Consider the following 115,343-nt stretch of genomic DNA (forward strand, 5'->3'; position numbering starts at 1 on the left):
GGGCCCGCCGGGGGGGCGGGGGGGGGGGGCCCCCGGGGGGGGGGGGGGCGGGGGCCCGGGGGGCCCGGGGGGCGCGGGGGGGGGGGGGGGGCCCCCCCCCCCCCCCCCCGCCCGTCGCGGGTGAAACGTCCGCTCCCGGAGAGCGCCTAGCGGAGGAAGGGGTCCACCGCGACGGCCACGAAGAGCAGCGACACATAGGTGATGGACCAGTGGAACAGCCGCATCTCCTTGAGCTTCGCGCCCGACTCCCCGGCCCTGGCGCGCGACTGGAGTCCGTGCGCCTCCCAGAGCCAGAACCCGCCGGCCAGGAGCGCCACCACCGTGTAGAACCACCCGGTGTACCCCAGCGGCGTCAACAGCAGGGAGACGGCGACCATCACCCAGCTGTAGAGGACGATCTGGCGGGCCACCACGCGGTTGGTCGCGACGACCGGGAGCATCGGGACGCCCACGCGCTCGTAGTCCGCCTTGACGCGCATCGACAGGGGCCAGTAGTGCGGCGGCGTCCAGAAGAACATGACCAGGAAGAGGATGACGGCGGCCCAGGACACCGAGTTCGTCACGGCCGACCAGCCGATCAGCACCGGCATACAGCCCGCGATACCGCCCCAGACGATGTTCTGCGAGGTACGGCGCTTGAGGATCATCGTGTAGACGACGACGTAGAGAAGCAGCGCACCCAGCGAGAGGACCGCGGACAGCCAGTTGACGAGAAAGCCGAACCAGAGGGTCGAGACGACCGTCAACGTGAGGCCGAAGACAAGTCCTTCACGCGGCGAGACCATTCCCGTGACAAGGGGGCGCTGTGACGTGCGGTCCATCAGCGCGTCGATGTCGCGGTCGATATACATGTTGAGCGCGTTGGCGCCACCGGCGGAGAGATAGCCGCCGATACACGTGGTGAGCACCAGCAGCAGATTCGGCACTCCCTGCTGAGCCAGGAACATCACCGGAACGGTGGTGATCAGCAGCAGTTCGATGATCCGCGGCTTGGTCAGCATCACGAACGCCTTGACGCGGGCACCGAACGGCCGGTGGCCCCCCGAGCTCGGAGTCAAGGCGACCCCTGCGGGTCGGGACTCGACGACCGTCACACACACCCCTGACAGAGAAATCCCAGCAAGCTTCCGGCAGTGAAGGCCCCGTAAAGACTTGCGCTTACCGCGCCACTCTAGACGTTGCCCATATCCCGTTCGGCGCCGGGGTGGGGCGTGCGGAGTCGTGTTGAACGCCGCGTTGAACACGGTCCCGACCCGCCCCGTACACCCTGCCGACAGCCCGCCGAGAGGCGAAGTTCCCGCGCGCACCGCACCCTGGAAAGACGCTCGGAAAGATGTCGGATGCTGCGGGTAGGCTCGACAATGACCCGGTGCGCCCTCAGACACCGGGATGAGAACATGTGGAGAGGAGCCCTGACTCAGGGTGAGCACCAAGCCGACCACCACAGACCTTGAATGGACCGAATTGGACCGTCGGGCTGTAGACACCGCCCGCGTCCTGGCCATGGATTCCGTACAGAAGGTCGGCAACGGCCATCCGGGTACGGCCATGAGCCTGGCCCCCGCCGCGTACGTGCTCTTCCAGAAGCTGATGCGCCACGACCCCTCCGACGCGCAGTGGACCGGCCGTGACCGGTTCATCCTCTCGGTGGGCCACACGTCCCTGACGCTCTACACCCAGCTCTATCTGGCCGGGTACGGCCTGGAGCTGAGCGACCTGGAGGCCTTCCGTACCTGGGGCTCGAAGACCCCGGGCCACCCGGAGCACGGACACACGGTCGGCGTGGAGACCACCACGGGCCCCCTCGGACAGGGTGTCGCGAACGCGGTGGGCATGGCGATGGCGGCGCGGTACGAGCGCGGACTGTACGACCCGGAGGCGGCGGCGGGCACCTCGCCGTTCGACCACACCATCTACGCCGTCGCGGGCGACGGCTGCCTCCAGGAGGGCATCTCCGCCGAGGCGTCCTCGCTGGCCGGGCACCAGAAGCTGGGCAACCTGGTCCTGCTGTGGGACGACAACCACATCTCGATCGAGGGCGACACGGAGACCGCGGTCTCCGAGGACACCCTGAAGCGGTACGAGGCGTACGGCTGGCACGTCCAGCGGGTCGAGCAGGCGCCCGACGGCGACCTCGACCCCTACGCCCTGTACGAGGCGCTGAAGGCGGCCAAGGCCGAGACGGAGCGCCCCTCGTTCATCGCGGCCCGCTCGATCATCGCCTGGCCCGCGCCGAACGCGCAGAACACCGAGGCGGCGCACGGCTCGGCGCTCGGCGCCGACGAGGTCGCGGCGACGAAGGAAGTGCTCGGATTCGACCCCGAGAAGTCCTTCGCCGTCGAGGACGAGGTCATCGCGCACACGCGTGAGGCGCTGGACCGGGGCCGCGAGGCCCGCGCGGCCTGGGAGAAGACCTTCGCCGCCTGGCGCACCGCCAACCCGGAGCGCGCGGCCACGTTCGACCGCGTGCGGGCGGGCGAGCTGCCGGAGGGCTGGCAGGACAAGCTGCCCGCGTTCGAGACCGGCAAGGCCGTCGCCACGCGCGCCGCGTCCGGCAAGGTCCTCCAGGCGCTGGGTGAGGTCATCCCCGAGCTGTGGGGCGGTTCCGCCGACCTCGCGGGCTCGAACAACACGACCATCGACAAGACGTCGTCGTTCCTCCCCGAGGGCAACCCGCTGCCGGAGGCGTCGCCTTACGGCCGCACGGTGCACTACGGCATCCGCGAGCACGCGATGGGCTCGACGATGAACGGCATCGCGCTGCACGGCAACACCCGTATCTACGGAGGCACCTTCCTGGTGTTCTCCGACTACATGCGCCCCGCCGTCCGGCTCGCCGCGCTGATGAAGGCCCCCGTCACCTACGTGTGGACGCACGACTCCATCGGCCTCGGCGAGGACGGCCCGACGCACCAGCCGGTCGAGCACCTGTCGGCGCTGCGCGCCATCCCCGGCCTGAACATCGTCCGCCCGGCCGACGCCAACGAGACGGTGATCGCCTGGGCCGAGATCCTCAAGCGGCACGACAAGGGCGCCCCGCACGGCCTGGCGCTGACCCGCCAGGGCGTGCCGACGTACGAGGCCAACGAGGAGGCGGCGAAGGGCGGTTACGTCCTGTTCGACGCCGAGGGGCCGGACGGACAGGCCACCACCCCGCAGGTCGTGCTGATCGGTACGGGCTCCGAGGTGCAGCTCGCGGTGGAGGCGCGTGAGCAGCTCCAGGCGGCCGGGGTGCCGGCGCGGGTCGTCTCGATGCCGTCGGTCGAGTGGTTCGAGGAGCAGGACCAGGCGTACAAGGACAGCGTCCTGCCGCCGGCCGTGAAGGCGCGGGTGGCGGTCGAGGCCGGTATCGGGCTCACCTGGTACCGGTACGTGGGCGACGCGGGCCGGATCGTGTCGCTGGAGCACTTCGGGGCTTCGGCGGACGCCAAGGTCCTCTTCCGCGAGTTCGGTTTCACCGCCGACGCGGTGGTCACCGCCGCCCGGGAATCTCTTGAGGCCGCGGCGCGCTGACGCCAATATACGAACTGTAGGAGATGCAAACCTCATGACAGACGCACTCAAGCGCCTCTCCGACGAAGGCGTCGCGATCTGGCTCGACGACCTGTCGCGTAAGCGGATCACGTCCGGGAACCTGGCGGAGCTCCTCGACCAGTCGCACGTGGTGGGTGTCACGACCAACCCGTCGATCTTCCAGAAGGCGATCTCGGGCGGCGACGGGTACGACACCCAGCTCACCGACCTCGCCGCCCGGAAGGTCACCGTCGAGGAAGCCATCCGCATGATCACGACGGCGGACGTCCGGGACGCCGCCGACATCCTGCGCCCCGTCTTCGACGCGACGCAGGGCCAGGACGGCCGGGTCTCCATCGAGGTCGACCCCCGTCTCGCGCACAACACCACGGCGACCATCGCCGAGGCGAAGCAGCTCGCCTGGCTGGTGGACCGCCCCAACACCCTCATCAAGATCCCGGCGACGAAGGCGGGGCTGCCCGCGATCACCGAGACCATCGGCCGGGGCATCAGCGTGAACGTCACGCTGATCTTCTCGCTGGAGCGGTACCGCGAGGTCATGGACGCCTATGTCGCGGGTCTGGAGAAGGCGAAGGCCGCGGGCCTCGACCTCTCCAAGATCCACTCGGTGGCGTCCTTCTTCGTGTCCCGGGTGGACACCGAGATCGACAAGCGGCTCGACGCGCTGGGCACGCCCGAGGCCAAGGAGGCCCGCGGCAAGGCGGCCCTGGCCAACGCGCGGCTCGCGTACGAGGCGTACGAGGAGATCTTCTCTTCGGACCGCTGGGCCGCCCTGGACCGCGCTCAGGCCAACAAGCAGCGTCCGCTGTGGGCCTCGACGGGCGTCAAGGACCCCGCGTACAAGGACACGCTGTACGTGGACGAGCTGGTCGCGCCCAACACGGTGAACACCATGCCGGAGGCCACCCTCGAAGCCACCGCCGACCACGGCCGGATCACCGGTGACACGGTGCGCGGCACGTACGACACGGCGCGCGCCGACCTGGAGGCCGTGGAGAAGCTGGGCATCTCGTACGACGAGGTCGTCCAGCTCCTGGAGGACGAGGGCGTCGAGAAGTTCGCGACGTCCTGGAACGATCTGCTCAAGTCGACCGAGGCGGAGCTCAAGCGCCTCGCCCCTTCGGAGGGCTGAACCCTTGACCGCAACCCACGGAGCGAACCCGCTCCGTGACGCCGCGGACCGACGGCTCCCGCGTATCGCGGGGCCGTCGGGCCTGGTCATCTTTGGCGTCACGGGCGATTTGTCCCGCAAAAAGCTGATGCCTGCGGTCTACGACCTCGCCAACCGTGGTCTGCTGCCGCCGGGCTTCTCCCTCGTCGGCTTCGCCCGCCGTGAATGGCAGGACGAGGACTTCGCGCAGGAGGTACACGACGCGGTCAAGGAACACGCGCGTACGCCGTTCCGTGAGGAGGTCTGGCAGCAGCTCGTCCAGGGGATGCGCTTCGTCCAGGGCGACTTCGACGACGACGACGCGTTCGAGAACCTGAAGTCGACGATCGCGGAGCTGGACAAGGCCCAGGGCACGGGCGGGAACTTCGCGTTCTACCTCTCCGTGCCGCCGAAGTTCTTCCCGCAGGTCGTCCAGCAGCTCAAGAAGCACGGGCTGGCCGACCAGACGGAGGGCTCCTGGCGCCGCGCGGTCATCGAGAAGCCGTTCGGGCACGACCTGGCCTCCGCCAAGGAGCTGAACAAGGTCGTCCACGAGGTCTTCCCGTCCAACGAGGTCTTCAGGATCGACCACTACCTGGGCAAGGAGACCGTCCAGAACATCCTGGCGCTGCGGTTCGCCAACACCCTCTTCGAGCCGATCTGGAACCGGTCGTACGTCGACCATGTCCAGATCACGATGGCCGAGGACATCGGCATCGGCGGCCGGGCCGGCTACTACGACGGCATCGGCGCGGCCCGTGACGTCATCCAGAACCACCTGCTCCAGCTGCTCGCGCTGACCGCGATGGAGGAGCCCGCCTCCTTCGACGCGGACGCGCTGGTCGCGGAGAAGACCAAGGTGCTGGGCGCGGTGAAGCTGCCCAAGGACCTGGGAGAGGGCACGGTGCGCGGGCAGTACGCCGCGGGCTGGCAGGGCGGCGAGCAGGCCGTCGGCTATCTCCAGGAGGACGGGATCGACGCCCGGTCGAAGACCGACACCTACGCGGCGGTGAAGCTGGAGATCGACAACCGCCGCTGGGCCGGCGTCCCCTTCTACCTCCGTACCGGCAAGCGGCTCGGCCGCCGGGTCACGGAGATCGCGGTCATCTTCCAGCGTGCGCCGCACTCGCCCTTCGACCACACGGCCACGGAGGAGCTGGGGCAGAACGCCCTGGTCATCCGCGTCCAGCCGGACGAGGGCGTGACGATGAGGTTCGGCTCGAAGGTCCCCGGCACCTCGATGGAGGTCCGGGACGTCTCGATGGACTTCGCGTACGGCGAGTCCTTCACGGAGTCCAGCCCCGAGGCGTACGAGCGGCTCATCCTCGATGTGCTGCTCGGCGACTCGAACCTCTTCCCGCGATTGGAGGAGGTCGAGCTGTCCTGGAAGATCCTCGACCCGATCGAGCACTACTGGGACAAGCACGGCAAGCCCGCGCAGTACGCGTCCGGGACCTGGGGTCCGGTCGAGGCGGACGAAATGCTCGCACGAGACGGACGGAGCTGGCGTCGGCCATGAAGATCGACCTTACGGACACCACGTCCAGCAAGATCAACAAGGCGCTGGTGCAGGGGCGCCGCGCGATCGGCACACCTGCGGTCGGCATGGTCCTCACGCTGGTCATCGTCACCGACGAGGAGAACGCGTACGACGCGCTCAAGGCGGCCAACGAGGCGTCCCGCGAGCACCCGTCGCGCAAGCTCGTCGTCGTGAAGCGGGTCTCGCGCTCGGCGCGCGACCGGGCGCAGGCCCGGCTCGACGCCGAGGTACGGGTCGGCACGGACGCGGGCACCGGCGAGACGGTCGTCCTGCGGCTGTACGGCGAGGTGACGGACCACGCCCAGTCGGTGGTGCTGCCGCTGCTGCTGCCCGACGCGCCCGTCGTGGTCTGGTGGCCGGTCAACGCACCGGTCAACCCGGCCAAGGACGCGCTGGGCAAGCTGGCGCAGCGCCGTGTGACGGACACGTACGCGGCCGAGCACCCGGTGGAGGAGCTGACGGCCCGCGCCGACGCCTACACCCCGGGCGACACCGATCTGTCCTGGACCAGGATCACGCCGTGGCGCTCGATGGTCGCGGCGGCCCTGGACCAGGTGGACTGCAAGGTCACCTCGGTCGAGGTGGAGGGCGAGGAGCACAACCCGAGCGGTGAACTGCTCGCGATGTGGCTGGCGAACCGGCTGCGGGTGCCGGTACGGCGCTCCGTCTCCTCGGGCCCCGGGCTCACGGCGGTCCGGATGGAGACGACCTGCGGGCCGATCAAGCTGGACCGGGCCGACGGCTCGCTCGCGACGCTCTCCATCGAGGGGCAGCCGGACCGCGCGGTCGCCCTGAAGCGCCGGGACACCGCGGAGCTGATCACGGAGGAGCTGCGCCGGCTGGACCCGGACGACACCTACGCGTCGGCGCTGAAGTTCGGTGTGCACCGGCTGGGGGACTCGAAGTCCTCCTCCATGCCGCCGCTGCCGACACGGGAGGCGGGTTCGTCGGAGCACGCGCCCACGCATCCGGTCACGCCGGCGAGCATGCCGGTGAAGAAGGCGGCATCGAAGTGAGCGCTCCGCAGCTCGTCGTCCACCGCGACAAGGAGCTGATGGCGCAGGCCGCGGCGGCCCGGCTGATCACGAAGATCGTGGACGCCCAGGCCGCGCGCGGCTCCGCGTCGGTGGTGCTGACGGGCGGGCGCAACGGCAACGGGCTGCTGGCCGCGCTGTCGGCGGCGCCCGCCAGGGACGCGGTGGACTGGTCACGGCTCGACCTGTGGTGGGGCGACGAACGCTTCCTGCCGGAGGGCGACCCGGAGCGGAACGTCACGCAGGCCCGGGAGGCACTGCTCGACTCGGTGCCGCTGGCCCCGGAGCGGGTGCACGCGATGGCCGCCTCGGACGGGCCGTACGGCAGCGATGTGGAGGCGGCCGCGGCCGCGTACGCCACGGAGCTGGCCGCGGCGGCCAGGCCCGAGGACCACGGCCCGGTGCCGACCTTCGACGTGCTGATGCTGGGGGTGGGCCCGGACACCCATGTCGCGTCGCTCTTCCCCGAGCTGCCGGGCGTCCGGGAGACCGAGCGCACGGTGGTCGCGGTGCACGGCGCACCCAAGCCGCCGCCGCTGCGGATCTCCCTCACCCTGCCCGCGATCCGCGCGGCGCACGAGGTCTGGCTGCTGGCGGCGGGCGAGGACAAGGCGAAGGCGGCGGAGATCGCGCTGTCCGGCGCGGGTGAGATCCAGGCCCCGGCGGCCGGTGCGTACGGCCGCAGCCGCACCCTGTGGCTGCTGGACGCGGCGGCGGCCTCGGCCCTCCCCCGCGATCTGTACCCCCCGGCCTCCGCCTGAGAGTTCCCCTGAGGGTCCGTACACCTGCGCGGCCCGGCTCGCCTCCCCGGCGGCCGGGCCGCGCAGGTGTACGGGCGGGGGCGCCCGCCGGGTGGATCAATGCTTCCCGGGCTGCGGAAAGGGCTTCTCCAGGAGAGATGTCTCAGGGACGGGCATCTCCAGGAACGGCCTCAGCAGGCCCGGAACCGCCGCGTCCGCGAAGGCCAGGGCCTCGCTCTCCGCCGCGTCGTGCACGTGGTACGCGCCCTCTCCCGCGGCCGTCGTGGCCGTGAGGGTGACCAGGCCGGCCCGGCGCTGGAAGAGGGACTGCCGGACCGTCCAGCCGATCACGCCGGTCCGCTGGAGCACAACCGTCGAGCGGCGGACCGTGCCCGAGCGGGCCACCAGATAGCCGCCGCTCAGACCGTGGCCCAGATTCCGGTAGGCATCCAGGGCGAGCAGGACCGCCGCCGGGAGCAGCAGCACCGCACAGGCCGCCGCCACCGGCAGGAGGACATCCGTCAGCAGCAGCCCGAGCCCGGCGAGCAGCGCCACCGGCAGCAGCGCGGCGGCCAGGGACCAGCGCAGCCTGCGGCCCCGGGCGGCGCGCGGGTGCCGGATCAGAGGGGCCGGGTCCGTCGGGGAGACGGTCTCCCGCAGGACCCGCGCGGCCACCGTGTGGGCCGTCGCACGGGGCGCGGCGGGCAGCAGCGCCTTGTTGTCGGCGTGTTCGTCCTCGTCGTCCTGGGTGAGGCCGGTGGCGACCGCGTCCACCCGCGCCGCGCCCGCCAGCCGGACGCCCAGCGGTTCGACCAGCTCGACGCCGCGCAGCCGGCGCTCCTCGATGGAGACGGAGCGGGAGGTGAGCAGTCCGCGGCGGACCCGAAGGGTGCCGCCGGGCTCACGCTCCAGCCGGTAGTTCCACCACATCTCGATCCACAGGCCGAGCGCGCCGACGATGCCCGCGAGCGCCGCGGCGGCCACCAGGATCAGCACCGTCCAGACGAGCGGGGTGCTCTCGAAGCGGTCCCGTATCCAGGCGATGACCTGGGTCTGCGCGCCGAACCACTCGCTGATCTGGAGCAGCCCGCCGGCCGCCGCGCCGCCGAGCACCGGGGCGACGAACGAGATCGGCGCGTACCGCAGCCAGCGAGGGTCGAGGACGGCGAGCATGCCCTCGGGGTGGGTCCCGGCTCCGTCCGGGGTCCGGTCGAGCAGTTCCGTACGGAGCCGTTCGCCCTCGGCCCGGGTGACCGGGTCGAGTTCCAGTGTGGACTCGCCGCCGGAATGCTCGCCGGTGCCGATACGGACCTTCACGAGGCCGAGGATCCGCAGCAGCGGATGTGCCGTCAGATCGACGCTGCGGATCCGTTCCCGGGCCAGTGAACGGCGTTTGACCAGGAACAGGCCCGTATGAAGTTCGGCGCGCTCGGGCCCTATCCGGTAGCGGGTGCGGCGCCAGCGGACGTATTCACCGCCCGTGCCGGCGACGACGAGCAGGGTGGCCCCGGCCACCACCCAGGCCACCGACTCGCCCAGCGGCATCCGGCCGGCCATGCCGACGGCGGTGGGCAGCCCGGCGCCGAGGACGACCCCGGCCAGGACGAGGGCGGTGGCCAGCAGGGTGCGCCGGTCGAGCCGCCGCCACTCCGCCTCGGTACCCGCCAGCCCGGCCGGTGCGGTGGCGTCCGGGGCGGCGGCGTCCGCAGCCTCCACGGCCGGTTCCGGCGGGCCGCTCATGTCGCGTCCCCCGGCGTGGCCTGGGTGATGTGGGTCAGGCGCTCGGCGAGCCCCGCGGCCAGCTCGTGGTCGAGGCCCCGCAGGTGCACCGCGCCCTTGGAGGAGGCGGTCGTGACGATGACGGTGGAGAGCCTGAAAAGCTGCTCCAGCGGGCCGCGCACGGTGTCCACGGTCTGGATCCGGGACATCGGCGCGATCCGCCACTCCTGCCGGAAGAAGCCGGTACGGACGTACACGGCCTCGTCCGTCACCTCCCAGCGGTGCACCTTGAACCACCACACGGGTATCAGCGCCGTACCGGCGAGACCCAGCACCGCGAGGGCGGCCGCCGGGCCCAGCAGCCATCCCCGCGCGGGCGCGATGAGCACGCCGAGCACCACCAGCACGGCCACCGGGACCAGCGTCGCCAGCAGGCACTGCGCGCGCCACCAGCCGACGGCACGCTCGTCCAGCGTGTTGTTCGGCGGTCGCAGTCTTCGCACCCCCTCCCCCATCGGCTCAGCGGCCCCGCAGCGAGCGGTACGTGGCGACCAGCGCGGCCGTCGAGCCGTCGAGCCGGTCGCCCGCCGCCTCGCCGGTGAGCACGGGCTCGATCTCCTTGGCGAGGACCTTGCCCAGTTCGACGCCCCACTGGTCGAAGGAGTCGATGTTCCACAGGGCTCCCTGTACGAACACCTTGTGCTCGTACAGCGCGATCAACTGGCCCAGCACGGACGGGGTCAGCGTCTCCGCGAGGATGGTCGTGGTCGGGTGGTCGCCCCGGAACGTCTTGTGCGGCACCAGCTCCTCGGCCACCCCCTCGGCCCGTACCTCCTCGGGCGTCTTACCGAAGGCGAGCGCCTGGGTCTGGGCGAAGAAGTTCGCCATCAGCAGGTCGTGCTGGGCGACCAGACCGCGCAGCAGATCGTCCACGGGCCGGGCGAAGCCGATGAAGTCCGCCGGGATGACCTTCGTCCCCTGGTGGATGAGCTGGTAGTACGCGTGCTGTCCGTTGGTGCCCGGGGTGCCCCAGACCACGGGACCGGTCTGCCACTCCACCGGACGGCCGTCCCGGTCCACGGACTTGCCGTTCGACTCCATGTCGAGCTGCTGGAGATAGGCCGTGAACTTGGACAGGTAGTGGCTGTACGGCAGGACCGCGTGCGACTGGGCGTCGAAGAACGCTCCGTACCAGACGCCCAGGAGCCCGAGCAGCAGCGGCGCGTTCTCCTCGGGGGGCGCGGTGCGGAAGTGCTCGTCGACGAGGTGGAAGCCGTCCAGCATCTCGCGGAACCGGCGGGGCCCGATCGCGATCATCAGCGAGAGCCCGATGGCCGAGTCGTACGAGTAGCGTCCGCCGACCCAGTCCCAGAACTCGAACATGTTCGCCGTGTCGATACCGAAGTCGGCGACCTTCTCGGCGTTCGTGGACAGCGCCACGAAGTGCTTGGCGATCGCCTCGGGACCGGCCCGCAGCTCCGTCAGCAGCCAGTCGCGGGCCGAGGTCGCGTTGGTGATGGTCTCGATGGTGGTGAAGGTCTTGGACGCGACGATGAAGAGCGTCTGGGCCGGGTCCAGGTCCCGTACCGCCTCGTGCAGGTCGGCGCCGTCCACGTTGGAGACGAAACGGACCGTCAGGTCGCGGTCGGTGAAGGAGCGCAGCGTCTCGTACGCCATGGCGGGGCCGAGGTCGGAGCCGCCGATGCCGATGTTGACGATGTTCCTGATGGGCAGCCCGGTGTGGCCCGTCCACTCGCCGTGCCTGACCTGGTCGGCGAAGGTGGCCATCCGGTCGAGCACGGCGTGCACCGCCGGGACGACGTTCTCCCCGTCGACCTCGATCACGGCGTCGCGCGGGGCGCGGAGCGCGGTGTGCAGGACGGCGCGGTCCTCGGTGGTGTTGATCTTCTCGCCGCGGAACATCGCGTCCCGCAGCTCCGCGACCCCGGTGGCCGAGGCCAGCTCGCGCAGGAGCGCCAGTGTCTCGTCCGTCACCAGGTGCTTGGAGTAGTCCAGGTACAGGTCCCCCACCCGGAGGGTGTAGCCGGTGCCGCGCGCCGGGTCGGCGGCGAACAGCTCCCGCAGAGAGGTGCCCGCCAACTGTTCCCGGTGCTTGCCCAGAGCGCTCCACTCGGGCGTCCGGTTGAGCCTGGTACGGCTTTCCGCGTTCATCTCGGACATCAGCCCACTTCTTCTCGTGCCTGTGTGCCGGCGTGGCTATACGCCCGCGAGTCTGTCTGTCCCCACTGTCCGTCCCAACTTAATTGATCAGAGTGCCGAGCGAGGCGACAGCCAGTGCGAAGAGCCCGGCGGCGAGCAGGGCGGGGGTGTTCAGCCCCCAGCCGGCCGCCGCGGCCCCGGCCAGCAGCGCGCCGAGCGGCGCCCCGGCGAGCGCGAGGGTACGGAACGCGGAGCTGATCCGGCCCAGCATCTCCTGGGGGCTGCGCTCCTGCGTCAGGGTGGTCTGGCTGACGTTCCACACCATGTTCATCGCTCCGAAGATCCCGAGGCAGAGCGCCGGCGCCCAGATCTCCCGTACCGAGCCGAGCGCGGCCAGGCAGGCTATCTGTACGGATCCGGCCAGGAACATGGCCCGTACGCGCCCGATCCGCTCGGCGAGTCGCCCGGCCAGCAGACCGCCGACCACGCTCCCCGCGCCGAAGGCCGTGAGCGTCAGCGCGTACGCCCGGTCGCCGCCGCCCAGCCAGCCCGTGACATGCAGGACCAGCGTCGCGATCAGCCCTCCCATCGCGATGTTGCAGAGCGTCGTGGCCAGGCACAGCCCGCGCAGCGTCCGGTCCCCCGCCAGAAACCGGATCCCCCCGGCGATCTCCGCGCGCAGCGTGGAACCGGCCGCGCGGGGCGGGCGCTGCGGCGCCGCGATCCGCAGGGAGGCGATGAGCAGGGCCGCCATCCCGTACGTGACCGCGTTGGCCGCGTGCGGCGCGGCGACGCCGACGAGCAGCAGCAACGGGACCAGCGGGGCGGCGAGGAAGGCGCTCGCGATCTGCTGCCCGGTCATCAGCCGGGCGTTGGCAGCGGCGAGGACCGGACGCGCCACCACGGAGGGCAGCAGGGCGGAGGCCGCGTTGTCGAAAAGCGTCTGGAACGTGGTGAGCAGGAACGCGAGTGCCAGGAGCAGCGCGATCGACGCGTGCCCGAGGGCGACGGCCACTGCGAAGGCCGCCATCAGCACGGCCCGCGCCAGGTCGACGCCCCACATCGCCCGCCGCTGGTCGACCCGGTCCGCGAGCGCCCCGCCGACCAGCCCGAACAGCAGCCACGGCAGATAGCCGCAGGCCGTCACCGAGGCGATCAGCAGCGGGTTGTCCGTGAGCGAGGCGGCGAGCAGCGGCAGGGCCGCCGTCCGCAGCGCGTCACCGAACCGCGAGACGACCGCGGCCGACCACAGCCGCCCGAACCCCCCGCGCCAGGCGGGCGCCCGTACCTCCCCCGTGCCGACAGCCGTCATCGCTACCCCTCCCGGTCGACTGGAACAGACCGTACGGGGTGCCACTGACAATGCCGCCGGCCATCGCGTGGAGTCGTACCGGCGGCGAAGTGGAGCCGTACCGGCGGCGAAAGGGCGGGGACGCGGGAAAAACGGTTCGGCCGGACACGTGCCACGTGTCCGGCCGGAAAAGGTGCGGTACCGGAAGCGGTACCCGCGGTTCTAGAGTTCGCCGCGCAGTTTGGCGAGGGCTTCGGCGAGAATCGCCTCGCCGTCCGCGTCGCTGCGCCGCTCCCGCACATAAGCCAGATGGGTCTTGTACGGCTCGGTACGCGGCGGGTCCGGCGGATTGTCCCGGTCCTGACCGGCCGGGAATCCGCAGCGCGGGCAGTCCCACGTCTCCGGAACCTGTGCGTCACTGGCGAAGCTCGGCACCGTCTCGTGCCCGTTCGAGCACCAGAAGGAGATGCGCAGGCGGGGCGCGGACTCGCCGCGCTCGGCCTCACCCATCGGCCCCGCTCCGACCCGGCTTCCCCGGATCGCGTTGCCACTTGCCACGGTCGTAACTCCCTGCGTGATGGTGCCGCAAAGCATCGGTAGGCAGCTCCGCTGCCGGGCGCCCCAGTCTACGTAAGGCCCAACGCGCGTCCAGTGAAGGGAGTTACCCTCCTGCCGCCGGTCGCGCGACCCATGATAGGCCGCGCCCGCCGGGCCGTACCGCAGCCGTACCCGGCGCGGGCCCCCGGGCACGCGAGCCCGGCAAGATCCACACGGGAGGCCCTAGCTGTCCAGCTTGAGGACGAGCCCCAGCACGACGATGCACGCGAACCAGAGCAGCCCGACCACCACGGTGATGCGGTCGAGGTTGCGCTCGGCGACCGAGGAGCCGCCGACGGAGGACTGCATTCCGCCACCGAACATGTCGGAGAGTCCGCCGCCCTTTCCCTTGTGCATCAGCACCAGCAGCATCAGCAGCAGGCTGAAGACGATGAGGGCGATCGAGAACCCCATAACCACGGCTGGACCAACTTCCTCGGACTGATCGACCTGACGGGATCGATCTGATCGACCGGATCAACCGGATCGAACTGACAGGATCAACAGGACTGATTATCGGCAGAACGCATAAAGCATAAAGAACGGCGGGGGCCGGGTGACATCTTCCGCAATACCGCACCGGAAATGCCCACTCGACCCCCGCCAGGGTACGACGGATCCGCGCCCCCGCATACTTACTGGTCGCGGAACCTGACGATCTTGACGAACTCGTCGGTGTCCAGCGCCGCGCCGCCCACCAGGGCGCCGTCCACATCGGGCTGCGCCATGATCGCGGCGACATTCCCGGACTTCACCGAGCCGCCGTACTGGATCCGGACCCCGTCGGCCAGCTCCCGCGAGTACAGCTCGGCCAGCCGGGCGCGGATCGCCCCGCAGACCTCCTGCGCGTCCTCGGGGGTGGCGACCTCGCCGGTGCCGATGGCCCACACCGGCTCGTACGCGATCACCACGGACTCGGCCTGCTCGGCCGGGACGTCCTTGAGGCCGCCGTCGAGCTGCGCGAGCGTGTACGAGACCTGGTCACCGGCCTTGCGGATGTCCAGGCCCTCGCCGACGCAGAGGATCGGGGTCAGGCCGTGCTTGTACGCGGCCTTCACCTTCGCGTTGCAGACCTCGTCGGTCTCGGCGTGGTACTGGCGGCGCTCGGAGTGGCCGACGGCCACGTAGGAGCACTTCAGCTTGGCCAGCATGGGGCCCGAGATCTCGCCGGTGTACGCACCGGAGTCGTGCGCCGAGATGTCCTGGGCGCCGTACTTGATCTTGAGCTTGTCGCCGTCGACCAGCGTCTGCACGGAGCGCAGATCGGTGAAGGGCGCCAGTACGGCGACCTCGACGGCGTCGTGGTCCTTGTCGCTCAGCGCGAAGGCGAGCTTCTGGACATGGGCGATGGCCTCAAGGTGGTTGAGGTTCATCTTCCAGTTGCCCGCCATCAGCGGGGTACGGCCGGTCTTCTCTGTCGAAGCGGTCATGAGGTGTTCAGTCCTCCAGTGCGGCGAGGCCGGGAAGCGTCTTGCCTTCGAGGTATTCGAGGCTGGCGCCGCCACCGGTCGAGATGTGGCCGAATGCCTTCTCGTCGAAGCCCAGGATCCGGACGGCGGCGGCGGAGTCGCCGCCGCCGACGACCGAGAAGCCCGGGGAGTCGACGAGCGCCTGGGCGACGGCCTTGGTGCCCTCGGCGTAGTCGGGGTGCTCGAAGACGCCCATGGGACCGTTCCAGAAGACGGTCGCCGCGTCGGCGAGCTTCGAGGCGTACAGCCGGCCGGTCTCGGGGCCGATGTCCAGGCCCATCTGTCCGGCCGGGATGGCGTCCGCGGCCACGGTGGCGGGGTGCGCGGGCGCCTTGGCCTTGAGGTCCGGGAACTCCGCGGCGACCAGGACGTCGACGGGGAGCACGAACTCCACGCCGCGCTCCTCGGCCCGCTTGAGGTAGCCCTGGACGGCCGGGATCTGGTCCTCCTGGAGCAGCGAGTTGCCGATCTCGTGGCCCTGCGCCTTCAGGAAGGTGTAGGCCATGCCGCCGCCGATGAGGATACGGTCGGCCTTCTCCAGCAGGTGGTCGATGACGCCGAGCTTGTCGGAGACCTTGGCGCCGCCGAGGACGACGGCGTACGGCCGCTTCACGTCGTCGGTGAGCCGCTTCAGGACGCCGACCTCGGTGGCGATGAGCCCGCCCGCGGCGTGCGGCAGCCGGGCCGGGAGGTCGTAGACGGAGGCGTGCTTGCGGTGCACGGCCCCGAAGCCGTCGCCCACGTACAGGTCGGCCAGCGCGGCGAGTTGGTCGGCGAAGGCGCCGCGCTCGGCGTCGTCCTTCGCGGTCTCGCCCGGGTTGAAGCGGAGGTTCTCGACGACGGCGACCTGACCGTCGGCGAGCGCGTCCACGGTCGCCCGGGCGGACGCGCCGACCGTGTCGGTCGCGAAGGCCACCTCGGTGCCCAGGAGCTCACCGAGGCGCGCGGCGGCGGGGGCGAGCGAGAAGGCGGGGTCCGGGGCGCCCTTGGGGCGGCCCAGGTGCGAGGCGACGATCACCCGGGCGCCGGCCTCGGCGAGCCGGGCGACCGTCGGCTGTACGGCGCGGATACGGCCGTCGTCGGTGATGGTGGTGCCGTCGAGCGGCACGTTCAGGTCGGCACGGACGAATACGCGCCGGCCGGCGACCCCTGCTGCGAGGAGTTCGTCGATCGTCTTCACTGCTGCTGGGCTCCTTGGGATCTCTGGACAGACAGACCAACAGGGCTCGAACAGCGCCATCTGTGCGCCGACCGAGCCCTGTCACTCATATCGAGGTGCCTGCGCCTGCCGGCGCCGAACTCACGGGCCCTGGGATCAGAGCCGGCCGCCGACGAAGACGGTCAGGTCGACCAGACGGTTGGAGTAGCCCCACTCGTTGTCGTACCAGCCGATGATCTTCACGCTCTTGCCCTGGACCATGGTCAGGGAGGAGTCGAACGTGCAGGAGGCCGGCCAGTTGACGATGTCCGAGGAGACGATCGGGTCCTCGGTGTAGTCCAGGTAGCCCTTCAGCTCACCCTGGGAGGCCTTCAGGAAGGCGGCGTTGACCTCTTCCTTGGTCACCACACGCTCCGTCTCGACGACCAGGTCGGTGACGGACCCCGTCGGGACGGGGACCCGCATCGCCATGCCGTTGAGCTTGCCGGCCAGCTCCGGGATGACCAGCCCGAGCGCCTTGGCCGCGCCGGTGCTCGCCGGAATGATGTTCTCGGCGGCGGCACGGGCCCGGCGCAGGTCCTTGTGCGGGAAGTCCTGGAGACGCTGGTCGCTGGTGTAGGCGTGGACCGTGGTCATCAGACCCGAGACGACGCCGAAGTTCTCCAGCAGGACCTTGGCCATCGGCGCCACACAGTTGGTGGTACAGGAGGCGTTGGAGATGATGTGGTGGTTGGCCGCGTCGTACTTGTCCTCGTTGACACCCAGCACGATCGTGATGTCCTCGTCGGAGGCCGGAGCCGAGATGAGGACCTTCTTGGCGCCGCCCGCGATGTGCTTCTCGGCGTCGGCCTTCTTGGTGAAGATGCCGGTCGACTCGATGACGATGTCGACGCCCAGCTCACCCCAGGGGATGTCGGCCGGGTTGCGCTCGGAGAGCACCTTGATGGTGTGACCGTCGACGGTGATCGTGTCGGCGGTGTGGGTCACCTCGGCCTTGAGGCGGCCCAGGATGGTGTCGTACTTCAGCAGATGCGCGGTGGTCGCGGTGTCACCCAGGTCGTTGACAGCCACGATCTCGATGTCTGCACCCTGCTCCAGCAGCGCGCGGAAGTAGTTACGACCGATGCGGCCAAAGCCGTTGATGCCTACGCGGATCGTCACGAACCGATCTCCTCGTTGGTACGCCGGTTTTCGACGCCGGCGAGTTGTATGGGATGTCCCCGACCGCTTATGACCCTACCTCTCCACGGCCTGGCTGGTGACATCGAGTGCCCAGGGAAACCGGCGGCGTCCGCCGGCGGCCCGTGCCCGTACCGGCGGCCGCAACGCCGGTACGGGCACGGGCCGCGCGATCAGCGCCGGAGCGAGCGCAGCGCCCTGTCGAGGAGCGCGGTGCGCTCCCCCTCGTCGGCCAGGTGCTCCAGGCCGAATCCGAGGAGCACGGTGTCACGCGTGGTGACGGAGGCGTACGAGGCGAAGAGCGTCCGGGAGCGCGCCCAGTCCCCCGCGACGGCCGGGGATCCGGCCGGCGGGCCCGGCACGGTCCAGGCGCCGAGCGAGGTCTCGAAGCCCTCGGTCTCGCGCTCGGCCCCGCCCACGGCCAGGCGCGCGTCGTCCGCGAAGACGCCGCGCCCGCCGCTGCCGGGGTCGGTGACGTAGCTCAGCGACAGCTCGGCCTTCGTGCCCGCGTAGGCGCTCAGGTCGAAGGAGACCTGCTGCCAGCCGTCGGAGGCGCCGGTGAGGCTGTTCCAGGCGCCGCTGGTGCCGGTGGCGGCGCAGCCGTCGGCACCGAGGGTCAGGTAGCGGCCGAGGAAGGGGTGGGCCTGGAGGAGGAAGCCCGCCTCGCACTCGGCGGGTACGGCGGTGCTGCTCGCGCCACCGGCCTCGGGCAGCGTGGTCCAGTCCTCGCCGCCGCTGGTGCGGGCCTCCAGGAGGGCGTGGTCGTACCCCTTCTCCGTGTTCCAGTTGAGCGCGAGGCGCAGCTCGGGCCGGTCGGCCGCGCTGACACCGGTGAGGTCGACGGTGCGGGTGAGGCGGCGCCAGGCGTTGTCCTGGTGGGCGGTGGCGGCCATCCACTGGCCCGCGTAGGGGGCGTACGGGTTGCTGACGCCCGCGTACGAGCCGGACTGGGCGCTGCTGAACTGCGGATACGTCGCCGGGTCCAGCGTGTCGGAGGTGATGGTGTACGCGCCCACCGGGTTCAGCGGGCTGCCGGGCAGGGCGGTCAGCGCGCCGTTCGCGCCGGTGAGCGCTCCCGCGCCGGTGAAGCCGGTGGCTCCGGGGGTGGCGGTCCTGCCGTACGCGCCCAGGTAGTACTGGCTGAAGTCGTTGGTGGCGGCGCGGCCGATCTGGGCGTTGCCGCCGGCGAGCCGGCCGGCCTCGATCAGCTTGCCGCCCTCGTTGAGGAAGGCGCGCAGGGCGAGCTGGGTGGCGCCGCCGGGCGCCGCGGCGCCGGTGTAGTGGACGGCGGCGGAGAAGTGGCCGAGGACGCCGAGCGGATGCGGAGCGCCCTGGGTGGCGACGTCCCAGACGGCGGCGGTACGGCCGCTCGCGCGCAGGGCGTCGGTGTAGGCGGCCGTCCGCTGGGCGGGGGCGCCCTCCTCGGCGATCACGAGGGTGTCGGCGCGGGGGCGTTCGGCGACGGTGTAGCGGAAGTGCTCGCTGGAGGTGGGCTTCCCGGCCGCCGTGCGCGCGGTGAACCAGATCTCGACCGTGTCACCCGTACGAGCGGTTCCGGTCGTGCCCCGGTACTCGTCGAAGTGAAGGTTGTCCTCCCCGCCGTAGGTCTCGCCGCCCTTCCAGGCGTGGAGCTTGCCGGTCTGGGTGCGGCCGCCGTTGACGCGGTACTTCAGCTCTTTGTTCCGCAGCGCCTTGCGGACGGTGACGGAGACCTCCTGGCCCGTGCCGCGCGCGTACGAGGTGGTGAAGGGGTCGGGCGTGAAGTCGGGGGCGGTGAGGCCGACCGAGGAGGACGGCAGGTCGGGGTGGGCGGCGGTCTCGGCGACGGAGAGCGCGAAGGGGATGTTCTTGGCGAACTCGCCCTGGATCAGCTTCTCGTCGTCGGGGAAGTTGAAGCCGGAGCGGCAGTCCTTCGCCTCCCAGGCGTCGTTCGGGTCGAGCCCGGACGCGGTCTGGCAGGTCGTCATCTCCGGGGTGAACATCATCGTGCCGTTGACGTTCGCGGCGTGCCCGTCGGCCTCGCCGTTGGTGGTGTACAGCTCGGAGGAGACCTGCGGGTAGTAGCCGGGGACCGCCGGGTTCTCCGGGGTGCCCGCGAGCGCCTTGTAGAGCACGTCGTCGGGGGTGGGGGTGGCGACCTGCCAGCCGACGCCGTAGAGCAGCAGTTCGGCGGCGGAGTGGTAGTTGATGCCGTAGTCGAAGCCGATGCGCTTCTGGAAGCGGTCGAGCGCGGTGGTCTCCGGCTCCGAGCCGGGTCCCGCGCCGCGGTAGGTCTCACTGGCCGGGCGGGGTGACGAACCCTCGTCGTCATAGCCCCACTTGTAGGGGAAGTTCCGGTTGAGGTCGACGCCGTCGCCGGGGGTGATCTGCCCGTCGCCGTTGACGTCACGGAGGTTCTTGCGCCAGAGCCGGTTGGTCTCGGAGCTGTGGGTGAAGTCGTAGCCGTCCGGGTTGGCGGAGAGGACGAACCACAGCTCGGTGGAGTCGACGATCTTCGTGATCCGCCGGTCCTTGCCGTAGTTGTCGATGTAGTGGTGCATCAGCCGGCGGGTCATCTCGGGAGTGATCCACTCCCGGGCGTGCTGGTTGGACATGTACAGCACGGACGGCTTGGCGCCGTCCTTGGTGGTCCGCGCGCCCTTGCTGAGCTTGAGGGCGAGGATGTCCTGGCCGCGCAGGGTCTTGCCGAGGGAGACGACCTTGGCTATCCGGGGGTTGGCCTGCCCGGTGGCGACGATCTCCTCCTGGAGGTTGCCCGTGCCGCTGTACGGGCGGAACACCCCGTCCCCGGCGGCCCGCAGCCGCCCGGCGGTCCCGGCGGACACCGTGCGCTCCGTGACGGGGACGCCCTGCCGCTCCAGGTCGTGCGCCTGGGCGTCGGTGAGGAAGACCTCGACCTTCGCCGTGCCCTTCTCGGGGGCCCGTTCGCTCAGTTCATGGGCGTCCTGGCCGGCCGAGAGGAGCAGGGGTACCTGCTCCTCGGTGACCTCGGCGTCGAAGACCTTCACCGCGTCGGCGGCGGTCCCTTTCCCGCCCGGCGCGCCGGGCGCCGGCTCCGCCTGGGCGGCGGTGGCCGCCGACGTCCCGCCCAGCAGCAGCGCGCCCGCCACCAGGATCGATCCCGCTCTTCGTCTCATGTGCCCCTCTTGCCGTAGCTGTCATGTCCCTGGACAGACGTCAGGCTTGCGAGGCCGCATGATCATGTCAAGGGTGCCTCAAGGGGCCGTAAAATACCTGCTGCCGGCACCTTTCGGTACCGGCAGCGGTGGCGCGCGGGAGCACGGGCCCCGCCCGGCTACCCGACGAGGCCGTCGGCCAGTTCCTCGCTCAGATTGGACTCCGTACCCGGGACCCCCAGGTCCTGCGCCCGCTTGTCGGCCATCGCCAGCAGCCGTCTGATCCGCCCCGCGACCGCGTCCTTCGTCAGCGGCGGGTCGGCGAGCGCCCCCAGCTCCTCCAGGGACGCCTGCTTGTGCTCCATACGGAGCCGGCCCGCGGCGGCCAGATGTTCGGGCACCTCCTCGCCCAGGATCTCCAGCGCGCGCTGCACCCGGGCCCCGGCGGCCACCGCCGCGCGGGCGGAGCGGCGCAGGTTCGCGTCGTCGAAGTTGGCGAGCCGGTTGGCCGTGGCCCGGACCTCGCGGCGCATCCGCCGCTCCTCCCAGGCGAGCACCGACTCGTGCGCGCCGAGCCGGGTGAGCAGCGCGCCGATCGCGTCGCCGTCCCGTACGACCACCCGGTCCACCCCGCGCACCTCGCGCGCCTTGGCGGCGATCTGGAGCCTGCGGGCCGCGCCGACCAGTGCGAGGGCCGCCTCCGGGCCCGGGCAGGTCACCTCCAGCGAGGAGGAGCGGCCGGGCTCCGTGAGGGAGCCGTGCGCCAGGAACGCGCCGCGCCAGGCGGCCTCCGCGTCACAGGTGGCCCCCGAGACCACCTGGGGCGGCAGCCCTCTGATCGGGCGTCCCCGGCCGTCGACCAGGCCGGTCTGACGAGCGAGCTGGTCACCGCCCGTAATCACCCGTACGACGTAACGGCTGCCGCGGCGCAGCCCGCCGGGAGCCATCACCACGAGCTCGGAGTTGTGTCCGAAGATCTCCAGGATGTCCTTGCGGAGCCGGCGCGCGGCGATGCTGGTGTCCAGCTCCGCCTCGATCACGATGCGCCCGCTCACCAGGTGCAGCCCGCCCGCGAACCGAAGGATCGCCGAGACCTCCGCCTTCCTGCAGCACGTCCGGGTGACGGGGAGGCGGGCGATCTCGTCCTTCACCGCTGGCGTCATCGCCATGGGCCGATCCTTCCATGCATCCGAAAAATACGGTCGTACGCGGCTGCCAGCAGCTCCGGGTCGTGCTTGGGGGAACTGCCGGTGGCTGCCACCGGCGCCAGCTCGACGGCGGCACCGAACCGTTTGGCGGCATCGGAGAGAGATTCGCTGTCGGGCACGGCGGCCTCGTCGGCCAGCACCACGTCCAAGGCGAGTTTAGGGGCGTGTCGCCCCAAAACCTCCAAATGACGCTGCGGTGAGAAGCCATCGGTTTCGCCGGGTTGCGGTACGAGGTTCAGCGAGAGGACCCGGCGGGCCTTCGTCTCGACGAGCGCGTCGAGCAGTTCGGGCACCAGGAGGTGCGGGATCACCGAGGAGAACCAGGAACCAGGACCGAGCACCACCCAGTCGGCGTCCAGGACGGCGGCGACCGCCTCGGGGACCGCCGGCGGGTCGTTCGGCACGAGGTGGACGGACTGCACCTCACCCCGGGTGAGCGCGACGGTCGCCTGGCCGCGCACCGTCTCGATCTCGTCCGGGCGCGCCGGGTCGTGCCCCCGTACCAGGGCCTGGAGCTCCAGCGGTACGGCGGACATGGGCAGCACCCGGCCGTGCGCGCCGAGGAGCTTGCCGACCAGGTCCAGGGCCTGGACATGGTCGCCGAGCTGTTCCCAGAGCGCGACGATCAGCAGATTGCCGACCGCGTGCTCGTGCAGGTCGCCCTGGGACTGGAAGCGGTGCTGGATCACCCTGGCCCAGGTCTGGCCCCAGTCGTCGTCGCCGCAGAGCGCGGCGAGGGCTTTGCGCAGGTCACCGGGGGGCAGCACCCCCAGCTCCTCGCGGAGCCGGCCGCTGGAGCCGCCGTCGTCGGCCACCGTGACGACCGCCGTGAGGTCGCCGGTGATCCGGCGCAGCGCGGCGAGGGAGGCGGAGAGCCCCATACCGCCGCCGAGCGCGACCACCTTGGGCTGGGCGGCCGGTCCGCGCCCCGACAGCGCGGGGATGCCCCGGCGCAGCCGGCGCAGCCGGAAGGTGCGTCCGGTCACTCGCGCCCCATGTCCCGGTGGACGACGACGGTCTCCATGCCCTCGGAGACGAGGCGGGCGGCGAGCTTCTCGGACATGGCGACGGAGCGGTGCTTGCCGCCCGTACACCCCACGGCGACGGTCACGTAGCGCTTGCCCTCGCGCCGGTATCCGGCGGCGATGAGCTGCAGCAGCTCGGTGTAGCGGTCGAGGAACTCCTTGGCGCCCGGCTGGTTGAAGACGTACGCGGAGACCTCGTCGTTGAGCCCGGTGAAGGGGCGCAGCTCGGGGACCCAGTGCGGGTTGGGGAGGAAGCGGCAGTCCACCACCAGGTCGGCGTCGACCGGCAGGCCGTACTTGTAGCCGAAGGACATGACGGTGGCCCGCAGCTCCGGCTTCTCGTCGCCGGCGAACTGGGCGTCCATCTTGGCGCGCAGCTCGTGGACGTTGAGGCTGGAGGTGTCGATCACGAGGTCGGCGTCGCCGCGCAGCTCCCTGAGCAGGTCGCGCTCGGCCTCGATGCCGTCGACGATCCGGCCGTCGCCCTGGAGGGGGTGCGGGCGGCGTACGGACTCGAAGCGGCGCACCAGCGCCTCGTCGGAGGACTCCAGGAAGACGATCCGCCGGGTGACCTCCTTGGCGTCCAGGTCCGCCAGCGACTCGCGGAGGTTGTCGAAGAAGCGCCGGCCGCGGACGTCCACGACGACGGCGATCCGTGCCACATTGCCCTGCGAGCGGGCGCCGAGCTCCACCATGGTGGGGATCAGCGCGGGCGGCAGGTTGTCCACGACGAACCAGCCGAGGTCCTCCAGGCACTTCGCCGCCGTGCTGCGGCCCGCGCCCGACATGCCGGAGATGATCACCAGCTCGGGGATGGCCGCCTCGACGGCCTCGCCGTTCTCCTTCGTGGTGCCCGTACTCACGTGCCCTGCTCCGTCCCGGTCGTGCTCAGTCATGCGTGGTGCCCCCGTCGTCTTCCATGATCTCTCCTGTCGCCGTGTTCACGGCGGGTGCCGCCGGAGCCGCCGCGGCCAGGGCCACGGCGACGGACTCGGCCGTCTTACGGCCCACTCCCGGCACCTCGCAGATCTGGTCGATTGTCGCCTGCCGGAGCCGCTTCACCGAGCCGAAATGCTTGATGAGTGCCTGTTTACGGGACTCGCCGAGGCCCGCGACATCGTCCAGCGGGCTTGTCCTGACCCGTTTGGCCCGCTTCGCCCGCTGGTACGTGATGGCGAAGCGGTGCGCCTCGTCCCGTACCCGCTGGAGGAGGTAGAGGCCCTCGCTGGAGCGGGGCAGCACCACGGGGTCGCTCTCGTCGGGCAGCCAGACCTCTTCGAGGCGCTTGGCGAGGCCACAGACGGCGACGTCGTCGATGCCCAGCTCGTCCAGGGCCCGCTTGGCCGCGGCGACCTGCGGCTGTCCGCCGTCGACCACCAGGAGCTGGGGCGGATAGGCGAAGCGCTTGGGCCTGCTGTCCTCCTCCGTGAGAGGTTCCGGCTCTGCGGGGAACCCCGGCTCCGGCGCTCCGGCCTGCGGCTCCGGTTCTCCCCCGGTCCGCTGTTCCGGCTGCGCCTCGGTCCGCTGCCTTGGCTCTTCCCCGTCCCGCTGTCCGGGCTCTTGCCCATCCCGCTGTCCGGGCTCTTCCCCCGACTGCTGTTCGGCCTGCTCCGCCCACTCGCCGGTCTTCTCCTTCTCCAGGAGGTAGCGGCGGAAGCGGCGGCTGATCACCTCGTGCATCGACCGGACGTCGTCCTGGCCCTCGCCGTGCCAGACCTGGGTGTCGCCGACCCGGCCCTTGATCTGGAAGCGGCGGTACTCGCTCTTGCGGGCGAGGCCGTCCTCGAAGACCACCATGGAGGCCACGACGTCATCCCCTTGGAAGTGCGAGATGTCGTAGCACTCGATGCGCAGCGGCGCGCTGTCCAGGCCGAGCGCCTCGGAGATCTCCTCCAGGGCGCGGGAGCGGGTGGTGAGATCGCTGGCCCGCTTGGTCTTGTGCAGGACGAGGGACTGCTGGGCGTTGCGCCCCACCGTCGCCATCAGGTCCTTCTTGTCGCCGCGCTGCGGGATCCGCAGGGAGACCTGGGCGCCGCGGCGCTCGCTCAGCCACTCGGTGAGGGCCGTGGTGTCGGCGGGGTCCGCGGGCAGCGCGGGGACCAGCACCTCCTTGGGGACGGCGTCGCCGCGCTCCTCCCCGTAGAGCTGCTGGAGGGCGTGCTCGACGAGGCCCGCGGTGTCGACGGCCTCGACCTTGTCGGTGACCCAGCCGCGCTGGCCGCGGACCCGGCCGCCCCGTACGTGGAAGATCTGGACGGCGGCCTCCAGCTCGTCCTCGGCGACCGCGATCAGATCGGCGTCGGTGGCGTCGGCGAGCACGACGGCGTTCTTCTCCATCGCGCGGCGCAGCGCGCCTATGTCGTCCCGCAGCCGGGCCGCCCTCTCGTACTCCATCTCCTCGGCCGCCTCCGTCATCCGCTGTTCCAGGCGGCGGATGTAGGTGCCGGTGCGGCCGGCCATGAAGTCGCAGAACTCCTCGGCCAGTTCGCGGTGCTCCTCGGGAGTGACCCGGCCGACGCAGGGCGCCGAGCACTTGCCGATGTAGCCGAGGAGGCAGGGGCGGCCGGTGCGGGCCGCGTTCTTGAACACGCCGGCGGAGCAGGTCCGTACGGGAAAGACACGGAGCATCAGGTCGACGGTCTCGCGGATGGCCCAGGCGTGTCCGTACGGACCGAAGTAGCGCACGCCCTTCTTCTTGGCGCCGCGCATCACCTGGACGCGCGGGAACTCCTCGTTGAGCGTGACCGCGAGCGACGGATAGCTCTTGTCGTCGCGGTACTTGACGTTGAAGCGGGGGTCGAACTCCTTGATCCAGGAGTATTCGAGCTGCAGCGCCTCGACCTCGGTGGAGACGACGGTCCACTCGACGGAGGCGGCGGTGGTCACCATCGTGCGGGTACGCGGATGGAGACCCGCCAGGTCCTGGAAGTAGCTGGCGAGCCGCTGCCGGAGGCTCTTCGCCTTCCCGACGTAGATCACCCGGCGGTGTTCGTCGCGGAATTTGTAGACCCCCGGCGAGTCGGGGATCTGTCCCGGCTTGGGGCGGTAGCTGGAGGGGTCGGCCATGCACTCCACCCTACTGTCGGGGACCGACAGCGGACCTGGGTGCGACCTCCTGGAAGCGGCCCCCGATGACGCCGCGGCCAGGTTCCTGGACGAGTCATTCCGAAGTGGCGTCGTCCGCCCCTTGGGGCGGGCGGGGAGGTGTCAGGTGCACCGCACTCGCCACGCTCGCTCCGTCTCGGCGCATTGAACGGTCCTTCGGATGCCGAGCGCAGCCGCAAGGCGCAGGAGGGAAGCGACGCGGGAGCGTCGGTTCCCTCCTCCGCCTTGCGATCCACGGCACCGGAGCCCGCTCCCTGATCCAGCCAGATCCAAACGAAAGACCCTAGGCCTTGGGCCCCGCGACGAGCTTCCCGCCCTGCTCCGTGACGGGCACCTCGGGCAGCGGGACGGTGGCCGGGCCGTGCAGCACCTGGCCCGTCGTGACGTCGAACTTGCTGCCGTGACACGGGCAGTCACCCACCGTGCCCTCCAGCGACCCCAGCAGACAGCCCGCGTGGGTGCACTGCGCGCTGAACGCCTTGTACTGGCCCTTCGCCGGGCAGCTCACCACGACGCGCTGCTTCTTGTAGAGCTTGGCGCCGCCGACCGGCACGTCGGACGCCGCGCCCAGCTCGACCGGGGTGGTGGGCGTGGGGGTCTCGGCGTGGCCGAGCTTCGACTCGGTGGAGCAGGCCGCCACCCCCAGTCCGGCGACACCGGCGAGCGCGGCCCCCTTCAGCACGGTACGGCGAGGGGCGGGCGAGCCGGCCATGGTGTCTCCACTGGTCTGGGGGTCCGAACGGGCCGCCGGTGGCCTCCGGACGAGGTGAACGGGGTGCCGACGACATACATGACGATACCGGGGCTGTTCCGGCGGCCGTTCAGCGGCCGTCGTACGGGTCCCCGCCGGGCCCGGTCGGGCCGGGGACTCCGCCTCGGGGACTCCTGTCGCCGTGGGGACTCCCGCCGCCGTACAGCCTTCCGCCGCCGTACAGCCTCGCCGCCGCACAGCCTCCGCCGCTCCCCGGCGGCGCTCACCCCTGGCGACGGGCGCCGGAGATCCGGCGCAGCACCTCGATCGCGTGACCGATCCGCTCGGGCGCCACGCCCGCCAGGTTCTCCGCGAGCAGCGCCTGGGCCGCCCGGTCGAGCCGCGCGAGGGTGTCGAAACCCTTGCCGGTGGGCGCGATGCGCCGCGCCCGGCGATCCGCCGCCTCCTCCACGCGTACGACGAGTCCCTGCCGCTCCAACTCCCTGACCTGCCGCGTGACATGCGGGGCGCGGACGCCCAGCCGCTCCGCGATCCGGCCGATGCGCAGCGGCTCCCGCTCCTCCGCCAGCACGCGCAGCAGTGCGACGCCCGCCCGGTCGACCGGGGCTCCGGCCATGCTCACGAGCAGTTCGTGGGAGCGGGGCCGGGTGATGTCGTACGCAAGGGCGCTCAGCAGAACCTGCAGTTCGGCGATGCGGGCGGTGGCGTCGCGCTCGCGGGCAGGGGAACCGTCCATCCGCCCCATCATGCCGGTTCCGGATGGCCGAAGAAGCACTTGCCCCATACACGCATCCGGACTAGAAAGTACTTCGGGTAACTAACCTTCAATGTTGACGGGCCCCGTCCCGTGAGGAGGGTTCCATGCGCATCCAGACCGATCAGAACAGGTGTCGCGCCGCCGCTCCGGGAGACGCGGCATGACCGAGACCGCCGCTCCCGCCGTTCCCGCCTTCCCCTACCGCCGCGCGGCCGGCTGCCCCTTCGACCCGCCGCCGCAGTACGCGGAGCTGCGCAAGGAGGCGCCCGTCTCCCCGATCCGGCTGTGGAACGGCGCCGTGGCCTGGCTCCTCACCCGGTACGAGGACCAGCGCGCCGTACTCGCCGACCCGCGGTTCAGCTCGGACGTCACCCGTCCGGGCCATCCCGTACAGAGCGCGGGTGTCTTCGCCCGGCGCGACCCCGACCATCTGCCCTTCGTCGTCCAGGACGATCCCGAGCACCACCGCACGCGGCGGATGTTCACCGCGCACTTCACGGTCAAACGCGTCGCGACCATGAAGCCACGTATCCAGGAGGTCATCGATGATCTGCTGGACGCCATGGAGGCGGCGGGTCCGCCGGCCGACCTGGTGAGCGCGTTCGCCCTGCCGATGCCCTCGCTCGTCATCGGCGAACTCCTCGGCGTCCCTCGCGGGGATCACGGCCTCTTCCAGCGCGCCGCGCGCACCCTGGTCACCCTCGACAGCACACCGGAACAGGCCAGGGCCGCCGCCGGGGAACTCGCCGGGTATCTCGACGACCTGATCACCGTCAAGGACCGCGATCCGGCCGATGATCTGCTCAGCTCTCTGGTGGTGGAGCGGGTACGCACCGGTGAACTGGACCGGGCGCAGCTCGTCGAGAACGCGGTCCTGCTGCTGGGCGCCGGGCACGAGACCACCGCGAACATGACCGCCCTCGGCACCCTCGCCCTGCTCCACCACCCCGAACAGCTCGCCGTGGTACGGGACAGCGACGACCCCGCCCGGGTGGCCAACGCCGTGGAGGAGTTGCTGCGCTACCTCACCATCACCCACAGCGGGCGCCGCCGCGTGGCCACCGAGGACGTGGAGATCGCGGGCACGCTCATCCGCGCGGGCGAGGGCGTCGTCCTGGCCAACGACGCAGGCAACCGGGACGAGACCGTCTTCCCCGACCCGGACCGGCTCGACATCGACCGCCCGGGGGCGCGGCGCCACATGGCGTTCGGCCACGGCACCCACCAGTGCCTGGGCCAGAACCTGGCCCGTGCCGAGCTGCAACTCGCCTGTCCGGCGCTGCTGCGGCGCTTCCCCGGGCTGCGCACCACCGTCCCCGACAGCGCACTCCGCTTCAAGGAGGACATGCTCGTGTACGGCGTCCACGCGCTGCCCGTCGCCTGGTGAAGCCGCCGGCCGGTGGCGGACACCTGCCGGGGCCCGGCGGACGCCGGGGCTCAGCCGAGGAAGGCGGCGAGCGCCGCACGGAATCCCTCCGGATCCTCGGTCCACGGCAGGTGTCCGGCGCCGGCCAGGGTGGTCCTGGTCACCCGGGGCAGCGCCTGCTCCAGCGAGTCCACCGCCCAGCGGGGCCTGATGTCCAGCTCCCCGTCCACGATCAGTACGGGGACCTCCAGCGCCGCGCACCGTTCACGCGGTGCGCCGGTGGCGAGGCTCTGCGTCATCTCCGCGACCAGGGCGGTGTTGCACGGGTAGTTGACGCCCAGCCACGGGGTCGCCATCTCCTCGGCGTACTCCCGCGCGCGGTCCGGCGCGGCCTCGAAGTCCACCGACCACTGGAGGACGGCCAGTTCACGGTCCTCCTCCGGGGTACGGTCCGCGCCCCGGGCGTCCAGTTCCTCCCAGCGCCGCCGGTGCGCGCCCAGCTTCCGGCGGAAGGCGTCCTTGTAGTACGGGTGCCAGGTGGCGTCCTCGTCGATGCCCGTACCGGAGACGTAGACCAGCGCGCTGACCCGGTCGGGATGGGCCAGCGCGTAGCCGAGGGCGAGATGCGCGCCCCAGGAGTGGCCGAGCAGCGCCGTGCGCTCCAGGCCGAAGTGGCGCCGTACGGTGTCGAGGTCGGCCACGGAGCGGGCGGCGCTGTACGGCCCGGTGCGCTGGGAACGCCCGCAGCCGCGCTGGTCCCACCGGACGACCGGACCGCCGCCCGGCCCCCGGCCGCTCCGGTCGTCGTCCTGGCCACCCCGGCCGGCCCGTGCGTCCGGGGAGTCCCGGTCGGCCCGCGCGTCCGCCAGCAGTGCGGCCGGGGCCTCCAGGGTGTCCCAGAGGCCCGGGCCACCGTGGCAGAGGATCACGGGCCCGCCCGGCGCGTGCGCCGCCCGCGTGGCCCAGAGCCGTACTCCGTCGTCCGTGCGTACCGTCTCGTCCATCCCGCGGATTGTGCCGGACACGGGACGGACGGGACGGGCGTACACCGGAAGCCGGTGCCCGGGCCTCAGGAGCGGCGGGCCCCGGTGGCGGACTTCTTGGCCGGCGCCTTCTTGGCGGACACCGTCGTCCTGCCCGCTCCCGCCTTGGCCGCCGCCACCGCCTTCTTGGCGGCCGTCTTCCTCGCCGGCGCCTTCTTCGCGGGGGCCGCCGCGTCGCTGATCCGCTCGGCGTCCAGGATCTCCCGCAGGAACTTGCCGGTGTGGCTGGCCGGGACGCCCGCCACCTGCTCCGGGGTGCCCTCCGCGATGACCAGCCCGCCGCCGTTGCCGCCCTCGGGGCCCATGTCGACCACCCAGTCCGCCGTCTTGATGACGTCCAGGTTGTGCTCGATGACGATCACCGTGTTGCCCTTCTCGACCAGACCCGAGAGCACGGTGATCAGCTTGCTGATGTCCTCGAAGTGCAGACCCGTCGTGGGCTCGTCCAGCACGTAGACCGTACGGCCCGTGGAACGCTTCTGCAGTTCGCTCGACAGCTTCACCCGCTGCGCCTCACCACCGGAGAGGGTCGGCGCGGACTGGCCGAGCCGGACATAGCCGAGGCCGACCTCGTTGAGGGTCTTGAGGTGGCGCGAGATCGTCGGCACGGCCTCGAAGAAGTCCAGCGCCTCCTCGATCGGCATGTTCAGCACCTCGGCGATGGACTTGCCCTTGTAGTGGACCTCCAGCGTCTCCCGGTTGTAGCGGTCGCCGTGGCAGACCTCACAGGGGACGTAGACGTCCGGCAGGAAGTTCATCTCGATCTTGATCGTGCCGTCGCCCGAGCAGTTCTCGCAGCGGCCGCCCTTGACGTTGAAGGAGAAGCGACCCGGGAGGTAGCCGCGTACCTTCGCCTCCATGGTCTCCGCGAAGAGCTTGCGGACATGGTCGAAGACACCGGTGTACGTCGCCGGGTTGGAGCGGGGCGTACGGCCGATGGGCGACTGGTCGACATGGACCACCTTGTCGACCAGATCGTCCCCGTCGACCCGGGTGTGGCGCCCGGGGACCGACTTCGCGCCGTTCAGCTCACGGGCGAGATGCGTGTACAGGATGTCGTTGACCAGCGTCGACTTGCCGGACCCCGAGACGCCCGTGACCGCTGTGAACATCCCGAGCGGGAACGACACGTCGATGTCCCGGAGATTGTTCTCCCGGGCGCCGTGCACCGTGAGCCGCCGTACCGGGTCGACGGGCCGGCGCACGTCCGGGGTCGGGATGGACCGCTTGCCGGAGAGATATTGGCCGGTGACCGACTCCTTGTTGGCCAGCATCCCCTTCAAGGGCCCCGAGTGGACGACCTTGCCGCCGTGCTCACCCGCGCCGGGGCCGATGTCGACCACCCAGTCGGCCACCTTGATCGTGTCCTCGTCGTGCTCCACGACGATCAGGGTGTTGCCCATGTCACGCAGCCGGACCAGGGTTTCGATCAGCCGGTGGTTGTCCCGCTGGTGCAGCCCGATGGACGGCTCGTCCAGTACGTACAGCACGCCGACCAGACCGGAGCCGATCTGGGTGGCGAGCCGGATGCGCTGGGCCTCACCGCCGGAGAGGGTCCCCGCGGCGCGGTTCAGCGAGAGGTAGTCGAGGCCGACGTCGACCAGGAACCTCAGCCGCTCGTTGACCTCCTTGAGGACCCGTTCGGCGATCTGCTTGTCGCGCGCGTTGAGCGTGAGCCGGGCGAGGAAGTCGGCGCAGTCGCTGATCGACAGGGCGGAGACCTCGGCGATGGACTTGTCCATCACCGTGACGGCCAGGACGATCGGCTTGAGCCGGGTGCCCTCACAGGTCGGGCAGGGCACCTCGCGCATGTAGCCCTCGAAGCGCTCCCTGCTGGTGTCGCTCTCGGCCTCGGTGTGGCGCCGCTTGACGAAGGAGACGGCCCCTTCGAAGGCGGGGGTGGTGTAGGCGCGCTCCCGGCCGTACCGGTTGCGGTAGCGGACCTCGACCTGGGTCTTGTGGCCGTGGAGCAGAGCCTTCTTGGCGCGCTGCGGCAGCCCGGCCCAGGGGATGTCCGTACGGAAGCCGAGGGCCTTGGCGAGGCCGCCGATCATCCGGCCGAAGTACTCCTTGGTGTGGCCGTGGGACCAGGGGTGGATCGCGCCCTCGTCGAGGGACTTGTCCTCGTCGGGGACGATCAGCTCCGGGTCGACCTCCATGCGCGTACCGATGCCGGTGCAGTCGGGGCAGGCGCCGAAGGGCGAGTTGAAGGAGAAGGAGCGGGGCTCCAGCTCCTCGAAGGACAGATCGTCGTACGGGCAGTACAGGTGCTCCGAGTACATCCGCTCGCGCTCGGGATCGTCCTCGGGGAGGTCCACGAAGTCGAGCACGACCATGCCGCCGGAGAGCCCGAGCGCGGTCTCGACCGAGTCGGTCAGCCGGCGCTTGGCGCTGTCCTTCACCGTGAGACGGTCGACGACCACCTCGATGGTGTGCTTCTCCTGCTTCTTCAGCGTGGGCGGCTCGGTGAGCTGGATCGTCTGCCCGTCGACCCTCGCCCGGCTGTACCCCTTGGTCTGGAGGTCCGCGAAGAGGTCCACGAACTCGCCCTTGCGTTCGCGCACGAGCGGGGAGAGGACCTGGAAGCGGCTGCCCTCGGGCAGTTCGAGCACCCGGTCCACGATGGCCTGCGGAGACTGGCGGGAGATCGGCCGGGAGCACTCGGGGCAGTGCGGCTTGCCGATCCGGGCGAAGAGCAGCCGGAGGTAGTCGTAGACCTCGGTGATCGTGCCGACCGTGGAGCGCGGGTTGCGCGAGGTCGACTTCTGGTCGATGGAGACGGCCGGGGAGAGCCCTTCGATGAAGTCGACGTCCGGCTTGTCCATCTGGCCGAGGAACTGCCGGGCGTACGAGGAGAGCGACTCCACGTACCGGCGCTGCCCTTCGGCGAAGATCGTGTCGAACGCGAGGGAGGACTTACCCGATCCCGAGAGCCCGGTGAAGACGATGAGTGAGTCACGGGGCAGGTCGAGCGAGACGTTCTTGAGATTGTGCTCGCGCGCGCCACGGACGATGAGACGGTCGGCCACGCCGGTCCGCACCTTTCTGGAGAGAAGCAGAGGCTGAGCCCCCGACCCAGGGTACGGGGGACCGCCAAAACGGTGAATTCTGCGAGATACGGAACACCGGGCGCGGTCGTGCCACGCGGGGATTCCTCTTGGCCAGGATGCCTCTACCGAGCCTATAGCACGCGCATTCGATTTACGGCGGGGTTGTGCCCTCTTCACCCGAACGAGTGGCGGCGCTATCGTCGGCGCCATGATCGACCACGCGCGCGACCTGGAAGCAGTACGCGAAGCGACCGAGCGGCTTCTCGGCGCGGCCGCCGCCCTGGACAACGCCTCGGTCGCCGCGCCGTCACGGCTCCCGGGGTGGAGCCGCGGTCATGTCCTGGCGCATATCGCCAGGAACGCGGACGCACTGGTCAATGTCCTCGAAGGCCGGCCGATGTACCGGGACGCCGCGACCCGGGACGCGGACATCGAGCGGGACGCCCCGAGGCCGCTCGCCGTCCAGCTCGCCGACGTACGGGACTCGGGCGACCGCTTCCTGCGTGCCGCGGGGGTCCCCGCCGACTGGACCCGTGTGCTCACCTTGCGCAACGGGGTCACCGACGTGGCGGCCCGGGTGCCGTTCCGGCGGCTGGCCGAGATCGAGCTGCACCATGTCGACCTGGGGCTCGGCCGTACGCTCGAAGACCTGTCCGAGGAGTTCACCGGGCGGGAGATCGACTTCCTGGCGGAGCGCTTCGCCGGCCATGCCGAGGTCCCGCCGCTGACCCTGAGCGCGCCGGACGGACGCCACTGGCGGACCGGGTGCGAGGCGGGCACCCCGCTCCCCGTGACCGGCCCGGCTCCGGAGCTGATGGGCTGGCTCGCGGGCCGCCGCGACGGCACGGCCCTGACCACCCCGGCCGACGCCCTCCCCGTACTGCCAGCCCTCTAGACCCTGTCGCCCTGCGGTGGTGATCCGGACCCTCCCGGGCCCTAATGTGATCCGTATGACATACAGCGGAACCGTGACGGTCGGTGGACCTGCGGACGTGCATGAGCTGCCCGCCCTGATGATCTCCAAGGTCGCCGTCGGGCCGATGGAGAACAACGCCTATCTGCTGCGCTGCCGGGCCACCGGCGAGCAGCTTCTGATCGACGCGGCCAATGACGCCGCGGTCCTGCTGACGCTGATCGGGGACGAGGGCATCGCCTCCGTCGTCACCACTCATCGGCACGGCGACCACTGGCAGGCCCTCGCCGAGGTCGTGGCGGCCACCGGGGCGCGGACATACGCGGGCCGGTACGACGCGGAGGGCATCCCCGTACCGACCGATGTGCTCGTCGACGACGGGGACACGGTCCGGGTCGGGGAGATCGCGCTCACCGCCGTCCACCTCGTGGGGCACACCCCGGGTTCGATCGCCCTCGTGTACGACGACCCGCACGGCCACGCGCATGTCTTCACCGGCGACTGTCTCTTCCCCGGCGGCCCCGGCCGGACCACGGACCCGGCGGACTTCACCTCGCTGATGGACGGCCTCGAAACGAAGATCTTCGGGAAGCTGGCCGACGAGACATGGATCTACCCCGGTCACGGCGCCGACTCCACCCTCGGCGCGGAGCGCCCGCATCTCGCGGAGTGGCGGGCACGGGGCTGGTAGCGCCCGGCACGGGGCGGACCACACCCGTAGGACGTGAGAAGCGGGGCGGGTGGACCGTGTGCCGGCCACCCGCCCCGCTGTCGCGCCGGAGCGCGGGTCAGGCTTCTATGCTGTCCTTCGCCTTGCCGTCGCCCGCCTCGGCCGCCTCGCGCTCCGCCTGCTTCTTGGAGGCGATGAGGCTGGTGATCGTGGTGATGACCAGGACACCGCAGATGACGCCCAGCGAGACCGGGATGGAGATCACAGGGACGTGCACCCCGGTCTCGTGCAGCGCGTGGAGCACGAGCTTCACACCGATGAAGCCCAGGATGACCGACAGGCCGTAGCTGAGGTGCACCAGCTTCTTCAGCAGTCCGCCGATGAGGAAGTAGAGCTGCCGCAGACCCATCAGGGCGAAGGCGTTGGCCGTGAAGACGATGTACGGGTCCTGGGTCAGGCCGAAGATCGCCGGGATGGAGTCCAGGGCGAACAGCACGTCGGTGGTGCCGATGGCGAGCATGACCACCATGAGCGGGGTCAGGATCCGCTTGCCGTTCTCACGGATGAAGAGCTTCGTGCCGTGGTAGCGGTCGGCGACACCGAAGCGCTGCTCGACCGACTTGAGGAGACGGTTCTCCTCGAACTCCTCCTCCTCGTCACCGGAGCGCGCCTCCTGGATGAGCTTCCAGGCGGTGTAGATCAGGAACGCGCCGAAGATGAAGAAGACCCACGAGAAGCTGGAGATGATCGCGGCGCCGGCCGCGATGAAGATCGCGCGGAGCACCAGCGCTATCAGCACACCGACGAGCAGCACACGCTGCTGGAGGTGTGAGGGCACCGAGAACTTCGCCATGATCAGGATGAAGACGAAGAGATTGTCGACACTGAGCGACTTCTCGGTGATGAACCCGGCGAAGAACTCGCCGGACGCCTGGGCCGAGCCGAACCACAGCAGGCCGAGACCGAACAACACGGCGAGGGCGATCCAGACGATCGTCCATATGCCGGCTTCCTTCGTCGACACGTCATGGGGCTTGCGCCCGATGAAGAAGTCGACGGCGATGAGGGCGCTGAGACCAAGAATGGTCAGCACCCACAGGTTCAAGGAGACGTCCACTGTTCCTCCGGCTTCGTACGGCTACTGATCAGCGTCGTCGCTGCCGGAGGTCTCCTCCACCCGGGCGGCACTGCCGCTCCACGGGCCGACGCCCCGGGACCGATGGCGGTCCGTATTGACGGGCACGTCGCGATGTGGGAGTACTCCCCTCCGCTGCCAGGAACAGTACAGGAAAACCCAAAGAAAGGTAAAGAGCGATCCAAGTGATCTTCAAGTGTGCTGCTCGGAGCCCTTTCCCGGGCTAAGTGCCGCTCAGCGTTCTCCCGTCCGCCGGGCCTCCGCGACCCGGTCCAGCACCCGGCGCAGCACCTCACCGCCCGGCGGGACCACCGGGGGCTCGTACGTCCAGGCGTGGCCCACCCAGGGGTCGGCCAGATGGTCGTCGGGTACGGGGGTGATCCGGAGCAGTGAGCGCCAGAGCGGGTCGAGCACCGGTCCGTACGCGCTCGCGTCCTCGCGGTCCGCGACCATCAGCAGATGTACGCCGACCGCCGGGCCCTCGTCGGCGAGGTAGCGGAGCTGGGTGAGCGCGCGGTCGTCGAAGCCGTGCGGGAAGTCGTTGACGATCAGTAGCTGCTCGGCGGTGTCCAGGTCCGGCGGCAGCGACTCGGCGGCGCCGCCGCGCACCGCCATCTGGACGAGGTCCACCCGCTGGGTGAGGCGGGCGAGGACGGCGGCCACTCCCCCGGCACCGGCGGCGGGCGGGCGGTCGAGCGCGCCGGACGCGACCAGCGGGGCGAGCGGGCCGGCGGCGGAACCGGCCGGGTCGATCACCTGGACGGTGAACTCGCCGGGCGGATGGACCGCGAGGAGCCGGGCGGCGAGGGCGACCGCCGTGTCGACGGCCGCCCGGCGGAGCCGCGCCTCGTCCGTCATCAGGGCAGCGTCGGAGCCGGCCCGGCCGCTGTCGATCCACAGTCCGCGCTCCAGCGGGAGCCGTACGAGCATCGGGATCCGCAGATCCGGTCGCTCGGGCAGATGGACGTCACCGAGGCGCAGCGCCATCGGGATCTCCATCGGGACGCGGTAGGCGTGCCAGACGGGGCTGTCCCAGCGGGCGTACGCGGGCGGCAGCGCGGGCTCGACCACCTCGGACTCCGCGACGAGCTGAGTGAGGTCGCGGTCGAGAACCTCGCGGGCCTGGGCGGCGAGCCGGTCGTGCCGGGCGCGGGCCTCGGCGCGGGCGGCGTCGCCCGCGCCGCCGACGCGGTTGCGGGGGTCGGAGAGGACACGGTCCAGCTCCTGGTCCATCCGGGACTCGGCGAAGTCCATGGCGCTGCGGTAGGCGGCGACGGTGCGGGCCAGGTCCTCGAACATCCCCCAGACCTGGTTGTAGAGCCGCTCGTCCATGGACCAGCCCGTGGCGTCACCGGCGACCGGGCGGGGCGGCTGTCCGGGCGGCGTGGGGGGTGCGGCGGGCGGCGGGGTGGGCGGCGCGGCGGTCACGCGGCCGGGGTGCGTGTAGTTGACCGCGCCGGCGGCGCCTCCCGCACCCGCTGCCGTACCCGGCGTCGTACCGGTTGCCGTGGCGGGTGCGGCGGCCGGGTCGGCGGGGAGCGGCTGCGGGGCGGCGGACGGCTGCCGGCCGTCGGCCCTGGCGGCGTCTCCCCTGACCGCGGCGTCCTGCGCGCCGGTCGCCCCGGTCAGGGGGGCCTGTACGGCGCCGGCGAGATGCCGGGCCACGGCCTCCTGGACGGCCGCGGCGAAGCTCGCGGCCTGGGGCAGGCCCTGGTCGGCGAGGAGTTCCGCGAGGCCCCCGGCGTATCCCTGGCCGACGGCCCGTACCTTCCAGGCGCCCTGCCTGCGGTACAGCTCCAGCGCCACCACGGCGGACTCGGTGTCCAGGCCGGTGAGGGTGAAGCTGGCGATCTCGGTGCCGTCGGTGGCGGTGACGGCGGCGAAGGGCGCGGCCGTGGCGCCGAACCGGTCGGGGCCGCCGCCCCCCTCGGGGAGCGCGAGCAGCACATGCACGAGATGAGTCTGCTCGGGCAGGGCGCCCAGATCGACGTGGTAGCGCAGCGAGGCGGCGGCCTGGCGGGACACCTCGATGCCGGGGAGGCGGGGCGAGCCGGGGTGGACGATCCACTCGGGGCCGCGTACGGCGCCCTGGGCGTCGGCCAGCGTGGCGCAGGCCAGCACCGGGGCGCCGGCCGTCACCCGGATCTCCAGTCGGGTGTGGGGCAGGGGGTGGTTCTGCCCCCGGACCAGCTCGGCCGTCATCGCCTCTGTCCCCTCGTCAATCACGCGTCGTTCTTGAGATGTGGGTGGTACGGGTGCGGCGTTCGGGCGCGCTCCTCGGGTACGGGGTCCGGGCGCGCGGGCCCGGACACGGGACCCGGGCGCCGGTCCCCGGGCGCGAGACCCCGGGCGCGCTCCCGGTGATGCCGGGGCGGCGGCGCGGCCCCCGGCGGCCCGGGCGTGGCCCGGCCTCCGGGAGCCGCGGGTACGTCCGCTGTCCTCCGCCGTGGTTACAGGTGCGGCAGGATCGACGGCATCAGGTCCTGGAACGTACGGCCGTTGGCCGGGTTGCCGAGGGCCGTCATCTGCCAGCCGGCGCCGGCCCGGTGGACCTTCGCCATGATCTGGGCGGTGTACTGCCCGCCGCCGTCGAGCGTGTAGCGCGCCAGTTCCTGGCCGTTGGTCTCGTCGACAATGCGGCAGAAGGCGTTCTGCACCTCCTGGAACGTCTGGCCGGTGAAGGAGTTCACCGTGAAGACGATCTGGTCGATATGGACCGGCACCCGCGCCAGATCGACGAGGATCGCCTCGTCGTCACCGCCCTGTCCCGCGCCACCGACCAGGTTGTCCCCGGTGTGCCGGACCGAGCCGTCGTCGCTGACCAGGTGACGGAAGAAGACGACGTCGACCGGCTGCTTGTCGGCGAAGAGCACCGCCGAGGCGTCCAGGTCGATCTCGCGCGTACGGGAGCCGAACAGGCCGCGGCGCGGCGCGGCCTGCCAGCCGAGCCCCATACGCACCGCGGTCAGCGAGCCGCCGCCCTTCTTCTCCAGGCTGATGGCCTGTCCCTTGGTCAGATTGACCCCAGGGCCCCCCGGCGCGCCGCCCTTGGATACGTCCACCACGCGCTGTCCCCTCTCGAATGGTTTCCCCCGCAACCGTCCGTGTGCGGTTACGCGTACGCGGCACCCTACGCAGTCGCGCGGACGGCGCAGGAGGCTTGGACCGTTTTTGTGTCGGTCTTGCAACACACCAGGTGTCCGGCGTGTCAGGCCAGCCCCGCCTCTCTCATCTGCCGCAGTTCCTTCTTCAGTTCGCCCACTTCGTCGCGGAGCCGGGCGGCGATCTCGAACTGCAGCTCGGCCGCGGCGGCCCGCATCCGCTCGGTCATGTCCTCGATGATCCCGGCGAGTTCGGCGGCGGGCCGGTCGGTGACCACCGCGCCGGTGGTCCGCCCGCTCCTCGCCGGCTGCGCGCCGAGCGAGGGGACCGGTGTGGTCTTCGCCTTGCCGTCCTTGGTCTGCCGGTACCCCGTGCCGAGCAGGGCTTCGGTGTCGACCTCCTCGCGCGCGATGGTCGCCACGATGTCGTTGATCTTCTTGCGGAGCGGCTGCGGGTCGATACCGCGTTCGGTGTTGTACGCGGTCTGCTTCTCCCGGCGGCGGTTCGTCTCGTCGATGGCCTTCTCCATCGCCGGGGTGATCTTGTCCGCGTACATGTGGACCTGGCCGGAGACGTTGCGCGCGGCGCGGCCGATGGTCTGGATGAGGGAGGTGCCGGAGCGCAGGAAGCCCTGCTTGTCGGCGTCGAGGATCGCCACGAGGGAGACCTCCGGCAGGTCGAGGCCCTCCCGCAGCAGGTTGATGCCAACGAGGACGTCGTACTCCCCGGCGCGCAGTTCGCGCAGCAGCTCGACGCGGCGGAGCGTGTCCACGTCGCTGTGCAGATACCGCACCTGGATGCCCAGCTCCAGGAAGTAGTCGGTGAGGTCCTCCGCCATCTTCTTGGTGAGGGTGGTCACCAGGACGCGCTCGTCCTTCGCGGTGCGCTCGCGGATCTCGTGCACCAGGTCGTCGATCTGGCCTTCGGTGGGCTTGACGACGACCTCGGGGTCGACGAGCCCGGTGGGGCGGATGATCTGTTCGACGAACCCGTCGGAGCGGGACAGCTCGTACGCCCCGGGTGTGGCCGAGAGGTAGACGGTCTGGCCGATCCGCTCCTGGAACTCCTCCCACTTCAGCGGCCGGTTGTCGAGTGCGGAGGGCAGCCGGAACCCGTGGTCGACCAGGGTGCGCTTGCGGGACGCGTCGCCCTCGTACATCGCGCCGATCTGCGGGACGGTGACATGCGACTCGTCGATGACCAGCAGGAAGTCCTCGGGGAAGTAGTCGAGGAGGGTGTTGGGCGCACTGCCGGGGGACCGGTCGTCGAAGTGCATCGAGTAGTTCTCGATACCGGAGCAGGAGCCGATCTGGCGCATCATCTCGATGTCGTACGTCGTCCGCATCCGCAGGCGCTGGGACTCCAGGAGCTTGCCCTGCTTGTCCAGCTCCGCCAGGCGCGCCTCCAGCTCCCGCTCGATGCCGTTGACCGCCTTCTCCATGCGCTCGGGTCCCGCGACATAGTGGCTCGCCGGGAAGATGTACAGCTCCTGGTCGTCGCTGATGACCTCGCCGGTGAGCGGGTGCAGCGTGGAGAGCGCCTCGATCTCGTCGCCGAACATCTCGATGCGGACGGCCAGCTCCTCGTAGACCGGGAAGATCTCGATGGTGTCGCCGCGGACGCGGAAGGTGCCCCGGGTGAACGCCAGGTCGTTGCGCGTGTACTGGATGTCGACGAAGCGGCGCAGGAGCTGGTCACGGTCCAGCTCCTCGCCGACCTTCAGCGGCACCATCCGGTCCACGTACTCCTGGGGCGTACCGAGGCCGTAGATGCAGGAGACCGAGGCGACCACGACCACGTCGCGCCGGGTGAGCAGGGAGTTCGTCGCCGAGTGCCGCAGCCGCTCGACCTCCTCGTTGATCGAGGAGTCCTTCTCGATGTAGGTGTCCGACTGCGGGACGTACGCCTCGGGCTGGTAGTAGTCGTAGTACGAGACGAAGTACTCGACGGCGTTGTTGGGCAGCAGCTCACGGAACTCGTTGGCGAGCTGGGCGGCGAGCGTCTTGTTCGGCGCCATCACCAGGGTGGGACGCTGAAGCTTCTCGATCATCCAGGCGGTGGTCGCCGACTTTCCCGTGCCGGTCGCGCCGAGCAGGACGACGTCCTCCTCCCCCGCGCGCACACGCCGCTCCAGGTCGGCGATGGCCGTGGGCTGGTCGCCACTGGGCTGGTAGGAGCTGACGACCTCGAAAGGCGCCACCGTACGTTCGATCTTGGAAACGGGCCGCATGAATCCACCGTACGACCCCGCACTGACAGTGGGGTCCCGAGCGGCTCCCGGGGCGGCGCCGGATCAGGCGCCCGACGGGTCCTGGATCACCAGTCGTGGACGTCCGGAGGGCTGCGGCGCGGGGAGCGGGCGGCGGTCCTGGCGGCCGGGTCACGGTAGGCCGGGCGCGGCCGGATGCGCTGCGTCGGCACCCCGGAGTGTCCGCACGGACCCGCCCCGGAGCCCGTGGGCCGCTCCCTGCCGCCGGTCAGCAGCAGCGGGTCGACGACCACCGCGACGCCCGCCAGCAGCAGGAAGACCGCCGGGCCGATCAGCATCGGGACGAGCAGTTCGGCGGCCCGCTCGCCGGTCCCCGCGGCCGTCTCCTCCAGGTGGACATGGACGGCGGCCATCGCCGTGTAGTGCATACCGGTCGACGCGGCGCCCATGACGAGGCTGGCGGCCAGGCTGGCCAGGAACCCCCGGCGCGAGACGACGACCCAGAGGGCGCCGGTGGCGGCGGTGACGGCGATCAGCACGGAGAGGGCGACCGTCGTGGTGTCGTAATCGATGCTCCCGCCGTCGAGCCGCAGCCCCGCCATGCCGAGGTAGTGCATGGTGGCGATGCCCAGGCCGGTGATGGTCCCGCCGGTGAGCAGGGCCATCGGGGTCGACGCGCGATAGCCCACGATGAAGATCCCGATGCCGACCATGAGGATGCCCACCACCAGGCTGGCGAAGGTCGTCAGCCGGTCGTAGCCGACCGGCGCCTCCGCGACGACGAACCCCGTCATCGCGATGAAGTGCATGGTCCATACACCGGAGCCGATCGAGGCGGCGCCGAGCGCCAGCCCGCCCGGTTTCCAGGCGCGCCGGGTCCGCAGGCATCTCATGGTGCAGCGCAGGCCCAGCGCCGAGCCGAGGCAGGCCATGAGAAAGGCCGCCACGGGTGTGACGAGACCGTAGCTGAATCCATCGATGGTGCCCTGCATGGTGGTTTGCCCTTCGCCCCTTGTGCTCACTGTACGGATGCGCTGGTTTCGGGAGGGTAGGACGGTCGGCCTTGGATTCAAACAGGTACTCGGCGATTTATCGACAGAGGTCGTCCCGGACCCGTGTATCCACAACTCCCGGACAGTTCTCCCCCGGCGTGTCTTCACGATGCCACCTCATGCTGTGACTTCATGTTGTGGCCAGCCTTCGCCTGTCTCCCGTTGGCCGAAGGGTGTCACCCTCGGGCGGACCGTTCCACCGCACGCCCCCTTCACGACCACCTCACGACGCGAGGAGTCCACGTGTACGCACGCACCTCAGTCACCACGGCCGCCGCACTGCTCGGGGTCTCGGCACTGATCCTCCCGGGCACCGCCACGGCCGCCACCGCCACCGCGGAGCCGGCGGCGCGGTGCGGGAGCCCGCTCGTGATCGCGCACCGCGGCGCCTCCGCCTACGCGCCGGAGAACACCCTCCCGGCCGTCGACGCGGCCGGGGCGCTGGGCATCGACTGGGTGGAGAACGACGTCCAGCGGACCAAGGACGGCCGGCTCGTCGTGATCCACGACGACAGCCTCCCGCGCACCACGGACGTGGAGCAGGTCTTCCCGGACCGGGCGCCCTGGAAGGTCAAGGACTTCACCGCCGCGGAGATCGCCCGGCTGGACGCGGGAAGCTGGTTCGGCGAGCGGTGGGCGGGCACCCGCGTACCGACGCTGGAGCAGTATCTGCGCGCGGTCGAGGCCAACCAGCAGAAGCTGCTCCTGGAGATCAAGTCCCCCGAGCTGTATCCGGGCATCGAGAAGGACATTCTGCGGGTGCTGCGCCAGGAAGGCTGGCTGGACCGGACGCACGTCAGCAAGAAGCTGGTGATCCAGAGCTTCAGCGCGGACAGCGTCCGCACCGTGCACCAGGGGCGCCCCGACATCACGACGGGCTTCCTCGGCACACCCCCGGTGGCCGAACTGCCGTCGTACGCGGCGTTCACGGACCAGATCAACCCGGCGTACACCTCGCTGACCGGGGAGTACGTGGCGACGGTGCACCGTCTGAAGGGCCCGCACGGCAAGCCGCTGACCGTGAGCACCTGGACCGTCAACGACGCGGCGGGCGCGGTACGGGTCAGGGACCTCGGCGTGGACGGCATCATCACCAACAACCCCGACGTGGTGCGGGACGCGGTCGGCTGACCCGGGCCCGGCTCCCGTCGCCGCCGGCGAGGAGCGTTGTCAGTGGCGGCCCGTACCGTGGTCCCCATGAACGAGTACGGGCGGTCGCAGGGTTCGCCGGTGGAGTGGAGCGTCGTCGAGAGCGCCATCGGGCCGCTGCTGCTGGCCGCGACGGACCGGGGGCTGGTGCGCGTCGTCTTCCACGCGGAGCCGCGCGTACGGGAGAAGGCGCTCACCCAGCTCAGGGACCACCTGGGCGCCGAGCCGGTCGAGTCCGCCTCCGGCCTGCTGACGGGCGCGATACGCGAGCTGGCGGCGTACTTCGCGGGTGAGCTGCGGGAGTTCGGCCTGCCGCTGGACTGGACGCTCTCCTCCGGCTTCAACCGCCAGGTGCTGCGTGAACTGGCGACGGGTGTCCCGTACGGCACGGTGGTCGGCTACGGAGATCTGGCCGGCCGGGTGGGGCAGCCCATGGCCGCGCAGGCCGTCGGCGTGGCGATGGGCTCCAACCCGCTGCCGGTGGTCGTGCCGTGCCACCGCGTGGTGGAGAGCCACGGCGGGCTGGGCGGCTTCGGCGGCGGGCTGGAGACGAAGCGGCGGCTGCTGGCCCTGGAGGGAGTGCTTCCGGAGCCGCTGTTCTAGGGTCTCTCGTTCGGATCTTGCTGGGCTCGCCTGCCCTGGCACCGCGACCGGACGGAGGGGGATGTTTCCGGCCGTCGGCGCCGCCGGCGGGCGTGCGGGCACGTTTGCGTGAGCCCCCCGGGTGCCAGGGATGGGGACATGCCCGACACAGCAGGCACCACATCGCAGCTCTCCCCCGAGGTACGGGAGGCGCTGGCCACGGGCCGCCCCGTGGTCGCCCTGGAATCGACGATCATCGCGCACGGTCTGCCGCGGCCCCGGAACCTGGCCGTCGCAGAGGAGCTGGAAGGACTCGTACGCTCCGGCGGCGCCGTCCCCGCGACCGTGGCCGTCCTGGACGGCCGGCCCCATGTCGGCCTGGACCGGGACCAGTTACGGCGGATCGCCCGGGACGGCTCCGTACGGAAGCTGGGCCACCGCGATCTGGCGCCCGCGATCGCGGCGGGCGCCAGCGGGGCGACGACCGTGTCCGCCACCGCGTTTCTCGCCGCGCGCGCCGGGATCCGGGTCTTCGCGACGGGCGGCCTGGGCGGGGTGCATCGCGGCTGGACCGAGACCCAGGACGAGTCGGCCGATCTGCGGCTGCTGGCCAGGACCCGGATCACGGTGGTCTGCGCGGGGGTCAAGTCGATCCTGGACGTCCCGGCGACCCTCCAGCGCCTGGAGACGCTGGGGGTCTCTCTCCTCGGCTACGGGACGGAACGTTTCCCCGGCTTCTACCTGTCCTCCTCGGGCGAGCCCGTCGACTGGACGGTGCGGACGCCCGAACAGGTCGCCGCGGTGATGGGCGCGCAGGACGCGCTGGGCGGCCCGGAGACCGCGCTCATCGTGGCCAACCCCGTCGCGGAGGCGGACCAGCTCGATCCCGAGCTGCACGACCGGGTGCTCGCCGAGGCGCTCGCCACGTGCGCGGAGCGGGGCATCGGCGGCCAGGCCGTCACCCCGTTCCTGCTGGACCTGCTGGCGCGGCGCACCTCGGGCGCCTCGCTGGAGGCCAATCTCGCGGCCGTACGCGGCACGGTGCGGCTCGCCACGCGGATCGCCGGGGCGTGGACGGCCACGGCGGCGCCCACCACGCCCGGGCGTCCACCGGCAGGGGACCCAGCAGCCGGGCATCCGCCGGCAGACGATCACGGAGCCGCCGGGCGCGGGGAAGGCGACAGGTGACGGCCCGTCACGATCGCCCGGGGACGGGGCTGCTGGTGATCGGTGACGTGGTCACCGATGTCGTGGCGCGGTACGGCACCCCGCTGGCCCACGGGACCGACACCGCCGCCGAGATCCGTACGCTGCCGGGCGGCTCCGGGGCGAACGCCGCCTGCTGGGCCGCGCACACCGGCTGCGCGGATGTCCGGCTGCTGGCCGGGGTGGGTGCGGACGCCCGCGACTGGCACGCGCAACGGCTGCGGCGCGCGGGGGTACGGGCCCGCCTCGTCGTCGACGCACGGGCGCCGACGGCCACGGTCGTCTGTCTGGTCGACGCGACCGCCGAGCGCACCCTGCTCACCGACAGCGGCGCCGCGCTGCGCCTGCCGCCCGCCGCCTGGTCGCCGGATCTGCTCGACGGGGTCGGCCGGCTCCATCTCTCCGGCTATCTCTTCTTCGCCGACACGAGCCGGCCGCTGGCTCTCGCCGCGCTGGGCTCGGCGCTGGAGCGCGGCGTTCCGGTGAGTGTGGACCCCGCCTCCGCGGGTTTTCTCAAGGAGCTGGGGGCGGATCGTTTCCTCGCGGCGGTCGAGGGCGCCGAGACGCTGCTCCCCAACGCGGACGAGGCCCGGCTGCTCACCGGTCTGCCGCACCCGGCTGACGCGGCGGCCGAACTGAGCAGGCGGGTACCGGTCGTGGTGGTGACGCTGGGCGGCGACGGGGCGCTCGTGGCCGAGCGGGGCACGGTGACGGCCAGGGTCCCGGCGTTCCCGGCACGAGCCGTGGACTCGACGGGCGCGGGGGACTCCTTCACCGGCGCCTTCCTGGCGGCACGCCTCGGCGGGGCGGACCCGGCGCGGGCGGCGGAGGCCGGCTGCCGGGCGGGCGCCCGGGCGGTGGAGATCCCGGGCGGCCGACCGGGCACGGAGTGAACAGCTCGGGAGCCGAGCAGCGGCGGGGTGAGGCTGAGGAGTTGGCCGAGCAGCGGGAGGTGCGCCGGTCAGGCGGGGCCCAGGCCGCTCCACGCCGGGTGGCGTGGGTCGTCGGCCCGTACGACCACATCGGCGCTCGCGGCCGGGTCCACCTCCGTCTCGTACCGCTCGAAGGCGGGGAGCGTCCAGCGCTCGTCCGGTTCCGTACGGCGCCGGAGCGCCCCCGGTGACAGCCGTAGATGCACCGTCAGGTCGAACGGGAACCAGTGCCCCAGCAGCAGGGGCCCGTGCACCACCAGCACCCCGCCCGGGGCGAGTTCGCGGCGCGGGGAGCGGGTCGCCCGGTCGGTGGCCGGGTCCCAGAGGTCGGTCAGGACCAGCCCCGTGCCGCCCGGGTCCAGGGGGCCGAGCACCTCGCGCCAGAGGGCACCGGTGTCGAACCATCCGCTGTAGTACGTGTCGGGGTCCTCGCGCCCGTACTCGTACCGCAGCGACGCCGGGCGCAGAAAGCCACCGGCGCCGACGACCAGCACCGAACGGCCGCGTACGCGCAGCGCCTGGGCGAGCGCGGCGGCCGGCCGGTCCGGGCGGGCGGCCGGGGCGCCGTCGAAGGCGACACGCAGCCAGGGGCCGCCGTCGGCCGCCGAGGTCTCCAGCAGCCGGTCGGCGACGGCCTCGGTCAGCCGTTCCCAGGTGATCGCTTCGAGTCGCACCGGTCCATCATCGTCCAGCGTCCGGGGAAGCGGAGCGGCACGAGGTTGACGTGGGGCGCGCCCGCCCTTGGCTGTCCCCACCCGGCCCGCGCACCCACCCGGCCCGCGCACCCACTCGGCCCGCGCACCCCACCCGGCCCGCGCACCCGGCCGTACCTCACTCGCCCCGCAGGACCTTCGCGAGCGTTCCCTCCCCCGCCACCGCGATCCGTCCGTCCCGCACCCCGTCCGCGACCGTCAGCACGCCCGCGCCGAGCGCCCGGCAGGTGTCGGAGTCCAGGGTCAGACAGGCGTCAGGACCGGGCGCGGGGCCGTCGCCGTACGCCGGCCGAGCGGCGTCCCGTACCGCTCCGTCCGCTCCGTCCGTTCCCTCTCCCCCGAGCCGCAGGTGGAACACGCCCTCGTCGAGCCGGACTTCCACCACCCCCTCGGCCCCCGGCGCGCCGCACGGCCCCGACAGCGCCCGCAGCAGCGGTACCGCGAACCAGTGGGCCCGTACCGCGTCCGTGGGGCGGCGCTCCTCCAGCGCCGGAGCGCCCCATTCCGCCAACGCGGTGAGGACGGGCAGCAGCCCCCGTCCGCGCTCCGTCAGTTCGTAGACATACGCGGCGGCCGGCGGGGGCAGCCTGCGCCGCGTGGCCAGTTCGTCGCGCTCCATGTCCTTCAGCCGGGACGCGAGCACATCCGTGCTGACGCCCGGCAGATCCGCGTGCAGATCGGTGTAGCGGCGCGGCCCCGCCAGCAGTTCACGGACGATCAGCAGAGTCCATCGGTCGCCCACGGCATCGAGGGCGCGGGCGGCGGCACAGTACTGGTCATAGCTTCGGCGACGTGGCATGCGACGCAGTCTAGACATGTCGTTGGACTTTCCAAGCTCACACTTGGTAAAACCAAGTATCGCACTCAAGGTCGGGGAGGCCACCGCATGGAATTCCGGCAGTCGAGCAAGCTCAGTGAGGTCTGCTACGAGATCCGCGGCCCGGTGATCGAACATGCCGACGCGCTGGAGGAGGCGGGCCACAGCGTGCTGCGCCTCAACACGGGCAACCCCGCGCTCTTCGGGTTCGAGGCACCGGACGAGATCCTGCAGGACATGATCCGGATGCTGCCGCAGGCGCACGGCTACACGGACTCGCGGGGCATCCTCTCCGCCCGCCGCGCCGTGGTCCAGCGCTACCAGGCCCTCGGGCTGAACGATGTCACGGTCGATGACATCTTCCTCGGCAACGGCGTCTCGGAGCTGGTCTCCATGGCCGTACAGGCGCTGCTGGAGAACGGCGACGAAGTCCTGATCCCCGCCCCCGACTTCCCGCTCTGGACCGCTGTCACCACCCTCGCGGGCGGGCGGCCGGTGCACTATCTCTGCGACGAGTCGGCGGAGTGGTACCCGGATCTGGACGACATGGCCTCGAAGATCACCGACCGCACCAAGGCCGTGGTGATCATCAACCCCAACAACCCGACCGGCGCGGTCTATCCGCGGGAGATCGTCGAGGGTATCCTCGATCTCGCCCGCCGTCATCAGCTCATGGTGTTCGCCGACGAGATCTACGACCAGATCGTCTACGACGACGCGGTCCACCACACCGCCGCCTCCCTCGCCCCCGACCTGGTCGTCCTCACCTTCAGCGGGCTCTCGAAGACGTACCGTGTGGCCGGTTTCCGCTCCGGGTGGCTCCTTGTCACCGGTCCGAAGCAGCACGCGCGCAGCTATCTCGAAGGGCTCACGATGCTCGCCTCGATGCGCCTGTGCCCCAACGCGCCCGCCCAGTACGCCATTCAGGCCGCACTGGGCGGCCGGCAGTCCATCAAGGAGCTGACCGCGCCGGGAGGCAGGCTGTACGAGCAGCGCGACCGCGCATGGGAGAAGCTCAACGAGATCCCCGGCGTGTCGTGCGTCAGGCCGAAGGGCGCGCTGTACGCCTTCCCCCGGCTCGACCCCAAGGTGCACAAGATCCACGACGACGAGCGGTTCGTCCTGGACCTGCTGCTGCGCGAGAAGATCCAGGTCGTGCAGGGGACGGGCTTCAACTGGCCGCGCCCCGACCACTTCCGGATCCTCACCCTCCCGTACGCCGACGATCTCGACGCGGCCATCAGCCGTATCGGACGCTTCCTGGGCGGATACCGCCAGTAGCCGGCCGAAGGAACAGCCCCGGAAAGCCGAAGGAGCGGCCGCGGAAAAAGGAGCGGACCCGGGGGCGTAGCCAACCTCCCGGGCCCTGAGATGCCACCCATTGGCACGCCGGCTCGTTTAAGAACCCAGGTCATTCATGAAGTCGCCGCGTCCTGCCTTTGGACCACCGCGCATCGAGCTGCGCAGGCCGGAGTCGAACCGGCATTTCGACGTCCGGGGCCTGGGCCCGTTCGATCCGGCGATCGGCGGCGAATGCTGAGTCTGGAGCAATAGTCTGAGATTGATCGCGGTCTGCCTCTGCCCGTTGGGCTACCGCGGCCCGTCCATCCGTACGGATGTGCCGCGGGGAGGACTCGAACCTCCACTGGAACCGCGCCGTCACGACAAGCCTCAGTTTCAGCTTGCGCTCCTCGCGCACCCCGGCACACACCGGAACAGGGCTCAAGCCCTGCCCCGACGGCCGGGGAATCATGGGGAACTGCTCTGTTCCACCCGAGCGAGACTACCCGAACAGGTAGCCGAAGACAGCGTCACCCACCCGCTCGTCGGTGACCTCGGCGCTGTTCGCCTCCTCGCGGGCGAACTTCACCGCCTGCTGAAGCTTCTCGACCCGGTCGAGCAGTTCGTTGACCCGGCGGGCCGGCAGCGCGCCACTGAATTTCACCGTGGTCCAGTAACCGACGGGAATGTCCTCGTAGTACACCTCGACCTGCGCCGGATGCTTCTCCGTGGCCTCCGCCTTCACATGGTTGCGCGGCACCTTCTTCGTACGGAGGGTGCGTACCGCCTCCGTCTTCCACGCGTCGGTGGACGGGTCCTGGCTCCAGGACTCCGCCGCGTCCAGCACCGGCAGTTTGCGTACGAAGGTGTTGAGGTCGGTGAGCTGCTTCTCCAGGAAGAGCAGGTACGCCACCGGCACGTCACTCACCAGCACCCGTCCCTCGACGGTGACATCGGCGCGGGCCGTGCAGTTCGCCCAGTCCTTCGTCGCGGTCACGTCGAACAGGCGCGTCAGGGTCCTCGCGGTCTCGCGCAGGACGTCCTCGGCCTTGACCTGGACCCGGGTGGACTCGGGCGGAAGCTGCTCGCCCTCCTCGTCCTTCGCCTGGTACGTACGGGAGATCCCGGCCAGCAGCGCCGGCTTCTGGAGTCCGTGATGGGCCGCCGTCAGGTCCTGGTGGGCCTTGGACTTGACGCCCTTTTCGACCGCGATTATCTGATTGAGTTTCGCCACGCCGTCGACCCTAACAAGCCAACAACCCACGCTCGAAGGATTAAACGATCGCACCTGGGGACACCGGGGGAGGCAGAGAGCGGCGGAACGGCTCCCGGACGCACGCGCCACCCTTGGTATGGACCTGTCACGCATCCCTCGGTTACGCTCCGCCTGGCATCGCCTGGAAGCGCTCTCAGGCGCTGCTGTTCCACCCCCACGCTGCTGGAACACAGAAGGGCAATTCCCTTGAGACGTACGACAGTTGTACGCACCGGGCTCTCCGCACTCCTCCTCCTCGGCACCTGGGCGACCGCCGGGATCGCCCCCGCGGCCGCCGCCCCCGCCGCGGGCTCCGACACCAAGGCCCCCGCCTCCGCGGGCATGCTCACGGCGATGCAGCAGGACCTCGGCCTGACGAAGAGCGAGGCCGTGGCCCGGCTGGCCGCGGAGAAGACCGCGACCGCCGTGGAGGGGAAGGCCGTGCGCGCGGCGGGATCCTCGTACGGCGGCTCCTGGTTCAACGCCGACAGCAACACCCTGACGGTCGCCGTCACCGACGCCGCCAAGGCCGACGCGATCCGGGCGACCGGTGCGACCGTACGCGTGGTGAAGCACAGCGCGCGCCAGCTCGACACGGCCAAGGCGAAGATCGACGCGCTCGCCGACTCCGCCCCCGACGGCGTCGCCAGTTGGGGAGTCGACGCGCAGACCAACCAGGTCGTGGTGAACGTCGTCGCCGACCGACGGAACGACAGCGCGGTCCGCGCCTTCGTGGCCCGTGCCCAGCAGGCCGGCCCCGTCACCGTCGACAGGACGGCCGAGGCGCCCAGCACCACCGCCGCGGGCACCGTCGGCGGCGACCCCTACTACACCGGCAACGTCCGGTGTTCCATCGGCTTCTCGGTGCACGGCGGCTTTGTCACCGCCGGCCACTGCGGCTCGACCGGCGGCCAGGTCCGTGGCTGGGACAACTCGTACATCGGCAACTTCCAGGGCTCGACCTTCCCCGGCAACGACTACGCCTGGGTGAACGTCGGCAGCGGCTGGTGGACCGTCCCCGTCGTCCTCGGCTGGGGCACCGTCTCCGACCAGCTGGTCCGCGGCTCCAACGAGGCCCCGGTCGGCGCCTCCATCTGCCGCTCCGGCTCCACGACCCACTGGCGTTGCGGCACGCTCCAGGGCAAGAACATCACCGTCAACTACTCCCAGGGCCCGGTCTACTCGATGACGCAGACCAGCGCCTGCGCCGAGGGCGGTGACTCCGGCGGCTCGTTCATCAGCGGCGACCAGGCCCAGGGCGTCACCTCGGGCGCCTCGGGCAACTGCACCAGCGGCGGCCAGAGCTTCTACCAGCCGATCAACCCCATCCTGAGCCGTTACGGCCTCACCCTCCACACCGCCTGACATTCTTCGTGGCGCGCGTGACCGGCTGACGGAAGCCTGTCGCACGGACCGGGCCGGGAAACCGACCCGGCCCCCGGGCGGCAGGCTTTCCGGCGTGCTCTCGCACTACGGGTGAGGCGCCGGAGGTAGAGTCTGCGACCATGCCGTCGTGCCGTCCCGGGCCCGGGGACCCCTCGCAGACCCCGGGAAGCGCCGTATCCACACGTTCCGCACAGAGCGCCGACGGCGGGGGTACGGCACCGGCGCTGCGGACCGTTCTGTACGCCGTGCGCTCCGCCACCGCGCTCAACCGGCTGCTCGACACGCTCCCCGCCTTCGCGGGGGACCACCGTGTCCGCCCGGTCTTCACGCTTGTCCCCGGCTCCGACTTCAGTACGGACGCGCTCGCCGCGCTCGACGGGGCGGGCGCCCGGACGATTCCCTGGTCCGAGGCCGTACGCGGCGGACACGACCTCGTGGTGGCGGCGAGCCCCAACGGACCGCTGCACGAGCTGCCAGGACCGCTGGTGCTGCTGCCGCACGGCGCCGGGTTCAACAAGCGGCTCCCCCACACCTCGACGGACGACTCTGCGTCCGGACTCCACACACGGCAGCTCCTGCGCGGCGGCACCCCGCTCGCCGCTCTGCACGCCCTCGCGCACCCCGACCAGTTGGCCCGGCTCGCCCGTGAGGCACCGGCCGCGGCGCGCCGGGCCGCCGTGGTCGGGGATCCGACGCTGGACCGGTTCCTCGCGTCCCGCACCCTCCGGGAGCGGTACCGGGACGCGCTCGGCACCGGCGGCAGGCGGCTGGTCGCCGTGGTGTCGACGTGGGGGCCCGAGTCGCTGCTCGCGCGCCGGCCGGGGCTGCTCCGGCGGCTGACCGCCGAACTGCCGTACGACGCCTACCAGGTGGCCCTCGTCCTGCACCCCAATGTCCACAGCAGGCTGGGCGGGTTCACCCTGCGGCAGCGGTTGGCGCCGGCGCTCGCCGCCGGGCTGCTGGTGGCGCGGCCCCACGAGGAGTGGGCCGCCGTGCTCAGCGCCGCGGACTGCGTACTGACCGACCACGGCTCGTCCGCTCTCTACCCCGCCGCCCTGGACCTGCCCCTGATCGGCTGTTACGACGGCGGTACGGAGCTGCTGGCGGCCAGCCCGATGGCCGGGCTGCTCGCCCGGGTACCGCGGCTGGCGCCGGACGAACCGCCGGCCGCGGTGATCGACGCGGCCGTCACAGGCCACCGTACGGGGGACACGGGGGCTTTGGCCGCTGCCGCCTTCGACCAGCGGGAACGTTCGCTGGAACACCTCCGTGCCCGCTGCTACCCCCTCCTCGGCCTGGAACCGCTCCCCGGCCGTATCCGCCCCCGCCCGCTGTCCGTGCCCCGGATCACGGCGCAGCGGCCGAGCGCGCTCGCGGTGCGGGTCGACGTACGGGGGAGCGTGGTGTCCGTGGCCCGGCATCCGCTGGACAGCGGGCCGCACGACGGTCATGTGGCCGCGGAGGACGGGGTGTCCACGCTCGACGAGATGCGCGGCGCCGGGCTCGTCCACCGGCGCGCGCGGGCCGCGACGCCGGACGCCGACCGTATGCGCGACAGTGAGTGGGCGGCGGACACCGTGTGGACGGCGAACACGGTATGGAGGGCGGACACGGTGTGGACCGCGGGCGGCTGGACGGCCCATGCTCTGGAGGAGCATCCCGCGTGCCGGACCGCGGCGGCCGTCCTGGCCCACGACCGCTGCGTCCTGCTCCGCCGCGAACCGGCCGTTCCCGGGGCGCTTTCCGGGGGCGGGCCCTCCGGGCCGCTCGCGGTGCGGATCACTGCGGACACCTCGCGGGGCGAGCCCTGGGTACGGCCCGACCCCGCGGCCGTGCTCTCCTGCGTGCACGGCTGGCTGGAGGCGAACCCGGGCGCCGCCTCCGCCGCCCTGCCGGTGACCCTCGACTGCGTGGTGGGCGGCCGACGGGCCACCGCCCTGCTGACCCGGGCGACGGACGAGGACACCCGCGCCGAGCTGTGACCGCCGCACCCGGCCTCGGGGGCACGGCCTCAGGTCGCGGTGCCAGGGTCCGCCTCAGGGCCCGGCGCCAGGTCGCGGCCTCGGGGCGCGGTGCCAGGTCGCGGCCTCAGGTCGCGGTACCAGGACCCGCCTCGGGGCCCGGCTCCGCGCCCGCCCGGACGCGGAGTTCCCGCGCCCTGCTCCGGTGTTCCTCCGCCGTCTCCCGGTCGCCGGCCCCGGCCGCGAGCGCGGCCAGCTCTTCGTGCAGCACGGCCTGGTCGTACGTGGACTCCCGCCGCCGCTCCTGGCCCAGCGCCTCCTCGTACGCGGCGACCGCCTTCTCGGGACGGCCCGCGTCCCGGAACGTACGGCCCAGCTCGGCCGCCGTCCGGCCGATCATGCGCGCGTTGTCCTGCTCCCGCGCCAGGCCGAGCGCGGTCTCCAGCTCCGCCCCGGCCTCGGCCGACCGGCCGGCGGCCCGCAGCGTCCGGCCGAGCAGAAAGCTCTGGAGCAGCACACCGTAGGGGTTGGGTTCGGAGAGCGCTTCATGGAGGGCACGCGACCGCTCGAAGTACGGCACGGCCTCGTCGGGCCTCCCCCGCGCCGCGAGGAACTTGCCCCGGAACTCCAGCGCGGAGGCATGCAGTCTGGTACCGGGCACGACCGATTCCGCCGACCGCAGCGCCTGGCCCGTCTCCGCGTCGGCCTCCTCGTCACGGCCCGCCTTCCAGAGCGCCTGCGCGAGCTGGCAGCGCATCCGGATCAGCGCCTCGGCGGCCTCGGCCGACCCCTCGCGCTGCGCGGCGTCCCGGCCCGTCCTGAAGGCGCGGATCGCGTCCGTGTGGTTGTGGTGGTCCTCGTAGTGCTTCCACAACGGCTCGCAGAGGGACCAGGCGTGTGTGTCCTCCCCCAGGTCGCTCGCGGTCCCTACAAGTCCGTACAGGGCCTTGCGTTCCGTGTCGAGCCAGGACCGGGCCGCCGCCTCGCTCGCGAACGGTACGTCGGGGGCGTACGCAAGCGCGGGGACGGGCTCGGCCACGCGCAACCTCTTGGGAGCGATCACCCGGTCGGCCCGTTCCGCCTGTCTGCGGTACCAGACCACGAGCCGGCGCAGGCCCTCCTCCGTCTCGGCCGGATCGCCGTGCCGGTCCGCGCGGCGTACGGCGTGGGCGCGCAGAAGGTCGTGCAGCCGCTTCCTGCCGGGGCGCGGGGAGTCCGCCAGCAGGCCCGCGTTGGCCAGGAGGTCGAGCGCGTCCTCCGCGTCGTCACGCCCGGTGCCGAGCAGGGCCATGGCGGCTACGAGCGTGATGTCGTAGCCGGAGTACCGCGGCAGGAGGCGGTAGAGCCGCTGGGCGGCGGCCACGTCCAGCGCGTCGTAGGCGGCGTTCCAGACGGCTTCGACCACGGACAGCCCGTTCTCGTGGAGGGCGGCCGTGAGGTCCGCGACGATGCGCTCCACCCGTCTGCCGGGGTGCTCGCGCAGGAGTCCGCCCGCGGTGTGCAGGGCGATGGGAAAGCCCGCGCAGAGCTGTTCGAGCCGGCTGACCATCTGCGGGGAGACCTGACGCCCGGTGCTCCGGACGTACTCGGAGAGGACGTCGAGGGCGGGCTCCCGCCGCAGCGGCTCCAGCGCCAGACCGACCGTCCTGGGCCCCTCCAGCGCGTGCAGCCGCCGCCGGCCCGCGACCAGGACCACCGAGTGCGCCGAGACCGGCAGCAGGGTGGTGATCTCGTCGGCGGACCACACGTTGTCGAGGACGAGCACCATACGGGCCCCGCCGGTCACCGTCCTGTACAGGCCGACCAGGTCGCGGTATCCCGCCGGCAGCCAGCCCTCCCGTACCCCGAGCCGGCGGAGCAGATGCTTCAGTACGGCCTCGGCGTCGACCGCACCGGCTGTGCGCCATTCGTCCAGATCGACATAGGCGGACCAGTCGAACCGGCTCTTCAGCTCATGGGCGAGATGGATGGCCAGGGCGGTCTTGCCGATGCCGCTGATCCCGCTGAGCGTGACGATCAGGGGGTGTACGGGACCGGAGGGCTCGTCGCGCTCAAGTGCCCGCAGGACATCGCCGGATTCGGTGTCCCTGTTCTTGAACGCCGCCTCTCCCAGAGGGAGCTGATGCCCTCTCGGCACGGGGGTCGGGAGCGGCCCGCCGGCCTCCTCCCCGCCGTGGAAGTGGAAATGCTGCGACGTGTAGCTGCCGAGCTCGCGCGCCTGGACGACGGGGCCGTACTGCGTACCGCCGTTGACGCTGTTCCCCCAGTTGCCTCCCCCGTCACCCGTCACGGCGCGCCGCCCCGTCCGCCGGAACCGAAGGGCCGGCCGCCGATGGTGCCGATCCTGTCGACCATGCCGGCCTGGATGACCGGCTCGTGATACGTGCCGCCGCTGATCTCGTTGTGAATATCCCGGGCCTGCTGGGAGGCGACGCCCGGGGACAACTCATCGAGCAGTACACGCAGTTCGGCCGCCGCCTCCGGGTCCGCGCGCAGGGTACGGCGCAGTCGGCCGCGCCATTCCGCGTGGAGGTCGTCGACGGCTTCCGTGTCGTCCTCCCGCCGGGCCGCGGTCAGTTCGGCACGCGCGGTGTCCAGATCGCTGCCGACGGAATCCGCGGATCCCCAGCCCCGCGCGGCGAGGAATCCGGCCACCCGGGCGCGGGCGCCGCTCCAGCCGTCCGTCGCCATCTGCTGGATGAGTGCCGTCGCGCCTGCCGTCGCCAGTGCCACCAACTCGGCTTCCACCGATCCCCCTTCAACCGCTCTTCAACCGCTACGCAATGTGGTCCGTCTACCGAAGTACGGGAGTGAACGAGCTTACCCGTCACCGCCCCAGCAGGGCGGAGAGTGCGCCCACCGGATCGGTGTCGGGGGTGCCGCGCGGCCACCAGTCCTCCCGTCCCCGGTCCGATTCGTAGCCGTACCAGAGGCCGTCGCGGCCGAAGCGGAGTTGCAGCGAGTCCGTGGAGAGGTGGTTGCGCACGGGGCGGAAGTGCGGGAAGTCGGCGGCTATGAGGGCGGGGCGGGCCCGGTCGAAGGGGCCGGCCGGCGGATCCCAGGGCTCTTCCAGCACGGCCAGCCCCGCCAGGCCGCCCTGGTGCCAGGCGGCGACGGCGCGGGCCAGGTCGGTGGGGGCGCGGTGGAGGGCCGCGGCCAGGTCACGGTAGAGGGCGCGGGTGGACGCCGTCAGCCCCGAGCCGGGGTGGGCGGCGGCCAGGCGTACCGCGTCCTGCCAGGGGGTGAGGGCGCCGATCGGGTCGAGTCCCGTGGTGAGGAAGGTGTGCGCGCGGGCGGCCGCCTCGGTGGCGAGGAGGTCGAGGGCGAGCGGATCGGGCGCTCCGGGTGACTGGGGGTAGACGGGCGGACGGCCGGGGTGCGCGGGGACGGGGAACGGCGGCGGAAGCGGTGGGAGCGTGCGCGGGGCGAGGGCTGTCCGCGCGTCGACCGTGGGCATCGGCGGTGCGGTCGTGGTCCGTTCGGCCGCGGAACGGGTGGCGTTGCGGCGGGTCAGGTCGGCCAGGATCTCCTGTTCGCCGCGGCCCCGGAGCAGGAAGAGGACGAAGGGGTCCTCGTCCAGGAGCCGGGCCGTCTGGTAGCAGAGGGCCGCCGCGTGTTTGCAGGGGTAGCCGTCGTCGGGGCAGGAGCAGTCGGGGGTGAGGTCGCCCGCGGCGGGCAGCAGATCGGCGGAGGCCGCGAGGGTGTGCGGCATGGCCTTGTCGAGCAGGGCGGCGATGTGGTCGGGGCGGGCCGCGGCGGTGTCGAGCAGGTCCTCCCAGTCGGTGTCGCCGAGGGTGCGCAGGCGGATCTCCGTACGGTACGGGCGTGGCCGGGAGCCGTGGACGTACGCCATGACGCGGCCGGGGGTGACGGTGATCGCGTCGACCCGGCCGCTGCCCGCGTACGTACGGCCGCGCTGGAGGCGCGCGGTGTCGAGGGCGGTGTCCTCCATGGACTCCACCCAGGCGTTGCCCCACCAGGTCTCGGCGAAGTCCCCGTGGTCGCCGGGGCGGGCGGGCAGGGCGGGGAACGTCCGGCGGCGGTCGTCGTGCCGGGGTGCGCGCGCGGTGGTCATGACGGCCTCCGCAGGGAGACGAGATCGCCCAGCTCGCGGTCGGTCAGCTCGGTGAGGGCCGCCTCGCCGGAGCCGAGGACGGCGTCGGCCAGGGCCTTCTTGGAGGCGAGCATCTCGGCGATCCGGTCCTCGACCGTGCCCTCCGCGATGAGCCGGTGGACCTGTACGGGCTGGGTCTGGCCGATGCGATAGGCGCGGTCGGTGGCCTGCTCCTCCACGGCCGGGTTCCACCAGCGGTCGAAGTGGACGACATGTCCGGCCCTGGTCAGGTTGAGCCCGGTGCCCGCCGCCTTCAGCGAGAGGACGAAGACGGGCACCTCGCCGGACTGGAACCGGTCGACCATACGCTCGCGCTCCGCGATGGGCGTACCGCCGTGGAGCAACTGGGACGGGACCGCGCGGGCGGCGAGATGGGCGGAGAGCAGCCGCGCCATCGACACGTACTGGGTGAAGATCAGGACCGAGCCGTCCTCCGTGAGGATCGTGTCGAGCAGTTCGTCGAGCAGGGCGAGCTTGCCGGAGCGGCCGGTCAGCCGGGCCGCGTCCTCCTTCAGGTACTGCGCGGGGTGGTTGCAGATCTGTTTGAGGGAGGTGAGCAGCTTCATCACCAGACCGCGGCGGGCGATGCCCTCGGACGCCTCGATGGCCGCCATCGTCTCGCGTACGACCGCCTCGTAGAGCGACGCCTGTTCCCGGGTGAGGGGGACGGGGTGGTCGCTCTCGGTCTTGGGCGGCAGCTCGGGCACGATCCCCGGGTCGGACTTCTTCCTGCGCAGCAGGAACGGCCGGACGAGGCGGGCCAGTCGCGCCACCGCCTCCTCGTTGTCGGCGTCCTTGATGTCGGCGCTCTTCGCGTTCTCCACATTCTCGACGATCCTCGCGTGGCGGGCGCGGAACGCCTTGAGGGGGCCGAGCAGCCCGGGGGTGGTCCAGTCGAGGAGGGCCCACAGCTCGGAGAGGTTGTTCTCCACGGGCGTGCCGGTCAGCGCGACCCTGGCGGGCGCCGGGATCGTACGGAGCGCCTTGGCCGTGGACGAGAAGGGGTTCTTGACGTGCTGTGCCTCGTCCGCGACGACCATTCCCCAGGGGTGTGCGGCCAGCGTCTCGGCGCTGCCGCGCATCGTGCCGTAGGTGGTGAGGACGAAGCCGTCCGTCACTTCGTCCAGGGTGCGTCCCACACCGTGGAAGCGGTGCACGGGGACCCCGGGGGCGAAGCGGGTGATCTCGCGCTCCCAGTTGCCGAGGAGCGAGGCGGGGCAGACGACCAGCGTCGGGGCGGGGCGGGCGCGGTGCAGATGGAGGGCGATGAGCGTGACGGTCTTGCCGAGGCCCATGTCGTCCGCGAGGCAGCCGCCGAGGCCGAGCGAGGTCATCAGGTCCAGCCAGGCCAGGCCGCGCAGTTGGTAGTCGCGCAGGGTGGCGGCGAGCGCCGGGGGCTGGGGGACCCTCGCCGGGCCCGAGAGCAGGCGGTCGCGCAGCGCCGCCAGCGCGCCCGTGGGCACGGCCTCCACGGTCTCGCCGTCCACGTCGGCGGTACCGGTGAGGGCCACGGCGAGCGCGTCGACGGGCTCCAGCAGGCCCAGCTCCCGCTTGCGCGCCTTCCGTACGAGGGCGGGATCGATGACCACCCACTGGTCGCGCAGGCGGACGATCGGCCGGTGCGACTCGGCGAGAGCGTCCATCTCCTGCTCGGAGAGCGGATCACCGTCGAGCGCCAACTGCCAGTTGAACTTGAGCAGTTCCACGCTGTCGAAGAACGGGGTGCCGTCGGTGGCCGAGCCGGGCGCGGGACGGACCACCGCGGCCGCCGTGAGCGTACGCGCCAGTTCCCGGGGCCAGTGCACCGTGACGCCCGCCTCCGCGAGGCGGGCCGCCCCGGGCCCGAGCAGTTCGTACAGCTCGTCCTCGGAGAGGGGCAGCGCGTCGGGGATGTCGCGCTCCAGGAGCCGGGCGAGCGGCGTCCAGACGCGGGCGGCGCGGCGCAGCGCCAGCATGGCGTCGATACGGGCGCGTGGCCCGAAGCTTTCGGCGCCGTCGCCCGCCCAGAGCCCGGCCGCGTCGATGACCAGGGTCGGGTCGGCCAGGCTGTGGACCTGGACGAGCGCCGTCCCGGCCCGGCGTGCGTCGTCGACCGTGGTGTCGCGGCGCGCGGCGGCGCCGTCGTCGGTGGTGCCGTCGTCGGCAGCGGCAGCGTGATCGGCCCGGGCGGCGGGTGCGGTCTCCGCCGCGGTCTGCGCGTGGTCGAACAGCTCGTACGCCGAGAGGTCGAGGCGCAGCGAGACCCGCACCCCCGCGTCCATGCCGGCCGCCGCCTCGGCCGCCCAGGCCCTGGCGCCCGGCAGATGCTGCCCGGCCCGCGCGGCGAACGGCGCCCCCGCCGCGTACGCCGCCGCCGGGGTGCGCGGCAGGGAGTCGGCCACCGCGTCGAGGAAGGCACGGACCAGCGCTTCCGGCTCGGGCAGCAGAAGCGGCCCGTCGCCCGGCAGCGGTACGGGGTGCGCCTCGGGCGGCATGGCCGCGGCGATGGCGCGCAGCTGCGCGATGTCGTCGGCGTCGAGCGGGCCGGCCCGCCAGGCGTCGTGGTCGGAGGCGGTGAGCCCGGGGAGCAGTCGGCCGCGCGCGGCCAACTGGAGCGCGTGCAGCGCGGCGGCGCCCCAGCAGGCCGACGCCGGGTGCGCCGTCCTGTCGCGCCGGGCGCGGACCAGCAGCGGGACAGCGTCCGCGACGGACATCAGGACGACGGGGACCGTGACCGCGCGGACTGCGACCCCACCGTCCTCACCACCGGTGACACCGGCCCCGTCCCCGGCCGCGTCCCTGTCTTCGTCGCCACCGCCGTCGCGTCGTACGACCGTCAGCTCGTCCCCCGGCGCCTCCGGCAGCTCCCCCTCCGGCGCCCAGAAGGCGACCCGGCCCTCGCGCGGCAGCCCCGCGGGCAGGAAAACAGCCGCGTGGCGCACCAGCGCCGCGGTTCCGTGCACGGTCATGGTCCTTCCCCCTCCCCGCTTCGCATCGGCCGGTATCCGATTACTCTGCGAGTCTAGGCGGGGGGTCTGACACTGCCCCTCGCCAGAGTCTTTTCGCAGGTCAGCGCAGCCCGTCCCAGAGTTCTCGCTCCCGCGCCCGCGGGTCGCGCACGGGCGCGGAGGCGGCGCCGGGACCGCCGCCGAACACGTCGTACGGGTGTCGCGGTCGTACGGCTCCCAGCCCGGGTCGCCGGTCCGCGCGAACGCCACCCACGCCCGGTGCATCGCCTCCGCGAGCTCCGCCGGCGGCCGGTCGCCGAGCATCGGCGTGTACGCGGGGTGACCCGGACGGTCGAAGACGAACCCCAGCTCAGCGCCGTGACAGGCGCCGAGCAGGCCGCCGTGGCGCGGGGAGCGCCAGGCGAACTCGTACAGGTACGAGCCGGGCACGGACTCGGCGAGGCGGAGCGCGGGGATCCGATAGAACCAGTCCGTGGCCAGGGCGTCGAACACCTCGCCCGGGCCCGCGCCGGGCCGCGCCGCGCGGTAGACGGCCGGTGCCAGGTCGGGGTCGAGGCCGTAGGCGGCGGCGGTCGCGCGCAGCTTTGTCTCCGGCAGCGCGTCCAGCCGTCCGGTGGGCACGAGGAAGAGGCGGTACTCCTCGCGGTTGCTGCCGGCCAGCAGCCGGACCCCGTGGCCTGGCCCGGGCAGGGGCAACTCCGGGAGGACCGGTTCGAACGGCATCATGTTGAGCGCCGCCTCACCCCACAGCGCGGGGTCGGGCCGGGCGCCGATCTCCGCGCGCAGCTCGCTCTGCGCGGACAGCAGCCGGTTCCACGGAACGGCGGCGAAGGCGTCGGCGGCGGGGGCTACGGACAGTTTCCGGGCCAGCCGGGCCGTGATCAGCTCCGCCGAGGCGGGGCGCAGGAAGTGGTGGGCCGCGCCGCTCTGGAGGATCGCGCCCCGGAAGAGCCCCCGCGCGCGCTCCATGGCGAGCAGGGCGCCGATGCTCATCGCTCCGGCCGACTGTCCGACGAGGGTGACCCGGTCCGGGTCACCTCCGAAGGAGGCGATGTTGTCCCGTACCCACTCCAGGGCGGCGATCTGGTCCAGCAGCCCCCTGTTGTCCGGTACGCCGTCGAGACGGAGGAAACCCTCGGCCCCGAGCCGGTAGTTGATCGTCACGCACACCACGCCGTCGCGGGCGAACGTACCGCCGTCGTACGCGGGCAGTGATCCCGAGCCGTTCGCGAAGGCCCCGCCATGCACCCACACCAGCACCGGAAGGCGGGCCTCCGGGCCGGGCGCGGGGGTCCAGATGTTCAGGTTGAGGCAGCTCTCCCCCGGCGCGCCCGGCACGGTGTACTGCGGCAGGAGGGCGTCGAAGGGCGGGGTGTACGGGGCCTGCGGCGCCGTCGGACCGTACGCGAACGCCGGCCGGACGCCCTCCCAGGGCTCGGGGGCCACGGGGCGGCCGAAGCGCGGGGCGGTCGCGTACGGGATTCCCAGGAACGCCACCACCGGCGGGGCGAGGCCGGGGCGCCCGCCGACCCTGCCCTGCCGGGTCGCGCAGACCGGGCCCCGGTGCGTCATACGGCGCGGGTCAGACGTGGGGCTGGACGTGGGGCCTGGCGGGTGGCATGGGATCGGGGGAGGCGAGCCGCTCCTTCAGCGCGTCCGGCTCCAGCTCCGCGTCGGATTCCGGCACCAGCTCCGCGTCGGGCTCCGGCGCCGGCACACCGGCCGGTTCCGGACCCGTTCCCCGTTCCGCGACCGGTTCCGGCGTCTGCGGGACGGCGGGGGCGGTCGCCTGTGCGACTCCGGAGACCGCCTGCACCGCCTGTGCGGCCTCGCCGGGCGTGGCGCGCTCCAGGAAGCGCAGCAGTTCGACGGGGAAGGGCAGGACGAGGGTGGAGTTCTTCTCCGCGGCGACGGCCACGACCGTCTGGAGCAGCCGGAGCTGCAGCGCCGCGGGCTGGCCGGACATCTGCTCGGCGGCCTCGGCGAGCTTCTTCGACGCCTGGAGCTCGGCGTCCGCGTTGATGACCCGCGCGCGCCGCTCCCGGTCGGCCTCCGCCTGGCGTGCCATCGACCGCTTCATCGTCTCCGGCAGCGACACGTCCTTGATCTCGACCCGGTCGATCTGGACGCCCCAGCCGATCGCCGGGCTGTCGATCATCAGCTCCAGGCCCTGATTCAGCTTCTCCCTGTTCGACAGCAGGTCGTCCAGGTCGCTCTTGCCGATGATGGAGCGGAGCGACGTCTGGGCCATCTGCGAGACGGCGAACCGGTAGTCCTCGACCCGGATCACCGCGTCGGCCGCGTCGACCACCTTGAAATAGATCACGGCGTCCACGCGCACGGTGACGTTGTCGCGCGTGATGCCGTCCTGGGCGGGCACCGGCATCGTCACGATCTGCATGTTGACCTTGTGGAGCTTGTCCACGAAGGGGACGACCGTGGTGAACCCGGGGCCCCTGATCCCTTCTCGCAGCCGGCCGAGGCGCAGGACGACACCCCGTTCGTACTGCTTGACGACCCGGGCCGCCGCCATGGCGTACAGCCCGCACGCGCAGATGACGGCTATGACCGCGATGACCAGTTCCTCGACCATGATGGGCCCCCTGACGCCGGACGCGGACCGAGGTGCTGATTACCACGGTATGCCTTGTATGACCGGTGGTCGAGACACGCGGAGCAGGAGGATACCGGCGCGTAGCCCGACCGGCGGCGCCCGTGGTGCCGCGGTGGCGCCCATCCGGCAGGGTGACCAGCACATGCCCGCTTTCCGCCCGCCTCCCGCCCGTTTCGCTCCTTCTCCCCGCCCTCTTCCCGCACTCCGCCCCGCCCTCATTCCGCAGCCTCAGCTTCCGCTTCCGAGACGAGGACCCGCCCATGTCCGTGACCGATCACCGGCGCCTCGGCATCGCCGCCGGGGCCGCGCTCCTGACCTTCGCCGTCGCGGGCTGTTCGGTCCTCGGCCGGGCCGCGGTGGGCACCATCACGTACGACACCGGCCACAAGAGCCGTGTCCAGGTGACCACCCCGTCGGTCACCGGATGCCACAAACTGGAGCCGACCGGTGCCGTGGCGATCACCAACCGCACCGTGCTCGATCTCGTCGCGTACCCGGCGGCCAACTGCACCGGCAGGAACACGGCGTACATCGCCACCACTCTGTCCGATGTGATCGCGCCGGGCGCCGGGCCGTGGCTCAGCTACTCGATCGTGCACTGAGGTCCGGGCGCTGACGACGTTCACCGGTGGGCGTTCCCGGGTAGACCAGCGGTGAGGGCCGGAACGGGAGGTGCGAGAGCCATGCGCACCGGTAGTGAACCTGTCACCGCGCGCAGCGCGCTGCGGATGCGGTTCTGGCTGAGCCTGTGGGGGCTGGTCTGGACCGCCCTCGGTACGGCGGCGTTCGCCGTGGCCGGGAGACCCGGGTGGGCCGCCGCCTGCGGTGTGCTGGTGCTGATCGTCGCGATCGATCTGGCCGTGGTCCTGGCACGGATCCGGCAGGGGTCGCGTTTCCAGCCGGGCCGGGAGGTCCCTCCGTACCGGCCGGACCACGGCCCCTACCCGATTCTCGTGCAGGACCGGGAGCGCATCCGGGACCTGGAGCGTCACCGGATGCGCCGGCGCCACCACATCGGCCGCCACACCACATGACCCACGTGATCCATGTGATCGAGATCCAGGAGATCGAGGTCTACGTGATCGACGTCTACGTGATCCAGGTGATCTAGGCGTCCGGTGCGTTCGAGTCGAAGCGCGCCGCCTGCAGATACTCCGGCTTGGGGTCCAGCGCCGCCGCGAGGCGGAAGTGCCGCTTCGCCTGCTCCGGACGCCCCGACCGCTCGAACGTACGGGCCAGCGCGAAGTGCGCGAACGCGTTGTCCGGCTCCCGCTCCAGGACGAGTTCGAATTCCAGCTCGGCGGGGCGCAGTTGGGCGGCGGCGAAGAAGGCGCGGGCGCGCAGCAGCCGGGCCGCGGTGTTCTCCGGGTGGGACGCGATCACCGAATCCAGCAGTTTGACGGCCCCGCGCGGGTCACGCGCGGCGAGAAGCTGCTCCGCCGCGCGGTAGTCGATGATGTGGGTCTCCGGGCTCTCTGGCACGTTCGCATCCTTCCCTGACTTCGCGCTCTCAACGCGGGACATGACGACGCTATTCCTCAGACCGTCAACCGGCACACTCCGGCGTCCGCTCTCCGGCGTGCGCCGGGTCAGCCGCGCGCGGCGGCGCGTTCCGTCACGGTCCGCCACACCGCGCGAACCTGCGGTTCCAGCAGCTCCAGCGGGCCGTCGTTGTCGATGACCAGGTCGGCGACGGCGCGCCGCGCCTCTCGGGTGGCCTGGGCCGCCATCCGCGCGCGTGCCTCGCGCTCCGTCATCCCGCGCAGCCGGACGAGCCGGTCGAGCTGGGTCTCGGGGGTGGCGTCGACGACCACGACGAGGTCGTACAGCGCCGCCATGTCGTTCTCGACGAGCAGCGGTACGTCGTGGACCACGATCGCGTCCGGGCCCGCCGCGGCCTCCAGCTCGGCCGAGCGTGCCCGTACCAGCGGGTGCACGATCGCGTTCAGCGCCGCCAGCCGCTCGGGGTCACCGAAGACGATCCGGCCGAGTCCCGGCCGGTCGAGGGCGCCCTCGGGGGTGCGGACGTCCGGGCCGAACTCGGCGATCACCGCCGCCAGCCCGGGTGTTCCCGGAGCCACCACCTCTCGGGCGATCCGGTCGGAGTCGATCAGCACGGCTCCGAATCCGGTCAGCAGACGAGAGACCTCGCTCTTTCCCGAACCGATTCCGCCGGTAAGTCCCAACCTCAGCATGGAGCCAGCCTAGAGCCTCACAAAAGACCCCGGGCCGGCCCGGGCGGGCGGCGCCTCCCATCGCGGCCAACCGGGCGCACCGGCGCACCGCGTGGCGTCACGCGCCGCCGTCCCCCTCCCGCTCCGCGAGGAACTTCTCGAACTCGCGCCCGATCTCGTCCGCCGACGGCAGCTCCGCCGGCTCGGCGACCAGGCTGCCCCGTGTCTCGGCGCCGGCCATCGCGTCGTACTGGTGCTCAAGCCCCTGCACCATCGTGACCAGCTCCTCGTCCCCCTCGCCGAGCTGCCGCTCGATCTCGGTCTGGGTGCGCTGCGCCTCCGTACGCAGGGAGTGCGCGACGCTCGGCAGCACCAGGCCCGTCGCGGCCGTGATCGCCTCCAGCGCGGTCAGCGCCGCGTCCGGGTAGGAGGACCTGGCGACATAGTGCGGGACATGCGCGGCGACGCCGAGCACGTCGTGCTCCGACTCCATCAGCCGGTACTCGACCAGCGACTCGGCGCTGCCCGGCACCTGGGCCTCGTCGAACGGATTACGGTGGCCCGGCATGAGGTCGGTGCGGTTGCCGTGCGGGGTGATGCCGACGGGACGCGTGTGCGGTACGCCCATCGGGATGCCGTGGAAGTTGACCGACAGCCGGACGCCGAGACGTTCGACGATCTGCCGTACGGCGACCGCGAAGCGCTCCCACTCCACGTCCGGTTCGGGGCCCGACAGCAGCAGGAACGGGGCGCCCGTGGCGTCCTGCACCAGCCGTACGTCGAGCGTGGGCGTCTCGTAGTCCGTCCAGCGGTCGCGCCGGAACGTCAGGAGCGGGCGCCGCGCGCGGTAGTCGACCAGCCTGTCGTGGTCGAAACGGGCCACCACCTGGTGGGGCAGTGACTCCAGCAGGTTCTCGACGATCTGGTCGCCGGTCTCCCCCGCGTCGATATAGCCGTCGAAGTGGTACAGCATGACCAAGCCCGCCGACTCCTGCGCCAGCGCCATGTCGACGACGGCGAGGCCCTTGGGCTCCCACTCGTACAAACCCTGCGGATCAAGCACGGTTACCGCTCCTCCTCGTGTTCATAACGAAGAACGCGTCATGGGGCGCAGGCATTCCCCGCGTCCCACCCGCCTAACCCATCCGACCGGCCCCGCCACGGCGGCCGTCCCGCCGGATCTCTCCCAGAAGCTCCTCGAAGGGGTGTGCGCGGGCAGGGGTGTTGGCGCCGGTGACGTCGAACGTCTCGCCGTAGGCGCCCGGTTGACGGCAGCGGCCCACTCTTGTCCCGCCCTGTCACCGGCTGCCCGGAGGGTCGGTCCTGGCACGCGTAAGGCCCGCTCCCCGGAGGGAACGGGCCTTACGTTCAAGCGGTCCTGCTACCTACGACACACTGCCGGAGCGTCAGCTCTGGCCGCCGGCCAGCTTCTCGCGCAGCGCGGCCAGGGCCTCGTCCGACGCCAGGGCGCCGGAGTTGTCCGCCGACTCCGAGGAGTACGAGCCACCGCCACCGGAGGCGGCCGGGGCGTTGCCCCCGCCGGCGGGCGCGGCAGCACCCTCGGCAGCGGCGGCCTCGTCGGCCTCGCGGGACTTGATGACCTGGGCCTGGTGCTGCTCGAAGCGCGACTGCGCCTCGGCGTACTGGCCCTCCCACGCCTCGCGCTGGGTCTCGAAGCCCTCCAGCCAGTCGTTGGTCTCGGGGTCGAAGCCCTCGGGGTAGATGTAGTTGCCCTGGTCGTCGTAGGACGCGGCCATGCCGTAGAGCGTCGGGTCGAACTCGACCGAGGCCGGGTCGCTGCCGAAGGACTCGTTGGCCTGCTTCAGCGAGAGGCTGATGCGGCGGCGCTCCAGGTCGATGTCGATGACCTTGACGAAGATCTCGTCGTTGACCTGGACGACCTGCTCCGGGATCTCCACGTGGCGCTCGGCCAGCTCGGAGATGTGGACCAGACCCTCGATGCCCTCGTCGACGCGGACGAACGCGCCGAAGGGAACGAGCTTGGTGACCTTGCCGGGAACGACCTGGCCGATCTGGTGCGTCCGGGCGAACTGCTGCCACGGGTCTTCCTGCGTCGCCTTGAGCGACAGGGAGACACGCTCGCGGTCCATGTCCACGTCGAGAACCTCGACGGTGACTTCCTGGCCGACCTCGACAACCTCGGAGGGGTGGTCGATGTGCTTCCAGGACAGCTCGGAGACGTGCACGAGACCGTCGACGCCGCCGAGGTCCACGAACGCGCCGAAGTTGACGATCGAGGAGACGACGCCGGAGCGGACCTGGCCCTTCTGCAGGGTCGTGAGGAAGGTCTGGCGGACCTCGCTCTGGGTCTGCTCCAGCCAGGCACGGCGGGACAGGACCACGTTGTTGCGGTTCTTGTCCAGCTCGATGATCTTGGCCTCGAGCTCCTTGCCCACGTAGGGCTGGAGGTCGCGGACGCGGCGCATCTCGACGAGGGAGGCCGGCAGGAAGCCACGGAGGCCGATGTCGAGGATGAGACCACCCTTGACGACCTCGATGACGGTACCGGTGACGATCCCGTCCTCTTCCTTGATCTTCTCGATCGTGCCCCAGGCGCGCTCGTACTGCGCACGCTTCTTGGACAGGATGAGACGGCCTTCCTTGTCCTCCTTCTGGAGAACCAGGGCCTCGATCTCATCGCCCACGGCGACGACCTCGTTGGGGTCGACGTCGTGCTTGATGGAAAGCTCGCGGGAGGGGATGACGCCTTCGGTCTTGTAACCGATGTCGAGCAGGACCTCGTCCCGGTCGACCTTCACGATGACGCCGTCGACGATGTCGCCGTCGTTGAAGTACTTGATCGTCTCGTCGATCGCGGCGAGGAAGGCTTCCTCGTTACCGATGTCGTTGACCGCAACCTGCGGGGTGGTGGCGGTGGTCTCGGTGCTGCTCGTCATGTGGGAAAGGGCTCCGGTGCGGACAGTGAGTCGTAGGTACTGCTACGCCGGGAGCCCGTATCGCCATCTGCAAGAACCCGGACAGCCAAGGGAGCGCCGTCCCCGGGAAACCGGGGAAAGCGCCTCGCCGACCGAGGAAAACGTACTTACAGAGTGCGAGCGCGGCTGCTACGTCTGAGGCGCGCAAGCCCGCAGCGCAACCTTTAGCATACGGGGGCAGCCGGGCATGGTCAATGCGCGAAGGCGCACACCCGGGGCGGAACGCCCCATACCCGGCACAAACTGCGTTTGATGAGGCCACACGGGCCTCCGCCCGCACCCTACGACGACGGACATGATGATCCAAGAGCAGCGAGAACAGGCCGAGCGGACAGCGGCACAGGCTGCGGCGCACGGCTCCGGCACACCGGAGTCAGCATCGGAGCCGCCACCGGAGCCCGAGCCCGAGGCGACCCGCCGTGACTCCGGCGAGACGGAGAGCAGCCGCGCCAACCGGGGCTGGTGGGACAGGAACGCCGACGACTACCAGGTCGAGCACGGCAGCTTCCTCGGCGACGACCGCTTCGTCTGGTGCCCCGAAGGGCTCGACGAGGTGGAGGCCGAGCTGCTGGGCCCGGCCGAGGAGCTGCGCGGCCGGGACGTCCTGGAGATCGGGGCGGGCGCCGCGCAGTGCTCGCGCTGGCTGGCGGCGCAGGGCGCGCGCCCGGTGGCGCTGGACCTCTCGCACCGCCAGCTCCAGCACGCGCTGCGCATCGCGGAGGGACGCTCCCGTACCTTCCCGCTGGTCCAGGCGGACGCGGGGACGCTGCCCTTCCGGGACGGTTCCTTCGACCTGGCCTGCTCGGCGTACGGCGCGATCCCCTTCGTCGCCGACCCGGTGAAGGTCTTCCGTGAGGTACGGCGCGTCCTGCGGCCGGGCGGGCGCTGGGTCTTCTCGGTGACGCACCCGGTGCGCTGGGCGTTCCCCGACGAGCCGGGTCCCGAGGGCCTGACGGCCGGGGCGTCGTACTTCGACCGCACCCCGTACGTGGAACAGGACGAGAAGGGGAACGCGGTCTACGTGGAGCACCACAGGACCCTCGGCGACCGGGTACGCGACGTGGTGGGCGGCGGCTTCCGGCTGATCGACGTCGTGGAGCCGCAGTGGCCGGTGTGGAACACACAGGAGTGGGGCGGCTGGTCCCCGCTGCGCGGCGCGCTGATCCCGGGCACGGCGATCTTCGTCTGCGAGCGCGACTGAGGTACACCGCCGGGGTACGGGGCGGACGCGACGGGCGGCACCGGCGACACTGGGCGGGTGATCCGTGACGACATCCTCGCCGGCCTGCCCGTACGTACCGCTGTCCCCGCGCTGGAGAGCGCCCTCGACGCGCACGGCTGCGCGGTGCTGTGCGCGCCACCGGGCACGGGCAAGACGACGCTGGTTCCGCTGGTCCTGGCCGGGCTGCTCGGGCCGGGCCCGGTACGCCGGGTGATCGTCGCGGAGCCGCGGCGGATCGCGGCGCGCGCGGCGGCCCGCCGGATGGCGTGGCTGCTGGGCGAGCGGGTCGGGGAGCGCGTGGGTTTCACCGTGCGCGGGGAGCGCGCGGTGGGGCGCGCCACGGTGGTGGAGGTGGTGACCACCGGGGTGCTGCTCCAACGCCTCCAGCGCGACCAGGAGCTGGCCGGGGTCGACGCGGTGATCCTCGACGAGTGCCATGAGCGCCATCTCGACGCGGACACCGTGGCGGCCTTCCTGCTGGACGTACGGGCGGCGCTCCGGCCCGAGCTGCGGCTGGTGGCGGCGTCGGCGACCACCGACGCGCAGGGGTGGGCGCGGCTGCTCGGGGACGCGCCGGTGGTGACGGCGACCGGTGTGTCGTACCCGGTGGAGACGGTGTGGGCGCCGCCCCCGGGGTCCGTGCGGCCGCCGCACGGGATGCGGGTCGATCCGGCGCTGCTGACGCATGTGGCGTCGGTGGTGCGCCGGGCGCTGGCGGAGCGCGCGGGCGACGTGCTGTGTTTCCTGCCGGGGGTGGGCGAGATCGGCCGGGTGGCCGGGCTGCTCGGGGGGTGCGGCGCCGAGGTGCTCCAGGTGCACGGCCGGGCGCCCGCGGCGGTGCAGGACGCGGTGCTTGCGGGCTCGTCGGCGGGGCGCCGGGTGGTGCTGGCCACGGCGGTGGCCGAGTCGAGCCTGACGGTGCCCGGTGTACGGGTCGTCGTGGACGCGGGGCTGGCACGCGAGCCCCGTACGGATCACGCGCGCGGGCTGAGCGCGCTGACGACGGTACGGGTGTCGCAGGCGGGCGCGGGGCAGCGCGCGGGGCGGGCCGGGCGCGAGGCCCCGGGGACGGTCTACCGCTGCTGGTCCCCGGCCGAGGACGGCCGGCTGGCGCGCTTCCCCTCCCCCGAGATCAAGGTCGCGGATCTGGCGGCGTTCGCGCTCCAGGCCGCGTGCTGGGGCGACCCGTCGGCGGCGGGGCTCGCGCTGCTGGACGCGCCGCCCGCGGGGGCGCTTGCGGCGGCGCGCTCGGTCCTCGCGGCGATCGGCGCGGTGGACGGGGACGGCCGGGCCACGGAGCGGGGCGTCCGGATGGCGGGGCTCGGTCTGCACCCCCGGCTCGCGCGGGCGCTTCTGGACGGCGCGGGGCAGGTGGGCGCGCGCCGGGCGGCGGAGGTGGTGGCGCTGCTGAGCGAGGAGCCGCCCAGGGCGTACGGGGACGATCTGGCGGCGGCGTGGCGTACGGCGCGCGGGGGCGGAGCCGGGAGCGGGGGGTCGAACGGGGACGCGTACGCGGCGCGTTGGCGCCAGGAGGTGCGGCGGCTGTCCTCCTCCGTAGGGGACTCCTCCGTACGGGGCTCCTCCGTAGGAGGCTCCTCCGCGACGGACGCGCGTCCGAAGGCCGGGGCCGGGGCCGGGGCCGACGACATCGCCGCCGGGCTGGTCACCGCGCTCGCCTTCCCGGAGCGGGTGGCCCGCGCCCGGGGTGAGGGAACGTTCCTGATGGTCTCGGGGACAGGGGCCGAACTGGGCCAGGGTTCGGGGCTGCGGAGCGCGGGCTGGCTGGCGGTGGCGGTCGCCGACCGGCCCGCCACGGCGGCGTCGGCGCGGGTGCGGCTGGCCGCCGTCATCGACGAGGACACCGCGCGGGAGGCGGCCGGCCCCGCGTACGCGCAGGGCGAGGAGGTCCACTGGGAGGGCGGCGAGGTGGTGGCCAGGCGGGTGGCGCGGCTGGGCGCGGTGGAGCTGTCCGTACGCCCGTTGAGGCAGCCGGACCCCGGTCTCGTACGGCGGGCCCTGCTGGCCGGTCTGGAGCGGGAGGGTCTGGGGCTGCTGCGCTGGACGCGTGACGCGCAGGCGCTGCGCGAGCGGCTGGGCTTCCTCCACCGGGAGCTGGCCGGCGGCTGGCCGGACGTCTCGGACGGGGCGCTGCTGGCGCGGGCGGACGTATGGCTGGAGCCGGAGCTGTCCCGGGCCCGGCGCCGGGCCGATCTGGGGCGGCTGGACGCGGGGCAGGCGCTGCGGCGGCTGCTGCCGTGGTCGACCGGGGAGGCGGCGCGTCTGGACGAGCTGGCGCCGGAGCGGATCGAGGTGCCGAGCGGTTCGCGGGTACGGGTGGAGTACGGCGGGCCGCAGCCGGTGCTGGCGGTGAAGCTCCAGGAGCTGTTCGGGCTGCGGGACACGCCCCGGGTGGGCGGGGAGGCGGGCGTTCCGGTGCTGGTGCACCTGCTCTCGCCGGCGGGGCGGCCCGCGGCGGTCACGGCGGACCTGGCGTCGTTCTGGCAGGACGGCTACCGGGCGGTGCGGGCGGAGCTGCGGGGCCGCTATCCGCGCCATCCCTGGCCGGAGGACCCGTCGACGGCGGTGGCGACGCGCCGCCTCAACAGCCGCCGCTGACGGTCGGCGGCCGGCGGGGACGGACGGCGGGAGCCCGGGCGGTCGGAGAGCGGGAGGGGCCGGTGAGCGGAGGAGTCCGCTCACCGGCCCCGGCCGTGCGGTGGTTCGGGCGACCGGTTCAGGCGACCGTCAGCTCGACGGTCAGGGTGGCGCCGCCCTCGGTCGCGATACGGAGCAGGAACGTGCCCGCCGTGTCGCCCGCGTAGATCTTCGGGAGCTGGAGGACACCGTCGGCGTCGGTGGTCAGCTCCGTCAGGGTGCGCAGCGGGTTTCCGTAGGCGTCCTTGAAGTGGGGGCTGTCGGCGGGGACGGTCTCGTCGGTCGCGGAGGTGACGAAGGCGGCGGTCGCGGCGACGCCCGGGGCGGCGGCTCCTTCGTAGGTCGCCCGGACCTCGACCTGGTCGGCGAACTGGTCGCCGGGTGCGGCCGTCAGCGCCGTGTCGGCGGTCCTGGCCAGCTCGTCGGCCTGACGGGCCGTCACGGTCGCCGTGTAGTCGACGCCCGCGACGTCCTCGTTGTCGAGGACGGTGGCGCGGACCGTGAACGTGCCGGTCCGCTCGCCCGCGCGGACGGTCGGTGCGACCGCCCGGCCGTCCTTGCCGGTGATGACGGTCAGCCTGGCCGTGCCGAGCGGGAAGCGGGCGTCGGTGTCGCCGACGATCTCGAACCGTACGGGCACGTCGGCGACGGGCTCGCCGGACGCGTCCGTGGCGCGCACCGAGGCACCTTCGGTGAACCGGCTGCCCGCCACGGCGGTGGTCTTGGCCGTGCCGGTCCGCACGAGCGTCTTGACGACGGGCTCGGGAGCGGGCGTGCCGGGGGTGTCGCCCGGGGTGGGGCTGGTGCCGCCGCCGGGAGGTGTCGGCTTGGGGCTTTCGGTGCCGGGCCCGGTCGCCGGCGGCTTCGACGGCGTGCCGGAGGGCGTGTTCGGGGCGGCCGGCTTGCTCGGCTTCGACACGGAGGGCTTGGGGGTGGTGCTGGGCGTGGGGAGCGGCGTCCGGGCCGGAGCGGGGCTCGGCTGCGCGGTCGAGGGGCTGCCGGGTCCGCTGCCGACGGGCAGCACGCCCTGGCCGTCCGGGACCTCGTGCGTACCGTTCTTGTAGTACCGGAACCAGGTCAGGACCGTGTTCAGGTACTCCTGCGACTGGTTGTAGCCGAGGATCGCCCGGTGGAGGTCGTCCTCAACGGAGAGATCGCGGTCCCCCGCGCAGAGGTAGTAGGCCGCCGCGAGCGCCGCGTCGTAGATGTTGTTGGGGTCCTTGCGGCCGTCACCGTTGCCGTCCTGGCCCCAGGTCGCCCAGGTGGACGGGATGAACTGCATGGGGCCGACGGCGCGGTCGTGCGTGGTGTCGCCGTCGTAGAGGCCGTTGTCGGTGTCGGAGATGTTGGCGAAGCCGACACCGTTGAGGACCGGGCCGAGGATCGGGGCGGCCGTGGTGCCGTCGGCGTCGACCTGGCCGCCGCGTGCCTGGCCCGACTCGACCTTGCCGATGGCGGCGAGGAGCTGCCACGGCAGGTTGCAGCCGGGCTTGTCCTCGGTGAGGGTCTGCTCCGCCCGCTTGTACGCGGTCAGGACCGTGGCCGGTATGCCCGCTTCCGCCGCGCCCGTGACCGGCAGTTCTATCGAGGTGCCGGGCTTGTCCGGGGTGGTGAGAGGCGGAAGCTCGGTGTAGTACGGGGAGTTGCCGGTGACCGCGGTGTCCGGGGACGGTGTCGCGTCGGCGGCCTGGCTCCCGCTGGTGCCGGGGTCCGTGGGGATGGCACCGGGCGCCTGGGACGCGGAGAGGGCCGCGATCGCGGCGGCGGCCACGGCGGTGGTGGTCGCGCCTCTGCGCAGTCTGCTGCCGAATAGCGCTGGCATGGATCGGGCCCCTCCCCGTGGACGGCTGTTCGCGCTCCCCGCGCGAGGACTCAGGCGACCCTATGTCAACTCCTGGCCCCAGCACACCGGTCGGTCGGCCGTTTTCACCAGTTCGCCACCCGGGCGTCGCCCGGTTGCCCGTACCGCCGCCGACCGCGTGCGCACCCTGCCCCTTCCGCCTCTTCCACGTCGTCCCCCGCCTTGTGGTGCGCTCACCTCCGCCGCCCGCCGCGGGGACGCCCGTTCGGGGCGCTCGTGGCGGCGGACAGCGGGGCCGGGCAGCGGGGGCCAGGCAACGATCGGCCGAAAAGCGATGGCCGGGCGGCGGTGGGGCGCGTTCCCCGTCAGTGCGCCGCGGACTCCCAGTCGGTGCCCACACCGATCGAGACATCCAGCGGCGCGCGCAGCTCGACCGCGCCCGCCATCTCGCGGCGCAGCAGCTCCTCCACCCGCTCCCGCTCGCCCGGGGCGATCTCCAGGACGATTTCGTCATGGACCTGGAGGAGCATCCGGGAGGTGAGACCGGCCTGTTCCATCGCCCGGTCGACCTTGAGCATCGCGACCTTCACGATGTCCGCGGCGGTGCCCTGGATGGGCGCGTTGAGCGCCATCCGCTCGGCCATCTCACGACGCTGGCGGTTGTCGCTGTTCAGGTCGGGGAGGTAACGGCGCCGGCCCAGCATCGTCTCCGTGTAGCCCGTGGCCCTGGCCTCCACGACCGCGCGGTGCAGGTAGTCCCGTACGCCACCGAAACGTTCGAAGAACGTGTCCATCAGGCCGCGTGCCTCGGCGGCCTCGATGTTGAGCTGCTGGGAGAGGCCGAACGCCGAGAGACCGTAGGCCAGTCCGTACGACATCGCCTTGATCTTGCGGCGCATCTCCGGGTCGACCGCGGACTTCTCCACGCCGAACACCTGCGAGGCGACCGTGGTGTGCAGGTCCTCGCCGGAGGTGAACGCCTCGATCAGACCCGCGTCCTCGGAGAGGTGGGCCATCACCCGCAGCTCGATCTGGCTGTAGTCCGCCGTCATCAGCGACTCGTAGCCCTCGCCGACGACGAAGCCCCGGCGGATCGCCCGGCCCTCGTCGGTACGGACCGGGATGTTCTGCAGGTTCGGGTCGGTGGAGGAGAGCCGGCCGGTGGCCGCCACGGTCTGGTTGAACGTGGTGTGGATCCGGCCGTCGGCCGCGATCGTCTTGATCAGCCCCTCGACCGTGACCCGCAGCTTCGCCTGCTCCCGGTGGCGCAGCATGATCACCGGCAGCTCGTGCTCGGTCTGGGCGGCGAGCCAGGCCAGCGCGTCGGCGTCCGTGGTGTAACCGGTCTTGGTCTTCTTCGTCCTGGGCAGGCCCAGCTCACCGAAGAGGACCTCCTGGAGCTGCTTGGGCGAGCCCAGGTTGAACTCGTGGCCGACGGCGGCGTGCGCCTCCTTGACGGCCTGCTGCACGGCGCCCGCGAACTGCTGCTCCATGGACTCCAGATGCGCCCGGTCCGCCGCGATGCCGTGCCGCTCAAGACGGGCCAGCAGTGCGGAGGTGGGCAGTTCGACCTCGTCGAGCAGTTCGGTGGCGCCCACCTCGCCGAGACGCTCGGTGAACGCGTCACCCAGGTCGAGGACCGCGCGGGCCTGCGCCATCAGCGCGTCGGCCTCCGCCTGCTCGTCCGTACCGAAGGCGAGCTGTCCGTCCGAGGCCGCCGGGGCCAGCTCGCGGCCCAGATACTCGATGGCGAGGGCGTCCAGTGCGAAGGACCGCCGGCCCGGCTTGACCAGATAGGCGGCCAGGGCGGTGTCCATCGTGACGCCACCGACCCGCCAGCCATGCTCGGGCGCGACCCGCATCACGCCCTTCGCGTTGTGCATCACCTTGGCGCGGTCCGCCGCGTCGAGCCAGCCCGCGAAAGCCCGCTCGTCGGCCTCGTCGAGCCGCGTCGGATCGAACCAGGCCGCCGCACCGTCCGCCGCGGCGAGCGCGACCTCGGTGACACTGCCCGTGCCCAGCGCCCACGTGTCCGCGGTGGCGACACCCAGCGGCTGCCCGCCATGGGCCGCCAGCCAGGGGGCCAGCTCGCCGGAGCCCAGCACCGCACCGTCCAGCTCCACACCCGCCGCGGGCGCCGGAGCCTCATCCTCCGCGGCCCCCGGATCCACCGCGAGCAGCCGCTCGCGCAGGCTCGGGTTACGGATCTCCAGCACGTCGAGAACGCCCTTGAGCGCCGCCCGGTCGTACGGAGCGCGCTCCAGGTCCCGCGGAGTCTTCGGCAGCTCGACATCACGGACCATCTCCGTGAGCCGGCGGTTGAGCTTGACCGACTCCAGATGGTCGCGGAAGTTCTGCCCCGCCTTGCCCTTGACCTCGTCCGCACGCTCCACCAGCGCGTCGAACGAACCGAACTGGTTGATCCACTTGGCGGCGGTCTTCTCACCGACCCCCGGAATACCGGGAAGATTGTCGGACGGGTCGCCGCGCAGCGCCGCGAAATCCGGATACTGCGCGGGCGTCAGCCCGTACTTCTCCCGCACCTTCTCCGGAGTGAACCGCGTCAGCTCCGAGACACCCTTAGTCGGATACAGCACCGTCGTGTGCTCACTGATGAGCTGGAACGAGTCCCGGTCGCCGGTGACGATCAGCACCTCGAAACCCGCTGCCTCCGCCTGCGTCGCCAGCGTCGCGATCACATCGTCCGCCTCGAAGCCGTCGATCGCGAACCGGTCCGCGCGCATCGCGTCCAGCAGCTCACCGATCAGCTCGACCTGCCCCTTGAACTCGTCGGGCGTCTTCGAACGGTTCGCCTTGTACTCCGGGAACTCCTCGGAACGCCACGTCTTGCGGGACACGTCGAACGCCACCGCGAAATGCGTCGGCGACTCATCACGCAACGTGTTCGCCAGCATCGACGCGAAGCCGTAGATGGCATTGGTCGGCTGCCCCGTCGCGGTCGTGAAATTCTCCGCGGGCAGCGCGAAGAACGCCCGGTACGCCAAGGAGTGCCCGTCCATGAGGAGCAGGCGTGGACGGTTGTCTGCGGTCTTCTTCGATGCTGTCTCAGCCACGGGTCCGATCCTGCCACGCCCCACTGACAATCCCGACCGGCCGTACCCGCCACCCCGCCCGCCGGGGCCTCGGCCCACGGCTGTCGGCGGCCCATGACAGGATCGGACCGTACGCGAAGAAGCCCACGCCCGAGGGAGAGCGCGATGGCCAGCAAGCCGCCCACAGGTGATCCGGTCCAGGACGCGCCCCAGGTCGCGCCGCCCAAACACGCCGCGGCGGGACTCCCCGCCATCGGACACACCCTCCGCATAGCCCAGCAGCAGATGGGCGTACGGCGCACCGCGCAGACCCTCCTCAAGGTCAACCAGAAGAACGGCTTCGACTGCCCCGGCTGCGCCTGGCCCGAGGGCGACCACCGGCACACCGCGGAATTCTGCGAGAACGGCGCCAAAGCCGTCGCCGAAGAGGCCACCCTGCGCCGGGTCACCCCCGAGTTCTTCGCCGCCCACCCCGTCGCCGACCTCGCCACCCGCAGCGGCTACTGGCTGGGACAGCAGGGCCGGATCACCGAACCGATGCTCCTCGACCGGGACGCCGAGGGCCGCTCCGCCGACCACTACACACCGGTGACCTGGGAACGGGCCTTCGCGATCATCGCCGAGGAACTGACCGCGCTCGGCTCCCCCGACGAAGCCCTCTTCTACACCTCGGGCCGCACCAGCAACGAAGCCGCCTTCCTGCTCCAGCTCTTCGCCCGCGAGTTCGGCACGAACAACCTGCCGGACTGCTCCAACATGTGCCACGAATCCTCCGGCTCCGCCCTCGCGGAGACCATCGGCATCGGCAAGGGCAGCGTCTCCCTCGAAGACATGCACCAGGCCGACCTGATCATCGTCGCCGGACAGAACCCGGGCACCAACCACCCCCGGATGCTCTCCGCCCTGGAGAAGGCCAAAGCCGCCGGCGCGAAGATCATCTCGGTGAACCCGCTGCCCGAAGCCGGCACCGAACGGTTCAAGAACCCGCAGACCCCCCAGGGCATGCTCAAGGGCGCCGCCCTCAACGACCTCTTCCTCCAGATCCGCATCGGCGGCGACCAGGCCCTCTTCCGCCTGCTCAACAAACTCGTCATCGAGACCCCCGGCGCCGTCGACGAGACATTCGTCCGCGAACACACCCACGGCTACGAAGAGTTCACCACCGCCGCGCGCACCGCCGACTGGGACCAGACCCTCGCCGCCACCGGCCTCACCCGCACCGAGATCGAACAGGCCCTCGCCCTCGTCCTCGCCTCGAAGCGCACCATCGTCTGCTGGGCCATGGGCCTCACCCAGCACAAACACTCCGTACCCACCATCCGCGAAGTCGTCAACTTCCTTCTGCTGCGCGGCAACATCGGCCGCCCCGGCGCCGGCGTCTGCCCCGTCCGCGGCCACTCCAACGTGCAGGGCGACCGCACCATGGGCATCTTCGAACGGCCCGCCCCCGCCTTCCTCGACGCCCTCGACCGCGAGTTCGGCATCACCTCACCGCGCCACCACGGCTACGACGTCGTACGGTCCATCGAGGCACTCCGCGACGGCAAGGCCAAGGTCTTCTTCGCGATGGGCGGCAACTTCGTCGCCGCCACCCCCGACACCACCGTCACCGAAGCCGCGATGCGCCGCGCGAGCCTCACCGTCCACGTCTCCACCAAACTCAACCGCTCCCACGCCGTCACCGGCGCCCGCGCGCTGATCCTGCCCACCCTCGGCCGCACCGACAAGGACATCCAGGCCGGCGGCCGGCAGATCGTCACCGTCGAGGACTCCATGGGCATGGTCCACGCCTCCCGCGGCAACCTGCCGCCCGCGAGCCCGCATCTGCTCTCCGAACCGGCCATCGTCGCCCGCCTCGCCCGCGCCACCCTCGGCCCGGAGTCCCCCACCCCCTGGGAGGACTTCGAGAAGGACTACGCCACCATCCGCGACCGGATCGCCCGCGTCGTCCCCGGCTTCGAGGACTTCAACGCCCGCGTCGCCCGCCCCGGCGGCTTCGCCCTCCCCCACGCCCCCCGCGACGAGCGCCGCTTCCCCACCGCCACCGGCAAGGCCAACTTCACCGCGGCACCCGTCGAATACCCGAAACTCCCCGAAGGCCGGCTGCTGCTCCAGACGCTGCGCTCCCACGACCAGTACAACACCACGATCTACGGCCTCGACGACCGCTACCGCGGCATCAAAGGCGGCCGCAGGATCGTCCTGGTCAACCCCGAGGACGCCGCCGAACTCGGCCTCGACGACGGCTCGTACACCGACCTCGTCAGCGAATGGACCGACGGCGTCGAACGCCGCGCCCCCGGCTTCCGCGTCGTCCACTACCCCACCGCCCGCGGCTGCGCCGCCGCGTACTACCCGGAGACCAATGTGCTGGTCCCCCTGGGCGCCACCGCCGACACGAGCAACACCCCGGCGAGCAAGTCCGTGGTCGTGCGCTTCGAGTAGGAGCCGCCCCGGGCCCGTCCGGCCGGGCCCTGCCGCCCAGCCGGACGGAACCTAAGCGTTCGCTCAGCCATCTGGTACACAAGGACGGTGCACCCCGCACATACAAGCGAACACCGCAGCCGATCGGAGCCTGGGCCCATGGGTGAGCAGACCACTGTGAAGTTCCCGCAGGACGTCCTCGACGAATACGCCGCACTGGGCGTCGACCTGACCGCGCTCTTCTCCGCCGGACACCTCGGCGCCCGGATGGGGGTCCAGATCGTCGAAGCCTCCGCGGAGCGCGTCGTCGGCACCATGCCCGTCGAAGGGAACACCCAGCCCTACGGCCTGCTCCACGGGGGCGCCTCCGCCGTACTCGCCGAGACCCTCGGCTCCGTCGGCTCCATGCTGCACGGCGGGCCCACCAGGATCGCCGTCGGCGTGGACCTCAACTGCACCCACCACCGCGGCGCCCACAGCGGCCTGGTCACCGGCGTCGCCACCCCCGTCCACCGCGGCCGCTCCACCGCGACGTACGAGATCGTCATCACCGACGAAAACGACAAGCGGATCTGCACCGCCCGGCTGACCTGCCTGCTCCGTGACGCCCCCGACGGACCCGGCGGACCCCTCGCGCCTCGATAGACACCACGGCCCCTTGTACGGACCGGTAACACCACCTACCGTGCCCCCATGGCCTCAGGCGGACGGCGCGGATCCGGTGCGGACGAGCACCACACCCCCGCACGGATCCCGCCGGCCCCGGCGCCCGCACCCACCCCGCCGGCCACCCGCGCCCGCGCCGCGCCGATCACGACCCCGGCGCCGCCCGACCGTGCCGGCCGCGGCAACGCCCCCGCAACCAGCGCGCCCTCCGCCCGTAACACCCCCGCACGCACCGCGACGGACCCGCCGGACCCCGCACGGCACACGACGGCGCCAACTGCGGTACGGAGAACCGGCACGAGCCGCCACCCCCTCCCACGGCCCCCGTCGAGCGCACGCCGGGCCACCCCGCCACCCATCACCCTGTGTAACAACCAGGTGAACGAGGAGCCGCCCGTTGCCCGCGCGGAGCGCCCGGCTGCCCGTTTCCCGCCCCATCTCTGCCCGATCCGGCCGTCAGGACCAAAAAGCGCCCAAGTCCCTTAGCGGAACTGCGGGTTCTCACGATGTGGTCGAAAAACAGAGTGCGCTGAAGATCCATATACGCACGGAATGCACCTACCTGGCGTTGGCCTCGGCATAACAAGACAGTCACATCCTGACCTCATTGCTCCCCACCTCCCTCACCTCGGCTTAGAGTCACGCCCAGTCACCGCGCCGCCGGTGTGAGCATCAGCTCATGTGTACGCACGAGTACAGTCCGGCGAACGCAACGGCACCTCAGCAGAGGAGGCCGCGCCAGGGAGAGGACTCAACGTGCGACACCGTTCCTTGCTCATGCTCACCACCGTGATCACCACAGGTGCGCTCACACTCACCGCTTGCGGCTCCCGCGACGACAGCAAGGGCAACAGCGGTAGCGACAAGACCACCGTCGTCATCGGTGTCGACGCGCCGCTCACCGGCTCGCTCTCCGCCCTCGGCCAGGGAATCAAGAACTCCGTCGACCTCGCCATCAAGACCGCGAACAAGAACAACGAGGTCCCCGGCGTCGAGTTCAAGATCGAATCCCTCGACGACCAGGCCGTCCCCGCCTCCGGTCAGTCCAACGCCGCCAAGCTCGTCGGCGACAAGAACGTCCTCGGCGTCGTCGGCCCACTGAACTCCGGTGTCGCCCAGTCGATGCAGGGCGTCTTCAACACCGCCAAGCTCGTCCAGGTGTCGCCCGCCAACACCAACCCCGCCCTCAGCCAGGGCGACAACTGGGCCAAGGGCGACCTCAAGCGCCCCTTCGCCTCCTACTTCCGCACCGCCGCCACCGACGTCGTCCAGGGCAAGTTCGCCGCGCAGTACTACTACAACGACGCCAAGAAGCGGAAGGTCTTCATCGTCGACGACAAGCAGACCTACGGCGCCGGCCTCGCCGCGATCTTCTCCGACGAATTCAAGCGCCTCGGCGGCAAGGTCGTCGGCACCGACCACGTCACCGTCAAGGAGACCGACTTCTCCGCCACCGCCGACAAGGTCAAGTCCAGCGGAGCCGACTCCGTCTACTTCGGCGGCCAGTACCCCGAAGGCGGCCTGCTCTCCGACCAGATCAAGAAGACGGGCGCCAAGGTCCCCACCATGGGCGGCGACGGCATCTACGACCCGAACTTCATCTCCGCCTCCGGTGAATCCAACGACGGCGACTACGCCACCTCCATCGGCTACCCCGTCGAGAAGCTCGCCACCGCCAAGCAGTTCATCACCGACTACCAGGCCGGCGGCTACAAGGACCCCTACGGCGCCTACGGCGGCTACTCCTACGACGCCGCCTGGACCATCATCCAGGCCGTCAAGTCCGTCGTCGCCGACAACGACGGCAAGGTCCCCGACGACGCCCGCGAAAAGGTCCTCGACGCCACCGGCAAGGTCAGCTTCGACGGCGTGACCGGCAAGGTCGCCTTCGACGAATACGGCGACACCACCAACAAGCAGCTCACCGTGTACGAGGTCAAGAGCGGTGCCTGGAAGGACGTCAAGAGCGCCACGTTCCAGGACTGACCACACCCGCACCACCCCCACACACGACCGAACCGCGCGAGGGCGCAACAGCGCCCTCGCGCGGTGTCATATCCGACACGCTCATCGGAGGCCCTGCGGTGAACGAACTGCCGCAACAGCTCGCCAACGGCCTTGCCCTCGGTGCCCTCTACGGCTTGATCGCCATCGGGTACACCATGGTTTACGGCATCGTGCAGCTCATCAACTTCGCCCACGGCGAGATCTTCATGATCGGGGGCTTCGGAGCCCTCACCACCTACACCTGGCTCCCCAGCGGAACCTCCCTGCTGGTGGCGATACCCCTCATGATCGTAGGCGGCGCCCTCGCCTCGGTGGCCGTCGCCACCGCAGCCGAACGCTTCGCCTACCGCCCCCTGCGAGGCGCCCCCCGGCTGGCACCGCTCATCACCGCGATCGGCCTCTCCATCGCCCTCCAGCAGCTCATCTGGGCGTTCTACCCCGACGCCAAGAAGGCCATCAGCTTCCCGGAATTCAAGGGCGAGTCCTTCCACATCACGGACAACCTCTACATCCAGCGCGCCGACGCCTTCCTCTTCGTCCTCGCCCCCCTGTGCATGATCGCCCTCGGCCTCTTCGTCTCCAAGAGCCGCAGCGGACGCGCCATGCAGGCCACCTCCCAGGACCGCGACACCGCGAAGCTCATGGGCATCAACACCGACCGCATCATCGTCATGGCCTTCGCCATCGGCGCCGCCTTCGCCGCCGTCGCCGCCGTCGCCTACGGACTCGACAAGGGCCAGATCAACTTCGAGATGGGCTTCCTCCTCGGACTCAAAGCCTTCACCGCCGCCGTCCTCGGCGGCATCGGCAACATCTACGGAGCCATGGTCGGCGGCGTCGTCCTCGGCCTCGCCGAAGCCATGTCGATCGCCTACATCGAAGAAATCCCCGGGATGCAACAGCTCGGCGGCGGCGCATGGGCCAACGTCTGGGCCTTCGTCCTCCTCATCGTCGTCCTCCTCGTCAGGCCACAAGGCCTGCTCGGCGAGCGCGTCGCGGATCGGGCGTGACACCGATGACCAACACGACAGACACCACCACCACCAGCACCACAGCGACAGCCGACACCAAACGCACCACCCAACTGCGCGGGCTCGCCCTCATCGGCGGCATCGCCACCGTCGCCAGCACCTTCCTCTCCTGGACCTACACCACCGAATTCCCCGGCGACCTCACCGTCTACGGCTACCCCGGCGGCCTCCAGCTCCTCACCCTCACCGCCGGCATCCTCACCGCGCTCTTCGCGCTCTCAGCACTCGGCACCAAGGGCCTCACCTGGCTCACCCCCACCGGCTCCACCAAAGCACTCCAACTCCTCGCCCTCGGCGCCTTCGCCACCACCTGGTTCACGGTCATCGCCATCGCCGTCGAACTCGGCGGACTCGTCAACCTCGACCCCGGCGGCTTCATCGCCGCCGTCGTCACCCTCATCCCCGTCGTCGCCACCTACCTGCTGCCCGACGACACCCGCCAGGCCAAGCGACCCAAGGAACTCCCCTCCTGGGCAGAGATCCTCATCATCGTCGCCGCCTTCGCCATCGGCCTCTTCGTCTTCACCTACGGCATCGACACCGAATACGCCGAACTCTTCACCGGCTACCTCCTCACCGTCGGATTCACCGCCACCGCACTCTTCAAAGCCGGCCTCATCGCGCGGATCAACGGCCTCACCGCCAAATACCGCCTCATCGCCGTCTCCGCCGCATTCGTCGCCGCCGCCGCATTCCCCTTCACCCAGAGCACCGACCAGTTCACCCTCATCGCGGTCAACATCCTCATCTTCGCGACCGTCGCCCTCGGACTGAACATCGTCGTCGGCCTCGCCGGACTCCTCGACCTCGGATACGTCGCCTTCCTCGGCGTCGGCGCCTACACAGCCGCCCTCGTCTCCGGAACCACCGCCTCCGTCTTCGACATCCACTTCCCCTTCTGGGCCGCCGTCCTCACCGGCGCCGTCGTCTCCCTGATCTTCGGCGTCCTCATCGGCGCACCCACCCTGCGACTCCGCGGCGACTACCTCGCCATCGTCACCCTCGGCTTCGGAGAAATCTTCCGCATCGCCGTCGGCAACCTCGACGGCGTCTCAGGCCCCCGCATCACCAACGGCCCCAACGGCGTACCGAACATCCCCGACCTCGACTTCTTCGGGTACAACTTCGGCGAATCCCACACCATCCTCGGATTCGAACTCGGCGCCTACGCCAACTACTACCTGCTGATGCTCCTCGCCATGATCCTCGTGGTAATCGTCTTCAGCCGCGCCGGCGACTCCCGCATCGGACGCGCCTGGGTCGCCATCCGCGAAGACGAAACCGCCGCCACCGCCATGGGCATCAACGGCTTCCGCGTCAAACTCATCGCCTTCGCCCTCGGCGCCACCCTCGCCGGCCTCGCCGGCACCGTACAAGCACACGTCCAGCACACCGTCGTCCCCGAGATGTACGTGTTCGCCGGCCCCGTGCCCCCCAACTCCGCGTTCCTCCTCGCCGCCGTCATCCTCGGCGGCATGGGCACCATCACAGGACCGCTCATCGGCGCCTCACTGCTCTACCTGATCCCCGCCAAGCTCCAGTTCCTCCAGGACTACCAGCTCCTCGGCTTCGGCATCGCCCTCATCCTCCTCATGCGCTTCCGCCCCGAAGGCCTCATCGCCAACCGGCGCGCACAACTCCAATTCCACGAAACAGACCAGCTCGACGTACCCGACGACAAAACCGGCCCGGACGCCGGCGTCGCCAAGGCGGGGGCGTGAACACCATGACAACCGCGACCACAACCACCAGCGTCCTCGAAGCCACCGGCGTCACCATGCGCTTCGGCGGCCTCACCGCCGTACGCAACGTCGACCTCAGCGTCAACGCGGGCGAAATCGTCGGCCTCATCGGGCCCAACGGCGCCGGAAAAACCACCTTCTTCAACTGCCTCACCGGGCTGTACGTCCCCACCGAGGGCACCGTCACCTACAAAGGCACCGTCCTCCCACCCAAACCCCACCTCGTCACCAACGCCGGCATCGCCCGTACCTTCCAGAACATCCGGCTCTTCGCCAACATGACCGTCCTGGAAAACGTCCTCGTCGGACGCCACACCCGCACCAAAGAAGGACTCTGGTCCGCGCTCCTCCGAGGCCCCGGCTTCAAAAAAGCCGAAGCCGCCTCCCACGAACGCGCCATGGAACTCCTCGAATTCATCGGCCTCCAACACAAAGCCGACCACCTCGCCCGCAACCTCCCCTACGGCGAACAGCGCAAGCTCGAAATCGCCCGCGCCCTCGCCGCAGAACCCGGCCTGCTCCTCCTCGACGAGCCCACGGCCGGCATGAACCCCCAGGAAACCCGGGTCACCGAAGAACTCATCTTCGCCATCCGCGACCAAGGCATCGCCGTCCTCGTCATCGAGCACGACATGCGATTCATCTTCAACCTCTGCGACCGCGTCGCCTGCCTCGTCCAAGGCGAAAAACTCGTCGAAGGCACCCCCTCCGTCGTCCAAGGCGACGAACGCGTCATCGCCGCCTACCTCGGCACCCCCTTCGAAGGCGCCCCCGGCAGCGAAGAAGTCGCCGCCGTCGAAGCCGCCGAAGCAGCCGCCGACGCCGCGGACACCGTCGCCGACACACCACGCGACACCAGCACCACCAGCACGGAAGGAGACGCGAAATGACCGCGCTTCTGGAGGTCGAAGACCTCAAAGTCGCCTACGGCAAAATCGAAGCCGTCAAAGGCATCTCCTTCACCGTCGACGCCGGCCAGATCGTCACCCTCATCGGCACCAACGGCGCCGGCAAAACCACCACCCTGCGCACCCTCTCCGGACTCCTCAAGCCCGCAAGCGGCCGCATCACCTTCGACGGAAAACCCCTCAACACCGTCCCCGCCCACAAAATCGTCGCCCTCGGACTCGCCCACTCCCCCGAAGGCCGACACATCTTCCCCCGCCTCACCATCACGGAAAACCTCCAACTCGGAGCATTCCTCCGCACAGACAAAGCAGGCATCGAAAAAGACATCCAGCGCGCCTACGACCTCTTCCCCATCCTCGGCGAACGACGCAAACAAGCAGCCGGCACCCTCTCCGGCGGCGAACAACAAATGCTCGCCATGGGCCGCGCCCTCATGTCCCAGCCCAAACTGCTCATGCTCGACGAACCCTCCATGGGCCTCTCCCCGATCATGATGCAAAAAATCATGGAAACCATCGTGGAGCTCAAATCACAGGGCACCACCATCCTGCTCGTCGAACAGAACGCCCAAGCCGCGCTCTCCCTCGCCGACCAGGGCCACGTCATGGAAATCGGCAAAATCGTCCTCTCCGGCACAGGCGACGCCCTCCTCCACGACGAATCCGTACGCAAGGCCTACCTCGGCGAAGACTGACCCCACCGCCGCACACGAAGAAGGGCCCGCCCCCGGCCGACAACCGGGAGCGGGCCCTCTCGCACACAGGGGCCAAAGAGGCCTACTGCCCCTTCCCCGACTTCTTCTCCGCCGCATCCTCAATGACCGCCTCGGCCACCTGCTGCATCGACATCCGCCGATCCATCGACGTCTTCTGAATCCACCGGAACGCCGCCGGCTCCGACAGCCCGTACTGCGTCTGCAGCACCGACTTCGCCCGGTCCACCAGCTTCCGCGTCTCCAGCCGCACGGTCAGATCCGCGACCTCACGCTCCAGCGTCCGCAGCTCCGTGAACCGCGACACCGCCATCTCGATGGCCGGCACCACATCACTCTTGCTGAACGGCTTCACCAGATACGCCATCGCCCCGGCATCCCGCGCCCGCTCCACCAGATCACGCTGCGAAAACGCGGTCAGCATCAGCACCGGCGCGATGGACTCCTCCGCGATCTTCTCCGCCGCGGAGATCCCGTCCAGAACAGGCATCTTCACATCGAGGATCACCAGATCAGGCCGATGCTCCCGCGCCAACGCGACAGCCTGCTCTCCGTCACCGGCCTCACCGACGACCGAGTACCCCTCCTCCTCCAGCATCTCTTTGAGATCCAAACGGATCAGGGCCTCGTCCTCGGCGATGACGACACGCGTCGTCAGCGGCGGGACGTGCGACTTGTCGTCATCGTCGACGGGCTGGGGCGACTCGGGGGCGGTCACGGGGGCTCCTCGTTCCAGACAGGATGCTGCTCCCCATGAGCCTACCGAGCTACGGTAAGGTAGGCCCAGGCGGGGGACCCGATTCCCTTGCATTCTCAGGCCCCAGTACTCCAATTGGTTAGAGAGGCCGCTCTCAAACAGCGGACAGTGTGGGTTCGAATCCCACCTGGGGCACTTTCCTTCAATTCGAAGGTTACGCCGACTCTCCCCGTAGTCGCTTGATCGGGTGGTTTTCCACTGTTCCGAGGCCAAGGACTCCGGTACTGGTCAGGATCGGCCCCATGTACGACCTTCGGACGCGGCAGCGAGCACTGGCCCTTCTGAGTCAGGGGCGCAGCCTCAACGCTGTCAGCAAGCAGACCGGCATATCCCGGTCGGCGATTCGCTCCTGGCTCATCCGCGTCGAACCGCTGCCACACATGCTCGAATCCGGCGTATGCCCGAGATGCCTGCCCGCACCAGGCCCCCCCGCCGCCCCCAAGGCGTACGCCTACCTCCTGGGCCTCTATCTCGGCGACGGCTGCATCAGTCCGCACCCCCATGGCGGCTACTACCTGCGCATCGCGTGCGCCGACGCCTGGCCGGGCCTCATCAGGGAGTGCGAAGAGGTTATAGGGGACGTACGCCCCGAAAGCCGTGTGTACATCCTCCGGAAAGACGGATGCGTCATGGTCACCTCTTACGGACGCCACTGGCCTTGCCTGTTCCCCCAGCACGGCCCGGGCAAGAAGCACGACCGGCGCATCGCCCTCGAAGCCTGGCAACAACGGATCGTGGACGCGTACCCGTGGGAGTTCATACGAGGGCTCATCCACTCCGACGGCTGCCGGAACATGAACTGGACCACTCGGGTCGTACGTGGCGAAACGAAGCGGTACGAGTATCCGCGCTACTGGTTCACCAACGTCTCCGACGACATCCGCCAGCTCTACACCGACACCCTCGACAAAGTCGGCGTCGAATGGCGGCACTGCACCCGCGCGGGCAAGCCGTACAACATCTCCGTCGCCAAGCGCGCATCCGTCGCCCTCATGGACGCCCATATAGGCCCCAAGTACTGAGCGAGCCGGCGGACCGGGCTTGGCCTGATCGCGTGAAGCTGGGCTTCTTGCCGGGGGCGTCATTGCAGAAAATATTATTGCCGCATCAATGGTGGCCTTCGGAGAGGAAGACCGGAGGCCACTCATGGATCAGAACATCGTACAGGCCAAGATCCACCCCGCTGTCGGAGTCGCCCGCGTCGGCAACAGTGCCACGGAGTTCTTCGTCGGCCCGGAGTCGCCCGACCAGACGCCCGAGCAGCCCGGGTTTTACAAGGACGCGGCCGGGGCGGTCAAGCGGCAGGCGGCGCGTTTCCGGGTGTACGGATACAACGCGGCCGGGGAGGTCGTGCGGGAGCTCAAGCTGAACGAGGGGGGTGTGTCGGAGGTCGCGTGGACCGTGCACCTCGCCAACAAGAAGGCCGCCTGGTACCAGTTCCATGTCCCGCTCGACATCCCCGAGGGGAGGAATCTGACGCCCGCGCAGTACGGCCTGCGCAACGCCGTTGTCGTGGGGGCCGACCGGAAGAAGCTGGTCAATGATCCGGGTAGCCGGACCGTCCTCGGGTCGGCGGCCGGAGCCGCGAGGTTCGACTCCGGGAAAATCATGGGCAGCGCGGTCTATCTCGGGGAGATTTCCGCCGGGCCCGACGGCCGTCTGCTGGTGCTCGGTGGCATGGGTACGTCCAGGTCCTACGCGAACCGGCCGGCGACAGGTGTCGCCAACAACGACACCTGGTACGACGACGTCTCCGACGGTCCGGTGACGGCGAACGTCACCCTTCAGGGCCGTACGCTCACGGCGACGCCCGCCTGGGTGGTGGTCGGCCCTCCGGACTACGCGCCGAACACGAAGAGCGTGCGCACGCTGTACGACCTGCTCCACGATGTGTTCTTCGGCGGTGCGCAGCCTCCGCCGCAGGTCTCGTTCGCGAACGACATCGAGCCCATCCTGCGCCGGTTCTGCGATCTTCAGTGGGTCAATCATGGTTTCGCTTCTCAGTTCGGCTGGAAGGGCCCGCACGACTTCCTCGCTCCGGCGATGCTGAGCCGTCTGGCCGACGCGTCCGATCGGAACCGGGAGCTGCGCCGGCAGGTGTACATCGCCTTGCGAAATGTGGACCGGGACGGGACGTCTCCGTTGCCGTGGCCGTGGGTGTACGGCGACGCGATGGCCACCGCCGCTCATCCGTCGGTGCGGCATTATCTGCTGCTGTCCCCGACTCAGGACGGGATGATGGAGCGCTGGGCGGAGGGGATGTTCACGCCGGGCACGGAGCGGACGGTGTATCCGGAGGTCGATGACGCTCCGGTCGCCGAGCAGCCGGGGCTGTTGGACCGTGCGGCGCTGGAGCATTGCGCGGCGGATGCTTTTCACCCGGGCAGTGAGGTGACCTGGCCGGTTCGGCACGGCACGATGTATGCGGAGCCGTTCCGGATTCGGCATCGTGGCGTGGGTGAGCCTGAGCCGGATTACGGGGTGTCGCTGACTCCGGAGAAGGCGCTTGCGCCGAACGGTCCGATGTATGCGCAGGGGCCGGGGGATCTGACGCGTTGGATGGCGGCGCCGTGGCAGACGGACGCGGCGCGTTGTCGTTCCGGTTATGAGGTGCTGAGCAATCTTGGTCCTCGTTACAGTCCGTATCTGCCGACGTTCTGGCCGGCTCATGTGCCGAATCATGTGCTGAAGGAGGATGATTTCTCGGTGGTGAATTCGGTGCCGCCGCCGGGTGATGACGGTGTGAGGGCGACTGCTTTCGAGCGGCGTGCGGTCTGGTTGCGTGGCCTTGTGGGGACGGTGACGGAGCAGACCAATCAGATGATCACTGATTGGCCGAAGTTCGGTTTTGTCGAGGAGCGTGCTTACACGGTGGGCGACGGTGTGTTCCCTGAGCGTATTTCGGTGGAGTCGCGTCCTGCGGCGCCGTTGGACGCTTCGCCGGACACTCGTAATCTGGTCAATCTTCAGGTGCCTGAGGCCGCTTTCCCGCATTTGTCGGCTGCTGCGGGGACTTGGGCGGCGGAGGGGCCTGGTGCGGAGGCGGTCGAGGAGGCGCTGGTGAATCAGGTGGTTCGTCGGGCTGTGGCGGGGACCCGGTTCGCCGAGGAGGAGATCTCCGCCGGGTACGACGAGAGGCTCGATCCGTTCCATGAGGGGTTGTGAGGAGCGCGGGGTCCTTCGGTCGTTCCCGGGGTGGGGGCGTTTGTTCCGGTGGGTACGACGTGGTGGTCGCGGGTGGTGGGCCGGCCGGTTGTGCGGCGGCGCTCGCGCTTGTCCGGGCGGGTCGGAGGGTGTTGCTGGCGGATGCGGGTACGGGTCCGCCGAAGGTCGGGGAGGCGTTGGTGTCCGCGGGTGCGGTGCTGTTGGACGATCTTGGGGTCGGTGGCGGGGTGTTGGGCTCCGGGCATCTGCCGTGTTACTCGAATTTGTCGGCCTGGGGTTCGATCGAGTTGCGTGCGGTTGATTTCATCGATGATCCGCGGGGGCATGGGTGGCATCTTGATCGGGGGGTGTTCGACGGGCGGTTGCGTGATGCGGTTCGTGCGGCGGGGGGTGAGGTGGTGGAGAATACGGCGGTGCGTCGGCCGGTTCGTGTGTCGGACGGCGGTTGGGTCTTGGACCTGTGTGGCCCTGGTGGTGACCGTGGTGTGGGGTGTCGTTGGGTGGTGGACGCCACGGGGCGGGCGGCGGGGGTGGCCGTCCGTCGTGGTGCCCGGCGGTTTGTGTGCGATCGGCTGGTCGCGTTGTGTCTGGTTCTGGGACCGGCTCCGGGGGTGGTCGACGGTTGTTCGTTGGTCGAGTCGGAGGAGGACGGCTGGTGGTATACGGGGCCGTTGTCCGGGGGGCGTCGGCTGGTCGCTTATTTCACGGATGCCGATCTGCCCTCGGCGGCTGTTCGTACGGCGGGGGAGTTGTGGCCGCGTCTTCTGGCGACTCGCCATGTGGGCCGGCGGGTTGAGCCGCATGGTGTTGTCCCGTCGGCGGTGCTTCGCAGGGCGCCGGCGCACAGTGTGTTTCTGGACCGGGTGTGCGGGGACGGCTGGGTGGTGGCGGGGGATGCGGCTGTGGCTTTCGATCCGCTTTCCTCGCAGGGTGTGCTGACCGCGTTGTACACGGGGATGGGGGCGGGGCTGGCTGTCGATGGCTGGTTGCGGGGGGCGGTGGCGGCCTTGGGTGGTTATGAGGAGGGGGTGCGGCGGGTGCGTGCCGCGTATGTCCGTGGTCATCGGGTGATCCACGCGCAGGAGTCGCGTTGGGCCCATCGTGTCTTCTGGGCTCGTCGGCTGGCGGCGGCGGGGAGTGGCGTACCGCTGTGGGTGCGGGGCAGGTCGTGATCCGGTTGGTTATGTGGGGCTGTCGTCCTCTCCGATGTGGTGCACCCGGACCAGGTTCGTGGAGCCTGCGACGCCGGGTGGGGAGCCTGCGGTGATGACGACGGTGTCGCCTTTGCGGCAGCGGCCGATCCGCAGGAGTTCTTCGTCCACTTGGGCGACCATGGCGTCGGTGGAGTCCACGTGGGGCCCCAGGAACGTTTCTACTCCCCAGGTGAGGTTGAGCTGGGAGCGGGTGGCCGGGTCGGGGGTGAAGGCGAGGAGGGGGATCGGGGAGCGGTAGCGGGAGAGGCGTCTGACCGTGTCGCCGGACTGGGTGAAGGCGACCAGGAACTTCGCATCGAGGAAGTCGCCGATCTCTGCCGCGGCGCGGGCGACGGCGCCGCCCTGGGTGCGGGGTTTGTTGTGGTCGGTGAGGGGTGGGAGCCCGCCTGCGAGGATGTCTTCTTCGGCGGCTTCGACGATGCGGCTCATGGTTCTGACGGTTTCGACGGGGTGTTTGCCGACGCTGGTCTCGCCGGAGAGCATGACGGCGTCGGTGCCGTCGATGACGGCGTTGGCGACGTCGGAGGCTTCGGCGCGGGTGGGGCGGGAGTTGTCGATCATCGAGTCGAGCATCTGGGTGGCGACGATGACGGGTTTGGCGTTGCGCCGGGCGAGTTTGATGGCGCGTTTCTGGACGATGGGTACGTGTTCGAGGGGCATTTCCACGCCGAGGTCGCCTCGGGCGACCATGATGCCGTCGAAGGCGGCGACGATGTCGTCGATGTGGTCGACGGCTTGGGGTTTCTCGATCTTGGCGATGACGGGGAGTCTGCGGTGTTCTTCGTCCATGATGCGGTGGACGTCGTGGATGTCGGCGCCGGTGCGTACGAAGGAGAGGGCGATGATGTCGGCGCCGAGGTGGAGTGCCCAGCGGAGGTCGTCGGTGTCCTTGTCGGAGAGTGCGGGGATGGAGACGGCGACGCCGGGGAGGTTGAGGCCTTTGTGGTCGGAGACCATGCCGCCTTCGACGACGAGGGTGTGGACGCGGGGTCCGTCGACGGAGGTGACTTCGAGGGTGACTTTGCCGTCGTCGACGAGGATGCGTTCGCCCTTGGTGACGTCGGTGGCGAGTCCTTGGTAGGTGGTGGAGCAGGTGTGGCGGTCGCCTTGGTGGGGTTCGACGGTGATGGTGAATGTGTCGCCGCGTTCAAGGAGTACGGGGCCTTCGTGGAAGCGGTCGAGGCGGATCTTCGGGCCTTGAAGGTCGGCGAGGATGCCGATGCTGCGGCCGGTTTCGTCGGCGGCTTTCCGTACGTGCTGGTAGCGCTCCTCGTGTTCGGCGTGGGTTCCGTGGCTGAGGTTGAGGCGGGCGATGTCCATTCCGGCTTCGACCAGTGCTTTGATCTGGTCGTAGGTGTCGGTGGCGGGCCCCAGGGTGCAGACGATTTTTGCTCGGCGCATGGGTCGAGCGTAGAGCTTACCCACCGGTAGGGAATTGGCTCTGTGTGACTGCTCAACAACCTTTGTATGAAGGGTTGTTGACAAGTGTTTCATTGTGCGGAGGGGTGCTCCGATGAGCGTTTCCAGTGCGGAACGCTCGGGGAGTTCCGTGTGCGCCAGGGCGACGGTCCCATCGGATTCCCACCAGTTTCCCATCGGATTCCCACCGGCTTCCGATCGGTTTCCCGCCTCCGACCCCCATCTTTGACCGTGACAGGTCACAAGAACTCCAACGGAGGTCACCTTGATGTCACGGATCACGCGGGCGGGGGCGGCTCTGGCCGTCCTCTTCGGAATCTTGTTCTCCTTGGCTCCCGCCGCGTCGGCGGCGCCGGGCGCGGCGCGCGCCCTCGATCCCTCATGGGCGATGATCAAGAATCAGCAGAGCGGGCTGTGCATACGGCTCCAGGACGCGAAGGTCATCAGCGACTGCTTCGGCCCCCAGTCGGAGATGTACTGGATTTTCACTCATCCCGTCGCGGGAGCCCCGACGGAGTACCGGCATATCAAGGCCGCTTCCTGGGCTCCGGACACCTGCGTAGCCACTGACAGGACCGTTATCAACACGGTCGGCTGCTACACCCCCACGCTCAACCCGATGTGGGTCGTCGTGCGCTACGAGCCGGCGGCTCCGCCCGCCGGCATGGTGGGGCTGCGTATGGAGAACCTCAACACCAGGGTGTGCCTGGACACGCGTTCCGCCAACAACTGGCAGATCTACCCGAACGCGTGCAGTCAGACCTCGGCCTCGCAGCAGTGGAACATTCCGCTGGATGTCTACAACCGGCTCTTCTGACGGAGTGCGCGTGAGGTGAGGTCAACTGCTCTGCGGCGGTGTGGGGTTGATGCCGCTGTCTGAGGTTTCTCGGGGGGTGAGATCCGGCGGGGTCATCGTGAAGCGGGCGTTCACCTGGGCGTGGACGGTCTGCCGCTGCGGTTCGAGGTCGAGTGCGGGTGCGGGCTCCGCGGAGGCCGCACCGCCGTACGCGGCGCTGCGCAGGGCGCCGGGGGCGGGGGGCATGCCGTATCCCCCGCTGTTCTCGGCGCCGATGTCGGCGAGTTCGACCAGGGCGGCGAGGTGGGCGCCGAGTGCTTCCGCGTATTCGCGGGCGCGCTGGACGGCTTCCCGTACGGCTTGGCGGCGGGCTTCGCCGCGGGCCGGGGAGTCGGGGCGCAGGGACCACCAGGGGCCGGTGACGCTGGTGAGTTCGAGGTCGGCGAGGCGGGTGGTGAGTTCGCCGAGGGCGGTGAAGTCGGCGAGTTCGACGGTGAGGTGGACGCGGCCGTGGTAGGCGCGGATGCGTTCGCCGCGGCCGTGTCTGGTGAGTTCGGGGCTGATGGAGAAGGCGCCGGTCTCCAGTTTTTCGATGGCGTCGCCGTAGCTTTTGACGAGGCTGATGACCTGGGTGTTGCGGTGGGTGAGGTCGTCGAGGGCGGTGCGTCGGTCGGTGCCGCGGGCGCCGACGGTGATGGAGATGCGGGCGATTTCGGGGTCGACTTCGAGTTGTGCTTCGCCGCGGACGGCGACTCCGGGGGTTTCGGGGGTGCCGTAGGAGGGGGCGGGGGTCGGGGTGTCGGTGGTCATGGGGCGGCTCCCTCGTGTGTGCGGCGGTGGTGGTCGGTGTTGCTGTGCCTACTGTCGCATCCGGGTCGGACACTCTCCGTGTGAGGCGGGGCGTGGTGGGGGTGCGGCGGGGGGTGTGTCCTCTGGCGGTCATCTGATCGAAACCGTCAGGGGGTGTTGCGGTGTGGTGGTTCTGAGCCAGAATCTACGCGCGTTGTGCAAGGAATCGTTGCGCAATGGCGCAATGGATCGAGGGAGAAGAAGAGATGCCGCTGAACCGTAGGACGCTTCTGGGCAGTGCGGCCGCTGCTGGTGCCGGTGCGGCGCTGGTTGCCGGGGGCACGGCTCCGGCGCAGGCTGCCGGGCATGGTCAGGGTTCCGGTCATGGACGTCCGCCGAAGCGGTACTCGTTCACGGTGATGGGGACGACCGACCTGCATGGGAATGTCTTCAACTGGGATTATTTCACGGACAGGGAGTTCGACGACGCCGCGCACAACGATGTGGGTCTGGCGAAGATCTCGACGCTGGTCGATCAGATCCGCGAGGAGAAGGGCCGGCACAATACGCTGCTGATCGACGCGGGTGACACCATTCAGGGCACTCAGCTCTCGTACTACTACGCGAAGATCGATCCGATCACGGCGAAGCGTGGTCCGGTGCATCCGATGGCGCAGGCGATGAACGCGATCGGTTATGACGCGGCGGCGCTCGGGAATCACGAGTTCAATTATGGTATTCCGGTGCTGCGGAAGTTCGAGGAGCAGGTGCGTTTTCCGCTGCTCGGGGCGAATGCGCTGGATGCGAAGACGTTGAAGCCGGCTTTCGCGCCGTATGTCATCAAGAAGCTGCGGACGCCGCATGGGCGGGATGTGCGGGTGGCGATTCTCGGGCTGACGAATCCGGGGATCGCGATCTGGGACAAGGCGAACGTGCAGGGGAAGATGACGTTTCCGGGTCTGGAGGAGCAGGCGGCGAAGTGGGTGCCGAAGCTGCGTTCGATGGGTGCGGATGTGGTGATCGTGTCGGCGCACTCGGGGTCGGACGGTTCGTCGTCGTACGGTGATCAGCTTCCGTATGTGGAGAACGCGGCGGGTCTGGTGGCCGAGCGGGTGCCGGGTATCGACGCGATCCTGGTGGGGCACGCGCATGCGGAGATCCCGGAGCGCCGGGTGGTCAATACGGAGACGGGTAAGGACGTGGTGTTGTCCGAGCCGCTCAAGTGGGGTCAGCGGCTGACGCTCTTCGACTTCGCGCTGGTGTGGGAGCGGGGGCGCTGGACGGTGGAGCGGGTCACGTCGAAGGTTCTCAACTCGAACACGGTCGTGGAGGACAAGAAGATCACGCGGCTGTTGGCGGATGAGCACCGCAAGGTGGTGGCGTATGTCAACGAGGTGATCGGTTCGTCGACGGCGGCGATGACGACGACGGACGCGCCGTGGAAGGACGAGCCGATCATCGACTTGATCAACCATGTTCAGGCGGAGACGGTGAAGGCGGCGTTGGCGGGTGGCGAGTGGGCGGCGCTGCCGGTGTTGTCGCAGGCGTCGTGTTTCTCGCGTACGGCGGGGATTCCGGCCGGTGAGGTGACGATCAAGGATGCGGCGGGGTTGTATCCGTTCGAGAACACGCTGGAGGCGCGGCTGATGACCGGTGCGCAGCTTCTGGCGTATCTGGAGTATTCGGCGAAGTATTACGTGCGGACGGCGGCGGGCGCGGCGGTGGATACGTCGAAGCTGACGAATGCGGACGGTACGCCGGATTACAACTATGACGTGGTGTCGGGTCTGACGTATGAGATCGATGTCGCGAAGGTGGCGGGTTCGCGGATCGTGGATGTGCGGTTCGGGGGGAAGCCGCTGGATCCGGCGGCGAAGTTTGTGCTGGCGGTGAACAATTACCGGGCGAGTGGTGGCGGTAATTTCCCGCATGTGGCGGGGGCGCAGCAGCTCTGGTCGAATTCGGATGAGATCCGTAACACGATCATCGGCTGGGTGAAGGCGGAGGGGACGGTGGATCCGTCGGTGTTCGCTTCGGTGGACTGGAAGTTGACGCGGGACGGTTCGCCGGTCTTCTGAGGGGCTGGTTGTCCGGTGGTGTTCAGCGGGCTTCGGTGAGGGGGACCAGGCTTCTCGGTGCGGGCACTGTGGGGGTCTGGTCCTGTCCGCCGAGTCCGAAGGTGGTGAAGGCGGTGCGTGGGGGGAGGGTGTAGGGCTCTGTGCCGGTGAGGCGGTGGGTGAGGTGGTTGAGGATGGTGGCGCTGCGCCAGGCGGCGAGTCCGAGGTCGGGTGTGCCGATGCCGTGGGTGTGTCGTTCGGCGTTCTGTACGTAGGCGGAGCCGTTGACGCTGGGGTCGAGGACGAGTCGGTGGTGGGCGTCGATGCGGGGGCGTCCTGAGCTGTCGCGGCGCATGTAGGGGTCGAGTCCGGCGAGGAGCCGGTCGAGGGAGCGTTCGCGGTAGCCGGTGGCGAGGACGACGGCGTTGGTGGTGAGCCGGGTGCGGGTGGCTTGCCGGCGGTGTTCGAGGTGGAGTTCGAGTTGGGTGGTGCCGACGCGGCCTGCGGTGCGGAGGTGGACGCCTGGGGTGAGGGTGGCGTCGGGCCAGCCGCCGTGGAGGGTGCGGCGGTAGAGCTCGTCGTGGATGGCGGCGATGGTTTCGGGGCCGATGCCTTTGTGGAGCTGCCATTGGCTGGGGAGCAGGTCGTCGCGGACGCGTTCGGGGAGGGCGTGGAAGTAGCGGGTGTAGTCGGGGGTGAATTGTTCGAGGCCGAGTTTGGAGTATTCCATGGGGGCGAAGGCTTCGGTGCGGGCCAGCCAGTGGAGGCGTTCGGCTCCGGCGGGGCGGGCGCGCAGGAGGTCGAGGAAGACTTCGGCGCCGGATTGTCCTGAGCCGATGACGGTGATGTGTCCGGCGGCGAGGAGCCGGTCTCGGTGGTCGAGGTAGTCGGCGGAGTGGATGACGGGGACGGTGGGGGCGTCGACGAGGGGTTTGAGCGGGTCGGGTACGTGGGGTTCGGTGCCGATGCCGAGGGCGATGTGGCGGGTGTAGGCGCGGCCGAGGGCTTCGGCTTCGCCGTCGGGGTCGAGTTGGGTGAAGTCGACTTCGAACAGGTCGCGTTCGCCGTTCCAGCGGACGGCGTCGATCTGGTGGCCGAAGTGGAGTCCGGGGAGTTGTTCGCTGACCCAGCGGCAGTAGGCGTCGTATTCGGCGCGCTGGATGTGGTAGCGCTCGGCGAAGTAGAAGGGGAAGAGCCGGTCGCGGGCTTTGAGGTAGCTGAGGAACGACCAGGGGCTGGCGGGGTCGGCGAGGGTGACCAGGTCGGCGAGGAAGGGGACTTGGAGGGTGGCGCCGTCGAGGAGCAGGCCGGGGTGCCAGTGGAAGGCGGGGCTCTGGTCGAAGAAGGCGGTGGTGAGGGGGGTGGGGCCCTGGATGCCGTCGGCGAGGGCGGCGAGGGAGAGGTTGAAGGGGCCGATGCCGATGCCCACCAGGTCGTGGGGGTGGGCGAGGTCGGTGGGGTGGGCGGTCATCGGCGTGTGCTGCCTTCCACGAGTGGTGGTGTCTGGGAAGCACAACGAGGCGACGCTGTCAGGGGTATCGGGGGTTTGGCCGCCGGCTGCCGAAAAGGCTGAAAAGCACTCCGGGCGCGGCCGCCGAAGCATGCCGGGTCGGGTCGGGCCCGGGGCGCGCCGGGGCCCGTCTCGCGTACGTCGGGCGGCCCCCGGCGGTTTCCGTACGGTGGTGTTCAGCCGGTGCGGATCCGCAGCGCGCGGCCCAGGTCGTCGAGTTGGTCGACCAGTTTGCGGCGCAGGGAGGGGATCATCTCCGTACCGTCCAGGTGGCTGAGGCCGAGGCGCAGTGATTCCTCGTCGACGGCGTACGCGGGGAAGGCGTAGCGGCCGGCGGCGTCGGCGATGGCGGGGCCGCGGCGGTCGGCGAGGGCGGTGGCTTCGGGGTAGAAGCGGGGGATGTACTCCCGTACGAGGTCGGCCTGTTCGGGTTGCCAGAAGCCTTTGGCGGTGGCGGTGAAGAGGTAGTTGGAGAGTTCGTCGGTGTCGAAGAGCCGGGCCCAGGCGCGGGTTTTGGCCGCCGGGTCGGGGAGGGCGGCGTGGCAGTGGGCGGCGCCTTCCTGGCCGGTGGCGCTGGGGTCGCGGGCGAGTTCGGTGTCGATGGTGGCGGTGTCGATGGCGCCGAGGACAGCGAGGCGGGTGAGGATGCGCCAGCGGAGTTCGGGGTCGAGTTCGGGGCCGCCGGGGACGCTGCCGGAGTCGAGCCAGTCCTGGAGGGGGTCGGGCTGGGTGGCGGCGTCGATGAAGTGGCGTACGGCGGTGAGGCGCAGGCCGGGGTGGTTGCCGTCCTCGGTGCGGCGGATGAGGTCGCGGCAGAGGGCGGTGAGGGTGGCGAGTGCGGCGGGGCGCTGGGCGGGGGTGAGGTAGCGGTCGGTGATCTGGGTGGCGGCGAAGGCGAGGACGCCTTCGGTGAGGGCGACGTCGGTTTCGTGGGGCAGGTGGGTGCGGGCGGCGTCGAGGTAGGCGGTGGGGGCGAGTTCTCCGTCGCGGACCATGTCGCGGGCGGCGTTCCACAGGACGGTGCGGGTGAGGGGTTCCGGGATGCCGGAGAGGGTGCGCAGTGCGGTGTCCCAGGAGGGTGTGTCGAGGCGGATCTTGGCGTAGGTGTAGTCGCCGTCGTTGAGGAGGACGAGGGCGGGCCTGCGGCCGGGGAGGGTGCGGGGTTCGGTGAGGGGGATGTCGAGTTCGAGGCGTTCGCGTGGGACGAGGCGGGTGGGGCCGGTGCCGTCGTCGGGGGTGGTGTCGTAGGTGCCGACGGTGATGCGGTGGGGGCGGTTGCCGTGGTGGTCGATGTCGAGGGTCCACCGGGTGGTGTGGTCGGTGATGCGGGGGGTGAGGGTGTCGACGCCGGTGGTGCGGAGCCATTGTCCGGCCCAGGCGTGGACGTCGCGGTCGGTGGCGGCGGCGAGGGAGTCGATGAAGTCGGCGAGGGTGGCGTTGGCGAATTTGTGGCGGGCGAAGTGGGTGTTGATGCCGGCGAGGAAGTCTTTTTCGCCGAGCCAGGCGACGAGTTGGCGGAGTGCGGAGGCGCCCTTGGCGTAGGAGATGCCGTCGAAGTTGAGGAGGGCGGAGGCGGTGTCGGGGACGGCGGTGGGGTCGGGGGCGACGGGGTGGGTGGAGGGGCGCTGGTCGGCGTCGTAGCCCCAGCCTTTGCGCCAGATGCCGAAGTCGGTCCAGGTGTCGGTGAAGCGGGTGGCTTCGGTGAGGGTCTGGTAGCCCATGTATTCGGCGAAGGACTCGTTGAGCCAGATGTCGTCCCACCAGGTGAGGGTGACGAGGTCGCCGAACCACATGTGGGCCATTTCGTGGGCGATGACCATGGCGCGGGTCTGGCGTTCGGTGTCGGTGACGGCGGAGCGGTAGACGAATTCGTCGCGGAAGGTGACGAGGCCGGGGTTCTCCATGGCGCCGGCGTTGAATTCGGGGACGAATGCCTGGTCGTAGGAGTCGAAGGGGTACGGTTCCTCGAATTTTTCGTGGTAGCGGTCGTAGCAGGCGCGGGTGATCTCGAAGATCTCGTCGGCGTCGGTGTCGAGGTGGGGGGCGAGGGAGCGGCGGCAGTGGATGCCGAAGGGGAGGCCGGCGTGTTCGGTGCGGATGGTGTGCCAGGGGCCTGCGGCGACGGCGACGAGGTAGGTGGAGATGGGGGGTGTGGGGGCGAGGCTCCAGCGGGTGGCGCGGTTCCGGGCCTTGGCGTCGTGTTCCTTGCCTGTGCCGTCGTGTCCCTGGCCCTTGGCGTCGTGTCCCTTGCCTGTGCCGTCGTGTCCCTGGCCCTTGGCGTCGTGTCCCTTGCCTGTGCCGTCGTGTCCCTGGCCCTTGGCGTCGTGTCCCTGGCCCTTGCCGTCCTGGTCCGTGCCGCTCGGCCGGGCGATTCCGTTGCCGAGGACGGTCCACCGGTCGGGTGCGGTGACGGTCAGCTCGAAGACGGCCTTGAGGTCGGGCTGGTCGAAGGCGGCGAAGACGCGCTGGACGTCCTCCATGAAGAGCTGGGTGTAGACGTAGGTCTCGCCGTCGGTGGGGTCGGTGAAGCGGTGCATGCCCTCGCCGGTACGGGAGTACCGCATGGCGGCGTCGACGCGCAGTTCGTGCGCGCCGGCGGTGAGTCCGGTGAGGGCGAGCCGGTTCCCGTCGAGGGTGGCGGGGTCCAGGCTCGCGCCGTCGAGGGTGACGGTGCGCAGGGTGGCGGGCTTCAGCTCGACGAAGGTGTCTCCGGCCGCCCGGGCCGTGAACTGTATGACGGTGCTGGAGTCGAAGGTGTCCTCGCCGGTGGTCAGATCGAGGGCGATCGTGTACCGCTGGACTTCGAGGAGCCGGGCTCGGGTCTGCGCTTCGTCGCGCGTCAGTACGGGCATGGAGCCATGCTGCCCGATGGGCCGGGGGCCGCGCAGCATGGTTCTTTGCGCTGTGAGCGCACGGCTCCTCCCGGGGGAGCGCCCTCGTCTCAGGGGTGGTCGGCGCGGTTCTCGCCGGCGATCGTCTCGTGGTGGCGGATCACCTCGGCGATGATGAAGTTGAGCAGTTTCTCGGCGAAGGCGGGGTCGAGGTGGGCGCTCTCGGCGAGCTGGCGGAGCCGGGTGATCTGGCGGGCTTCGCGGGCCGGGTCGGCCGGTGGGAGCTGGTGTTCGGCTTTGAGGTGGCCGACCTGCTGGGTGGCTTTGAAGCGCTCGGCGAGCATGTGTACGACGGCGGCGTCGATGTTGTCGATGCTCTGGCGGAGGCGGGTCAGTTCGGACTGCACCGACGGGTCGATGGCGCTGCCGCCGCCGCTGTCGTTGCCGGGGGTGGTGCCGGGGTCGCTCGTGGTCATGGTCCGGCAGCTTAGACGGAGCGGGGTGGGGCGCTTTCGGGGTGGTCAGTATGCGGGACCCCGTCCGCCGGTACGCCGGACTCCCCCGCGCCGTCGCCGTCCGCCGGTACGCCGTGCACGCCTGCCCCCGCGCCGTCCGCCGGTACGCCGGGGTCCCCCAGGCCTTCCGTCTCGGCCGCGCCCGGCACCGTACGGCTCTGCTGCTCGCGGAAGCGTACGGGTGCGGTCCCGACGCGGCGGGTGAACAGCCGGGAGAAGTAGGCGGGGTCGTCGTAGCCGACCCGGCGGGCGACGGCGGCGACGGGCAGTTCGGTGGCGACGAGGAGTTCCTTGGCGTGGCCGAGGCGGATCCCCAGCAGGTAGTCCTTGGGGCTGCGTCCGGAGGCGCGGCGTACGGCAGCGCGCAGGGCGGCCGGGGTCATTCCGTGGCGGGCCGCGTGTTCGGCGACGGTGAGCGGCCGGCAGGCGTCGCGGGCGAGTGCCTGGAGTACGGGGTCGCCTTCGGCGTCGGTGTCGGCGCGGGCGCGGCGCAGGGCGACGAGCAGTTCGTGGACGGCGGCGCCGGTCTCGACTTCGAGCAGGGGGTTGCCGTGGCGGGCGGCGCGGGCGATGCGGGCGACGGCGGCGCGGGGGGCGGTCGCGTCGGCGAGGGGGACGACGGGCCGGTCGGGTTCGATGTAGCCGAGTTCGGTGTAGGTGGTGGTGGCGGGTCCGGTGAAGTCGACGAAGCTCTCGTCCCAGCCGTCCTGCTGGTCGGGGCCGTAGTGGTGGGTGATGCCCGGGGTGAGCCAGAGCAGTGCGGGCGCGGTGACGGTGGTGCGGCGTCCGTCGGCGGAGCGGTACCAGCCGCTGCCGGTGCTGATGACGACGGCGACGTGGTGGTCGAGGGTGCGGGGGCCGACGACGGGGATGGCGCCCTGCTGGAGGCCGACGCCGAGGCAGACGAGTCCGAGCCCGTGGTGGACCGGTCCGGGGCTGAAGAACCGCATCCAGGTGTGGTGGGTCATCCGCTCCCCCGTCCCCTTTCTTCTCCTTCTCCCCGCCGTTCCGTCCAATGAGTGCTGATCTTTGTCCATGGACCGTGGGTCCGCCACCGGGGAGGGTGGGACGGGCAGGCAGGACGGCTGACGTGGTTCGGCCGACATGAGGGCGGACGACCAGAACGGACGGTGGCTGAGCCGATGACCGGTTTCACGGTGGGGAAAGAGCATTTCGAGGTGGACGGCCGTCCGGTGCGGCTGCTGTCGGGGGCGCTGCACTACTTCCGGATCCATGAGGAGCATTGGGCGCACCGGCTCGGGATGTTGCGGGCGATGGGCCTCAACTGTGTGGAGACGTACGTTCCGTGGAATCTGCATGAGCCGGAGCCCGGCCGGTTCCACGAGGTCGGGGCGCTCGGCCGGTTCCTGGACGCGGCGCACGCGGCGGGGCTGTGGGCGATCGTGCGGCCGGGTCCGTACATCTGCGCCGAGTGGGAGAACGGCGGGTTGCCGCACTGGCTGACGGGGCCGCTGGGGGCGCGGGTGCGGACGAGGGATCCGGAGTTCCTGGGTGCGGTGGGGCGCTGGTACGGGGAGCTGCTGCCGCTGGTCGCGGAGCGGGAGTTCGGCCGGGGCGGTCCGGTGATCATGGTGCAGGTGGAGAACGAGTACGGGAGTTACGGCACGGATCAGGTGTATCTGGAGCGGCTGACGGAGCTGACGCGGGCGGGCGGGATCACGGTGCCGCTGTTCACGTCGGACGGGCCTGAGGAGCACATGCTGACGGGCGGCATGGTTCCGGGGCTGCTGGCGACGGTGAATTTTGGTTCGGGTGCGGGCGCGGCGTTCGAGACGTTGCGCCGTTACCGTCCCGAAGGGCCGTTGATGTGCATGGAGTTCTGGTGCGGTTGGTTCGAGCACTGGGGCGGGAAGCCGGTCGTACGGGATCCGGCGGACGCGGCGGGTGCGCTGCGGGAGGTCCTGGAGGCCGGGGCGTCGGTCAATGTGTACATGGCGCACGGGGGGACGAACTTCGCGGGGTGGGCGGGGGCGAACCGGGCCGGTGAGCTGAACGGTGGGGCGCTGGAGCCGGATGTGACGTCGTACGACTACGACGCGCCGATCGATGAGGCGGGCCGTGCGACGGAGAAGTTCCGGTTGTTCCGCGAGGTGTTCGCGGAGTATCAGGAGGGTCCGCTGCCGGAGATCCCGCAGGCGCCCCCTGTGCTGGCCGCGCCGGTGGCGGCGGAGTTCACGGGGTGGGCGCCGCTGGCCGCGGTCCTGGAGACGCTCGGCGGCCCGGAGTCGGAGTGGGTGCTGCCGCCGACGTTCGAGGAGTTGGGCGTGGACCGGGGGCTGGTCCGCTACCGGGTGGACATCCCGGGTCCTCGGGTGCCGCAGCGGCTCACGCTGGCGGGGTTGCGCGATCTGGCGGTGGTGTACGTGGACGGTGTACGGGCCGGGGCGGGGGCGCTGAGCGACGGGGCGCCTGCGCTCGCGGAGCCGGTGGCGGGGCCGGCGTCGGTGGAGATCTGGGTGGAGTCGCTGGCGCGGATCAACTACGGGCCGCATCTGGGCGAGTCGAAGGGGATCACGGGCGGGGTGCTGCATGAGCGGCAGTTTCTGCACGGGGTGCGGGCGCGGGGGCTGCGGCTCGACGCGTTCGACGACGCGGAAGCGGTGGCGCGGATCCCGTACGGGGCGGTGCCGCGAGGCCTGTCGGAGGAGTCGTCGAAGGGTTCACCGGAGGGTTCACCGGACGGGGGGCGGGAACGCGGGTTGTTCCGCGCGTCGTTCACGGTGGCGGGCGCGGGTGACGCGAGGCTGTCGCTGCCGTCGTGGACCCGGGGCTTCGTCTGGGTGAACGGTTTCTGCCTGGGCCGCTACTGGTCCGCCGGGCCGCAGGAGTCGCTGTATGTCCCGGGTCCTGTGCTGCGTGAGGGTGCCAACGAGCTGTGGGTGCTGGAGCTGGACGCGGCGGGCGATTCGCGAGTGCGTCTGTCCTGAGACAGGGGCGAGGGGGCGTGCACCGGACCGGCGGGTCCGGCACACACCCCCTCAGGTCACGGTGTGTGGGGTACTACCAGGTGGTGGTGCTAGAGAGTCGCGGCGGCCGAGGCGATCGCGGAGGCGAAGGTCGAGACCTCGGTGTAGACGCCGGGGTAGCCGGGCCTGGCGCAGCCGTTGCCCCAGCTCACGATGCCGACCTGGACGTAGGCGCCGGAGTTGTCGGTACGGAACATCGGGCCGCCCGAGTCACCCTGGCAGGTGTCGGTGCCGCCGCTCGCGTACCCGGCGCAGATCTCCTCGCCGGCTATGATGTCGCCGCCGTACGAGGAGTTGCAGCTCGCGTCGGAGACGAACGGCACGGTCGCCTTGAGCAGGTAGCGCTGCTGGGCGCCGCCCTCGGTGGCCGCGCCCCAGCCGGCGACGGTGAAGTTGCCGGTGTTGTACTGCGTGGTGGTCGCGATCTTCAGCGTCGGCTGGTTGATCGGCGTGGCGAGCTTGATCAGCGCCCAGTCCTTGCCCGCGCCGTTGTAGCCGGGGGCCTGGAGGACCTTGGTGGACTTGACCTTGATGGCGCTGGCGCTCTGGAGGTCCACGACGCCGGCGGTGGCGGTGATGCTCGTGTTGTTGCCGGAGCCGCTCACACAGTGCGCGGCGGTCAGCACGACGGTCGGGGAGTACAGCGCGCCGCCACAGCCCATGGAGAGCCGGACCATGAAGGGGAATTCGCCCTGGGCGGCTCGGGTGCCGCCGACGACGGGCGGGGCGAGGGGCGCGGCGGCCTGGGCGGCGGGGGCCGGGGCCGGCAGCGGTGAGGCGGAGGCGGAGGACGGCTGAAGGCTGATGGCGGCGAGAGCGACGGCGCCGACGGCGGCGCATCTCTTCAGGGCACCAAGAATGCTCAACGGTCTGCCTTTCGTGGGGGATGCGTGTGGGGGTGGTGCGGCGGGCCCGGGTCGACGCGCGTTGCGTGCGATGACATGGGCCCGACAAGAAAGCGTGATCCGGATTATGCGGAGGGAATACACCGCGCCACAAGAACTTGCTTTCGGCCACGGTGAACGAGCACTTGTCGGCCACCGACCGCTGACCGGACGCCCGGCGGTTCACCCACCCCCGCCCACGGCGGACCCGGAGAACCGGCGCGGTGCGCTCCCGCGCCCCGCCCCCGTACCGCCGTACAGTTGACGGGTGCGGGCCCGACCGCCCCGCGCGCCGGGCCACAGGGCAGGCGGAGGGGGCAGGGGACGTGACAGTCGGCGGCGAGGTCGTCCACGGTTATCCGCATCTGGACACGGTGCGCGCCGCGATCAGCGCGCTCTACCACCGGCTGTCGGCCGACGGCATCCGGGCGTACGCCCCCAGCGTGGCCCCGGCCGATGTCGCCTTCTCCGATCTGGACGACCTCCATCTGGGCACCCAGCGGGTGGCGCACGCCCTGGTCCAGCAGCTCCGGCTGCCCGACGCGCGCGTGATCGTGAGTTTCCGGGAGATGACGCACGCGGCGAACGTGGAGCTGACGGCGGGCCCCGAGTACTTCGTCGAACTGAACGACCGCTTCCGTACCCACCGCAGGGACATCGGCGCCGCGCTCGCCCACGAGATCACCCATGTCCTGCTGCACCGGCTGGGGCTGTCCTTCCCCGGCACCCGGGACAACGAGATCCTCACCGACACGGCCACCACCTACCTGGGCGCGGGCTGGCTGCTGCTCGACGCGTACCGCGAGGACCGCGACTCCAGCCAGAAGCTCGGCTATCTGACGCCGGAGGAGTTCGGCTACGTCCTCGCCAAGCGCGCGGCGGTCTTCGACGAGGATCCGCGGATCTGGTTCACCAGTCCGCAGGGGTACACGTCGTATACGAAAGGCAGGGCGCAGGCGCAGCGCGACGAGCAGCAGCCGCCGCTGACGACGGCGGGCTGGGCGGGCCGGCACCGCTACGCCAAGGACCGCCGCTACGCGCTCGACCACCCGGGCGCCGTCTCCGACCCCGCCTCGCCGTACGCGTTCGAGACGCTGCGGGACGGGCCGCGCGTCTCGTTCCCCTGCCCGACGTGTCTCCAGCGGATCCGGGTGCCTGTACGGGGGCGGGTCAGGGCGCGGTGCGGACTCTGCGGGACGGTCCTGCACTGCGACACGTGAGCGAACGCCCGGTCACACGTCCGGTCCGGGAAACGTAGGGTCGAAGTATGACGAAAGAGGCGGCAGTCGGGGTCAGCGGCCTGTTCGAGGCGGTGGCCGACGGCGCGGACGACACCGTCGTACGGCTGCTCAGGGCGGGCGTGTCGGCCGAGGCGACGGATACGGACGGCGAGACGGTCCTGTACCGGGCGGCGGTCAGCGACGAGCCGGGGATGGTACGGCTGCTGCTCGCCGCGGGCGCCGATCCGCAGCGCGCGAGCGGCCCCGAGGGCTGGGACCTGCCGCTGTGCGCGGCGGCCTGCGGCGGCCACACCGAGGTCGTACGGGCGCTGCTCGCGGCCGGGGCGGCGCCGGACGGCCGGGAGGCGTTCGACTACACGGCGATCGCCTGGGCGGTGGTGCAGGGGTTCGCGGACACGGCGGAGACCCTGCTGGAGTACGGCGCGGACCCGGATCTGCCGGGCCCGGGCGGGGAGGCGCCGCTGGTGCTGGCGGCCCGGCGCGGCTCGACGGCGACCGTACGCGTCCTGCTGCGGTACGGCGCCGGCGAGCGCGATGGCGGATCCGTGTACGCCGGCGGACCGCTGGATGCCCCGGCGCACACGGACCCCGGCACGCGCGGGGCGGCGCTCGCCGAGGCGCGGCGCTGGATGGCGCTCGATGTCGAACAGGAGCTGCGGGCGGGGCTGCTGAGCGCCTACGGCGAGGGGTACGAGACGGTGGTGCGCCGGATCCGGGAGGAGGGTTCGGAGACCGTCGTGGTCGAACTGCTGCGGGACGGCGGCCCGGTGGCCGGGCGCGAGCAGCAGACGGGGCACGCGGCCGTCGTGACGCTGCTGGAGACGGAGCTGGGGATCGCGACGCCGTACGAGGAGCTGGCTGAGCGTGCGCTGGGCTGCGGGGATCCTGAGCTGGACGACTGGACCGAGGCGGTCGCCGCGCTGTGGCGGCGCGGCGACGAGGAAACGTTCCTGACCTGCGCGGCGTGGTGCGCGAGCGACGAACCGCTGCGGCAGGCGTTCGCCGCCGACGTACTGGCGCGGCTGGGCGCGACGGGCGGCCCCGGAGTGGTCCCGGAGGCGGCCGACGGGGGCAGCCCGTTCGCGGCCCGCGCGGTGCCCCTGCTGCGGGAGCTGTCCCGGCAGGCGGTGGAGCCGGAGCTGATCAGCTCGGCCGTGGTGGCGCTGGGCCAGCACGGCGACCCGGCAGCGCTGCCGGAAATCCTGCGCCACGCGGCGCACCCGGACACGGGGGTACGGCGCCGGGTCGCCGTCGCGCTGACCGGGCTCGTACCGGCGGACCACCGCAACGGTGTACGCACGGAGCTGCGGCTGAGCCGGGACGCGGACGCGTCGGTCAGGGACCGGGCGGTGCTGGCCCTGGCGGTGCTGGAGGCGGACACGCACGAGATCCGGGAGGCGCTGGCGGCGCGGCTGAACGAGCCGGACGCGCGGACGGCCGCGCGGGCGGCGTGGGGGCTCGCGGTACGGCGTGATCCCCGTGCGGTGGCCGCGCTGGAGCGGATCCTGCTGGACGAGGACCCGGCAGGGCGGGCGCGCCGGACGGCGGCGGAGGCGGTGGCCTACGTACCGCAGGGCCCGGAGCGGCAGCGCCTGGAGTGCACACTCCCGCGCCGCCGCTGACGGACCGTACGGGGCCCGCGGTGCGCACCGTGGTTCACATGAGCCGCAGCGTCCCGGGCGCCTCTTCCTCGATGAGCTGGACCAGCTCGTCGAAGACGGTGGGCCCCCGGCCCGCGAGGGCGTCCTCCAGCCGGGCCCGCGCGGCGGGCCGGTTGTCGGGGTGCGTGCGCTCCAGCCGCCGCTGGAGCGTCCGCACGGTCTCCTCCTGGCCGAGCGCCCGGCGCGACAGCTCGTGCCGGCGCCATTCGATGACGAAGTCGCCGTCGTCCGGTGTTCCGTAGCCGCCGCGCAGACAGTCCGCGAGCGCGTCGAGGTTGCCCCCGAAGTACCCGCCGGGCCCGTTCACGGCGGCGCCGATCACCTGCCAGAAGCGGTCGAGGCCGGTGACCTCCGCCCCGTCGATCACATATGTCACCGTCATGGGACGGAGGTTACCTTCCGGGGAGCCGAGTTCAGCAGGAGTACTTGACGAGCGAGAACGACGCGTAGTGGTCGGCCGTGTAGTAGTCCTCGCTGGCCTTGGCGCCGGTGACGATACGGCGCGCGCCACGGTTCGAGGAGCCCGGCGTGATGACGGTGTACTCGTGGTAGTAGCTGGCGGACTGGGACGGCAGGATGCCTTCGCGGTTCTGGAAGACGCCGCCGTCCTGCGAGTACGGGAACGGTCCGCCGGCGTCGATCAGGTCGAGCGTGTCGTGGGCCTGGGACGGCAGGTTGGAGTAGCAGATGCTGCCGACCGCTGTGGGGGCGGCGGTGGCGGTAGCGGTGACTCCACCGACGAGCAGAGTCGAGACCAGAGCGGCGAGACCACCGAGGGTGGCGATACGTGGGGGAATTCGCATGCCTCATGATGACGCGCGTAGACGTGCACACGTCAATAACAACCGCGTGGAATTTCCCCGAAGTTAACGGTCCGCCCCGTCCGGGCGCCCCCTGTACACCGCCCCGTACGCCCTCCCCCGGGCCCCTGCCTCCGGGCCGTCGGCAGCCTTCCGCCGCCTCCCGGAACGGCCGGGGCCCGGCGGCGTGTTCCGCCACGCCACCGGGCCCCGCCTGCCGTTGTCCGCGCTCAGGCGGCCGTACGCCGGCCGCCCTGGGCGCCACGGCCCGAGCCACCGGCCCCGCCCGCGCCGCCGGAGCCACCGCGGCGGCCACGGCTGCCGCGTGACGAACCGCCACCGGCCGCGCGCGCTCCGCCGTCCGGGTTGCCCCGGGCGGGGCGGGAGGTACGCGTCCGCTGCGCCTTCGGCTTCTGCTGGACCACGGGCTGCGGCACCTCGATGGTGACGGCCACCCCGGAGGGCACCCGCGCACCGGTGAGCGTCGCCAGCTCCTCGTCCGTGGACTTGATCCGCGCGGACCTCGGCGCGATGCCCGCGTCGGACATCAGCCGGGTCATCTCCCGCCGCTGCTCGGGCAGGACGAGCGTGACCACGCTGCCGGACTCCCCCGCCCTGGCGGTGCGCCCGCCACGGTGCAGGTAGTCCTTGTGGTCGACGGGCGGGTCCACGTTCACGACCAGGTCGAGATCGTCGACGTGGATGCCACGCGCCGCGACATTGGTCGCCACGAGGCAGGTGACCAGACCGGTCTTGAACTGTTCGAGCGTCCGGTTGCGCTGCGGCTGCGAACGGCCACCGTGCAGCCCCGAGGCCCGTACACCGCTCGCCAGCAGCCGCTTGACCAGCCGGTCCACGGAACGCTTGGTGTCCAGGAAGAGCAGCACCCGGCCGTCCCGCGCGGCGATCCGCGTGGTGACTTCCTTCTTGTCCGTCTCGTCCAGGACGTACAGCACGTGGTGCTCCATCGTGGTGACCGCGCCCTGGGACGGGTCGACGGAGTGCACGACGGGGTCGGTGAGGTACTGCCGTACGAGACGGTCGATGTTCTTGTCCAGCGTCGCCGAGAACAGCATCCGCTGGCCGTCCGGCTCGACCTGCTTGAGCAGCGCCGTGACCTGCGGCATGAAACCCATGTCGGCCATCTGGTCGGCCTCGTCCAGCACGGTGATCGAGACCTGGTCGAGCCGGCAGTCGCCGCGCTCGATGAGGTCCTTCAGCCGTCCCGGCGTGGCCACGAGCACCTCGGCGCCGCGCCGCAGCGCACCCGACTGCTTGCCGATGGAAAGCCCGCCGACGACCGTGGTCAGCTTCAGGTTGACGGCGGTCGCGTACGGGGTGAGCGCGTCGGTGACCTGCTGCGCCAGCTCCCGGGTGGGCACCAGCACGAGGGCGAGTGGCGCGCGCGGCTCGGCGCGGCGCCCGGCCGTACGGGCCAGCAGCGCGAGACCGAAGGCGAGCGTCTTACCGGAACCGGTCCGCCCACGGCCGAGGATGTCCCGGCCGGCGAGCGAGTTCGGCAGGGTCGCGCCCTGGATCGGGAAGGGTTGGGTGACGCCCTGGGCGGTGAGGGTTTTCAGCAGCCCTGCGGGCATGTCCAGCTCGTCGAACGCCTCGACAGCGGGCAGTGCGGGGGTGAGGGTCTCCGGCAGCGTGAACTCCTGCGGCCGGGCCGGGGCGCGGCGGGCGGGTGCCTTCGCGGCTCCTCCCCTGGCGCGAGAGTTCACCGGGCGCTTACCAGCAGGTCGGGGTGCACGTGCCGGGCGTTCGGATCGAGTCATTCGGTACTAGGGCCTTTCGTTTGGGTCTGGCTGGATCAGGGAGCGAGGTCTGGGTGCCGTGGATCGCAAGGCGGAGGAGGGAGGCGACGCGAAGCGTCGTGGACCGACGACAACGCCACGAGACGCGGTGCCAGGCACGCGAGCCCAGCAAGATCCAAACGGAAGGCCCTAGCCTTCCTGGGCCTGAGGACGGCCTGGGCCTTGGGCCTGAGGACAGCGCGAGCCGGGGCCCGCACCGTGCAGGTGCGAGCCCCGGCTGCGAGGTGCAACGTCCGGATTCAGGCCGGGACGATGTTCTCCGCCTGCGGGCCCTTCTGGCCCTGCGTGACGTCGAACGAGACCTTCTGGCCCTCCTGGAGCTCACGGAAGCCCGAGGTGGCGATGTTCGAGTAGTGGGCGAAGACGTCGGCGCCGCCGCCGTCCTGCTCGATGAAGCCGAAGCCCTTTTCCGAGTTGAACCACTTCACGGTGCCAGTAGCCATGTCATTCTCCTAAAACAGGTGCAGAGCCGGAAATCCGCACTTTACGGATTCCTCGTCGCCGCATTGAGCCCCATCCGGAGAAGCCGGCAAAAACAATAATGCGCCTGAGGAACATTCCCGTCAGGCGCACATAAAGTTCATGGGTACCAAAACTGCAACGCAGTCAGCCTAGCACGCCCCGGCGGCGGAGATCGAGAGGGACACCTCACACCCTCGCGATCTTCCGCCACCGGTCCCCGCACACCCCTTCTCGGCCCTCTTCTCAGCCCTCTTCGCGGTGATCCACGCGGTGATCGTCACGAGGATCCTCGCGGGGCGGTCCTTCACCGGGGCCGCGCCGCAGGGTGCGGACCGGGCTCCCCTGCCGCCAGACCCGTATGACCAGGTCAGAGCCGTCGACGGTGGTCTCCACGACCTCCTCGGGGCTGACCCGGAAGAGCAGGAACGGCTCCGGCGGCGACTGATCGACGGCGAACCGCGCCCGTACCGCCTCGTCCCGCACCTCCACCGCGCGCCCGCCGATCCTGATGTCCCCGTCCGCCATTCGGTCATCCGGCCCCGGATTCGCGTGCACGGCGAATCGCGGATCGCGCTCAAGATCCCGCGCCTTCCGCGAATGAGGCATCATCCCGAGCCACAACTCCCCCCACCGGAAGGTGACTTCGAGCCCGGTGACGCGGGGGGAGCCGTCTTTTCTGAGGGTGGCGAGCACATGGTGGGAGTACTTCTCGAACCGCCACCGAACGGCCTCGGCGAAGCGCGGCTCCGCCGAGGCGAAATCGGCCCAGGTGAATGTCATGGGGCCAGCCAATCGGGAATACCCGACATCTTCTGTCGCCATTTACCGATGGTTCGGTCAGGCGCAGGAGCCGCCGCCGGGGCGGGAGACACCGGGGCGGGTGTTCCATGACCACATGTGCGTGCAGCGCGGGCACTGGAGGTGGACGACCGGTCCGCTGTTGGAGATCAGGTAGCGCCAGTGCTCGCCACAGTTGCGCCGGTCCGCGCAGGTCGCGCAGTGGCGGGCGTCGTCGCAGACGGGGCAGGCCACCCAGGCGCGGCGGGCGGGGTCCGCCTGCGGATCAATGGGCAGCCGCACGGCCCGGGTCCTCTCCTGGCAGGATGCCGGCCGCCACCAGCATGTCGTAGGTGCGCTGCTGCTCGGCGTCCAGACCCGAGTAGAGCAGGGCGTACGCCTCGTCCTCGCCCTGGAGGGCGGCCACCGGGTCCCAGTCGGGGCCGAGCGCGGCCATGACCTCGGTACGTCGCCGAGCCTCCTCGAAGGTCAGGTCGATCATGAAGGGGGTGAGTTCGTGGGCGTTGTCCTGGTTCATGGCGAGACTTCCGATGTGCGGACGGAACACCACCACCCTTACCAGGCGCACCCGGCCGCAGGGAAGGGTGGCCTAAGTCTCCCCCTGATCGTCCGGGCGACACTCCGCCCGGCCCCGCGCGAGGACACCCGTCGGATCGGCCGCCGGCGGTGGGCCGTTGCCGTCACCCGCGCCGGTCGGCGGACATCGCTCGGCCCGCACCGGTGTGACGCACTTCATGGCCGCCCTGCCGGGATGGTCCGATTCCTGAGAGGGGGCGACCCCGCCCGTCCTCACGCTCCCCCGCCCCGGTGCGCCCGTCAGTGCGGGTCCGCACCGAGGCCCTCTTTCAGGGTGTCCAGGGTCAGGGGTCCGCCCGGGAGCGTCGAGCCGGCCGGGGCGCGCAGGGAGTCCAGCAGCAGGGCCATCGCCCGCTCCGAGATCTGCCAGGACGCCGCGTCGGACACGGCGCGCATCGGGCGCAGCAGCAGCGACAGCAGCGCGGCCACGTCGCCGGTCCCGACGTCCGGGCGCAGTGTTCCCTCCTGCTGGGCGGCGCGCACCACCTCGTCCAGGATCGCGAGCAGTTCACGCCGGAATTCGGCGGCTTCCGGGTCCGCCACGACGGCGCGTGACACCAGCGGGGAGAGGATCGTGAGCTGCACACTCAACTGGAGTTCGCGTGATGTACGGAGCAGCCTCACCAGGGCGTTCCAGGCGCTGGACTCCTCGGCGAGGGCGGCCCGGGCGCCGGTGATGACCTGGGCGTAGCTGTCGTGCGCGACCGCCAGGATGAGTGAGGTCCGGTCGGGGAAGCGCCGGTAGAGCGTGCCCGTACCGACGCCCGCCTGGCGGGCGATCTCCTCCATCGGCACGTCGGGGCCCTGGGCCCCGAACACCCGCTTGGCCGCCGCGAGGATCTGGTCGCGGTTGCGCCGGGCGTCGGCCCGCAGGGGTCTTGCGGGGTCCTGCGTCATGTCACCGCCTCTCCTGTACGGGGATGGCCGATTCTGCCACTCCTCATATGGACGAAAAACCTCCACTTAGTTAGCGTCGAGAGTGCGCACAGGTGATCCCGCTTTGGCTCCACTGCCCGGAATGGAGTGATCCGATGAGCAAGCCCCCCGATGTCACCGACCGGTCCGACGTGACCGACCGGTCCGACGTGAACATGCCTCTCCTCCGCACCTGCCCCTATGCCCCGCCCGCCGAGTACGGGCGGCTGCGCGAGAAGACTCCGGTCGCGCGGGTCTCCCTGCCCTCCGGAGCCACCGCGTGGGCCATCACCCGGCACGAGGACATCCGTACGGTGCTGGCCGATCCCCGGTTCAGTTCGGACCGGACGGCGCCCGGCTTCCCCGCTCTCAGCCCGTCGGCGCAGAAGCTGGCCGCCGGGACCAGGCCCACGATGATCGGCATGGACGCGCCCGAGCACGGTACGGCGCGGCGTACCGTGCTGGGCGAGTTCACCGTACGGCGGATGCGGGGGCTCCAGCCGCGGATCCAGCAGATCGTGGACGAGTGCCTGGACGCCATGCTGGCCGGCCCCCGCCCGGCGGATCTGGTGACGGCGCTGTCCCTGCCGGTGCCCTCGCTGGTGATCTGCGAGCAGCTGGGGGTCCCGTACGCGGATCACGAGTTCTTCCAGCACCACTCGTCCCGGCTGATCAGCCGCACCGAGTCGTACGAGAAGAAGGCCCACGCGTTGGACGGGCTGCGCGGGTATCTGGGGTCTCTGATCGCGGACAAGGAGCGGGAGCCGACCGACGATCTGCTCGGGCGGCAGATCGTCAAGCAGCGCGAGGCGGGCTCGTACGACCGTGAGGACCTGATCGGTCTGGCGTTCCTGCTGCTCATCGCGGGTCACGAGACCACCGCGAACATGATCTCGCTGGGCACCCTGGCGCTGCTGGAGCACCCGGACGAGCTGGCGGCGCTGCGCGCGGACCCGGCGCGGACCCCGGCGGCCGTGGAGGAGATGCTGCGCTCGTTCACCATCGCCGACGCCGCGGTGTCCCGCGTGGCCACGGCGGACGTGGAGCTGGGCGGGGTGCTCATCCGGGCGGGCGAAGGTGTCCTCGTCCTCAGCAACGCGGGCAACCACGATCCTGCGGTCTACCCGCGCCCGGACGAGCTGGACATCGAGCGTGGCGCCCGTAACCATCTCGCCTTCGGCTTCGGCGCGCACCAGTGCCTGGGGCAGAACCTGGCCAGGATGGAGTTGCAGATCGTCTTCGACACCCTGTTCCGGCGGGTCCCGGGGCTGAAGCTCGCGGCGCCCGTCGAGAAGCTGCCGTTCAAGGACGACAGCACGGTCTACGGCGTCTACGAGATGCCGGTCAGCTGGTGAGAAGGAGCATCGTCATGAGTACCGCACCACGGATCGTCGCGGACCGTGCGCGCTGTGTGGGCGCAGGTCAGTGCGTTCTCACCGCGCCGGAGCTGTTCGACCAGAGCGAGGACGACGGCACGGTGGTCGTCCTGGCCGAGGAGGTGGGGGCGGACGACCTCGACAGGGTCAGGGAGGCCGTGCACATCTGCCCGAGCGGGGCGCTCGCGCTGGAGACGGGTGAGGAGACCGGCCCCCTCAGCACGACCGGGCGAGCGGGACGGCCCGGAGCGTGACGAGCGCTGTGTGCCCCTCGCCGTGGAGGGTCATCGGGCCGGATCCGGGCATCAGGACCGCCGCGTCATAGCGGTCGAGCGGGGTACCGCCCCGGGTCGCCGCCGGCTCCAGGACCACCGGTGTCTCCAGGGCCACGGCCACGGCCACCACGGTCCCGCCGTCCGCCGCG

89 protein-coding genes, 1 tRNA gene and 2 pseudogenes (1 of these 92 only partly in view) are annotated in these 115,343 nt (G+C 70.9%); 36 read left to right on the forward strand and 56 right to left on the reverse strand.

Features of this window, described 5'->3' with window-relative positions; all coding sequences use genetic code 11:
- Positions 1-146: 146 nt before the first annotated feature.
- Positions 147-1,100, reverse strand: a complete 954-nt coding sequence (locus ACIQ7D_RS26470) for a heme o synthase (protein WP_403941506.1) — start codon at positions 1,098-1,100, stop codon at positions 147-149.
- A 322-nt stretch (positions 1,101-1,422) separates the two neighbouring features.
- Here ACIQ7D_RS26470 and tkt point away from each other — a divergent pair, with 322 nt between their 5' ends.
- Genes tkt through pgl form a run of 5 tightly spaced genes read left to right on the forward strand, consistent with a single transcriptional unit; the run spans position 1,423 to position 8,019 of the window.
- Positions 1,423-3,513: a transketolase gene (tkt, locus tag ACIQ7D_RS26475; protein WP_403941507.1), complete on the forward strand. Its 2,091-nt coding sequence runs from the start codon at positions 1,423-1,425 to the stop codon at positions 3,511-3,513.
- A 34-nt stretch (positions 3,514-3,547) separates the two neighbouring features.
- A complete protein-coding gene (tal, locus tag ACIQ7D_RS26480) occupies positions 3,548-4,666 on the forward strand; it encodes a transaldolase (RefSeq protein ID WP_403941509.1) in 1,119 nt (372 codons plus the stop codon).
- A 4-nt stretch (positions 4,667-4,670) separates the two neighbouring features.
- Positions 4,671-6,203: a glucose-6-phosphate dehydrogenase gene (gene zwf / locus ACIQ7D_RS26485; protein WP_403941511.1), complete on the forward strand. Its 1,533-nt coding sequence runs from the start codon at positions 4,671-4,673 to the stop codon at positions 6,201-6,203.
- Positions 6,200-7,240 carry a glucose-6-phosphate dehydrogenase assembly protein OpcA gene (opcA, locus tag ACIQ7D_RS26490; RefSeq protein WP_403941513.1) on the forward strand — a complete coding sequence of 347 codons (1,041 nt, stop codon included), beginning with the start codon at positions 6,200-6,202 and terminating at the stop codon, positions 7,238-7,240. Before zwf ends, opcA begins: the two co-directional genes overlap by 4 nt.
- Positions 7,237-8,019, forward strand: a complete 783-nt coding sequence (gene pgl / locus ACIQ7D_RS26495; protein WP_403941515.1) for a 6-phosphogluconolactonase — start codon at positions 7,237-7,239, stop codon at positions 8,017-8,019. Before opcA ends, pgl begins: the two co-directional genes overlap by 4 nt.
- A gap of 96 nt (positions 8,020-8,115) precedes the next feature.
- Here the strand turns inward: pgl and ACIQ7D_RS26500 are convergent, their stop codons facing one another.
- The 16 genes from ACIQ7D_RS26500 to ACIQ7D_RS26575 form a co-directional block, all read right to left on the reverse strand.
- Positions 8,116-9,738, reverse strand: a complete 1,623-nt coding sequence (locus ACIQ7D_RS26500) for a PH domain-containing protein (protein ID WP_403941517.1) — start codon at positions 9,736-9,738, stop codon at positions 8,116-8,118.
- A complete protein-coding gene (locus ACIQ7D_RS26505; RefSeq protein ID WP_403941519.1) occupies positions 9,735-10,232 on the reverse strand; it encodes a PH domain-containing protein in 498 nt (165 codons plus the stop codon). Before ACIQ7D_RS26505 ends, ACIQ7D_RS26500 begins: the two co-directional genes overlap by 4 nt.
- 4 nt (positions 10,233-10,236) lie before the next feature.
- A complete protein-coding gene (gene pgi / locus ACIQ7D_RS26510) occupies positions 10,237-11,889 on the reverse strand; it encodes a glucose-6-phosphate isomerase (protein ID WP_403941685.1) in 1,653 nt (550 codons plus the stop codon).
- A gap of 88 nt (positions 11,890-11,977) precedes the next feature.
- A complete protein-coding gene (locus ACIQ7D_RS26515; RefSeq protein WP_403941521.1) occupies positions 11,978-13,189 on the reverse strand; it encodes an MFS transporter in 1,212 nt (403 codons plus the stop codon).
- Positions 13,190-13,390: 201 nt separating this feature from the next.
- Positions 13,391-13,726 carry an RNA polymerase-binding protein RbpA gene (locus ACIQ7D_RS26520; protein ID WP_078854845.1) on the reverse strand — a complete coding sequence of 112 codons (336 nt, stop codon included), beginning with the start codon at positions 13,724-13,726 and terminating at the stop codon, positions 13,391-13,393.
- A 222-nt stretch (positions 13,727-13,948) separates the two neighbouring features.
- Positions 13,949-14,179 (reverse strand): preprotein translocase subunit SecG, encoded by a 231-nt coding sequence (gene secG, locus ACIQ7D_RS26525; RefSeq protein ID WP_030353663.1) that lies wholly within the window; start codon positions 14,177-14,179, stop codon positions 13,949-13,951.
- A gap of 221 nt (positions 14,180-14,400) precedes the next feature.
- Complete coding sequence (gene tpiA / locus ACIQ7D_RS26530; RefSeq protein ID WP_403941522.1) at positions 14,401-15,195, reverse strand: triose-phosphate isomerase; 795 nt, start codon at positions 15,193-15,195, stop codon at positions 14,401-14,403.
- Positions 15,196-15,202: 7 nt separating this feature from the next.
- The gene (locus ACIQ7D_RS26535) at positions 15,203-16,414 is read right to left on the reverse strand and encodes a phosphoglycerate kinase (RefSeq protein ID WP_403941523.1); all 1,212 of its coding nucleotides are present in this window, start codon (positions 16,412-16,414) and stop codon (positions 15,203-15,205) included.
- Between the two features lie 135 nt (positions 16,415-16,549).
- Entirely contained in the window at positions 16,550-17,554 is a 1,005-nt protein-coding gene (gene gap / locus ACIQ7D_RS26540; protein ID WP_403941525.1) for a type I glyceraldehyde-3-phosphate dehydrogenase, read from the reverse strand.
- Between the two features lie 191 nt (positions 17,555-17,745).
- Positions 17,746-20,709, reverse strand: a complete 2,964-nt coding sequence (locus tag ACIQ7D_RS26545) for a M14 family zinc carboxypeptidase (protein WP_403941526.1) — start codon at positions 20,707-20,709, stop codon at positions 17,746-17,748.
- Positions 20,710-20,867: 158 nt separating this feature from the next.
- On the reverse strand, positions 20,868-21,857 hold the full coding sequence (gene whiA, locus ACIQ7D_RS26550; protein WP_403941528.1) for a DNA-binding protein WhiA: 990 nt from the start codon (positions 21,855-21,857) through the stop codon (positions 20,868-20,870).
- On the reverse strand, positions 21,848-22,882 hold the full coding sequence (gene yvcK, locus ACIQ7D_RS26555; RefSeq protein WP_403941530.1) for a uridine diphosphate-N-acetylglucosamine-binding protein YvcK: 1,035 nt from the start codon (positions 22,880-22,882) through the stop codon (positions 21,848-21,850). The genes whiA and yvcK overlap by 10 nt, the downstream gene beginning before the upstream one ends.
- A complete protein-coding gene (gene rapZ, locus ACIQ7D_RS26560) occupies positions 22,879-23,817 on the reverse strand; it encodes an RNase adapter RapZ (RefSeq protein WP_384927090.1) in 939 nt (312 codons plus the stop codon). The genes yvcK and rapZ overlap by 4 nt, the downstream gene beginning before the upstream one ends.
- Entirely contained in the window at positions 23,810-25,987 is a 2,178-nt protein-coding gene (uvrC, locus tag ACIQ7D_RS26565) for an excinuclease ABC subunit UvrC (protein ID WP_403941533.1), read from the reverse strand. The genes rapZ and uvrC overlap by 8 nt, the downstream gene beginning before the upstream one ends.
- A 322-nt stretch (positions 25,988-26,309) precedes the next feature.
- Positions 26,310-26,738 (reverse strand): Rieske (2Fe-2S) protein, encoded by a 429-nt coding sequence (locus tag ACIQ7D_RS26570; protein WP_403941535.1) that lies wholly within the window; start codon positions 26,736-26,738, stop codon positions 26,310-26,312.
- 262 nt (positions 26,739-27,000) lie between these two features.
- Positions 27,001-27,474, reverse strand: coding sequence for a MarR family winged helix-turn-helix transcriptional regulator (locus ACIQ7D_RS26575; RefSeq protein WP_403941537.1), 474 nt, complete (start codon positions 27,472-27,474; stop codon positions 27,001-27,003).
- Positions 27,475-27,655: 181 nt separating this feature from the next.
- On the opposite strand from ACIQ7D_RS26575, the gene ACIQ7D_RS26580 reads away from it, so the two are divergent.
- The gene (locus tag ACIQ7D_RS26580) at positions 27,656-28,882 is read left to right on the forward strand and encodes a cytochrome P450 (protein ID WP_403941539.1); all 1,227 of its coding nucleotides are present in this window, start codon (positions 27,656-27,658) and stop codon (positions 28,880-28,882) included.
- A 50-nt stretch (positions 28,883-28,932) separates the two neighbouring features.
- On the opposite strand, the gene ACIQ7D_RS26585 is transcribed toward ACIQ7D_RS26580, so the two are convergent.
- Positions 28,933-29,865, reverse strand: a complete 933-nt coding sequence (locus ACIQ7D_RS26585) for an alpha/beta hydrolase (RefSeq protein ID WP_403941541.1) — start codon at positions 29,863-29,865, stop codon at positions 28,933-28,935.
- A gap of 65 nt (positions 29,866-29,930) precedes the next feature.
- Positions 29,931-32,933, reverse strand: coding sequence for an excinuclease ABC subunit UvrA (gene uvrA / locus ACIQ7D_RS26590; protein ID WP_403941543.1), 3,003 nt, complete (start codon positions 32,931-32,933; stop codon positions 29,931-29,933).
- Positions 32,934-33,162: 229 nt separating this feature from the next.
- Here uvrA and ACIQ7D_RS26595 point away from each other — a divergent pair, with 229 nt between their 5' ends.
- Positions 33,163-33,849, forward strand: a complete 687-nt coding sequence (locus tag ACIQ7D_RS26595; RefSeq protein WP_403941544.1) for a maleylpyruvate isomerase family mycothiol-dependent enzyme — start codon at positions 33,163-33,165, stop codon at positions 33,847-33,849.
- A 55-nt stretch (positions 33,850-33,904) separates the two neighbouring features.
- Positions 33,905-34,558 carry an MBL fold metallo-hydrolase gene (locus ACIQ7D_RS26600; protein WP_403941546.1) on the forward strand — a complete coding sequence of 218 codons (654 nt, stop codon included), beginning with the start codon at positions 33,905-33,907 and terminating at the stop codon, positions 34,556-34,558.
- A 97-nt stretch (positions 34,559-34,655) separates the two neighbouring features.
- Here ACIQ7D_RS26600 and ACIQ7D_RS26605 read toward each other — a convergent pair whose 3' ends face one another.
- From ACIQ7D_RS26605 to ACIQ7D_RS26625, 5 genes are all read right to left on the reverse strand, one after another.
- Complete coding sequence (locus ACIQ7D_RS26605; RefSeq protein WP_403941548.1) at positions 34,656-35,654, reverse strand: TerC family protein; 999 nt, start codon at positions 35,652-35,654, stop codon at positions 34,656-34,658.
- Positions 35,655-35,906: 252 nt separating this feature from the next.
- Entirely contained in the window at positions 35,907-37,874 is a 1,968-nt protein-coding gene (locus tag ACIQ7D_RS26610; protein WP_403941686.1) for a TerD family protein, read from the reverse strand.
- Between the two features lie 248 nt (positions 37,875-38,122).
- The gene (locus ACIQ7D_RS26615; protein ID WP_403941688.1) at positions 38,123-38,689 is read right to left on the reverse strand and encodes a TerD family protein; all 567 of its coding nucleotides are present in this window, start codon (positions 38,687-38,689) and stop codon (positions 38,123-38,125) included.
- 191 nt (positions 38,690-38,880) lie between these two features.
- A complete protein-coding gene (gene uvrB / locus ACIQ7D_RS26620; RefSeq protein ID WP_403941550.1) occupies positions 38,881-41,004 on the reverse strand; it encodes an excinuclease ABC subunit UvrB in 2,124 nt (707 codons plus the stop codon).
- A gap of 86 nt (positions 41,005-41,090) precedes the next feature.
- Positions 41,091-41,975: an MHYT domain-containing protein gene (locus ACIQ7D_RS26625; protein ID WP_403941551.1), complete on the reverse strand. Its 885-nt coding sequence runs from the start codon at positions 41,973-41,975 to the stop codon at positions 41,091-41,093.
- Between the two features lie 303 nt (positions 41,976-42,278).
- Here ACIQ7D_RS26625 and ACIQ7D_RS26630 point away from each other — a divergent pair, with 303 nt between their 5' ends.
- From ACIQ7D_RS26630 to ACIQ7D_RS26645, 4 genes are all read left to right on the forward strand, one after another.
- Positions 42,279-43,166 (forward strand): glycerophosphodiester phosphodiesterase, encoded by an 888-nt coding sequence (locus tag ACIQ7D_RS26630; protein ID WP_403941552.1) that lies wholly within the window; start codon positions 42,279-42,281, stop codon positions 43,164-43,166.
- A 66-nt stretch (positions 43,167-43,232) separates the two neighbouring features.
- The gene (locus tag ACIQ7D_RS26635) at positions 43,233-43,787 is read left to right on the forward strand and encodes a methylated-DNA--[protein]-cysteine S-methyltransferase (protein WP_403941554.1); all 555 of its coding nucleotides are present in this window, start codon (positions 43,233-43,235) and stop codon (positions 43,785-43,787) included.
- 138 nt (positions 43,788-43,925) lie between these two features.
- Positions 43,926-44,954: a pseudouridine-5'-phosphate glycosidase gene (locus tag ACIQ7D_RS26640; RefSeq protein WP_403941556.1), complete on the forward strand. Its 1,029-nt coding sequence runs from the start codon at positions 43,926-43,928 to the stop codon at positions 44,952-44,954.
- Complete coding sequence (locus ACIQ7D_RS26645) at positions 44,951-45,865, forward strand: carbohydrate kinase family protein (RefSeq protein ID WP_403941557.1); 915 nt, start codon at positions 44,951-44,953, stop codon at positions 45,863-45,865. The genes ACIQ7D_RS26640 and ACIQ7D_RS26645 overlap by 4 nt, the downstream gene beginning before the upstream one ends.
- Before the next feature lie 68 nt (positions 45,866-45,933).
- Here the strand turns inward: ACIQ7D_RS26645 and ACIQ7D_RS26650 are convergent, their stop codons facing one another.
- Together ACIQ7D_RS26650 and ACIQ7D_RS26655 are read right to left on the reverse strand one after the other, a co-directional pair.
- Positions 45,934-46,578: a uridine kinase gene (locus ACIQ7D_RS26650; protein ID WP_403941559.1), complete on the reverse strand. Its 645-nt coding sequence runs from the start codon at positions 46,576-46,578 to the stop codon at positions 45,934-45,936.
- Positions 46,579-46,735: 157 nt separating this feature from the next.
- The gene (locus ACIQ7D_RS26655; protein WP_403941561.1) at positions 46,736-47,434 is read right to left on the reverse strand and encodes a winged helix-turn-helix transcriptional regulator; all 699 of its coding nucleotides are present in this window, start codon (positions 47,432-47,434) and stop codon (positions 46,736-46,738) included.
- A gap of 69 nt (positions 47,435-47,503) precedes the next feature.
- On the opposite strand from ACIQ7D_RS26655, the gene ACIQ7D_RS26660 reads away from it, so the two are divergent.
- Positions 47,504-48,715, forward strand: a complete 1,212-nt coding sequence (locus ACIQ7D_RS26660; protein WP_403941562.1) for a pyridoxal phosphate-dependent aminotransferase — start codon at positions 47,504-47,506, stop codon at positions 48,713-48,715.
- 502 nt (positions 48,716-49,217) lie between these two features.
- Here ACIQ7D_RS26660 and ACIQ7D_RS26665 read toward each other — a convergent pair.
- A complete protein-coding gene (locus ACIQ7D_RS26665) occupies positions 49,218-49,949 on the reverse strand; it encodes a hypothetical protein (protein WP_403941564.1) in 732 nt (243 codons plus the stop codon).
- A 228-nt stretch (positions 49,950-50,177) separates the two neighbouring features.
- Between ACIQ7D_RS26665 and ACIQ7D_RS26670 the strand changes: the two genes are divergently transcribed.
- Together ACIQ7D_RS26670 and ACIQ7D_RS26675 are read left to right on the forward strand one after the other, a co-directional pair.
- Complete coding sequence (locus ACIQ7D_RS26670) at positions 50,178-51,335, forward strand: S1 family peptidase (RefSeq protein ID WP_403941566.1); 1,158 nt, start codon at positions 50,178-50,180, stop codon at positions 51,333-51,335.
- A gap of 266 nt (positions 51,336-51,601) precedes the next feature.
- A complete protein-coding gene (locus ACIQ7D_RS26675; protein WP_403941568.1) occupies positions 51,602-53,338 on the forward strand; it encodes a translation initiation factor 2 in 1,737 nt (578 codons plus the stop codon).
- A 106-nt stretch (positions 53,339-53,444) separates the two neighbouring features.
- Here the strand turns inward: ACIQ7D_RS26675 and ACIQ7D_RS26680 are convergent, their stop codons facing one another.
- The 6 genes and pseudogenes from ACIQ7D_RS26680 to ACIQ7D_RS26705 all read right to left on the reverse strand — a co-directional run bounded on the left by ACIQ7D_RS26680 (position 53,445) and on the right by ACIQ7D_RS26705 (position 62,972).
- Positions 53,445-55,607 carry an NB-ARC domain-containing protein gene (locus ACIQ7D_RS26680; RefSeq protein WP_403941569.1) on the reverse strand — a complete coding sequence of 721 codons (2,163 nt, stop codon included), beginning with the start codon at positions 55,605-55,607 and terminating at the stop codon, positions 53,445-53,447.
- Complete coding sequence (locus tag ACIQ7D_RS26685) at positions 55,604-56,065, reverse strand: hypothetical protein (protein ID WP_403941571.1); 462 nt, start codon at positions 56,063-56,065, stop codon at positions 55,604-55,606. The genes ACIQ7D_RS26680 and ACIQ7D_RS26685 overlap by 4 nt, the downstream gene beginning before the upstream one ends.
- Before the next feature lie 79 nt (positions 56,066-56,144).
- On the reverse strand, positions 56,145-57,392 hold the full coding sequence (locus tag ACIQ7D_RS26690; protein ID WP_403941573.1) for an SWIM zinc finger family protein: 1,248 nt from the start codon (positions 57,390-57,392) through the stop codon (positions 56,145-56,147).
- Positions 57,389-60,379 carry a DEAD/DEAH box helicase gene (locus tag ACIQ7D_RS26695; RefSeq protein WP_403941690.1) on the reverse strand — a complete coding sequence of 997 codons (2,991 nt, stop codon included), beginning with the start codon at positions 60,377-60,379 and terminating at the stop codon, positions 57,389-57,391. The genes ACIQ7D_RS26690 and ACIQ7D_RS26695 overlap by 4 nt, the downstream gene beginning before the upstream one ends.
- A gap of 231 nt (positions 60,380-60,610) precedes the next feature.
- Positions 60,611-61,951 (reverse strand): annotated as a pseudogene (locus ACIQ7D_RS26700) (carboxylesterase/lipase family protein); the annotation flags it as partial.
- A 10-nt stretch (positions 61,952-61,961) separates the two neighbouring features.
- Positions 61,962-62,972, reverse strand: coding sequence for an SPFH domain-containing protein (locus tag ACIQ7D_RS26705; RefSeq protein ID WP_403941575.1), 1,011 nt, complete (start codon positions 62,970-62,972; stop codon positions 61,962-61,964).
- Positions 62,973-63,253: 281 nt separating this feature from the next.
- On the opposite strand from ACIQ7D_RS26705, the gene ACIQ7D_RS26710 reads away from it, so the two are divergent.
- Both ACIQ7D_RS26710 and ACIQ7D_RS26715 read left to right on the forward strand, forming a co-directional pair.
- Positions 63,254-63,595, forward strand: a complete 342-nt coding sequence (locus tag ACIQ7D_RS26710; RefSeq protein ID WP_403941577.1) for a hypothetical protein — start codon at positions 63,254-63,256, stop codon at positions 63,593-63,595.
- A gap of 81 nt (positions 63,596-63,676) precedes the next feature.
- Positions 63,677-63,934, forward strand: a pseudogene (locus ACIQ7D_RS26715) (DUF6343 family protein); the annotation flags it as partial.
- A gap of 166 nt (positions 63,935-64,100) precedes the next feature.
- Here ACIQ7D_RS26715 and ACIQ7D_RS26720 read toward each other — a convergent pair.
- The 4 genes from ACIQ7D_RS26720 to rpsA form a co-directional block, all read right to left on the reverse strand.
- Positions 64,101-64,475, reverse strand: a complete 375-nt coding sequence (locus ACIQ7D_RS26720; protein WP_403941579.1) for a tetratricopeptide repeat protein — start codon at positions 64,473-64,475, stop codon at positions 64,101-64,103.
- Between the two features lie 107 nt (positions 64,476-64,582).
- Positions 64,583-65,188, reverse strand: coding sequence for a dephospho-CoA kinase (gene coaE / locus ACIQ7D_RS26725; RefSeq protein ID WP_403941581.1), 606 nt, complete (start codon positions 65,186-65,188; stop codon positions 64,583-64,585).
- 97 nt (positions 65,189-65,285) lie between these two features.
- Positions 65,286-66,230, reverse strand: a complete 945-nt coding sequence (locus ACIQ7D_RS26730; RefSeq protein WP_403941583.1) for a PAC2 family protein — start codon at positions 66,228-66,230, stop codon at positions 65,286-65,288.
- Positions 66,231-66,573: 343 nt separating this feature from the next.
- Positions 66,574-68,085, reverse strand: coding sequence for a 30S ribosomal protein S1 (gene rpsA / locus ACIQ7D_RS26735; protein WP_384995898.1), 1,512 nt, complete (start codon positions 68,083-68,085; stop codon positions 66,574-66,576).
- A gap of 334 nt (positions 68,086-68,419) precedes the next feature.
- Here rpsA and ACIQ7D_RS26740 point away from each other — a divergent pair, with 334 nt between their 5' ends.
- Both ACIQ7D_RS26740 and hrpB read left to right on the forward strand, forming a co-directional pair.
- Positions 68,420-69,325 (forward strand): class I SAM-dependent methyltransferase, encoded by a 906-nt coding sequence (locus tag ACIQ7D_RS26740; RefSeq protein ID WP_403941585.1) that lies wholly within the window; start codon positions 68,420-68,422, stop codon positions 69,323-69,325.
- A gap of 57 nt (positions 69,326-69,382) precedes the next feature.
- Positions 69,383-71,962 (forward strand): ATP-dependent helicase HrpB, encoded by a 2,580-nt coding sequence (hrpB, locus tag ACIQ7D_RS26745; protein ID WP_403941587.1) that lies wholly within the window; start codon positions 69,383-69,385, stop codon positions 71,960-71,962.
- 118 nt (positions 71,963-72,080) lie between these two features.
- Here hrpB and ACIQ7D_RS26750 read toward each other — a convergent pair whose 3' ends face one another.
- Entirely contained in the window at positions 72,081-73,823 is a 1,743-nt protein-coding gene (locus tag ACIQ7D_RS26750; protein WP_403941589.1) for a lytic murein transglycosylase, read from the reverse strand.
- A 344-nt stretch (positions 73,824-74,167) separates the two neighbouring features.
- Positions 74,168-76,876: a DNA polymerase I gene (gene polA / locus ACIQ7D_RS26755; protein WP_403941590.1), complete on the reverse strand. Its 2,709-nt coding sequence runs from the start codon at positions 76,874-76,876 to the stop codon at positions 74,168-74,170.
- A 144-nt stretch (positions 76,877-77,020) separates the two neighbouring features.
- Here polA and ACIQ7D_RS26760 point away from each other — a divergent pair, with 144 nt between their 5' ends.
- The 7 genes from ACIQ7D_RS26760 to ACIQ7D_RS26790 all read left to right on the forward strand — a co-directional run bounded on the left by ACIQ7D_RS26760 (position 77,021) and on the right by ACIQ7D_RS26790 (position 86,328).
- Positions 77,021-79,300: an FdhF/YdeP family oxidoreductase gene (locus ACIQ7D_RS26760; RefSeq protein ID WP_403941591.1), complete on the forward strand. Its 2,280-nt coding sequence runs from the start codon at positions 77,021-77,023 to the stop codon at positions 79,298-79,300.
- A 138-nt stretch (positions 79,301-79,438) separates the two neighbouring features.
- Positions 79,439-79,924 carry a PaaI family thioesterase gene (locus ACIQ7D_RS26765; protein WP_403941593.1) on the forward strand — a complete coding sequence of 162 codons (486 nt, stop codon included), beginning with the start codon at positions 79,439-79,441 and terminating at the stop codon, positions 79,922-79,924.
- Between the two features lie 777 nt (positions 79,925-80,701).
- Positions 80,702-81,931 carry a branched-chain amino acid ABC transporter substrate-binding protein gene (locus tag ACIQ7D_RS26770; protein ID WP_403941594.1) on the forward strand — a complete coding sequence of 410 codons (1,230 nt, stop codon included), beginning with the start codon at positions 80,702-80,704 and terminating at the stop codon, positions 81,929-81,931.
- A gap of 98 nt (positions 81,932-82,029) precedes the next feature.
- On the forward strand, positions 82,030-82,962 hold the full coding sequence (locus tag ACIQ7D_RS26775) for a branched-chain amino acid ABC transporter permease (RefSeq protein ID WP_403941596.1): 933 nt from the start codon (positions 82,030-82,032) through the stop codon (positions 82,960-82,962).
- Positions 82,963-82,967: 5 nt separating this feature from the next.
- Entirely contained in the window at positions 82,968-84,704 is a 1,737-nt protein-coding gene (locus ACIQ7D_RS26780) for a branched-chain amino acid ABC transporter permease (protein ID WP_403941598.1), read from the forward strand.
- Entirely contained in the window at positions 84,701-85,615 is a 915-nt protein-coding gene (locus ACIQ7D_RS26785) for an ABC transporter ATP-binding protein (protein ID WP_403941600.1), read from the forward strand. The genes ACIQ7D_RS26780 and ACIQ7D_RS26785 overlap by 4 nt, the downstream gene beginning before the upstream one ends.
- Positions 85,612-86,328 carry an ABC transporter ATP-binding protein gene (locus ACIQ7D_RS26790; protein ID WP_403941601.1) on the forward strand — a complete coding sequence of 239 codons (717 nt, stop codon included), beginning with the start codon at positions 85,612-85,614 and terminating at the stop codon, positions 86,326-86,328. Before ACIQ7D_RS26785 ends, ACIQ7D_RS26790 begins: the two co-directional genes overlap by 4 nt.
- A gap of 82 nt (positions 86,329-86,410) precedes the next feature.
- Here the strand turns inward: ACIQ7D_RS26790 and ACIQ7D_RS26795 are convergent, their stop codons facing one another.
- Positions 86,411-87,064: an ANTAR domain-containing response regulator gene (locus ACIQ7D_RS26795; protein ID WP_403941603.1), complete on the reverse strand. Its 654-nt coding sequence runs from the start codon at positions 87,062-87,064 to the stop codon at positions 86,411-86,413.
- A 99-nt stretch (positions 87,065-87,163) separates the two neighbouring features.
- Here ACIQ7D_RS26795 and ACIQ7D_RS26800 point away from each other — a divergent pair.
- From ACIQ7D_RS26800 to ACIQ7D_RS26810, 3 genes are all read left to right on the forward strand, one after another.
- Positions 87,164-87,238, forward strand: a tRNA-Leu gene (locus ACIQ7D_RS26800).
- A gap of 107 nt (positions 87,239-87,345) precedes the next feature.
- Positions 87,346-88,125, forward strand: coding sequence for a transcriptional regulator (locus ACIQ7D_RS26805; RefSeq protein WP_403941605.1), 780 nt, complete (start codon positions 87,346-87,348; stop codon positions 88,123-88,125).
- Between the two features lie 124 nt (positions 88,126-88,249).
- Positions 88,250-90,268, forward strand: a complete 2,019-nt coding sequence (locus ACIQ7D_RS26810; protein WP_403941607.1) for a LodA/GoxA family CTQ-dependent oxidase — start codon at positions 88,250-88,252, stop codon at positions 90,266-90,268.
- A 1,181-nt stretch (positions 90,269-91,449) separates the two neighbouring features.
- Here the strand turns inward: ACIQ7D_RS26810 and pyk are convergent.
- The gene (gene pyk, locus ACIQ7D_RS26815) at positions 91,450-92,883 is read right to left on the reverse strand and encodes a pyruvate kinase (RefSeq protein WP_403941609.1); all 1,434 of its coding nucleotides are present in this window, start codon (positions 92,881-92,883) and stop codon (positions 91,450-91,452) included.
- Positions 92,884-93,169: 286 nt separating this feature from the next.
- Here pyk and ACIQ7D_RS26820 point away from each other — a divergent pair, with 286 nt between their 5' ends.
- Complete coding sequence (locus tag ACIQ7D_RS26820; RefSeq protein WP_403941611.1) at positions 93,170-93,718, forward strand: hypothetical protein; 549 nt, start codon at positions 93,170-93,172, stop codon at positions 93,716-93,718.
- Between the two features lie 21 nt (positions 93,719-93,739).
- Here ACIQ7D_RS26820 and ACIQ7D_RS26825 read toward each other — a convergent pair whose 3' ends face one another.
- The gene (locus ACIQ7D_RS26825; RefSeq protein WP_403941613.1) at positions 93,740-94,507 is read right to left on the reverse strand and encodes an SIMPL domain-containing protein; all 768 of its coding nucleotides are present in this window, start codon (positions 94,505-94,507) and stop codon (positions 93,740-93,742) included.
- 245 nt (positions 94,508-94,752) lie between these two features.
- Here ACIQ7D_RS26825 and ACIQ7D_RS26830 point away from each other — a divergent pair, with 245 nt between their 5' ends.
- Positions 94,753-96,564: a bifunctional metallophosphatase/5'-nucleotidase gene (locus tag ACIQ7D_RS26830; RefSeq protein WP_403941692.1), complete on the forward strand. Its 1,812-nt coding sequence runs from the start codon at positions 94,753-94,755 to the stop codon at positions 96,562-96,564.
- Between the two features lie 22 nt (positions 96,565-96,586).
- Here the strand turns inward: ACIQ7D_RS26830 and ACIQ7D_RS26835 are convergent, their stop codons facing one another.
- From ACIQ7D_RS26835 to ACIQ7D_RS26850, 4 genes are all read right to left on the reverse strand, one after another.
- On the reverse strand, positions 96,587-98,014 hold the full coding sequence (locus tag ACIQ7D_RS26835; protein WP_403941615.1) for a lysine N(6)-hydroxylase/L-ornithine N(5)-oxygenase family protein: 1,428 nt from the start codon (positions 98,012-98,014) through the stop codon (positions 96,587-96,589).
- 215 nt (positions 98,015-98,229) lie between these two features.
- Positions 98,230-100,905 carry an aminopeptidase N gene (pepN, locus tag ACIQ7D_RS26840; protein ID WP_403941617.1) on the reverse strand — a complete coding sequence of 892 codons (2,676 nt, stop codon included), beginning with the start codon at positions 100,903-100,905 and terminating at the stop codon, positions 98,230-98,232.
- A gap of 89 nt (positions 100,906-100,994) precedes the next feature.
- Positions 100,995-101,360 (reverse strand): chorismate mutase, encoded by a 366-nt coding sequence (locus tag ACIQ7D_RS26845; protein WP_403941619.1) that lies wholly within the window; start codon positions 101,358-101,360, stop codon positions 100,995-100,997.
- Positions 101,361-101,371: 11 nt separating this feature from the next.
- Positions 101,372-102,367, reverse strand: a complete 996-nt coding sequence (locus tag ACIQ7D_RS26850) for a helix-turn-helix domain-containing protein (protein WP_403941621.1) — start codon at positions 102,365-102,367, stop codon at positions 101,372-101,374.
- Positions 102,368-102,541: 174 nt separating this feature from the next.
- Between ACIQ7D_RS26850 and ACIQ7D_RS26855 the strand changes: the two genes are divergently transcribed.
- Positions 102,542-104,347 (forward strand): beta-galactosidase family protein, encoded by a 1,806-nt coding sequence (locus ACIQ7D_RS26855; RefSeq protein ID WP_403941624.1) that lies wholly within the window; start codon positions 102,542-102,544, stop codon positions 104,345-104,347.
- Between the two features lie 89 nt (positions 104,348-104,436).
- Here ACIQ7D_RS26855 and ACIQ7D_RS26860 read toward each other — a convergent pair whose 3' ends face one another.
- On the reverse strand, positions 104,437-105,252 hold the full coding sequence (locus ACIQ7D_RS26860; RefSeq protein WP_403941626.1) for a S1 family peptidase: 816 nt from the start codon (positions 105,250-105,252) through the stop codon (positions 104,437-104,439).
- A gap of 344 nt (positions 105,253-105,596) precedes the next feature.
- Between ACIQ7D_RS26860 and ACIQ7D_RS26865 the strand changes: the two genes are divergently transcribed.
- Together ACIQ7D_RS26865 and ACIQ7D_RS26870 are read left to right on the forward strand one after the other, a co-directional pair.
- Positions 105,597-106,490: a hypothetical protein gene (locus ACIQ7D_RS26865; protein WP_403941628.1), complete on the forward strand. Its 894-nt coding sequence runs from the start codon at positions 105,597-105,599 to the stop codon at positions 106,488-106,490.
- 47 nt (positions 106,491-106,537) lie between these two features.
- On the forward strand, positions 106,538-108,133 hold the full coding sequence (locus ACIQ7D_RS26870) for an ankyrin repeat domain-containing protein (protein ID WP_403941630.1): 1,596 nt from the start codon (positions 106,538-106,540) through the stop codon (positions 108,131-108,133).
- 34 nt (positions 108,134-108,167) lie between these two features.
- Here the strand turns inward: ACIQ7D_RS26870 and ACIQ7D_RS26875 are convergent, their stop codons facing one another.
- From ACIQ7D_RS26875 to ACIQ7D_RS26910, 8 genes are all read right to left on the reverse strand, one after another.
- On the reverse strand, positions 108,168-108,554 hold the full coding sequence (locus ACIQ7D_RS26875) for a barstar family protein (RefSeq protein ID WP_403941632.1): 387 nt from the start codon (positions 108,552-108,554) through the stop codon (positions 108,168-108,170).
- Positions 108,555-108,585: 31 nt separating this feature from the next.
- Positions 108,586-108,975, reverse strand: a complete 390-nt coding sequence (locus tag ACIQ7D_RS26880; RefSeq protein WP_403941633.1) for a ribonuclease domain-containing protein — start codon at positions 108,973-108,975, stop codon at positions 108,586-108,588.
- 227 nt (positions 108,976-109,202) lie between these two features.
- A complete protein-coding gene (locus ACIQ7D_RS26885) occupies positions 109,203-110,753 on the reverse strand; it encodes a DEAD/DEAH box helicase (protein ID WP_403941635.1) in 1,551 nt (516 codons plus the stop codon).
- A gap of 278 nt (positions 110,754-111,031) precedes the next feature.
- Positions 111,032-111,235, reverse strand: coding sequence for a cold-shock protein (locus tag ACIQ7D_RS26890; protein ID WP_003969786.1), 204 nt, complete (start codon positions 111,233-111,235; stop codon positions 111,032-111,034).
- A 262-nt stretch (positions 111,236-111,497) separates the two neighbouring features.
- Positions 111,498-112,034 carry a pyridoxamine 5'-phosphate oxidase family protein gene (locus ACIQ7D_RS26895; RefSeq protein WP_403941637.1) on the reverse strand — a complete coding sequence of 179 codons (537 nt, stop codon included), beginning with the start codon at positions 112,032-112,034 and terminating at the stop codon, positions 111,498-111,500.
- A 57-nt stretch (positions 112,035-112,091) separates the two neighbouring features.
- Positions 112,092-112,334 carry a hypothetical protein gene (locus ACIQ7D_RS26900; protein ID WP_403941639.1) on the reverse strand — a complete coding sequence of 81 codons (243 nt, stop codon included), beginning with the start codon at positions 112,332-112,334 and terminating at the stop codon, positions 112,092-112,094.
- Positions 112,318-112,569, reverse strand: coding sequence for a DUF6400 family protein (locus ACIQ7D_RS26905; RefSeq protein WP_403941641.1), 252 nt, complete (start codon positions 112,567-112,569; stop codon positions 112,318-112,320). The genes ACIQ7D_RS26900 and ACIQ7D_RS26905 overlap by 17 nt, the downstream gene beginning before the upstream one ends.
- Before the next feature lie 299 nt (positions 112,570-112,868).
- Positions 112,869-113,525, reverse strand: a complete 657-nt coding sequence (locus tag ACIQ7D_RS26910; protein ID WP_403941643.1) for a TetR/AcrR family transcriptional regulator — start codon at positions 113,523-113,525, stop codon at positions 112,869-112,871.
- 134 nt (positions 113,526-113,659) lie between these two features.
- On the opposite strand from ACIQ7D_RS26910, the gene ACIQ7D_RS26915 reads away from it, so the two are divergent.
- Both ACIQ7D_RS26915 and ACIQ7D_RS26920 read left to right on the forward strand, forming a co-directional pair.
- A complete protein-coding gene (locus ACIQ7D_RS26915) occupies positions 113,660-114,898 on the forward strand; it encodes a cytochrome P450 (RefSeq protein WP_403941645.1) in 1,239 nt (412 codons plus the stop codon).
- A gap of 14 nt (positions 114,899-114,912) precedes the next feature.
- Positions 114,913-115,173 (forward strand): ferredoxin, encoded by a 261-nt coding sequence (locus ACIQ7D_RS26920; RefSeq protein ID WP_403941647.1) that lies wholly within the window; start codon positions 114,913-114,915, stop codon positions 115,171-115,173.
- Here ACIQ7D_RS26920 and ACIQ7D_RS26925 read toward each other — a convergent pair.
- Positions 115,136-115,343: the final stretch of a HutD family protein gene (locus ACIQ7D_RS26925; RefSeq protein WP_403941649.1), read on the reverse strand. 395 nt of this gene lie beyond the right edge of the window; 208 of the gene's 603 nt are visible here — the last part of the coding sequence; its start codon lies off the right edge, out of view — the gene reads right to left on this strand; it ends in the stop codon at positions 115,136-115,138. The genes ACIQ7D_RS26920 and ACIQ7D_RS26925 overlap by 38 nt on opposite strands.

This window comes from Streptomyces sp. NPDC096310 (assembly GCF_044763125.1).
GTDB lineage: Bacteria > Actinomycetota > Actinomycetes > Streptomycetales > Streptomycetaceae > Streptomyces.

Coding starts and splice junctions, on each gene's coding strand:
- ACIQ7D_RS26855 (WP_403941624.1), top strand. CDS start 102,542: ATGACCGGTTTCACGGTGGGGAAAGAGCATTTCGAGGTGGACGGCCGT.
- ACIQ7D_RS26750 (WP_403941589.1), bottom strand. CDS start 73,823: ATGCCAGCGCTATTCGGCAGCAGACTGCGCAGAGGCGCGACCACCACC.
- ACIQ7D_RS26805 (WP_403941605.1), top strand. CDS start 87,346: ATGTACGACCTTCGGACGCGGCAGCGAGCACTGGCCCTTCTGAGTCAG.
- ACIQ7D_RS26515 (WP_403941521.1), bottom strand. CDS start 13,189: ATGACGGCTGTCGGCACGGGGGAGGTACGGGCGCCCGCCTGGCGCGGG.
- ACIQ7D_RS26810 (WP_403941607.1), top strand. CDS start 88,250: ATGGATCAGAACATCGTACAGGCCAAGATCCACCCCGCTGTCGGAGTC.
- ACIQ7D_RS26690 (WP_403941573.1), bottom strand. CDS start 57,392: ATGACCACCGCGCGCGCACCCCGGCACGACGACCGCCGCCGGACGTTC.
- ACIQ7D_RS26830 (WP_403941692.1), top strand. CDS start 94,753: ATGCCGCTGAACCGTAGGACGCTTCTGGGCAGTGCGGCCGCTGCTGGT.
- ACIQ7D_RS26575 (WP_403941537.1), bottom strand. CDS start 27,474: ATGGACGGTTCCCCTGCCCGCGAGCGCGACGCCACCGCCCGCATCGCC.
- ACIQ7D_RS26640 (WP_403941556.1), top strand. CDS start 43,926: ATGCCCGACACAGCAGGCACCACATCGCAGCTCTCCCCCGAGGTACGG.
- ACIQ7D_RS26655 (WP_403941561.1), bottom strand. CDS start 47,434: ATGTCTAGACTGCGTCGCATGCCACGTCGCCGAAGCTATGACCAGTAC.
- ACIQ7D_RS26875 (WP_403941632.1), bottom strand. CDS start 108,554: ATGACGGTGACATATGTGATCGACGGGGCGGAGGTCACCGGCCTCGAC.
- ACIQ7D_RS26845 (WP_403941619.1), bottom strand. CDS start 101,360: ATGACCACGAGCGACCCCGGCACCACCCCCGGCAACGACAGCGGCGGC.
- ACIQ7D_RS26600 (WP_403941546.1), top strand. CDS start 33,905: ATGACATACAGCGGAACCGTGACGGTCGGTGGACCTGCGGACGTGCAT.
- pyk (WP_403941609.1), bottom strand. CDS start 92,883: ATGCGCCGAGCAAAAATCGTCTGCACCCTGGGGCCCGCCACCGACACC.
- rapZ (WP_384927090.1), bottom strand. CDS start 23,817: ATGACTGAGCACGACCGGGACGGAGCAGGGCACGTGAGTACGGGCACC.
- ACIQ7D_RS26825 (WP_403941613.1), bottom strand. CDS start 94,507: ATGACCACCGACACCCCGACCCCCGCCCCCTCCTACGGCACCCCCGAA.
- ACIQ7D_RS26660 (WP_403941562.1), top strand. CDS start 47,504: ATGGAATTCCGGCAGTCGAGCAAGCTCAGTGAGGTCTGCTACGAGATC.
- ACIQ7D_RS26710 (WP_403941577.1), top strand. CDS start 63,254: ATGTCCGTGACCGATCACCGGCGCCTCGGCATCGCCGCCGGGGCCGCG.
- ACIQ7D_RS26500 (WP_403941517.1), bottom strand. CDS start 9,738: ATGAGCGGCCCGCCGGAACCGGCCGTGGAGGCTGCGGACGCCGCCGCC.
- ACIQ7D_RS26695 (WP_403941690.1), bottom strand. CDS start 60,379: ATGACCGTGCACGGAACCGCGGCGCTGGTGCGCCACGCGGCTGTTTTC.
- ACIQ7D_RS26705 (WP_403941575.1), bottom strand. CDS start 62,972: ATGGTCGAGGAACTGGTCATCGCGGTCATAGCCGTCATCTGCGCGTGC.
- ACIQ7D_RS26895 (WP_403941637.1), bottom strand. CDS start 112,034: ATGACATTCACCTGGGCCGATTTCGCCTCGGCGGAGCCGCGCTTCGCC.
- ACIQ7D_RS26910 (WP_403941643.1), bottom strand. CDS start 113,525: ATGACGCAGGACCCCGCAAGACCCCTGCGGGCCGACGCCCGGCGCAAC.
- ACIQ7D_RS26880 (WP_403941633.1), bottom strand. CDS start 108,975: ATGCGAATTCCCCCACGTATCGCCACCCTCGGTGGTCTCGCCGCTCTG.
- ACIQ7D_RS26545 (WP_403941526.1), bottom strand. CDS start 20,709: ATGAGACGAAGAGCGGGATCGATCCTGGTGGCGGGCGCGCTGCTGCTG.
- pepN (WP_403941617.1), bottom strand. CDS start 100,905: ATGCCCGTACTGACGCGCGACGAAGCGCAGACCCGAGCCCGGCTCCTC.
- pgi (WP_403941685.1), bottom strand. CDS start 11,889: ATGAACGCGGAAAGCCGTACCAGGCTCAACCGGACGCCCGAGTGGAGC.
- ACIQ7D_RS26850 (WP_403941621.1), bottom strand. CDS start 102,367: ATGACCCACCACACCTGGATGCGGTTCTTCAGCCCCGGACCGGTCCAC.
- ACIQ7D_RS26905 (WP_403941641.1), bottom strand. CDS start 112,569: ATGAACCAGGACAACGCCCACGAACTCACCCCCTTCATGATCGACCTG.
- ACIQ7D_RS26915 (WP_403941645.1), top strand. CDS start 113,660: ATGAGCAAGCCCCCCGATGTCACCGACCGGTCCGACGTGACCGACCGG.
- ACIQ7D_RS26870 (WP_403941630.1), top strand. CDS start 106,538: ATGACGAAAGAGGCGGCAGTCGGGGTCAGCGGCCTGTTCGAGGCGGTG.
- whiA (WP_403941528.1), bottom strand. CDS start 21,857: ATGGCGATGACGCCAGCGGTGAAGGACGAGATCGCCCGCCTCCCCGTC.
- uvrB (WP_403941550.1), bottom strand. CDS start 41,004: ATGCGGCCCGTTTCCAAGATCGAACGTACGGTGGCGCCTTTCGAGGTC.
- ACIQ7D_RS26790 (WP_403941601.1), top strand. CDS start 85,612: ATGACCGCGCTTCTGGAGGTCGAAGACCTCAAAGTCGCCTACGGCAAA.
- ACIQ7D_RS26595 (WP_403941544.1), top strand. CDS start 33,163: ATGATCGACCACGCGCGCGACCTGGAAGCAGTACGCGAAGCGACCGAG.
- ACIQ7D_RS26635 (WP_403941554.1), top strand. CDS start 43,233: ATGAACGAGTACGGGCGGTCGCAGGGTTCGCCGGTGGAGTGGAGCGTC.
- ACIQ7D_RS26885 (WP_403941635.1), bottom strand. CDS start 110,753: ATGACTCGATCCGAACGCCCGGCACGTGCACCCCGACCTGCTGGTAAG.
- ACIQ7D_RS26780 (WP_403941598.1), top strand. CDS start 82,968: ATGACCAACACGACAGACACCACCACCACCAGCACCACAGCGACAGCC.
- ACIQ7D_RS26820 (WP_403941611.1), top strand. CDS start 93,170: ATGTCACGGATCACGCGGGCGGGGGCGGCTCTGGCCGTCCTCTTCGGA.
- ACIQ7D_RS26585 (WP_403941541.1), bottom strand. CDS start 29,865: ATGGACGAGACGGTACGCACGGACGACGGAGTACGGCTCTGGGCCACG.
- ACIQ7D_RS26835 (WP_403941615.1), bottom strand. CDS start 98,014: ATGACCGCCCACCCCACCGACCTCGCCCACCCCCACGACCTGGTGGGC.
- ACIQ7D_RS26610 (WP_403941686.1), bottom strand. CDS start 37,874: ATGACGGCCGAGCTGGTCCGGGGGCAGAACCACCCCCTGCCCCACACC.
- ACIQ7D_RS26580 (WP_403941539.1), top strand. CDS start 27,656: ATGACCGAGACCGCCGCTCCCGCCGTTCCCGCCTTCCCCTACCGCCGC.
- ACIQ7D_RS26890 (WP_003969786.1), bottom strand. CDS start 111,235: ATGGCTACTGGCACCGTGAAGTGGTTCAACTCGGAAAAGGGCTTCGGC.
- tal (WP_403941509.1), top strand. CDS start 3,548: ATGACAGACGCACTCAAGCGCCTCTCCGACGAAGGCGTCGCGATCTGG.
- ACIQ7D_RS26740 (WP_403941585.1), top strand. CDS start 68,420: ATGATGATCCAAGAGCAGCGAGAACAGGCCGAGCGGACAGCGGCACAG.
- opcA (WP_403941513.1), top strand. CDS start 6,200: ATGAAGATCGACCTTACGGACACCACGTCCAGCAAGATCAACAAGGCG.
- ACIQ7D_RS26760 (WP_403941591.1), top strand. CDS start 77,021: ATGGCCAGCAAGCCGCCCACAGGTGATCCGGTCCAGGACGCGCCCCAG.
- coaE (WP_403941581.1), bottom strand. CDS start 65,188: ATGCTGAGGTTGGGACTTACCGGCGGAATCGGTTCGGGAAAGAGCGAG.
- ACIQ7D_RS26920 (WP_403941647.1), top strand. CDS start 114,913: ATGAGTACCGCACCACGGATCGTCGCGGACCGTGCGCGCTGTGTGGGC.
- secG (WP_030353663.1), bottom strand. CDS start 14,179: ATGGGGTTCTCGATCGCCCTCATCGTCTTCAGCCTGCTGCTGATGCTG.
- ACIQ7D_RS26570 (WP_403941535.1), bottom strand. CDS start 26,738: ATGGCCGGCTCGCCCGCCCCTCGCCGTACCGTGCTGAAGGGGGCCGCG.
- uvrC (WP_403941533.1), bottom strand. CDS start 25,987: ATGGCCGACCCCTCCAGCTACCGCCCCAAGCCGGGACAGATCCCCGAC.
- ACIQ7D_RS26505 (WP_403941519.1), bottom strand. CDS start 10,232: ATGGGGGAGGGGGTGCGAAGACTGCGACCGCCGAACAACACGCTGGAC.
- rpsA (WP_384995898.1), bottom strand. CDS start 68,085: ATGACGAGCAGCACCGAGACCACCGCCACCACCCCGCAGGTTGCGGTC.
- tpiA (WP_403941522.1), bottom strand. CDS start 15,195: ATGACCGCTTCGACAGAGAAGACCGGCCGTACCCCGCTGATGGCGGGC.
- ACIQ7D_RS26625 (WP_403941551.1), bottom strand. CDS start 41,975: ATGCAGGGCACCATCGATGGATTCAGCTACGGTCTCGTCACACCCGTG.
- ACIQ7D_RS26765 (WP_403941593.1), top strand. CDS start 79,439: ATGGGTGAGCAGACCACTGTGAAGTTCCCGCAGGACGTCCTCGACGAA.